Genomic DNA, 114,389 nt, shown 5'->3' with positions numbered 1-114,389 from the left:
GCCCGAGCCCATGATCTTCGGATCGACGCCGGCCTGCGCCCAGGACACGATGCGCGCGAGCGGCTGCTTGCCTTCCTTGGCGGCCTGCTTGGCGGTCATCAGCACCACGGCGGCAGCGCCGTCATTGATGCCGGAGGCCGAACCCGCGGTGACGGTGCCGTCCTTCTCGAAAGCGGGACGAAGCTTCGCCATCGCGTCGATCGTTGCGCCATGGCGCGGATATTCGTCGGCGCTGACGACCACATCACCCTTGCGGCCCTTGATGGTGACGGGGACGATCTCGTCGCTGAACTTGCCGGCCTTCTGCGCGGCCTCGGCCTTCTGCTGCGAGGCGACCGCGAATTCGTCCTGCTGGGCGCGGGTGATCTGCCACTGCCGCGCGACGTTCTCGGCCGTGTTGCCCATGTGGTAGCCGTTGAAGGCATCCCACAGGCCGTCCTTGATCATGGTGTCGATGAACTCGACCGCGCCCATCTTGACGCCGCCACGCAGATACTGCGCATGCGGAGCCATGCTCATGGATTCCTGGCCGCCGGCGACCACGATTTCTGAATCGCCATTGAGCAGCGCCTGGTAGCCGAGCGCGACGGTGCGCAGGCCCGAGCCGCAAAGCTGGTTCACGCCCCAGGCCGGGCTTTCCACCGGGATGCCGGCGGCGATCGAGGCCTGGCGGGCCGGGTTCTGGCCTTGGGCGGCGGTCAGGATCTGGCCCATGATGACTTCGGAGACCCGGCCGGGCTCAATGCCCCCTCGTTCCAGCGCGGCCTTGATGGCGATGGCGCCGAGATCGTGGGCGGGAAGGGTCGCAAACGCTCCGTTGAAGCTTCCGACCGGTGTGCGGGCGGCGCTGACGATGACGACATCGTCTGACATGGGCATCTCCTGGGTTTGAAAGGGGGCAGACGGGGCTGGGAAACGGCTCGCCAGTCTCGGACGGCATCCTGTTAACGTCGTGGAGGCATGTCAATCGATTGGTGGCCGAATTCATGCCGCAACGCATTCAAAATAGCGTTCCTGGCGCTTTCGCAAGCAAGTTTTTGCTGCGCGATTAACCGTGGCGCACAAAACGGTAGCGTGACCCCTTTGAAAATGCTTATTTTGTTGCGTTGCGTACTCGTCCCGCCTTGCGGCACTGCCGCAGGGTTCCCGTTCTCAGCGTCTATCATGTGAGAGCCCATGGCGAAATCAGACCAGCCCACCACCATCAAGAAATACGCGAACCGCCGGCTCTATAACACCGGAACGAGCACTTACGTGACGCTGGAAGACCTCGCCTCCATGGTCAAGGACGGCGAAGATTTCCTGGTCTACGACGCCAAGACCGGCGACGACATCACCCGCTCCGTCCTGGCCCAGATCATCTTCGAGCAGGAGAACAAGGCCGGCCAGAACCTGCTGCCCACGACCTTCCTCCGCCAGCTGATCCGCTTCTACGGCGACAGCATGCAGATGGTGGTGCCGAAATATCTGGAGCAGGCGATCGCATCGCTGACCCAGGAGCAGGAGAAGTTCCGCAAGCAGGTCGCCAACTCGCTGTCCGGAACCCCGTTTGCGCCGCTGGAGGAACAGGTCCGCCGCAACATGGAGCTGTTCCAGCAGACCTTCTCGATGTTCAAGCCATTCGCCCCCAATGCGGCCCGCCCAGTGGCCTCTGCGGAGCCGGGGCCCGATGCGACCGCTGAAGCGCCGAAGGACAGCAACATCGACGATCTGCGCCAGCAGATGAAGGACATGCAGGAACGCCTCGAGCGGATGTCGAAGAAGGACGAGTAAGTCCTTTCGTACGCGACGGCGCCCGCCTGCCGCGGGCGCCGTTTACCCGCGTTGACCGGCTACCGCCACGAACTCGTCATTGCGAGCGCAGCGAAGCGAAGCAATGACGGAGTTCGCGGAAACAGGGCGTTCAGGCCGCCAGCCTTACCACATGGGCAAAGTCCCAATAAAGCTTGCGCGCTCTGGTGTAGAGCGGGCCCGGCTTCAGCTCGCGATCGTCGATGCGGATCACAGGCGCGACTTTTGCGAAATTGCCGGTGGAGAATATCTCGTCGGCCGTGAGGAAATCGGCATAGCGCAGCGTCTTCTCGACCACGGTGACGCCGTCGCCGCGCAGCAGGCTGATGACGCGCTGGCGCGTGATGCCGTTGAGGAAGGTGCCGTTCGGCACCGGCGTATAGACCACGCCATCCTTGGCCATGAACACGTTGGAATTGCCGAACTCCGCGACGTTGCCGAGCATGTCGAGCATCAGCGCGTTCTGGAAACCGCGGGAAGCTGCTTCTGCAAGCGCGCGTGAATTGTTCGGGTAGAGACAGGCCGCCTTGGCCTCGACCGGGGCGCATTCGGCGGTGGGCCTGCGGAACGGCGACAGCGTGATGGCGTTCCCGACCGGCTTTGGCATCGGCGCCTCGTAGATGCAGAGGCACCAATCGGTGGTCTCGGGGTCGAACAGCACGCCGCCGCCCGCGCCGTTCTGCGCCCAGTACATCGGACGGACATAGAGCTCCGCATTCGCCGCGAAGCGCGCGATGCCTTCGTTTGCGAGTGTCAGCCACGTGCCGGTATCGACCACCGGCTTCAGGCCAAAATTGATCGCGGATTGATTGGCGCGGGCGACGTGACGGTCGAGATCGGGCGCGACGCCTTCGAACGCGCGCGCGCCGTCGAACACGACCGAGCCGAGCCAGGCCGCGTGCGTCCGCGGGCCCATGATCGGCACATTGCCGTCATGCCACTTGCCCTCGAAGAAGGTCCAACTCGGCGAATATTCGATGGACTTTTTGATCTCGGCCATGACCGGCCTCCCTTGGCGTGACGCCGCAATATAGCGCCACTATTGATCGCAATTTCTAAATGATTCCCTGCGGGAAAATCGTGAGTTACCCTCTCCCACCGGGGGAAAAGGAAGCAGCATGCCGCTCGATCCGCTCGCAAAGCGTCTGTTGACCATGATGGCTGCGGCCGCACCGCAAGCGCGGAGCCGGCCGAGCGTGGAGGCACGGCGCCAGTCATTGGCAAAGCTGATGCAGTTTGCGCGCACCGATGCGCCTGACGTGACGACGTCCGACGGCACGCTGCCCGGTCCCGGCGGCGCGCTGCCCTATCGCCTCTATTCACCCGCTTCTGCCGGCCAGGGCGCGCCGGGCTTCGTGTTCTTTCATGGCGGCGGGCTCGTTGCCGGCAGCATTGCCACGCATGACCGAATAGCGGCGGCGCTGGCGCACGCGACCGGCTGCCGTCTCGTCTCGGTCGACTACCGGCTGGCGCCCGAGCACAAATATCCCGCCGCCCTCGATGACGCGATCGCCGCCACCGAATGGGTGGCGCGCGAGGCGTCATCGCTCGGCATCGATGCCGAACGCCTCGTGGTCGGCGGCGATTCCGCCGGTGCCACGCTCGCCGCGATCGTATGCCAGGAAGCCACGCAGAGCGCCGGCCTCTCGATCGTCGCGCAATGCCTGATCTGCCCGGTGCTGGATTTCGAGGAAGCCTCCCCTTCGCGCGAGGCCTTCGCCGAGGGCCATTTGATCGATCGCATCACGATCGAAGCGGATCTCGCCGACTATCTGCCGGAAGGCCTGGATGCCGCCGATCCCCGCATCTCGCCCTTGCGCGCGACGCGGCTCGCCGGCCTGCCGACGGCGATCATCCACACCGCCGAATTCGACCCGATGCGCGACGAGGGCAATGCCTATGCGCGCAAGCTGCTCGCCGCGGGCGTCGCCGTCGAGCACGTCTGCCATGACGGCATGGTTCACAATTTCCACGCCTTGGGCGCGATCCTGCCGCAGGCGCAGCTCGTGCTGTCGCAGATTGGCGAGCAGGTGCGGCGCGCGGTGGAAAAGTAAAAGCGCGAATCACACGCGCGCGTCGAGCACGGCCCGAGCTGCAACAACATACTCCGGCCAATGCGCGTCCGCATATCGCTCGGCCTGCCGTGCGCAGGTGACGTCTGGCGCGTGCGCGGCGGCGATCGTGCGCGCGAAGCGCTCCTCGGCGACCGTCACGTCGCCGGGCTCGGGCGACGATACGGCGGCGGCCACAGCCGTCGGAGCAACAGCGAGCCCCGCCAGACCAGCGAGCAGGATGCGGCGTGACGTGTTCATGGCTGTCGTCCTTCCATTGTCCGGCCCGCACTCTGGCCAGCGAGAGTGTCAGTGCGATCACGGCAGGGTAGCCGCGCACATCCGTGCAGTCCATCGCTTGCGGATAGCGCTTGACCACATGAGCGATCACGTTCCATCTAACGACGGCTCCGTCATCAAATTGCCACGCGTCGGATTGTCAAATGTCCCATCGCAGCCCATCGCATCATCAGGCTTTGCGCGCCGTCGCGATGGGGCTGCTTTGCCTGACGATTTCAGCAAGCGCCGCCTTCGCCACGGAGGCCGGGGAGGACGAGCACACAAGACCGGCCGTGCCGAACATCTATCTCGATCTGCGCACGATCTATGCGACGATTCCCGCGGGCACGCTCGGGCTCGGCTTCGGCAATACATCATTGTCGGCCGCGTTCGAAGCGCTGGCGGCGCGACGAGGCGCAACGCTGCCGGGCGGCCTGCCCGCCGCAAAATCGATCGCTGTCGATCTGCCGCTGACGGTGGACGTCAGCGATCGCGTCTCGCTCTATGGCGGCGTGTCCGGCTCGACGACCGATATCGGTGGCGGCTGGTCGGCGTTCGACATCACCAGTTGGAACATCGGCGCGCAGGCCGACCTCTATCAGCAGAACGGCGGAAAAATCCCGACAATCACACTGCAATCGACCCTGACGCAATCGGTGCCGAACGAGCAGGGCATGACGACTTCTTTCAACAATATCCTGGAATTCGACTACGCGCTGGACGAGGACGAGACGCGGGGCTGGCTTGCCGGCGTGCAATACACCCACACCGACGTCGCCAGCCAGCTCGCCCGGATCAAGCCGAACACGATCCTCTATGCCGGCGGTTATTACCAATGGCCGAGCAATTGGAAATTCACCGGACGCCTCGGCGTCCAGTCGTTCGGTGGCGCGCAGATCGCAGGCCGGACGCTGGCGGAGTCCTTCACCCAGCCGATCCTGCGGCTCGACCTCGACCGCATGGACGACAACGACAACCGCCTGTTCGGCATCACTGCCCAGATCGCGTGGATGCCGAAGCCGTCCTATCAGGTGACTCTGCGGACGCCCCTCTATGCGGTGCGTAACTGACTGGGGTCGTGGTAGATTTTCGGTAAAGCGCTGCGGACGCAATTGACCGGATTGGGGGGGGTCGGAACGGGCGCCTTCCCCTGATGACGAGCAGCTTTTCGCATGAACCGCTGCGCATCGCGTCAACCGATCGTTAATCCTCATCCGAAAACGCCGATTGCGTTACATCGCTGCAAGGGACCTTGCGCGAAACTGGGCCGTGTTTTCGAGTTGGAGGCTGCGAATGTCCCGCTTGGTCCCGGAACGGACGTTCCTTGCTGGAAAGATCTTCTTCAATTTCGGCCAGTCGTCGATCGATTGCGTCGTGCGTCGGCTGTCCGAGGAGGCTGCGACGCTCGAGATGGAGAGCGGCCTCGGCGTGCCGGAGCGATTCCAGCTCAGGCTCGCAGGGCGCGAGATCCTGACCTGCCGCGTGATCTGGCGATCGGACCGTCAGGTCGGGGTTGCGCTCGAAGCGGATGATCATGTCGAATCCCGAACCGAGAACGAGCAGGGGCGAAGCACCGACTCGCTGGTGCGTGGGCAGATGCTCGCGCTTCGGGCCGCGCTTGATTTTGTCCCGCTTGGCATCGTGCTGCTGGATGCCAATCTCCGCGCGCAGTTGATCAATCGGGCGTTCCGGCAGATGTGGCTGTTGCCGGATGAAGTCGCCAACAGCAACCCGTCATTCGTGACCCTGATGCACCATGGCCGCGATACGCTCGCCTACGAGATTCCGCCGGCGGAACTCGAAGCCTATGTCGCCGAGCGTGTCCGGCAGGTCAAGGCGGGCGATGCATCGCCTCTCGATCTGCGCCGCACCAGCGGCGACGTCGTTCGCATGCAATGTACACCGCTGCCCGACGGCGGACGAATGCTGACCTATACGCCCGTCACCGACATCGTGCGCTACTCCGACGAGCTGAAATTGCTGCGCGACGCACTCGAGTCCGTCGAGGATGGCGTCCTGCTGCTCGACCGCTATCTCAACGCCAACTTCATGAACCGGCGGATGCGGCGGTTCTGGGACGTGAGCGATCAGGAAGCGGCCGGCCATCCGAGCTATGCATCCCTGGTGAGCCGGGCCCATCGCGCGAGCGCGCCGAATCTCCCGCCAACCGAATTGACCAAATTTCCCACCAAGCGGGTCGCCGAGGTCAAGGCCGGCGATCATGTGCGCGACCTGCAGACGCCGGACGGCCGGCGCATCAGGGCGCATTGCACCACGATGTCGAGTGGCGGCCGCATGCTGACCTATGTCGACATCACCGATCTGACGCAAAAGGCCGCGATGCTGGAGACGCTCGCCACCACCGATCCGTTGACCGGTCTCTACAACCGCCGCCACTTCCTCGACGGCCTCGATGCGGAGTGGAGCCGCTTCCAGCGCTACTATCGCTCGGTCTCGGTGCTGATGCTGGACATCGACCACTTCAAGTCGGTCAACGATCGCTACGGGCATGCGGTGGGCGACGCCGCGATCAAGGCGGTGGCGGCTGCCTGCCTCGACGGCAAGCGCAAGTCGGACATCGTCGGCCGCCTTGGCGGTGAGGAGTTCGCCGTTCTCCTGCCCGAGACCAGCCTGTCCCGCGCCAGAATCGTCGCCGACCGCATCCGCAAATGCGTGATGGGCGCCCAGATTGTCGCCGACGAGATCCAGTTCGGCGTCACCGTGAGCATCGGCATCGCGGAGGCCACCGTCAGCATGTCAGGTATCGACGCGCTGATGAGCGCAGCCGACCATGCGCTCTACCAGGCCAAGGCCGAAGGCCGCAATCGCTGCATCGCCTGGGCACCTCCGCCGCCTGCAAGCAAGGCCGCGGAGTGACCGTCGGAGCAGCTTTTACTCCGGCACCGGCACGTCGAACGTGTTCAGCGTGACCGAGACCATGCAATAGACGCCGACGAGATAGGACAGCTCGGCCGCGCCGTGCTCACCGAACTCCTTCACCGCCGCGCGCCAGGTCAATTCCGGCAATACGCCGCCGCTGACCAGTGCGGACGCCACGTCGTAGGCGATCGCTTCCTGCTTGGTGAGATCCACCGGCCGCTGCCCGGCGACGATGGTGGCGAGCTTCTCGTCGGAGAGGCCGCGCTGCTCGGCGACCAGCACATGCGCATAGAGCTCGTAGCCGGAGCGGAAATGCGAGCCGGTGACGAGGATCGCGACCTCGCGCACGGGCGCGGGCAGCAGCGGGTTCGAGGCGATCGCCTTGACCAGCTCCCACACCGGCTTGCCGAAGCGCGGCTCGCGGATCCAGGGATTCCAGGGCCCAAGCAGCGCGCCGTCGTCGCGCATGTTTATGAAGCCCTTGAAATGGTCCGTGATGCCGGCTCGCATGTCGTCATAGAGCGGCTTCTGCTCGGCACTCAGGTCTTTCGGGTCGAGAATGGGAAGGCGCACGGTGGGATCTCCTCGTTGAGCGCCGAGGCTCGCCCGCGTGACGATGCAAGGCAAGTGAAGTTGCCGTGACGACCGTTCAATTTTGCAAATCGCGCGGAGAGTCGGCTATGAAGCCCGAATGCCCTCTAAGTTCTCCGGATTGACGACGTCGTCGACCGCTAACACCAATGGCTGCCCGGTATCGAGGAACGACGACAACGCGGCCTCGAAGGGCGCCGGATCGAGGCCGCGCGCCTTCAGCCATTCGGGCTCATAATAGGTCTGCCGGTAACGCTCGCCGGAATCGCAGATCAGCGTCACCAGCGAACCCATCACGTTCGCCTTGCGCATCTCCGAGGCGAGGCGGCACAGCGCCAGGAAGTTGGTGCCGGTGGAGCCGCCGACCGCGCGGCGCAGCCGGCGCGACAGCACGTTCATTGCCGCAATCGTTGCCGCGTCCGGGATCTTCATCATGCGGTCGACCACACCAGGCACGAAGGACGGCTCGCAGCGCGGCCGGCCGACGCCCTCGATCAGCGACGGCCGATCGCAGACATGGGAGCGGTCCTGCGTGCGGAAACAGTCGAAGAAGGCGGAATGCTCGACATCCGCAACGCACAGCCGCGTCGGATACTGGCGATAGCGCAAGTACCGTCCGATGGTGGCCGACGTGCCGCCGGTGCCTGCACCCATCACGATCCAGTCCGGCAGCGGACGCGGTTCGCCCTGCAATTGGGTGAAGATCGACTCGGCGATGTTGTTGTTGCCGCGCCAGTCCGTTGCGCGCTCGGCAAAGGTGAACTGGTCCATGTAATGGCCGTTCAGCCGGGCAGCGAGCGCGGCGGCTTCCGCATACAGCGCGCGACCGTCGTCGATCAGATGGCAGTTGCCGCCATAATGCGCGATCGCGGCGACCTTCTCCGCCGAGGTCGTGCGCGGCATCACGGCGTAGAAGGGCACGCCGATCATCTGCGCGAAATAGGCCTCCGACACCGCGGTCGATCCCGAAGAGGCCTCGACGACGGGCGTGCCTTCGCGGATGTGGCCGTTGCAGAGCGCGTAGAGGAACAGCGAGCGCGCCAGGCGATGCTTCAGGCTGCCAGTCGGATGCGTGGACTCATCCTTGAGATAGATGTCGATGCCTGATAGCGCCGGCACGATCAGCCGGATCAGATGCGTGTCGGCCGTGCGGCACTGATCGGCCTCGATCGCGGCCACGGCCTCGTCGACCCAGCCGCGCCGATAGGCAGGCGCGCCCGGCTCTTGCTGACGGAAGGGAAGTGGCTGCATCGGCATCAGCTGAATCTCTCATGATGTTGATCATGCATCAATAGCTCCCGCTCAAAACTCCAGCGGCGCGTTGTCGACGACTTCCTTCATCACGAAGAAGGTGCGGGTCTGGCGCACGCCCGGCAGCGCGATGAGTTGCTCGCCGTGGATGCGGTTGAAATCCTCCATGTCGCCGACGCGGATCTTGAGGAAATAGTCGAAGTCGCCGGCGACGAGGTGGCAGTCGAGCACGAATTTCAGCCTGGTGATCGCCTGCTCGAAGATCGCAAAGCTCTCCGGCGTCGAACGGTCGAGCACGACGCCGACCATGACCAGCGTGCCCTTGGCCACCTTCTTCGGGGCGACCATGGCGCGGACCGCGGCGATGAAACCGTGCTCGAACAGGCGCTGGGTGCGGCGATGGCAGGTGGCGGGGCTGATCGCGACGGTTTCCGCCAGCTCGGCGTTGCTCAGCCGGCCGTTATTTTGCAGCAGTCTCAACATCTTAAGGTCGATGCGGTCGAGACGAGCAGGCATGGAAGAAGCTTCCGTTATCGGGCTTTGTATCGAGAGAAATCTTAGCGAACTGCGAAATTTACGCAAGACTATGCGCAATATGAGCGCAATATTCGAAAGCACCTTTTTGCAGCGCGATGCTAGCCTTTCTCCAGACACCAACGCCAATCGGGATGACCTCACGATGCTCGAAAAATTCGCGCGCTATCCGCTAACCTTCGGTCCGACGCCCATCGAGAAGCTGGAGCGGCTCTCCAAGCATCTCGGCGGCAATGTCGAGGTCTATGCCAAGCGCGAGGACTGCAATTCCGGTCTCGCCTATGGCGGCAACAAGCTGCGCAAGCTCGAATACATCATCCCCGACGCGATCGCCTCCAACGCCGACACGCTGGTGTCGATCGGCGGCGTGCAGTCCAACCACACCCGCATGATCGCGGCGGTCGCTGCCAAGATCGGCATGAAGTGCCGCCTGGTGCAGGAAGCTTGGGTGCCGCACGAGGACGCCGTCTATGACCGCGTCGGCAACATCATGCTGTCGCGCATCATGGGCGCCGACGTGCGCCTGGTCGACGACGGCTTCGACATCGGCATCCGCAAGAGCTGGGAAGAGGCGATCGACGAGGTCAAGGCGGCGGGCGGCAAGCCCTACGCGATTCCGGCCGGCGCTTCCGTGCACAAATTCGGCGGCCTCGGCTATGTCGGCTTCGCCGAAGAAGTGCGCCAGCAGGAAGCCGAGCTCGGCTTCAAGTTCGACTACATCGTGGTCTGCACCGTCACCGGCTCTACCCACGCCGGCATGCTGGTCGGCTTCGCCGCCGACGGGCGCGCGCGAAAAGTGATCGGCATCGACGCCTCCTTCACCCCGGCGCAGACCAAGGCGCAGGTGCTCTCGATCGCGCAGAACACGGCCAAGCTCGTCGAGCTCGGCAAGGATCTCGTCGCGGACGACGTCGTGCTGATCGAGGACTACGCCTATCCCGCCTATGGCGTGCCGTCGGAAGAGACCAAGGAGGCGATCCGCCTCGCCGCGCGGCTCGAAGCCATGATCACTGACCCCGTCTATGAAGGCAAGTCGATGCAGGGCCTGATCGACCTGACGCAGAAGGGCTATTTCGAGAAGGGCGCAAAGATCCTTTACGCCCATCTCGGCGGCGCGCCGGCGCTCAACGGCTACGGGTATGCGTTCCGGAATGGGTGAGCGAGACGCGCTACCGCGTCTTGATGATCAGGAGCAGCTCGTCGCCGTAATGCTCCAGCTTCTTGTCGCCGATGCCCGGCACGTTGCGCAGCTCGTCCAGCGTCGTCGGCCAGGCGCGGACGATGCCGTCGATCGTTGCATCATGCAGTACCACGTAGGCCGGTACGCCGCGTTCGCGCGCGACGTCTGAGCGCCAGGAGCGCAGCCGCGCGCGCAATTCCGGATCGACATCGCCCTGCGGCGCATTGGCCGCCGGCGCGATATCCCCGCGGCGGGATTTTGCTCGGCTGCTGCGAACACGCGTGCCTGGCGCCTCCTCTCGCAGCCACACCTCGGTCTCACCGCGCAACACGCCGCGCGCGGTCTCCGTCAGCTTCAGCGCGCCAAAGGACTCGCTGTCGCTCTGCAAATGCCCCATCGCCACCAGCTGCCGCAACACGGTGCGCCATTGCTTCTCGTTGAGTTCGCGCCCGATGCCGAATACCGACAGCTTGTCGTGGCCGAACTGGCTCACCTTCTCGGTCAGCCGCCCGATCAGCACGTCGATCAGATGCATCGCACCGAAACGCTGCCCGGTGCGATAGGCGCAGGAGAGCAGCTTCTGCGCCAGCACCTTGCCGTCGCGCATCTGCGGTGGCGTCAGGCAGTTGTCGCAATTGCCGCAATTCACCCCATGCAGCGTCTCGCCGAAATAGCCGAGCAGCCGCTTGCGCCGGCACTGCGCGGTCTCGGCGAGCCCGACCAGCGCATCGAGCTTGCCGATCGAGACCCGCTTGAAATCCTCGGAGCCGGTGGACTCGTCGATCATGCGGCGCTGCTGCACGATGTCCGAGAGCCCATAGGCCATCCAGGCCGCCGACGGCTTGCCATCGCGGCCGGCGCGGCCTGTCTCCTGGTAGTAGGACTCGATGCTCTTGGGCAGATCGAGATGGGCGACGAAGCGCACGTCGGGCTTGTCGATGCCCATGCCGAAGGCGACGGTCGCGACGATGACGATGCCGTCCTCATTGAGGAAGCGGTCCTGGTTGCGCGAACGCACGCTGCCGTCAAGCCCGGCATGATAGGGCAGCGCCGCAATGCCGGCGTCGGCGAGTGCGGCAGCGACCTCCTCGACCCGTTTGCGAGACAAGCAATAGACGACGCCCGCGTCTCCCGCGTGACGCTCCCTGATGAATTCCTTGAGCTGCGTCACCGCGTTCCGCTTGTCGACGATCTCGTAACGGATGTTGGGCCGGTCGAAGCTGGAGACGAATTGCGGAGAACCGCCAAGTTGAAGCCGCTCGACGATCTCGTTTCGTGTCAAATCGTCAGCGGTCGCGGTCAACGCAATACGCGGCACGTCGGGAAAGCGCTCGGCGATGATGGAGAGGCCGACATATTCGGGGCGGAAGTCGTGGCCCCATTGCGAGACGCAATGGGCTTCGTCGATCGCGAACAGCGCCACCTTGGCCTGCGCCAGCATCGACAGGCAGCGCGGCGTGACCAGGCGTTCCGGCGCGACGTAGAGCACATCGAGATCGCCCCCGATCAGGCGTCGCTCGATGTCGGAGGCTTCCTGCGGGGTCAGCGACGAGTTCAGCGCGGCGGCGTTGACGCCGGCTTCGAGCAGGCCTGCGACCTGGTCGCGCATCAGTGCAATCAAGGGGGAGACAACGATACCGCAGCCTTCACGCAGCAGCGCCGGCAATTGATAGCAGAGCGACTTGCCGCCGCCGGTCGGCATCAGCACCAGGCAATTGCCGCCGTCAGTGACGTGCCGGATGATCTCGCCCTGCGCGCCGCGGAAACCCGGCAGGCCGAACACCGAATGCAGCACCGACAGCGCATCGCGGCCGGTGGCCGGCGCAGGCAGCGGGGCGGTGGAGGGAGCGGACATGAGTGAGCAGGAACCACGGCCGTGAGATTCGTCACAAGGCCAGTCGCATGACCGCGCGGGCGTGGCAAGGCCGTTTGCGCGGCACGGCGGCCTCTTTCCCTCTCCCACAATAAGGCGAGAAGGGAAGAAGAGACTACGCCCCGATCCGTCGCAGCGCTTCCGCGACCGTCACGATTGGCATGTCGCGCTTTCCGGCTGCCTGCAACGCGTGGCGCATCAGGTGTGGCGTGCAACCGTAGGGGCTTGGCGCATCGACGACGTCATGGCTGTAGAAGATCAGCCAGCCACCGCTTGCGACCGCCTCGTCGAAATAGCGATCGACACCCGCCGTATCGATCTCGAAATTGACCAAAGGTGAGGCGCGCAGGAACTGGAGATCGATGACGTCGCGATTGACGCCGGGCAGGATGCCGCGCGCCGAGCGGAAGGCCCTGGCAAGCTGCGGCTTGCGCCAGACCGAGGCAATACCATAGGGATAGGCGAAATTTTCCAGCGCGATCGAGGAATCGATGCCGCGAAAATGGCTGCGGTTGCGCTCGATCTCGCGGGCCATGGCGGCCTCATCGAGATTGGCCGAGCTCTGGTGCGAGAAGGTATGGCAGGCAATCTCGTGCCCGGCCCGGTGAAGCCGCACGATGGCGTCGTTCGACAGGCCGTGCCAGTGGTCCGAGGGACGACCGATCAGGCTGCCGGCGAGATAGAACGTGCCGCGGCCGCCATGCTGCTCCAGCAACTCCGCGCCCTCGCCTGCGGCGCTATCGGGGGCATCATCGAAGGTGAAGCTCACCATGGGCGCATGCGCGGGCAGCCGGTGCGGCGCGGCACGAAAGTGCCGGGCCAGCCGATTGCTCACGCGTCCCTGGAGTGCCGACCACACGAATCGCATGCCCTGTTTGTCCCGCCGCCCTCACTGAAGCATTCGTGCGCTGCTTGAGGCAAGCTTCACACTTCATTAGTCCTAATATCGACCCGTCGCCCGACCTAGCGCGCAAGCATCGACGCGTCGGCTTCCGCGCCGAGATATTGCAGCCAGTTATTGAACAGTGCCGCCGCCGCGCTGCCGGCGGCGATATCGTGGCGAAAATTCAGCGCAGGCAATTCGTTGCTGAGCGCGGGGTGACGCTGGTGCCTCGCCTGCTTCTCGAAGCGGGCAAGCTTCTCCTCCGTCGCTGCGTCAAAATAGCTCACGGGCAAATGCGGATAATTGTCGCGCTCGCGGGCGAGATAACGGCCGATGTCGCGCAGATATTCGCGCTGAAGCGACAGCGCGTCATATTCCGGATGGCCCTGGAAGAACACGAAGCGGCTGGCATATTGCCGGACGAAGATATCGACGCCGGCCTTTGCCGAGCGCGTCAGCACCTGATAGCCGGCCTGCGCGAGGTCGCTCTCGGCGATCTCGTTGAGACGCGAATGCGAGACCTTGAGCGGCGCGGGAGCGGCGCGCGTCAGCGAATCGCTGGTCACGGCTTCGCAGTCGAAAATGCCGTGACATTTGGCCGGCAGCCGCCGCCGCTCGATTCGATCGAGATGCAGCACCGCGGCATGCGCAGCCAGGCACGACCAGATCGTCGAGCGCGTATTGACCTTGGCCCAGTCGATCAGATCGGTGAGATCGCGCCAGTACGGCTCCTGGTCCAGCTCAGGCGCGACCGGCTCGGCGCCTGTCACGATCAACCCGTCGAACTTGTGCCGCCCGAGCTCGGTGAGTTCCGAATATTCGCTCTCGACGTGCCACTGCGCTTCCGGCGAGCGCTTCACCGAGGGCAGCGAGAAGCAGTGGAAGCGAATGCGGCGCGGGCCCGCGGCGGCCTGGAGCAGCTTCATGAACTGCCGCTCGGTCGCCTTCAGTGCCGAATCCGGCATGTTGTTGATCAGGCCGATGGTGAGTTCGGCGCCGCGTCGCTCGCGCGCTAGATCGCCCTCGCCCGGCACCAGCGCCGGGCTCGATATGCCTTGATCCCTGTCGATCAAGATCGTCATCGGCGCCGCCGCCTACTCCGCGGCCTGGAGGCGCGCGGACGGGCAGGCCTTTTCCAGCGCCTGGTCGATGTCCTCGATGATATCGGCGGAATGTTCGATACCGATCGAGAGGCGAATCGTTTCCGGCAGCACGCCGGCGAGGCGCTGCTGCTCCACCGACATCTGCCGGTGCGTGGTCGAAGCCGGATGGCAGGCCAGCGACTTGGCGTCGCCGATATTGACGAGGCGCGTGATCAGCTTCAGCGCGTCGTAGAAGGTCTTGCCCGCTTCCATGCCGCCCTTGATACCGAAGGTGAACAGCGAGGACGCGTTGCCGTCCAGATATTTCTCGACCAGCGGATGATAGGGACTATCCGGGAAGCCGGTGTAGTTGACCCAGGCGACGCGCGGATCCTTGCGCAGGAATTCGGCGACCTTGCGGGCGTTCTCGCAGTGACGCTCCATGCGTAGCGCCACGGTCTCGATGCCCTGAAGCAGCAGGAAGGCGTTGAACGGCGACAGCACCGAGCCCATGGTGCGCTGATAGATGCTGCGTGCGCGCTCGATATAGGCGGTCCTGCCGAAACGTTCGGCATAGACGAGCCCGTGATAGGAGGCGTCCGGCTTGTTGTAGCCAGGGAAGCGATCGGCGTATTTCGCCCAGGGAAAGTTGCCGGAATCGACGATGGCGCCGCCGAGCGTGGTGCCGTGACCGCCCAGAAATTTGGTCAGCGAGTGCACGGCGATGTCGGCGCCATAGTCGAACGGCTTGAGCAGGATGGGCGTTGCAACGGTATTGTCGACGATCAGCGGCACGCCATGCGCATGTGCGATTTTGGCCAGCGCCTCGATGTCGCAGACATTGCCGGCGGGATTGCCGATGGTTTCGGCGAACACGGCGCGGGTGTTCTCGTCGATCAGCTTCTCGATCGCCACGGGCTTGTCGCTCTCGGCAAAGCGGCCAATGATGCCCTGCCGCGGCAGGATGTGCGAAAGCAGCGTGTGCGTGGTGCCGTAGAGCTGCGGCACCGAAACGATGTTGCCGCCGTGATCGGCGACGTTGACGAAGGCGAAATGCAGCGCCGCCTGCCCGGTCGCAACCGCAAGCGCGCCGACGCCGCCCTCGAGCTCGGCGATACGCTTCTCCAGCACCGCGCTGGTGGGGTTGGCAATGCGGCTGTAGCGGTAACCCTCGGTCTCGAGATTGAAGAGCGCCGCGCCGTGATCGGCGCTGTCGAAGGCGTAGGCAGCGGTCTGGTAGATCGGCACGGCAACCGCATGCGTGGTGGCTTCGGGCTCGTAGCCGGCGTGAATAGCGATCGTCTCGTTGCGCATCGTGCCACCTCCGCGTGGAGCGGGCCGCACTTATTGGCCTGTATGAGGCATGTGCGTTGTCCGCCGTCCCTCTGTTAGAGGCGGGCGGTAAAGCGGACAATAATTCGCATAGAGATCGAGGAAGTAACCCTAACGGTTATTGGTGAATTGGCTAAAATTCGAGGTGATTTGGATTAATGAAGTTTTGCACAGCGGCTGGTTGGCGACCTTCCCCCCTTCTGCAAGGGGAGAAGGGGAATCATCGCGCGCTATCAGCCCATCTGTTCCCACAGCCGATGGACGAGCACGCCGGCCCGCGTCTCGATTGCGGCCGCCGCATCAAGCGCGAGGTCCTCGCGATACCGCCCCGCGATGAGCTGCACGCCGATCGGCTTACCATCGTGGAGCATCACCGGCACCACCGCGCCGGGCAGGCCGAGCACGTTGATCGCGGAGATGAAGCGGATCTCACCCCAGAAGATCTCGCGCACCCGCTCGGGGCTGACGGTGTCCTCGCGCGGGCCCGGCGTCGGCTTCACCGTGGTCGGCGCCAGCACCACCGGATAGTCCTCGAAGAACAATTGCCAGGCCCGGATGTGGCCGTTGCGCGCGGCCACCGCCTGCATCCAGGTCTTGAGATCGAGCACATTGGCCTTGGCCCTCATGCCGCCCCAGGCCTTGTGGAAGTCCTCCGAGGTCACCTTCAGCATGGCTTCCTCCTGCATCACCATCGTCTCGTTGGTGATGATGTCGCACCAGGTCTGCCAGACGCCATCGATGTCGGGGACCTCGACCTCGCTGACACGATAGCCCGAACGCTCCAAGTGATCGGCGGCTTGGCGCAGCGCCGCGCTGACCGACGGATCGACGTCCATATCTCCAGGAATTTTTGCCAGCGCGACCTTGATCGGGCCCTTCGGCTTGAGCCCGGCCAGCGGCGCGGGCACCCACCAGGGATCGCGCGGATCGCGCTGGCTCATCACCTCCAGCGCAAGACGGACGTCAGCGACGTGGCGGGCGAGCGGCCCTTGCGCCGACATCAGATGCGCCAGCATCGGCCGCTCGGCGGTTGCGCTTGCGTTGAATGCCGGAATACGCCCCTGCGTCGGCTTGATGGTCGCAACGCCGTTGCAATGCGCTGGCCAGCGCAACGAGCCGCCGATGTCGTTGCCATGAGCGACGGTGCCGATGCCGGCGGCGACCGCCGAACCTGCGCCGCCCGAGGAGCCGCCGCAGGTGATGTTCGGATCCCAGGGGTTGAGCGTCAACCCGTGCAAGGGATTGTCGGTGAAGCCGCGGAAGGAGAATTCCGGCGTGTTGGTGAGGCCGATGACGATCGCGCCGGCCTTCTTCAGATTGCGCACCACCGGGGAATCCGACGGCGCGACGAGGGCCTTGTTGGCGGGAACGCCATTGAAATTCGGACGGCCTTCGTAGTCGACATTCTCTTTGATCGTGATCGGTACGCCATGCAGGAGGCCGAGCTCGCCGCCCTTCGCGCGCTGCTTGTCGGCGGCATGCGCCGCAGCCAACGCCTCCTCCGAGAGATCGACGACGACGGCGTTCAGCCTCGGATTGACGGCGCGCATCCGCTCGAGATGCGCCTCGACGGTTTCGACCGCGGAGATGGCGCCGGAGCGGATTGCGGCTGCGGTCTCGACCGCCGACCATTGCCAGGCCGGCCCTTTGGGGCGACGTGGTGCGGACGATTTGCGCCGAGCGGCCTTCTTGACAGTCCTGGCTGCGGCCTTCGCGACCACGCTCTTGCGAACGGTGCCTTTCTTGGCAGAGGTTTTCGCTGTCTTCCTTGAAGCGCTTTTGTTCTTGGTTGCCGTCTTCTTCGCCACGTCGCATCTCCTGAAATTGCGCCGCGGAGGTTATGGAGGTCACGCGACCGTGTACAGGCGCGATTCTGCATGGCGCGCTGTCGCAACGCTCTGTCACGGCCCGAATACGAAGCGAAAGATCCTCGTGAACCTTTCGGTCTTCTCCCTTGACCCATAGATTGGTTGAACCACACGAAAAACTACCGCTAAGATTGCCGCATTGCGATCAGGTTTTTTGACGCAGCTATTTTGACAGCAACAAATCGGAGCATTTGCCATGCTCGTGGAATTCGACAGCGGATACGACCAGCAGCCATTTCGCGATCTGTGCGCCAACTACCCCGGCGCCGAGGCCTACGACCCACACGACTTCCGGATCGAATGGGGCCCGATCTTTCACCGCGGCCGTCTCGACGGATCGGCACGTGTGCTCGTCGTCGGCCAGGATCCCGCCCAGCACGAGACGATCGTGCGCAGGATTCTCGTCGGCACCGCAGGCCGCCGGACGCAAGGTTTCCTGGCGAAGCTCGGCATCAACAGGAGCTACGTGATGGTGAACACGTTCCTGTACAGCGTCTACGGACAGAGCGGCGGCTCCAAGCACAAGAACGAGCCCGGCATCGTCGACTATCGCAACACATGGTTCAAGGCCGTGCTCGGGCCCGGCAGCATCGAGGCCGTCGTCTCGCTAGGCGGCCTCGCGGACGAGGCTTGGAAAGCATGGCTCAAGACCCCCGACGGCGCAGCGTCCAGGCCCCTCGCGTATCAGCACATTCCTCATCCGACCTGGCCGGAAAGCTCCGCCCCTGATTCCGCCACGCGGATTGCCAATACCAAGATCATGCTGACCAAGTGGAATGCCGCTCTCGCCGCTCTTGCGCCGCAGATCGCGCATCCCGACGTGCCGACGACACTCGTGCCATATGGCGACGCCTTCAAGCCTGCCGAGCTCGTCGACATCATTGCGAAGGATCTTCCGGCGGGGCTGCCGGCGTGGATGCGCGGCGATGCGGCATGGGCCGTACGTCAAGGCGCCGACGCGGCGGCCAAGCGACGCACGATCACGATCACGATCCCCGATGGGGTGATTCCATGAGTCCGGCTGCAGGCCCGAAGCGATGGGCGCTGACCGGGCGAATCGTGACGATGGCCGCCGAGGGCGACGTGATCGAGAACGGGACGATCTTCATCGAAGACAATCGCATCGCCGGCATAGCGCCCAAGGGACAGCCGGCTCCGGCGGGTTTCGAGGCCGTTCAGGCGATCAAGACCGGCGGCAGCATCTACCCGGGCCTGATCGAGCTGCATAACCATTTGAGCTACAACATCCTGCCGCTCTGGCGCGTGCCGCAGGCGTTCGGAAATCGCGATCAGTGGCAGAACGCGAAATCTTACAAGACGTCCGTGACCGGCCCCATGAGCGCAATAGCTCTCGCTGACGACGGCTCGCTGCTGCCGGCGCTGGTTCGTTATGTCGAAGCCAAATGCCTGGTTGCGGGAACGACGACGAGCCAGGGGATCACGCTATCAAACTGGAGCGGAACGATCCACAAATACTACAAGGGGGCGTTGCGCGCTGCCGAGATCGGCAGCCCTCCCGATCTTCCGCGGGCGCACTCGAAAATCCCCGACATAGACGCCAAAGATTGGGCGAAGTTCAACAAGGAGCTGAAATCGTCGGCATGCTTCCTGCTGCACCTCAGCGAAGGCATCGACACCAAGGCGCATAGCCACTTTCTCGCCTTGCGCAATGCCGCAGGCGATTGGGCGATCGAGCCGTCGCTCGCCGGCATCCATTGCACGGCGCTGGAGGCGACCGATTTCGGAACGATGGCCCAGCACCAGGCCAAGGTCGTCTGGTCTCCGCTGAGCAATCTGTTGCTCTATGGGAAAACCACGGACGTTGCCGCTGCGCGTACAGCCGGCCTCACCATCGCGCTTGGCTCGGACTGGTCGCCGTCCGGCAGCAAGAACCTGCTGGGAGAACTAAAAGCGGCAAAGGTCGTGTCCGCGCATTTCGGCCTCGGATTCAGCGACTACGAGATCGTCTCGATGGCGACCCGCAATCCAGCCGCGATCCTGAAGTGGGATGGCAAGCTGGGAACGATCGCCGCGGGCAAGTTCGCCGACCTTCTGGTCGTCAAAGGGAGCGCTGACGATCCCTATGGTCACCTGATCGGCTCCCGCGAGCAGGATATCGTCCTGGTCACGATCGGCGGACGGCCGCGCTACGGAACAAAGAAGGCGATGCAACAGGCTGGGGCAAGCGGCGAGGCTCTCGACATCGGCAGCAGCGCGCGGCTCATCGATTTCACGTCGCCCGACCAGGATCCGGGGATCGAGAAGATCAGTTTGGCGGAGGCGACGACCCGGTTGAGCGCCGCGCTCGGCAAGCTCGGCACGCTCCAGCAGCACAGCGTCACCATGACGGCTGCGATCGCCAGCGGAACGGTATCACGAACCGGATGGCGTCTCGCGCTGGATGAGCAGTTCGGCAACAATGTCGAACTGCGTCCGCGGCTTGACTATAACGGCAGCCCTACCGGACCCGATTTGCGCGCCGTGGCGGCCGCCGCCGAGCCGCTGCACCCGATCAAGCTCGATGCCCTCACTGTCGTGGACGATCGCGCCTTTCTGGAAACGCTGACGAGCGAGCCCAATCTTCCGCAAGGATTAGCCACAGCGATCGCCGCTTTCTACTAGACGCCGACATTCCATAGTCATGCCCTTTACCCGGCGGGGCACGCCGCGACAGCACCGGTTCCGACATCCAAGCCGGCCGCTCTTGCCGGTTCTGCAAACCTGCAATCCCGGCGACCGAGAGGACATCCGCGACGTCTATGTCGGCCACACCGCCCTCCTGCCCGCCCGAGCACGCGCGTTCATCAAGCTACGCGCGAAAGGCACGCGTCTGCGATGTTGACAGGGAAGTCATATGTCGGTCGCACGGCCACCGTTACGTCACAAATGAGGGTTCCAAATCGTCATCAGCAAGGGCGACGCGACCGACGCGAATGCACTCGCGTGCCGTCGCATAGGAGGGAATTTTTTCGGCTGCTTGACAGACACTTTCCGCTCACGCAGTTTCTAGTTGAAAAGCCGTCACACGATTTTGCTTAGTTTGATTTTCCAAACACGATCGTGGAGCATTCTCATGACGGCTATTCCTCCCGCCAGTGGCATCACCCTCCACGATGGCGACACAATGGATGTCAGTGGCGGCGCTTCCGTCGATAGCACGACGATCCAGGCGGGCGGCTCACAGAGGGTCGGCGGATCATCCGCAACCAGCACGGCAACCCATACTGTCATCGATGGCGGAGAACAGGACGTCGTCTTTGATGGCGTCGCCAGCTATACAACCATCAATGCAGGCGGCGTCCAGCGTGTAACTGGCCAATATGTTCATGAAGGCCCAACCCCCGGCGAGGTTGATCACACCACGATCAATAGCGGCAGCGAACAGGACATCGACACCGGCACCGCAACGGTGACGACCGTCAATTCCGGCGGCGTGCAGAACGTGACGAACGGTGGCAGCGCCAGCGGCACGATCGTCAATGCCGGCGGTGTTCTCAAGGTTTCCGGTGAAGCTGTAGAAACGGCGCCCGTGTATCCGGAACCGGTTATCCAAAGCGTCGCGACCGCTGCAACCGTCAACTATCAGGGCGAATTCGACGTCACCGGCGGCGGGACTGCAAGGAACGCTACGGTCAATGGCGGCGTCATGACGGTCTCAGGATCCATACCGGATCCATTCGCCAATGTTCCCGGCCAGCCGGCCGTCGATGTCAGCATGGCGACCGGCACGACCGTTGAAGGTTTTGGAACCCTGACGGTGTCCAACGGAGCATTGGTTTCCGGCACCATACTCCAAAACTTCGGCACGTTGGATGTGAAGGCAGGTGGCACAGCAACCGGAACCACGATCGATTACGGGACGATGGAGCTGGCTGCCGGCGCGACGGCGATCAATACAACCGTCAATCAATATGGCGTTTTCATTGTGCGGGGTAACGCCAACGTTTCTGGGACGGTATTCAACGCCGGCAGCACCTTCGAGATCGGCGACGGCACGATTGAAAGCGGATTTGCCGTCGCAAACGGTGTGACCTTGGCCGTTTTGGACGGCGGTGTCCTCAATAACAGCATTGTCTCCGCAGGCGGAACGCTCATCCTTGATGCTGGCGCAACGTTCTCCAATACGACCTTCCAGAGCGGCGCAACTTTCATTGTCGGCTATGGCTACACGGAAAACGGCTTCACGGTGTCGAGTGGCATCATGTTTGAGGTCCTCGGCACGGCCACGAACACGACAATATCGGCGGGTGGCAAGCAAATCGTCGGTCACTTCGACGAAGGAGGCGTCGCCAGCAACACGGTCATCAACGGCGGCGAGCAGGACGTCGGGCTCAGCTCCACCGCGAGCTTCACCACGATCAACATGGGCGGCGTTCAGCGTGTCACCGGCATTTATTTACACGATGAGCCGGGTCCAGGGCGAGCCGATCACACCACCGTCAACAATGGCGGCGAGCAGGACGTCGATACCGGCATCGTCACGTCAACCACCATCAATGCCGGCGGTGTCCAGAATCTTACCAACGGGGGCATTGCCAGCGGCACCATCGTTAAATCAGGCGGTGTCATCAATGCTTCGGGAGAGACTGTCTATCATTCCCCCGGGGGCCAATTCGCCACGATCATCAGAAGCGAATTCGATTCAGCTGTTGTCGGCAGCGGCGGCCAATTGCACCTGTCCGGCGCGGGGATCGCCAAGAACGCCATCATCAATGGCGGCGTGATGACGGTTTCTGGATCAATCGCGGATCCTCTGACCGATGATCCAAGCGCACCTGCGGTCGACGCCAGCGCGGCGAGCGGAACGATCCTCAATTCAGGAAGCCTTTCCGTCTCGGACGGCGGCATCATCACCTCCACGACTCTCAACGGCGGCACGCTCGACGTGCTCAATCAGGGCACCGCGAACGCTTCGACAATTCATCTGGGCGCCACGGAGCTCGTCGAGGCCGGAGGGATCGTCGGCGCGACCACGATCGCCGGCGGCACGCTCGACCTCAAGGCGGGCGCGGTTTCCGACGACGCGATCACCTTCTCCGGCCAAGGCATACTCGAGATCGAACAGAAACTGGTGTCGGGCCCATCGGCCTTCGCAAGCCAGATCAAAGGCATTGCGCTCGGTGACTCCATCGATCTTTCCGGGCTGTCTTATGCGAGCGGCGCAACGGCGACGGTATCTGGTTCGAAGCTCACGGTGAGCAACGGCTTGGCCAGCGAGACCTTCACACTGGCGGATACTTCGATCACGCGGTTCGGTATCGCGAAAGACAGCTCCGGCGGCATTCTGCTGACGGCCGCAGCCCTACCGACAATCACCGGGGCCCTATCGGGACAAACGACCAGAAACGAAGCTGCGATCAATCCATTCGCGACCGTAACGATCACGGATCCAAACCCGGCAGCAACGGATAGTCTCATCATCACGCTCGCGGGCGCGGCTGGCATCCTGTCCGGAACGGGATTGGTCTCGCTTGGAAACGGAACCTGCGAACTGTTCGCGACCAGCGCTGCCAACTTGACCGCCGAGCTGCACGCCCTCACCTTTGTAGCCTCGCCGCACGGAGACGGGAGCGCGACGACCACGTTCACTCTGAGCGACACGAGCAGTGTCGGCTTGACCGTCAGCGATGCCAGCACTTCCGTCATCGACACGCATCAAGCCGCGTCTACGACGATCGACGGCCCGGCATCCGGTTATGCGACCATTCAGGGCACCGCGGGCAATGACATCATCCACGCCTATGGCATGTTCAATATCATCCACGGCAATGGCGGGAACGACACGATCTACGCCGGATTATATGGCACGGTTGATGTGTCGAGCGGCGACGGCACCGTCCATCTTCAGGGGATCGTCAACCACGTAACGGGCGGCGACGGCAACAGCACGGTGACGGGATCGACGGGCGCCACCACGATTGAGCTCGGCAATGGCAACGACACCATCGACGCCAGCGGATATGGGAACATCATCACGCTGGGCAACGGCAATGATCTTGTCCACCCTGGTGAGGGCGCGAGCCGCGTCACGGCGGGCAACGGCAACGACCACGTGAATTTATCCGGATATGGCAACACAGTCACGCTTGGGACTGGCAATGATGTCGTCACGGGCGGAGATGGCACCAACAGCATCACGCTCGGCGACGGCAACAACATTGTTGACCTCGGCGGGATGGGCAACCAGATCACGGTCGGTTCCGGAACAAACACGATCATCGCCGGCAGCGGATTGGACAACATCGTCGCTGGCGCGGGCCACGATACGATCACACTTGGCGGAATTGCCAATCACGTGGTGCTCAACGGGTCCGAGGCAAGTGTGACAAACCAAATCGGCCAAGACGTCATTACGATCAATGGCGGGTCAGATCAGTTCAACTTTGTCGGATTTGGCAGTCACGCCACCATCAATGGCGCGGCCCATGTCAACATCAGCGATCACAGCACGGGCCTGACCGTTTTGATCAATTCGGGCAGCCAGATCGATACGATCTCCGGATTCGGAAGTGATGCGCTCGGCGTCGTTGCCCTAGCGAATGGCGTAGGCAATTACCACTCCGTCGCCGAGATCATGAGCGCGCTAAAGAGCGACGGACACGGCGGGACCGTGCTTGCGCTGGGGAGTGGTGATCACGCGGGCTCCATCGACTTCGTTGACGCCGCGATCAGCCAGTTGCACGCATCGAACTTTATGATCGCTTGAAGCTCAGCTCTGACGTGCCAGCTCCTAGCAGGCCGCCGGAGGCGCTTCCGACGCCCACCACATCCTCTGGACCAATTCGCGGGTAGTTAAGATTCGGAGAAAATTCTGGCTGGCGGAGAGAGTGTCAGTCAACCCCCATTGAAAGATCAAGCATTTTCGACGTTCCTGGGCCAAAACCCACCGCTTGGGCTACGGCCTGAAACGGCATTTCGTCGCCGGCCAACAATATCGTCGAGCGGGACTATCGAGGACCGAATCGTCAAGCCCAAGGATGACGTCAACACGTGTTCGCGAGCAACGGCCGCGCAGCTCTGGCCAGCACGCCGTGCGCCCGTCTGGTGTTGTCGAGGAACTGCCGCACGCTCTCGCGCCAGGTGAAGGTCAAGGCGTAGGCCCGGCATTCTTCACGCCGCACCCGTAGTGCAGCCAGCGCCGCACGGCGCAGATCGAGGTCGAGACAGCCGCAGCCCGACTTGCCGATGACGTCGAGCGGTCCCATCACCGGAAATGCCGCGACCGGCAAACCGCACGCCAACGCCTCGAGGATCACCATCCCGAACGTATCGGTCCGGCTTGGGAAGACGAAGACATCGGCCGAGGCGTAGACATCGGCAAGCGCTTTCCCGGTCCGCGTGCCGAGAAAGTGTGTCTGCGGAAATCGCGATTGCAGGCTGGCGCGCGACGGCCCGTCCCCGACCACGACCTTTGAACCCGGCAATTCGAGGTTGAGGAAGGCATCGAGGTTCTTCTCGACCGCGATGCGGCCGACATACAGGAACACCGGCGCCGGGAAGGCAAGCGGCCGCTCGGTGAGGGGACGGAACAGCTCGGCATCGACGCCGCGCGACCACAGCATCAGGTTACGGAAGCCACGCACCTTGAGCGACCGCTCCAGCGTCGGTGAGCCAACCATGGTGCCGTCACCGCTGTTGTGGAAGCGGCGCAAGGCCGCATAGCTCCACTTCAGCGGCACCGGCAGCCGCGCCGCCAGATATTCGGGAAAGCGGGTGTGATAGCTAGTCGTGAACGGATAGCCGCGCGTCTGGCAGACATAGCGCGTGACCCACCCGATCGGCCCTTCGGTCGCAATGTGCACCGAGTCCGGGCGTATCCTTTTGATCGCGCGATCGATCCGCCCGGCCGAGGCCAGCGCAAGGCGGATCTCCCGGTAGCCGGGCAGCGGCACGGTGCGAAAATCGCTCGGCATGAGGAAGTCGATTTCAGCGCCGAACGAGGGTGCTTCGCTGGCGAGATATTCCAGCGAGCGAACCACGCCGTTGACCTGCGGACGCCAGGCATCGGTTGCCACCAGCACGCGCATCAGGCGACCGCCTTCGCGAACGGCACCACGCTCGCCTCGCCGGACATCCGGTGTGGCCGCGCCTCGGTCCACCTGATAATCTCGAACCGGCCGTCATGGTGCTCGACGACGGCCGTGCAGGATTCAACCCAGTCTCCGGTGTTGATGTAGCGAATGCCGAAATCGTCATGCATCGCTGCATGGTGGATGTGGCCGCAAATCACGCCCTGCGCATCGTGGCGCCTTGCTTCCGACGACAGCACCTCCTCGAACCGGCCAATGTGGTTGACCGCATTCTTTACCCGCAACTTCGCCCAGGACGAGAACGACCAATAGGCAAGCCCAAACCGGCTCCGGATCCTGTTCAGCCAGACGTTGGAAGCGAGCGCTGTGCGGTAGCCAAAGTCGCCGAGGAGGGCGAGCCATCGGGCGTGACGCACGACGAGATCGAAATGATCACCATGGACGACCAGGTAGTCGCGGCCATCGATCCCGCGGTGGATCGCATGCTCGACCACTTCGACGCCGCCGAAGGTCGAGCCGACATAATCGCGCACGAACTCATCGTGATTGCCGGCCACGTAGACCATCCGCTTGCCTCTCCGCGCGAGTTCCACGAGCTCCTGCACGACCGCGTTGTGCGCGCTTGGCCAGTACCAGCTCGACCTCAGGTACCAGCCGTCAACGATGTCGCCGACCAGGAACAAGGTTTCAGCGTCATGATGGCGAAGAAAGTCGATCAACTGATCGGCCTGGCATCCCCTGGTGCCAAGATGGACATCGGAAATGAATAGGCTCCTGACCTTGATGACATCGCGCGGCGAAGGGCGAGCCTCGTCGATACGCTGCGCCGGCCGGTTGCCGTTGCTGCTCTCGCGGAGGAACGCCATCGCCGCGGCTTCCGCCAATCCTGCCACGGCTTTCGTCACATCACGATTGGCCCGTCGCCGGAAGATCGAGCGATGCCAATAGACGCCGACGGCAAAAACGAGCAGCGCGAGTTGGGCGCCACGATGCCGTCCGTCGGACGCCGCCACACCGAACTGAAGGCTGGAGAGCACGGTCAGTACCGCGGCCAAGAGATGCTCGAGGGCGTGGGAGCCGGGCCTGAAACGGGACAACAGCGCTCTCATGCAACCTCCTCGGCAGGCCTAGGGGCGGCGATGGCGCGTGCTCGTGTGAGGCAAGGCCGCGCGATCGACCGCTTGTAGAAGCGAAGCCCCAGGATGATCGCGACCTCCACGGCGATGAGGATGGCCACCACCCAGAAGCCGATGCCGACGGGATCGTGGCTGCTGCCGCGCAGCGCGTAGCCAAGGCTGAGGAACGGCATGTTCCAGATCACGGTGCCGATTGCCGTGGCGGCGACGAATGCCCGCGGCTCCAGCCGCAGAACGCCGGCCGGCAAGGCCAGATAGATCCGCACAGTCGGCAGGGTTTGGCCGATCAGCGTCACCCAGAAATGGTTGCCGCGATAGGCGTCGGTCAGCTGTCGATACAGCGAGGGCCGCAGCAGCACGTATTTTCCGTATGCCGTCACCAGCCCTTCGATGCGCTGGGAGCCGAGCGCCCGCCCGAGCCCGTACCAGCCGAGCGCCCCGATCACAGATCCGACGCTCGTTGCCATGATGGTCATGGCGAGCATCGAGCCGTCAGAAACCGTCAGGCCGAGGAGCATCAGCAGGACATAAGACGGAAACAGCGGGATGAACTTCTCGGCCACCGCCAGGCAACCAATGCCCAGCAGGCCGAAATGGAGAAACATTGTAATCGTGCTCGACGTGTCCATGGTGCCTCGATCAAACGTGGGATTGGCGGCGGCTGATCCGGAACACCGAGGCCGGCGGCAGATTGCGAAAGGTCTGCCCGATGCAGCTTGCCTGCAGACCAAGATGATCCAGGATCGCATCAGCGACAGGACAGCGCGGGCCATAGGTGATCTGGTAGAACGCACCGTCCGGGCGGAGATAGAAGAACGCACCGCCGAGGATCGAAAGCACCTTCTCCGGCGGCATCGTGAGCAGCCCGAGCCCGCTGACGACGGCACCGACCGGCGCACCCTCGAACAGCTTTTCCTTGTGCAGCCAGGCTGCATCCATCCACAGCACTCGTGCTCCGGGGAAGCGGCGCTGAAGCAGCGGGATGAAATCGGAGCCGTATTCGACCAGCGTCAGGTCCTGTTGCCTGACGCCGCGATCGAGCAACGCGCGGGTAAATGCGCCAGTGCCGGGACCGAGCTCGATGACAGGGCCGGTCTCGGCCGTGATCTCCTGCGCCATCAGCGCCGACGCGGCGGGCCCCGACGGCGCAACCGCGGCGACACGCAGCGGATCGCGAATCCACGCGCGGAAGAACGGCAGGATGTCAGCGGCCGACATGCTGGATCTCCCGGACGATGAAAGCGCGGCCGGATCCGCGACGATGGTTGGGTAACGAGGCCATTCACGTGTCCTTCTTGCAGGTGTCCGGCGCAGCAGGATGATCAAGCCAAGTCCGACCGGTGGCCTTCAGTCTCACGCGAACATTGCCCTAGTCTGTCGCGAATGCGTGTCTTGGAAAAATCACCCGCGGCGTTTTCGTCTGATGGCCGCAAGGTTGCCGCAATGAATTGGACGTAAAGTTGGCAGACGCGATGAAGAGCGGGTGCGAGGAAAAGATTGCGGATGCGGATTCTGTTGGTGGAGGACCAGCCGGAAATGGTCACGGCGCTGCGTGCAGCGCTCGCGCGCCATGACATGCTCGTCGATCATGCCCCGGATCTGTCCGAGGCCGAGGTGATCGCCGCTGAAGGCAATTACGACGCGATCGTGCTCGATCGCCGGCTGCCGGACGGCGACGGCCTGTCACTGATTGCGAAGTTGCGCGAGAGCGGCAATGCGGTGCCGGTGCTGGTGCTCACCGCCCGCGGCGAGCTTGCAGACCGGGTGTCCGGCCTCGACAGCGGCGCGGACGATTATCTTGCGAAGCCATTTGCGTTCGAGGAATTGCTGGCACGGTTGCGGGCGCTGTTGCGCCGTCCTGCCAATGTGCAGAACGATGTCGCGCGGATCGGCCGCATGTCGTTCGACTTTGGCCATCGCGAGGCGAGTGTCGACGGACGGCCACTCGACATGCCGCGTCGCGAATTGCTGTTGCTTGAGGCGCTCGCCCATCGCATGGGGCGCATGGTGCAGCGCGCCGCACTGATGGAGGCGGTTTACGGTCTCGACGACGAGGTTCAGCCCAACGCGCTGGACACGCATGCGTCGCGCTTGCGCCGCCGGCTCACGGAGTCCAACGCCGGCGTGACGATCAACGGCGTTCGTGGCCTCGGCTATGTGTTGCGGGAGATCCCATGAGCGCGCTCCGACCGCGGTCCCTCGCCTGGCGCCTGGTTGGTCGGCTGGCGGGCTTGCAGGCGATCATGCTGACGCTGCTGATCCTGCTGATCGGGCTCGCCGCGATCGTGCTGTTGCAGGCCGGACTTTTGCTCGACGACTATGAAGGCAGCACCCTCGATGCGCTGAGGGACGCCATTGCGCGCGACGTCGCGGGCGGATTGTCGCTGCGCCAAACGCCCGAATTGTCGGCCCTTCGATCCGAACACGCCGACCTCTGGTTCGTGATCCGCGACGCCGACGGCCACAAGCTCGCCGAAGGCGCGGTGCCGCCACAATTCGCGCCGATCGCATCCGCGCTCGATCATGTGAGCGACGCGCGGCTCAGATGGAATGCGGCGGAAGCCTCGCCGCCGTCGGCGCTGGTCAAATGGGTCGATAGCGCCGCCGGACGGGTCCAGATCCTGACCGGAACATACGGTCAGCTCTCGGTGTGGCGGGCGCTGGCAGGCACGCCGGTGTTGTTCCTGAACGTGATTCTCCCGATCATCGTCCTGATGACGCTGGCCACGCTGGTCGCGACACCCTTCGTGGTGCGCCGGACCATGAAGGGACTTGGGCAGGCTGCGGCGCAGGCCGAGCGGATCGACATCGACCGGCGCGGCGTGCAGTTGCCGCTCGACGAGGTACCGATCGAGATCATCCCGCTCGTCAAGGCCATCAATGACGCGCTCGTCCGCCTCGACAAGGGCTATGAGCGCCACCGCCGCTTCCTCGCCGATGCTGCGCACGAGCTCAGGACCCCGATCGCAATTCTTTCAACACGGGTGTCTTCGCTTGAGGCCGGACCGGAGAAGACGCTTCTGTTCGAGGACGCCACCCGCCTCAGCGTCATGGCCGGCCAGCTTCTGGATCTGCAACGCCTCGACCAGGGAACTGACGCGTTCGCTGCCGTCGACCTCGTTGGCGTCGCCCGGCGGGTGGTCCTCGATCTGGCACCGCTGGCCTTCGCAGCGAGCTATGAAATGTCCTTCGAACACGAGGATGAAACCGTTGTCGTGGCAGGCGACCAGACCTCGCTCGAACGTGCCCTTACAAATCTGGTGCAAAACGCCCTCGATCACGGGCGGCGGCGCGGCACGATCCTGGTTCGGGTGACGAATGATGGCCGCATCGAAATCTGCGACGACGGCGATGGCATCCCGATCGAGGAGCGCGAGCAAATCTTCGAGCCGTTCCATCGGCTGCATCAGGGCGGACGCGGCGCGGGCCTCGGCCTCGATCTGGTGCAGAACATCATGCGGCTGCACGGCGGTCACATTGAAGTCGATCAGGCACCGTCCGGCGGCGCTTGCATGCGAATGGTGTTTCCGGCGGCCGGGGTCCCTCTCACCTTTGCGACCTAGTAGTGATCGTCAGTCTGCAATCTGCTTCGCCATGCGACCCAGCTTTTTCATGGTTCGGGCCATCAGGCGTCTTCCCGCCCGAGAATGCGCGTCAGCGTGACATTCTCATCGGCGAATTGGGCCTTGTGCCTGTCGGAAATCAAACGCGCGCATGCAGGTGACGGAGTCTGCCAAGAAATGGCGTAGGCAAAATCCGACCAAGATGACATGTTGGCTGATGTGCGTAACAGGGCCCGATTGCGCACAAAATAGTTCAAAAGCGTAGTTTGGCGTACAAAATCGCGCTAATGGCGGAGAGAGTGGGATTCGAACCCACGGTACGGTTTCCCGCACACACGCTTTCCAAGCGTGCGCCTTAAGCCACTCGGCCATCTCTCCGGAGCGCCCTCTCTTGAAGGGGCGCCGATGATTTTGCAAGGGATCGCGGGGAAATCGGGTGAATTTTCCGTAAGCCGTTGTATTTCATAGACAATATCTGATGTGACATTGGCGGCTGGAACCGCTCACCGGCTGAACCGGCGGCGGGTTTGCGGCGACGATTCACTGGAGACCGTCAGCCATGACCGGGGACACCATGACCATCCGCAACACCATCGCCGCGCTGGGCCTGATTTCGGCCGCTGCCGCCGCCTGCGCCGGGCCGGCCGCCGCGCAGGTCTGCACCCGGCAAGGGGTCGATGTCAGCTGTGACGACGGACGGCGCGGACTGCTTTCGGGAGATGCCATCCTCTGGCCGGACGGGACGCGCTCGAGCGCCTCGCCGCATCCGAGCGTAATCATCGGCAACAAGAGCGCGGTGCATGTCGGACCGGGCGTGTTCGTCGGCCAGGGCAAGGGCATCGTGCCGATGGACGATCCCAATGCCCCGAACAAGCGGCGTTGCGCAATTTTGGAGGGCGTGTCGTATTGTTATTGATGTCGCCTCCCCCCGCAACAACGGGGCGAGGAGACTGGGCTAGATCAACCGCACACCCGAGATCGCCGACTTCAGCCAGCGCAATGCCTGCGGTGGTTGCGCTGCGAGCGGGGCGACCGCGGCCTTCTCGGTCCGGCACTTCTCCAGCTCCGCGACGAAATCGGCCGCCCATTGCTGGATGGTGTGGCCACGCAGCTTCTTCATCATCGCTTCCCACCGCATCTTGCGCTCGATCAGCGGCATCGCGGCCGCGACCGCGATCGCGCGCGCCATGCCGTCGATGTCGTGCGGATTGACCAGTAGCGCGGTGTCGAGCTCGTTGGCAGCGCCGGCGAATTTCGACAGCACCAGCACGCCCGGATCGGCCGGGTTCTGCGCGGCGACATATTCTTTGGCGACCAGGTTCATACCGTCGTGCAACGGCGTCACCACGCCGACCAGCGCGGTGCGGTAGAGGCCCGCGAGCACGGCCTGACTGAAGCCCTTGTTCAGGTAGCGGATCGGCGTCCAATCGACCTCGCCATGGCGGCCATTGACGTCGGTGACGAGGCGCGCGACCTCGTTCTGAAGATTGCCATAGGCCTCGATCGCGCCGCGCGAGGGGTTGGCGATCTGGAGCAGCGAGATGCTGCGTGTAAACTGCGGATGCTCGGTCCAGAGCCGGTCGAACGCGCTAATGCGGTTGACGAGCCCCTTGGAATAGTCGAGCCGGTCGACGCCGATCGCGAGCCGCTCGCCGTTGAGGCTGCGGCGCAGCCGCGAAACGTCCGGATGCGAGACCGATTTTGCGGCATATTGTGCGAATTTCTCCGCATCGATACCGATCGGAAACACCTCGCATCGGGTGCGGCCATGCTGCGAACTCACGACGCCGTCTTCGACGGTGAGGCTGAGTTCGCCGCCGGCATAGCCGAGGAAATTCTGTCGATCCTCCTCGGTCTGGAAGCCGAGCAGATCGTAGGCCAGCATCGCCGTGATCAGCTCGCGGTGATTGGGCACGCCCTGCATCACCGCGGCGACGGGCCAAGGCGTGTGCAGGAAGAAGCCGATAGGATCGTCGACGCCGAGATCGCGCAGCTCCGCGCCGAGCGCGAGGAAATGATAATCCTGCACCCAGAACGCCGTTTTGTCTTTGCGGAAGCGCATCAAGGCCCGCGCCATGAAGGCGTTGACCTCGCGATAGCTGACATAGTCATCACGCGAGACGCGGATCAGATCGCTGCGGGAATGCAGGGCCGGCCAGAGTGCCGAATTGGCAAAACCTTCGTAATAGCCGCCGTAATGCGCCGCCGGGAGATCCAGCGTTGCAATCGCACCCGAACCCAGCGCTTCGATCTCGGCGAACGGCTCTTTCTGATGGCCATCACGCACGCGACCCGAGGAACCCACCCAGATCGCACCCGAATGTTCCACCACCGGCAACAATGCCGCAGCGAGGCCGCCCGTCATGGGCTCGTTGGGTTTGCCGCGCGCAACACGATTCGAAACGACGACTAAATTCACAGGTCGTCCCCTCCTGTTTCATTCCACCCCATTTAACTGCCGTTCATCAATATGGTTCCTGATCATCATTTCAACGAATTGAAACCAAAATCGGGCATGCGCGTTGGAACCAGTTTCCCTTACGGAACCGGGCATTTCACTGAATCAAGTCGATTCGAGCTGTATTGCAGCGTGAATTGCGCGCAGCGGAACTACGCGCGCGGAACGCCGCTGCCAGATGGGGCTGCCTTAGTCCAGCCTTGTGTCGTCGAGCAGCCGCGCAAGGAACGCGCGCACATCGTTCGGCGCATCGAAATGGCCGTTGACACCGACGGCTCGGCGGCCGACCGAGAAGGAGAGTCCGTTCATGTCGGGCATGATCGCGAACACGGTTTCGTCGGTGACGTCATCGCCGATGAAGATCGGGCGACGGCCTTTGAACGGCTCGTGCTTCATCAGCTCACGCACGCCAGTCGCCTTGGTGAAACCGGAATGCTTGATCTCGCAAACGAACTTGCCGGGCAAGACCTCGATCGGCGCATTGGGGATATCGGCGCGGATCAAGGAGACGGCTTCGTAGATCGCCTTCTCTGCATGTGGTGCGAGACGGTAATGCAGCGCCAGCGAATAGCCCTTGTCCTCGAGCAGAATGCCGGGGCTGAGCTTGGCGATCGCGGCCAGCCGCCGCTTCAGCTCCTTGTCCATCGGCGGCGCGTGCACGTCGTCGGCCTCATTGCCGATGGACAGGCGCATCTCCGCGCCGTGGCCGGCGACGGCACGAAAGACATCGGGCGCGAAAATCAGGTCGATGTCGTTGAGCGAACGCCCACTGACCATCGCCAGCGCACCCGACGTGCGCTCCGTCAGCCGGTTGAGCGTGTCCGACAGACCTGGCGGCACCCACACCTCGCGCGGCGTCGGCATCAGATCGAGCAGCGTACCGTCGATGTCGAGCAGGATCGCGGTTTCATGAAGATGCGGGACCAGCGCATGCGGGACCGGCACCGCGTCCGGCGCCTCATTGTCGTTGCGCGTGGTTCGTTCGTCGACCATCGGCATTTCCGCCAGTTCTGATTTCATCAGCTTACTCCATAGAGGCAAGTGGCCGTGCAATTTCTTCGAGCGATTTGCGTTCCGCCGAGACGGCATAGCGCCACGCCACGACCGCGGCCGCGATCATGAGTGCCGCCCCGAGCAAATAGCCGGCGAACACGCTGGTGCGTGATCCCGTATCGATCAGCGCGCCAAACAGCGCCGGACCTGCGACGCCCCCGATGCCGGTGCCGACCGCGTAGAACACCGCGATCGCCAGCGCACGGACCTCCAGGGGAAACGTCTCGCTGACGGTGAGATAGGCCGCGCTCGCGGCGGGCGAGGCAAAGAAGAAGATCACCATCCAGGCGATGGTCTGCCCCTGTGCGCTCAGCGCGCCGATCGAGAACAGATAGCCGGACAGCGCCAGCAGCAGCCCCGACACGCCATAGGTGAACATGATCATGGTGCGGCGGCCGAGCGTATCGAACAGGCGGCCGAGCAATAGCGGACCGAGGAAATTGCCGGCGGCGAACGGCAGGAGGTACCAGCCGACATGATCGGCACTGATGCCGTAGAAATCGGTCAACACCAGCGCGAAGGTGAAGAAGATTGCATTGTAGAAAAAGGCCTGCGCAATCATCAGCACCAGCCCGACCATCGCGCGCGCGCGATAGGTAACGAACAGCGTATGGACGACCTCTCTGATCGGCGTGTGATCGCGCATCTTCAGGCGCATCTTGGGGAAGCGTCGGTCGCCCGCATCCTGGTCGTGCCCAATCACCGAGCGCTCGATCTCGTCGACGATGGCGTGGGCCTGGTCGGGACGGCCGTGGATCATCAGCCAACGCGGACTTTCCGGAATCCACATCCGCATCAAGAGCACGACGAGGCCGATGGCGGCGCCGATGAGATAGGCCAGGCGCCAGCCGAGGTCGGGGCCGATCACCGCGGGATCGAGCAGCACGATGGCTGCGACCGCGCCCATCGCCGCACCGATCCAGAAGCTGCCGTTGATGACGAGATCAGTCCAGCCGCGATAGCGCGCCGGCACCAATTCCTGGATGGTGGAGTTGATCGCGGTGTATTCGCCGCCGATGCCGGCGCCGGTAAGGAAGCGAAACAGCGCGTAGCTCGCGATGCCCCATGACAGGGCGGTCGCGGCCGTCGCGGAGAGATAGAGCGCGAGCGTGATGAAGAACAGCTTCTTGCGGCCGATCCGGTCGGTGAGCCAGCCGAAGCCGAGCGCGCCGAGAACGGCGCCGGCAAGATAGGCCGAGTTGGCGATGCCGAGATCGAGATTGGAGAAGTGCAGCGTCGGGCTCTGCTTCAGCGCGCCCGAGAGCGCGCCGGCCAGCGTCACCTCGAGCCCGTCGAGGATCCAGGTGATGCCGAGCGCCAGCACGACACGGGTGTGGAAACCGCTCCATGGCAGTGCATCGAGCCGCGCGGGAATGCTGGTCTCGACGATACGCTCGCTCGCGACCGCCGGGATCTCGGATCCATAGTTCAGCGCTGTGTTCTGCTGTAATTCCATCGCGATGTTGCATCTCGCCAATGAAAGCAGCCCCGGTTCACGTGACGTGTGGACGGGGGCGTTCCGATCATGGGGGTGCGGCAATAGGCCTGCCACCTGCGACAACGTCTCCGGCAAGGGCAGGTTCCCGCAGGAACGGCGCATGGGGTCGTCCGTTTCCGATTGAGCCGCAAGGAGTTAACGCATGGCTCATGTCAGAAAGACGACACATTCGCGCAAAGCCGGGACGCGGAAAACCGCGCGTCGGAAGACCAGCCCGAGACGCAGTACGGCGGCGCGCAAAGGCACCAAGCGCGCCAAGTCAAACCGCTGGTCGCAGCGCGTGACGAAGGGAAGCGACGCCCTCGACCTCAAGCAAGGCGTATTCAAGCTGACCAGCGCGAAGAAGATCGCGGCCTCGCTGAAGCGCTCGGCTGAACTCAGCTCGCGGCGCAAGACCGGCGCCTACCGCTCAGCGCTGTCGATGCTGACGTTCTACATCAATCGCGCCGGCAAGACGCTGCCGCAGACGCAACGCGCGCGGCTTGAGCGCGCGAAGGTGGAATTGAAGAGAGTGTTCGGGCGGAAGTGATCGTTACGCCGCCCGGATATTTCCCATGAAGCGGTCGAGCTCGGCGCGCAGGCGGGTGCTTTCGGATGACAGCGTCTTGGCCGAATGCAGCACCTCTTCGGAGGCCGAGCCGGTCTCGGCGGCGCCGCGGTTGACCTGACCGATATCGGTGGCGGCAGTCTGGGTGCCCTGCGCGACGGTCTGGACGCTGCGCGCGATTTCCTGGGTCGCCGCGCCCTGCTGCTCGACTGCGCTCGCGATCGACGTGGAGATCGACGAGATCTGGCCGATGGTCGCGCCGATCTCCTTGATCGCCGCAACCGATTCGGCGGTGGCGCCCTGCATGCCGGTGATGTGCGAGGAGATTTCGTCAGTGGCCTTCGCGGTCTGGCTCGCGAGCGACTTCACTTCGCTGGCCACCACGGCGAAGCCGCGGCCGGCTTCACCGGCGCGTGCCGCCTCGATGGTGGCATTGAGCGCCAGAAGATTGGTCTGCTCGGCAATCGCCGTGATGAGCTTGACGACTTCGCCGATCTGCTGGGCGGCATGCGAGAGCTTGCCGATGCGGCCGTCGGTCTCCTTGGCCTGCACGACTGCAGCCTCAGCGATTCGGCTGGAATCCCGGACCTGGCGGCCGATCTCCTCGACCGAGGCCGAGAGTTCTTCGGTCGCGGTCGCCACCGATTGCATGTTGCTGGAGGCCTGCTCGGAGACATCGGCGACCTGGCTGGACAGGCTCTGCGTGGTCTCGGCGGTGCGGGTCAGCGTGGAGGCTGCCGATTCCAGCTGCACGGCGGAGGCCGAAACGTTGGAGACGATGGCACCGACCGCGCTCTCGAAATCGTCGGCAAAGCGAATCAGCTCGGAGCGGCGGGCGGCGCTCGCTTCCTTGTTCTGGGCCTCGTTGGCGGCGGCGTCGCGCTCGGCCTTGGCCACGGCCTGCACCTTGAACTCCTCGACCGCGCCGGCCATCTCGCCGACCTCGTCCTTGCGCCCCAGGCCCGGCAGCACGACCTCAAAATTGCCCGAGGCAAGTTCGCGCATCGCCTTGCACATCGCGATCATCGGACGCGAGATGCCGGTACCGAGCAGGAAGGCGAGGACCGCCCCCAACAGCGTGCCACCGACGGCCAGCATCAACACCAGTTGCTCGGTCTTCCCGATGGTCGCTTCCGATTCAGACTCCAGCCGCTGCTGTTCGGCAACGAGGTCCGCCTTCATGGCGGTGGCGCCCTGGAGGATCGCTCCCGCCGAGCCGCCCATTTCGGTGACGAGCTCGTCGACCGTCTTGGCGTTGGCAATTAGCTTCTCCAGCGCTTCGCGATAGGCCCCTAACAGCCCCCTCGCGTCCTTCAGGCCCGCGACGATCTTGTCGTCCATGGAATAGACCGCATTGAGCGAGTTCTCGACGAATTTCAGCCGCGCCAGCGCGCTGGTCGCAATCGCCTGGTCGGACGTCAGAACGAAATTGGTCGCCGCCGCGCTCGCGGTCTGGAACTGGGCGTTGACCTGCTTGGTGCCGAACTCGATCGACTGGGCCTCGGCGTCAGAGGCGTTGTTGCCGATGTCGTCGAGCTTGTATTTCAGCAGGTTGGCGTTGCGCGTGAGCTGATTCTGCACCAGCAACGCGCTGTCACGCTTGGCCTGGAGGACTTTTGCGAAGGTCGCGGAGAAGTTGGAATACTCCTTGGCGAGCTTGTTGAGGCTCTCCTGGCGCGCCGGCTTCTTGGCGCTCTTGACAGCCTGGTCGATGGCGTTCTTCAGGCCGGTCTCGGTGTCCAGCGCCGCCTTGGCGTCGTCCTCCTTGCCGGTGACGACAAAATATTTGACGGCCGAACGATAGGCCAGCAGTTCGCGGTCGATGTTGCGGGCGAGATCGGCCTCGGTGACGCTGGTGCGGTAGGACCCGACCCCGGACGAGACCCGCTCGAAGCCAAAATAGGAGAAGGCCATGCTGCCGGCGGAGATCACCAGCACGGCGGCAAAACCCAGGATGATCTTGGCGCGGAACTTGAGGGTCGGCATTATTGTGCGCTTCGACGACGACGCGATACGCCCGGACATTCCCACCCCCATTTTTCATTCAGCCGCGATCCGGTGGCGCCCCGCCCCCAGACCTCGCTGCGCAAAACTAGGGCACAATGGATAAGGGGCGGTAAATTCGGCGTGCTCATGCCATTTCCCGCTCTGTCGGCCAAAAGCCGACCGGGGCGCCCAAAATCCTAGTTGCAAAGTCCGGGGGCGCTGTCTCTAATTAGAAATAATCAAAATCAATCCCCGGGAGGACTTCACCGTGTCTACAGTCAAACTGACAGTGAACGGCAAGGCCGTTGCTGTCGACGTCGAGGACCGCACGCTGCTGGTCCAGCTGCTGCGTGAAAACCTCAACCTCACCGGAACCCATGTCGGCTGCGACACCAGCCAATGCGGCGCCTGCGTCGTCCATATGGACGGCAAGGCGGTGAAATCCTGTACCATGCTGGCGGGCCAGGCCGACGGCGCCAACATCACCACGATCGAAGGTATCGCCAAGGGCGACGAGCTGCACCCAATGCAGGCCGCCTTCCGTGACAATCACGGCCTGCAGTGCGGCTATTGCACGCCGGGCATGATCATGTCGGCGATCGACATCGTGCATCGCTACGGTGGCCAGCTCGACGAAACCACCGTCCGTCACGAGCTCGAAGGCAATATCTGCCGCTGCACCGGCTACCACAACATCGTCAAGGCCGTGCTGGACGCAGCCGGTCGCATGAAGGTCTCGCAGGCGGCCGAGTAAAGCGGCGCGCCCGAAATAAGAACCACCACTGCTGCTTTCGAGGGAAAGCGCGGTCAAGATAATTCCGGTCGGGAGGACCAGACATGGGTGTTGAAGGCATTGGCGCGCGCGTCGTGCGCAAGGAAGACAAGCGTTTCATTACCGGCAAGGGCCGCTACGTCGACGACATCAAATTGCTGGGCATGACCCACGCCCATTTCATCCGCAGCCCGCACGCCCATGCCAAGGTGAAGGGGATCAATTCGGCCGAGGCGCTAAAGATGCCGGGCGTGGTCGCAGTGCTCACCGGGCAAGAGATCGTCGACGACAAGGTCGGCAACCTCATCTGCGGCTGGGCCATCACCTCCAAGGACGGCAGCCCGATGAAGATGGGCGCATGGCCGGCGATGGCGCCGGAGACGGTGCGCTTCGTCGGCCAGGCCGTCGCGGTCGTGATCGCCGAGAGCAAGAATCTCGCTCGTGACGCGGCGGAAGCTGTCGTGGTCGAATACGAGGAACTTCCGGCGGTTGCCGACGTCCACGCCGCGATCAAATCGGGCGCGCCGCAGCTTCACCCCGAAGCCTCCGGCAACCAGGTCTATGACTGGGTGATCGGCGACGAAGGCGCGACGGACGCAGCCTTCGCCAAGGCCGCCAACGTGGTGAAGCTCGATGTCACCAACAACCGCCTCGCGCCGAACGCGATGGAGCCGCGCGCTGCGATCGCGGACTACGACGCGGCGGAAGAGCACTTTACCTTATATACGACGTCGCAGAACCCGCACGTCGCCCGTCTCGTGCTGTCGGCGTTCTACAACATAGCACCTGAGCACAAGCTGCGCGTGATCGCACCCGACGTCGGCGGCGGTTTCGGTTCAAAGATCTTCATTTATCCCGAAGAGATGGTGGCGCTGTGGGCCTCCAAGAAGGTCGGCCGTCCCGTGAAATGGACCGGCGACCGCACCGAGGCCTTCCTCACCGACGCGCACGGCCGCGACCATGTCACCCACGCCGAGATGGCGTTCGACGCCAACAACAAGATCACCGGGCTGAAGGTGAAGACCTACGCCAATTTCGGCGCCTATATGTCGCTGTTCTCGTCGTCGGTGCCGACCTATCTCTACGCGACGCTGCTGTCGGGCCAGTACAACATCCCGGCGATCCACGCCGAGGTGATCGGGGTCTACACCAATACCACCCCGGTCGATGCCTATCGCGGCGCAGGCCGCCCCGAGGCGAGCTACCTCATCGAACGTCTCATGGAGACGGCGGCGCGGCAGTTGAAGGTCGATCCGACCGCGCTGCGCCGGACCAACTTCATCACCCAGTTCCCGCACCAGACACCTGTGATCATGGCCTATGACACCGGCGACTTTAACGCATCGCTCGACGCGGCGATGAAGGCGATCGACTATGACGGCTTCGCAGGCCGCAAGGCCAAGGCGAAGGCCGACGGCAAGCTGCGCGGCATCGGCGTGTCCTGCTACATCGAGGCCTGCGGCATCGCGCCGTCCAAGGCGGTCGGCAGTCTCGGCGCCGGCGTCGGCCTGTGGGAATCGGCCGAGGTGCGCGTCAACCCGGTCGGCACCATTGAGGTCCTCACGGGATCGCACAGCCACGGCCAGGGTCACGAAACCACGTTCTGCCAGCTCGTCGCCGAGCGCCTCGGCGTTCCCATCAGCCAGGTCTCGATCGTCCATGGGGACACCGACAAGGTGCAGTTCGGCATGGGCACCTATGGCTCGCGCTCCGCGGCCGTGGGTCTCACCGCGATCTTGAAGGCGATGGAGAAGATGGAGTCCAAGGCCAAGAAGATCGCCGCGCATGCGCTGGAAGCATCGGAAGGCGACATCGTCATCGAGAACGGCGAGTTCAAGGTGGCGGGGACCGACAAGGCGATCGCCTTCCCGATGGTCGCGCTCGCGGCCTACACCGCCCACAATCTGCCTGACGGGATGGAGCCGGGCCTGAAGGAAAGTGCCTTCTACGACCCGACCAACTTCACCTTCCCCGCTGGTGCGTATATCTGCGAGCTTGAGGTCGATCCCGGCACGGGCAAGACCTCCTTCGTCAACTTCGTCGCGGCCGACGATTTCGGCCGGCTGATCAACCCGATGATCGTCGAAGGGCAGGTCCATGGCGGCCTTGCCCAGGGCATCGGGCAGGCACTGCTCGAGCACGCGATCTACGATGCCAGCGGCCAGCCGATCACGGCCTCGTTCATGGATTACTCCATGCCGCGCGCCGACGATCTGCCCTCGTTCAACCTCTCCCACACCACGACGCTGTGTCCCGGCAATCCGCTCGGCATCAAGGGTTGCGGTGAGGCCGGCGCGATCGGCGCCTCTGCGGCCGTGATCAACGCGATCACGGATGCGATCGGCAAGAACAATCTGGAAATGCCCGCAACCCCGGACCGGGTGTGGCGCACGATCCACGCGGCCTAAAGGGGAGGAACGAAGATGTACCAGACCATTTACCATCGCGCGTCCTCGGTCGACGAAGCCGTCAGCCTGTTCGGCAAGAGCAGCGAGGCCAAATTCCTCGCCGGTGGCCAGACGCTGCTGCCGGTCATGAAGCAGCGCCTCGCAAGCCCCTCAGACGTAATCGACCTCGGCAAGATCAAGGAGCTGCAAGGCGTCGAGCTGTCAGGTGATGTGCTGACCATCAAGGCCGGCACGACCTATTTCGACATCATGCAGAATGCCGATGTGAAGAAGGTGATCCCTGCGATTGCCTATCTCACCTCGGTGCTCGGCGACCCCGCCGTGCGCTATCGCGGCACGATCGGCGGCTCGATCGCGAACAACGATCCCGCCGCGGACTATCCCGCCGCGCTGCTCGCACTCGGTGCCACCGTGAAGACCAACAAGCGGTCGATCTCGGCCGACGACTTCTTCCAGGGCTTGTTCACCACCGCGCTCGAAGACGGCGAGATCATCACCGCCGTGTCCTTCCCTGTCCCGGCGAAGGCAGGCTACGAAAAGATGCGGCACCCTGCGTCTCGATTTGCACTGACCGGTGTGTTCGTCGCGCAGACGAAGTCGGGCGAGATTCGGGTGGCCGCAACCGGCGCCTCGCAGAGCGGCGTGATGCGGGTGCCCGCAATCGAAGCCGCGCTGAAGGGGAACTGGTCGCCATCTGCGATCGATGGCGTGAGCATTTCGGCGAGCAATCTGCTGGCCGACATCCACGGCACGGCCGAGTACCGCGCCAATTTGATCAAGGTGATGGCGCAACGCGCGGTGGCTGCTGCCGGCTAATCATCGCGCTTAGCGCCTCGACACAAATTTTCCGCGGCGCGCACTTCGGTGCGCGCCGTTTATTTTGGCCAAGCGGCATGAAAACCGCTTGCCTCGCTGGCGTGAAGGCGAGAAAAGTTAATCAGTCAATTAACTCGCTCCACAGAGGAACGCCCTGGTGCTTGCCGATCGGCAATAAGCGCCTCGGATCCGAGGAAACAACAACGTGCTCGATCAACCAGCCCGCGGCTCTTCAGTCCGCACCTCCGGCCCGCTGTCGGGCTTCCGCATCGTCGAATTCGCCGGCATCGGACCGGGCCCGTTCGCCTGCATGATGCTGGCCGACATGGGCGCCGAAGTCGTCATGCTCGACCGCGTCGGCGCGAGGAAAAGCATGAAGTCGGTCGCAGGCCGCGGCCGCAAGGTGATCGAGCTCGACCTCAAGGACAAGGCGGCGATCGCGCAAGCGCTCGATCTACTCGCCAATGCCGACGCGCTGGTCGAGGGCTTTCGCCCCGGCGTGATGGAGCGGCTCGGGCTCGGCCCTGATGTGGTGCTCGCGCGCAATCCGAAACTGGTCTACGGCCGCATGACCGGCTGGGGCCAGGAAGGCCCGCTTGCAAACGCAGCCGGCCACGACATCAACTACATCTCCATCACCGGCGCGCTCGCCGCGATCGGCACGAAAGAGGCGCCGGTGCCGCCGCTCAATCTGGTCGGCGATTTCGGCGGCGGCGCGCTCTATCTCGTCGTCGGCGTGCTCGCAGCGCTGCTGGAAGCATCAAAGTCCGGCAAGGGGCAGGTCGTCGATGCCGCGATGTGCGACGGCGCGGCATCACTGATGTCGTTCTTCTTCGACATGACCACGCTCGGCCGCTGGACCGAAGGGCGCAACCAGAACTTCCTCGATGGCGGCGCACATTTCTACGGCGTCTACGAATGCGCCTGCGGCCATTTCGTCTCGATCGGCTCGATCGAGCCGCAGTTCTACGCGCTGCTGCGCGAGCATGCCGGCCTGACCGACGCCGATTTCGACGCGCAGATGGACCGCAAGGCCTGGCCCGCGCTGAAGGCGAAGCTGCAGGCGGTGTTCAAGAGCAAGACGCGCGAGGACTGGTGCAAGATCATGGAAGGCAGCGACATCTGTTTCGCGCCGGTGCTGACCATGTCGGAAGCGACCGAGCATCCGCACATGGTCGCGCGACAGGTGTTTGTCGAGCGCCACGGCGTGAAGCAGCCCGCGCCGGCGCCGCGATTCTCGCGAACGCCGTCGGCGGTGCGCGAGCCCGAGGGAGCGGAGATCGGAGCGGTGACGAAGGCGTGGAAAAGGTAAATTCAACTACCTGGCTACACTCCGCTGTCGCACCGTACTCCGCCGTCGTCCTGGCGAAAGCCAGGACCCATAACCACCGAACGTGGTTCGACGAAGACTCGTGGTTGCCGGTTCACCCCAAACCACTCCCTGGGGTACTGGGTCCTGGCTTTCGCCAGGACGACGGCCGTGATGCAGGATCGGCTCGCGTTCAACGCAGCCTACGCCGCATCCTCCACCTTCAACACCCCACGCCGGATCTGATCCTCCTCGATCGATTCGAACAGGGCCTTGAAATTGCCCTCGCCGAAACCGTCGTCGCCCTTGCGCTGGATGAATTCGAAGAAGATCGGGCCGATCGCGTTGGCCGAGAATATCTGCAGCAACACCTTGGTCTCACCGCCTTCCACGACACCTTCGCCGTCGATCAGGATGCCGTTGGTCTGGAGCCGCGCTATATCCTCGCCATGCTTCGGGAGTCGCGCATCGATCCGCTCGAAATAGGTCTCGGGCGGCGGCGGCATGAACGGCAGGCCGGCTTCGCGCAGGCCCTCGATGGTGCTGTAGATGTCACGGCAGCCGCAGGCGATGTGCTGGATGCCCTCGCCGCGATAGATATTCAGATATTCCTCGATCTGGCCGGAATCGCCGGCGTCCTCGTTGATCGGAATCCGGATCTTGCCGTCAGGGCTGGTCAGCGCGCGCGAGAACAGGCCGGAGGCGCGACCCTCGATGTCGAAGAAGCGGATTTGGCGGAAGTTGAACAGCTTCTCGTAGAAGCCGGTCCACACATCCATGCGACCGCGATGAACGTTGTGGGTGAGGTGATCGAGATAGAACAGGCCGGCGCCGAGCGGCCGCGGATCGCGCGCGTCGAGCCACTCGAACTCGGAATCATAGGCCGAGCCCTTTGCACCGTAGCGATCGACGAAGTAGAGGAGGCTGCCGCCGATGCCCTTGATCGCGGGGACATCGAGCGTCTTCTGCGCCGAGGACACATCGGCGGGTTCCGCACCGAGCGAGATTGCGCGCTCATAGGCCGCGTTCGCATCAACCACGCGAAAGGCCATCGACGGGGCACAGGGGCCGTGCGCGGCGACGAAATCGTGACCGTGGGTGCCGGGCTCGTCGTTGACGAGATAGTTGATGTCGCCCTGGCGATAGACCGTGATCTTCTTGGTTTTGTGGCGCGCCACGGGGGTGTAGCCCATCAGCTTGAACAGCGCGTGCAACTCGTCCGGATGGGGATGCGCGTATTCGACGAACTCGAACCCGTCAGTGCCCATCGGATTGTCGGCGCTGACAGTGGCCGCCGGTGCATCGTGCGGAAACGGACCCATGGTGCTCTCCCAAATTGCTGCTGACCCGAACTATCCTTCATTGCCCGCGCAAGGAGCGTGCAAACGGGACACGATTTGGCTATTGTGTGCACGATCCGTGCATAGGATGGACAACAGACGCATGATTTCGGTAGACGCGTTCGACCTCAAGATCCTGGGCGCGCTCCAGGATGACGGCCGCCTCACCAACCAGGAGCTGGCCGAGCTCGCCGGCCTCTCGGCCTCGCAATGTTCGCGGCGGCGGATGCGGCTGGAGGAGGACAAGGTGATCGCGGGTTATCATGCCGACCTCTCCAGCGAAGCGCTCGGCTTCGGCATGATCGCCTTCATCCAGGTGACGCTGGCAACCCACTCGCCGGACAATTCGAAACGCTTCCGAACGCTGGTCAATCGGATCGACGAGATCCAGGAGGCTTATTCGCTGACGGGCGACGCCGACTATGTGCTGAAAGCGGTGCTGCGCGATCTCAAGGGTCTCTCCAATCTCGTCAACGACGTGCTGATGCCGCACCAGAGCGTGGCGCATGTGCGCTCTTCGATCGTGCTTGATCGGCTCAAGGAAAGCTCACGGCTGCCGCTCAAGGAAATCAAGCCCGGCTGAATTCGAGGGAACTACGGCATTCGCGCGACGCGCACGATCTGCGATGATCCCTGCCAATCCGGGACAATAGGCTATGGCGCTCCAGCTTCGACCGAACTGCGAATATTGCGACCGCGACCTGCCGCCTGATGCAACGGATGCGCGGATCTGCTCCTATGAATGCACGTTCTGTGCGGAATGCGTGGAGACGAAGCTGTCCAACGTCTGCCCGAACTGCGGCGGCGGCTTTGCGCCGCGTCCGATCAGGCCGACCCAGGAATGGCGGCCGGGCCTGTGCACGACGAAGCAGGCGCCGTCGGACAAGAGGGTGCATCTGAAGTACAGCGTGGAGGATGTCGCGGCGCATTGCGCGAGGATCAAGAGAATTCAACCCGAAAAGCGCTAGGCGCGCGCTCTGGTCCGATCTGGGCGGGCAGTTGTTTGCTTCAGCCTTGCTGGGCCTTGCAAAGCTATCGCTACCTTATTTCGTCTTTCTAACGGCTGGATACCACTGCACCAGATAGCCTTGTCCAGGTAAATGGCCGCCTTCGCTCTCGATGGTCTCGAAACTTAGAAGCCCATCCGGACCGGGCTGCAAATCCGGGAAGCCGCCGATGGGCTGAAATTCGTACTCAAAGCCCTCAGCCTTCTCAATGAATATCTTGACTTGATCTATGAAGCGCCCGAGCGCGAAGTACCAGACGCCATTGTCCATTTCCAACATCCGATATTGATACTCGACGACCGCGGTCTGCGGCGAAATCTGAGACGCCCCTGCAATTCTGTTATTTAGAATCTTGTCCCGTTTCTGCGTTTTCGGCTTGGGGGACATTTTCACGACGGAAAATGCGCGATCGCGAATATCTTTGGAGGGATGATTTTCCACCCGCTTATTTGTGATAGTTCTAAATTCGAAGAGTTCCGCAGGCCCCGGATAGAGTTCGATTCGGTAACGTACGGTGGCGTCTATAAAGTCCCCCTCTGGTAGGCTCAAGGACCGGTGCTTAAGTGTTATTTCCGCCTTTTTTCCCGCGCGCTTCGAATGGAATGGTTTAAATCGACGCAAGGCGTGGAAGATATACTTCGAATTTTGCGACAGTAGCTTCTTTTGAATCAGAAAGCGGGCGACTCCATCAGGCCAGTATCTATCATCCGTGGCCCAACAATCGCGTTCCTCCATCCACCGTCTATGATGGATCGCACCTTCGCCGGTGGTGCAATTCAAAAGACCGAAATTGAATGCATTTGTGTATCTTGGATTGATCGGCGATCTGCCCGCGTATGCTGATCCAGCCGGGACAAACTTGATGTCACCGAAATTGCCTGAGACCGAACTAAATCTCGGCAAATGCTCGTGTCCGTACAGAACAAGATCGAAATTCGAGGAGATCAATTGCTCGAGGACAGCTTGCTCGTCTTCGTGCACCCAGCTCAAGGGATGGTGCATCACGAGCATCCTGAAGTCGGTGTGCCTCAGTCGCGAGATTGCATCGCGGAGTTGCCTTTCGGTAATGGCAAGCGTGCCATAGTCCCAGTAAGGATGATCGGCAACCTCTCCCTTAGCACGGATCGCGTGACGCCCACAGCAGACAGCTGTGTTGATGGTTGCTATACCTAGCTTGCTTGCGCCCCGCTCTAGAATAAACGAGTGAACCAAATCACCATCTGGATATGGCCAGCCATTCTCCTTGGAGAAACTGTAGAAACTCTGAAACGGAGACAGCATCATTGGAGACTTCTTCTTATCGTAGAGCAGATCCCCAAGCTGCTTCTGACGCTCCGGCGCCTTAGACGACAACAGCTTTTCCCAATCGGGCGGAATCTCGGAAGTCTTGTCGCGCTCTAAATCGTGGTTTCCCGGCGCAAAAACAAATTTGGCTCGCTCTCCAAGAAGCTTTCGAATTGGATCGATTAAGGTTTTTCTTGCGAGAGCATACTCTGTAGCTTTTCCGGAAAAGGCTACGTCGCCGCTAAAGATTACGAGATCGATGTCCGAGAGTTGGGGATCGAAGCTACTTCTTGCGCGAATATCTTCCAACATCCCCTGCAATAAGACGCTGCGATCGAAATCGGGGAGGCCTTGATGCCAATCCGAAATGTGCAACCAAGCGAGGCCGCTCTTTGATTCACGTGAGGCCCCTAAAACGCCATTTTTCGCCTTGTTAACTTTTTTCTGAGAGTGTGGCTTCGGCACAATTGTAATCCTGCCTGTGAGTATTATTCTGTTCTAATGTTTGCTTTGCACGGCAACGAGGTTGTGTGAGCAATCAAGGGTTGATTGGAAGGTTCCATGCTCGATATTAGCGGTCAAGTCCTCGGCGAAAAGTAATTAGATTTAAACGACTTATGCTGCATTGCAGGCTAGCTCGCGGTTCTGTTAATTGCGAGGCAAGTGGTACTATCGCACCTCATAGATTGAAGCTGTTGCATTTGTTTGCGATGCACCTGCCCTTCCCTTGGGCAACGGAGCAATTTCTACGGCGGTATCCTACTCCGCCGCCAAGATCGTCCCCTCGACCTCACCGAAACCAACGCGATACCCGTTGCCTTGGCACCAGCCGCGCATCACGAGGCTGTCGCCGTCTTCCAGGAACGACCGCTTGGCCCCGCCGGGCAATTCGAGCGGCTCGGTGCCATTCCAGCTGATTTCCAAAAGACTGCCGCGCTGGTTCTTCTCCGGGCCGGAGATGGTGCCGCTGCCCAGGAGATCGCCGACATTCATGGCGCAGCCGGAGGAGGCGTGGTGCATCAGCTGCTGCACCGAGGACCAGTACATGTATTTGAAGTTGGTGCGGCTGATGCCGGCAGGCGCATTGGCGCCGGCGACACGCAGGGAGACGTCGAGCTCCAGATCATAATTCTGCGGCTCCGCCTGCTTGAGATAGTCGAGCGGCACCGGCTCCTGCTCCGGCCCCTTCAGCCGGAACGGCTCGAGCGCCTCGCGCGTCACCACCCACGGACTGATTGACGTCGCAAACGCTTTCGCCAGGAACGGGCCGAGCGGCACATATTCCCATTGCTGGATGTCGCGCGCGCTCCAGTCGTTGAGCAGCACGAAGCCGAAGATCATCTCCTCGGCCTGCTGCTCGCTGAGCATGCCGCCCATGGCTGAGGGCTGGCCCACCACGACGCCCATCTCCAGCTCGAAATCGAGCCGCTTGCACGGGGCGAAGCTGGGCACCTCGACGTTCGGCGGCTTCAGCTGCCCGCGCGGGCGCTTCACCTTGGTGCCGGAGACCACGACGGTGGATGCCCGCCCATTGTAGCCGATCGGCATATGCAGCCAGTTCGGCTGCAGCGCATTGTCCTTGCCGCGGAACATCACCCCGACATTGGTGGCGTGCTCTTTGGAGGAATAAAAGTCCGTGTAGCCGGACACAGCGAACGGCAGATGCAGCTGCGCTTCGCGCATCGGTACCAGCGCCTGCTGACGCAGCTCCTCGTTGTCGCGCAGCTCCGCATGATCGTGACGCAACAGCTCGCTGATCCGCACCCGCGTCTTGGCCCAGACCTTTGGTCCCAGCGCCATGAAGGAATTGAGCGAGGATCCCGAGAACACGCCGAGCGGGCCGACATCGAGCCGCGAATCCTGCTCGAGCTCCCAGAGATCGAGCACGTAATTGCCGATCGCAACGCCGACCCGCGGCGTCGGATTGGCCGCGGTCGAGAACACGCCATAGGGCAGGTTCTGGATCGGGAAGTCGGAGGCGGGATCAACGTCGATGAAGGAGCGGAGGCTGGGGTCGTTGGGGTGGGGCAAATGACTCTCCGAGATTGAGACCGTCATAGCCGGGGTTGTCCCGGCCATCTACGAACTTTCTTCTGCGCTTCAACACGTGGATGCCCGGGACAAGCCCGGGCATGACGGAGGGTAGTGGGCGGGAATGCTACCGCCGGTTCGGATCGAACCGCTTCTCTAGTCCCTTCCAGCAATCCGCGTAATCGTCCTGGAGCGTCGAGGCGTTCGCGGCGTGCGCCGTCACGCGCTGCGGGTAGCGGGTCTCGAACATGAAGGCCATGGTGCCCGTGAGCTTCACCGGCTTCAGCTCCCCATTGCTGGCGTGCTCGAAGGCGTCGCGGTCAGGCCCGTGCGGCAACATGCAATTGTGCAGCGAGACGCCGCCCGGCACGAAACCTTGCGGCTTGGCGTCGTAGACGCCGTAGATCAGGCCCATGAACTCGCTCATGATGTTCATGTGATACCAAGGCGGCCGGAAGGTGTTGTCGGCGACCAACCAGCGCTCCGGGAAGATGACGAAATCGATATTCGCAGTGCCCGCGGTCTCCGAAGGCGAGGTCAGCACGGTGAAGATCGAGGGATCGGGATGATCGAAACCGATCGCGCCTACGGGAGAAAAGGTGCGCAGATCGTATTTGTAGGGCGCGTAATTGCCGTGCCAGGCGACGACGTCGATCGGCGAATGGGCGAGCTGCGTCTTGAACAGTGCGCCGCCCCATTTCACGAACAGCTCGGTCGGCGTGTCCTTGTCCTCGTAATGCGCGACCGGCGTGAGGAAGTCGCGCGCATTGGCGAGGCAGTTGGCACCGATCGGCCCGCGCTCCGGCAGCGTGAAGGCGCCGCCGTAATTCTCGCAGAGATAGCCGCGCGCCGGCCCGTTCGGAATCTCGACGCGGAACTTGACCCCGCGCGGGATCACGACGATCTCGCCGGGCTCGGCGTCGATGCGACCGAACTCGGTCACGATGCGAAGATTGCCCTGCTGGAGCACGAACATCAGCTCGCCGTCGGCATTGTAGAAGTGCTGGTCTACCATCGATTGGGTGATGAGGTAGACATGCGCGGCCATGCCGGCCTGCGTGTTGACGTCACCCGCGGTCGTCATCGTCTGCACGCCCTGAAGGAAGGTCGTATCCTCCTTCGGGATCGGCGCCGGGTCCCAGCGCAGTTGCGCGATCGGCAGATCGTATTCATGGCATGGCGCCGAGCGCCACAGGCCGGAATCGGCCTTCTCGAAACGGCCCGAATGCTTGACCGACGGACGAATGCGATAGAGCCATGAGCGCTCATTTCTGCCGCGCGGCGCGGTGAAGGGCGAGCCGGAGAGCTGCTCGGCATAGAGGCCGTAGGCGCAGCGCTGCGGCGAGTTGCGGCCGATCGGCAGCGCACCGGGCAGAGCCTCGGTCTCAAAGCTGTTGCCGAAGCCGGACATGTAGCCCGGGGTGACCTGCGCCGAGCTGCGGATGATCTGATCGGGCGAGGTATTGATGTTCATGGCTATCCTGCTCCTTGCAAATTCGCCCACATCTCCTGGTCGCGCTTGTCGGTCCAGATCACGGGATCGTCGATGCCCGAGGCCTCATCATAGGCGCGCGAGACGTTGAAGGGCAGGCAGTGCTCGTAGATGGCGAAGCTCGAAAATTTCGGATCCATCACTTCGCGCGTGGCCGCCATCGATTCCTTCAGAGTGCGGCCCTTGGCGACCGAGATTTCTGCGGCGCCATAGAGCGAGGTGACGAAGTCGCGCGTCATCGCGATGGCCTCGCGCACGGTGGCGACGCCGTTGAGCGCATCACCGCGGCCCGGCGCGATCGCCTTGGGATTGAAGTTGCGGATCTCGTTCAGCGTCAGCGGCCACTCACGCAGATGCGCATCGCCGCAATAGCAGGCCGAATGATATTCGATGAGATCGCCGGAGAACATCACCTCGGCATCCGGCACCCAGGCGACGATATCGCCGGAGGTGTGGCCGGCGCCGAGTTGCATCAGGCGCACCTCGCGCTTGCCGAGATAGATCGACATCTCGCCTTCGAACGTGAGCGTCGGCCAGGTCAGGCCGGGAATGCTCTCGGCATCCTGAAACAGACGCGGGAAGCGGCCGTATTCGGAATCCCAATCCTGCTGTCCACGCTCCTCGATCAGCCGATAGGTTTCCTGCGAAGCGACGATGCCTTGCGCTTTGTAGGCGGAGGCACCGAGCACGCGCACGGCGTGATAATGCGACAGCACCACATATTTGATCGGCTTGTCGGTGACGGTCTTGACGCGCTCGATCACCTTGTTGGCCATCGCCGGCGTCGACTGCGCGTCGAACACCAGACAGCCGTCGTCGCCGACGATGATAGCCGTGTTCGGATCGCCCTCCGCGGTGAAGGCGTAGAGATCGGTGCCGATCTCGGAGAAGGTGATTGTCTTCTCGGAGAGATCGCCAGTGGATGCGAAGTTCTTCGCCATCAGTTCATCCTTTGAGTCACAGGGCTATTGTTGTTGCTGTTGCTGTTGCTGGCCGTCGATCATGCGGCGTTTGGCGAGCCCGATCGCCTCGCGCAGCACGTCGATGTCGCCGATATGGTTGGCGAGGATCAGCACCAGGGCCGCATCGAAATCGGCGCTCTGCTCGTCGGTGAAGCCACGATGCGCTTCGACAATGGCGCGAAAGGCATCGTCGGGTCGCCCGAAATTGGAGCTGGTGGAAAGCGGCATGCGAGACCTCAATTCAAACCCTTCTCAATTCCTTGGGCCCGGGCCAATGCTGTCGCGATCGCCGCGCGCGTCGGATGGCGAAAGCGTGCCGCGACGTAACCATCAGGCCTGAGCAGATAGGCCGCGCCCGGCTCGGCGTCGTAGCGCTTTGCAACAAGGCCCGAGGGACCCGCGAGCCCGCCCTCGCCGCCGATGCGGATATCCCTGACACCATCCGGCGCATCGATCGCACCGCCATCGCTGAACGACAGCAAGGTGAAGTCCGTTCCACCCTTGCGGAACGCATCCGTCAGATAGGCCTGCTCCGCAATTGGCGCGTCGAGCATGGAACAGCCGGGAGACGGTCCGCCGCGCCACGCTTCCGTATCGGGCGATGACAGTGGCGACTCATAACTGCACGGCACCGAGAGCCGTCCGCCGTTGACCATGCGCTTGCCGAACTCGGTTTCCTTGGCCAGCGACAGCACCGCCTTGCGCAGGCGCGCCTCCTGATGCGAGTTCGGCGCCATGAAATCGGTCGAGCGGGTGGACTCGCGAATATTCTCGTCGGCAGCTCCGCTGCGCTCGACATGGTAGCTTTCGAGCAGGCTCGCAGGCGAAGTCCCACGCAGCACGCGGTCGAGCTTCCAGGAGAGGTTTTCGGCGTCTTCGAGTCCCGAGTTTGCGCCGCGCGCGCCGAAGGGCGAGACCTGATGCGCGGAATCGCCCGCAAAAACCACGCGACCATGGAGAAAGCGATCCATCCGCCGGCACTGGAATTTGTAGAGTGAGATCCACTCGAACTCGAACTTGTCGTGCCCGAGCATGCGCGCGATCCGCGGCCGCACGTTCTCGGGCTTCTTTTCGGTGAGAGGATCGGCGTCGCGGCTGAGCTGGAGATCGATGCGCCAGACGTCGTCGGGCTGCCGGTGCAGCAGCGCCGAACGTCCGGCATGAAACGGCGGATCGAACCAGAACCAGCGCTCGGTCGGGAACTCCGCGGTCATCTTGACGTCGGCGATCAAAAACTGATCCTCGAACACCTGGCCTGCGAAGTCGGCGCCGACCATCTGCCGCAGCGAGGAGCGCGCGCCATCGCAGGCGACGACATATTGCGCATGCAGTCGATAGGCCCCCTCCGGCGTCTCGATCGTCAGCGCAACGGAATCGTTGCGGCTCTCCAGCGCCGTCACCTTGTTGCGCCAGCGCAGGTTGATATCTGGCAGATCGCTGATGCGATCGACCAGATACGCCTCGGCGTAATATTGCTGGAGGTTGATGAAGGCGGGCCGCTTGTGGCCGTCCTCCGGCAGCAGGTTGAACTGGTAGAGCTGTGACTCGCCATGGAAAATGCGGCCAACGCTCCAAACCACGCCTTTCTCGACCATGCGGTCGCCGACGCCGAGCCGGTCCCAATATTCCAGTGAACGTTTCGAGAAGCAGATCGCACGGGAGCCCTCGCCGATGCGGTCGGCATCATCCAGGAGTACGACGCGCTGGCCGCGTTGGGCGAGATCAATTGCCAGCGACAGCCCGACCGGACCAGCACCAACGATCACGACCGGATGCTCGGCCGGGCCCTGGCCGGGACGATCCTGATCGGAATGGCGGCGATAGCCGAACTGGGTTTTGGCCTGCTGGGTCTTGGCTTGCGCCATGCGCTAACCTCGGCTCTGGTCAGGAGAGGACTGATCTGCTAGATAGTCTCACGTGCAACTATTTTGGACCGGGGACCGGCCGGCCGTCAACTGGAATTCGGAGCGCTCTCCTTGGCGAGGACATCCAGCGACATCGCGCTGAAGACACGCGAGGCCGACGAGGCTTCACCGCTGCCAAAAACACGGCTCGACCTGTTCAAGTTCGTGCCGTTCCGCCTCAACCGCCTCGCGGCGGAAGTCAGTGCCGCGCTTTCGCTCGAATATCAGGAGCGCCACGGTCTCGACATCCCGGCTTGGCGCGTGATTGCGACGCTAGGGTTCCGCAACGATGCCTGCAGCGCGCAGTATGTCTCACAATGCACCCGTACGCACAAATCCACCATCAGCCGCGCGGTGACCACGCTGCTTAATGCGGAGCTGATCGAGCGGGTCGAGAACGAAGCCGACCGCCGCGAATTTCGCCTGCAACTGACGAAGAAGGGCCGCGCGCTCTACGAGGAGCTGTTCCCGCAATTGCTGCGCCGGGAAGACGAGATCCTCGCCTGCCTCACCGCGCAGGAGCGCAAACAGCTCTCGGCCCTGCTCGGCAAGATCGAACAGAGCCTCGACCTAATCCAGACCAGCGAAGAGGCCGACGCCAAGCAGGCGTATTGATCACTTCGCAAACGACCGCGACGGCGGCAAATGCAGCGCCCAGGCATCGACCTTGTCGCTGGCGCGCGGATAGATCTCGGTCACAACAGGATCGTGGCCGGGAATGTAGCGGTCGGGATGGCCGGCGAGACGCTCGATCGTCTCCCAGCCCTGCGCCATGTCGCCGATGTTGTAGACGATCGGAAACGGGCTCCTGCGCTGGATATTGGCGTAGTAATGCGCGGCATCGGACGCCAGCACCACGGGCCCGCGCGCGGTCTCGACCTTGACCACTTGCAAGCCGTCCGAATGGCCGCCGACGCGGTGCACGGTGACGCCGGGCGCGACCTCGCCGTCGCCGGAATAGAAATTGACGCGCTCGCCATAGACATGACGCACCATCTGCGTGACGTGCTCGACCGAGAATGGATGTCGCAGCAGTCCGTTGCACATGCAGCGCCCCGTCGCGTAGGCCATCTCGCGCTCCTGGAGATGGAAGCGCGCGTTCGGGAAACGGTCGAGATTGCCGGCGTGGTCATAATGGAGATGTGTCACGATGATGTCGGCAATTGCCGACGCCGCGACGCCAAAGCGCTCGAGCGCATCGACCGGATTGAGCGTCAGCTTGCGCGCCCGCGCGCTCGCCTCCTCGGCATTGAAGCCGGTATCGACCAGGATGTCGCGGCCGCCGCCGCGGACCAGCCAGACGAAATAGTCGAGATCCTGCGCCGCGCTGTCATGGGGGTCGGGCGCCAGGAAGTTCATGTTGGGCGTGCGCGGCGACATCGTCGCATAGCGCAGTGCATAGATCTCGTAGGCGTTTCCCATGGCTTTGATCTTGCTCTTTTTCTGGGGGGACCTCCAGGGCGATCGATCGCACCAAGCCATTGTCCGCCGCAAAGGTCAAACACCGGGGGCTGCGAGGGACGCCGGCCCGCAATGTGAGTCCAATCACATTGTTGTCGCCATGACTGCCCTAATATGCATTCGTAATGGCAACCAGACTGTGTCGAGTATAATCGTGACCGCCGGTTTATTCCCTTCGCCACCTGCCCAAGCGTCGCGGTCAATTGTCGCGATAGCGCCGAATCTGCAAGCGGTTGACGCCCCCCTTCCCCGGTTTGATAATGCACATTGCGTAAGTTAAGGTCGCCGCGGCGCAAGCTGGGAACGGCGCCTTTTTGGCTGGACCGCGCTTATTATGAAAATTCGCTTGCTTTTCCTTCTGCCCTTGCTCGTCACGCTTATCCCGACCGCTCCGTCGCTTGCGGCCGGCGAGCGCTTTGCGCTGGTCATCGGCAACGCCAAATACCCGGATGCCGACGCTCCGCTGAAGGAACCGCTCAACGACGCGCGCGACGTCGCCGACGAGCTCAAGCGCGACGGCTTTTCCGTCGAGATCAATGAGAACCTGACCGGCGACGGCATGCGCCGCGCCTTCGACAAGCTGTACAGCAAGATCAAACCGGGCTCGGTGGCACTGGTGTTCTATAGCGGCTTCGGCATCCAGTCGGCGCGGCAGAGCTATTTGCTGCCGATCGATGCGCAGATCTGGACCGAATCCGACGTACGCCGCGACGGCATCAGCCTCGAGACCGTACTGGGAGAGCTCAACACCCGCGGCGCCGGCGTCAAGATCGCGCTCATCGATGCCTCCAGACGCAACCCGTTCGAGCGCCGGTTCCGCAGCTTCTCGGCCGGCCTCACCCCCGTCATCGCGCCGAATGGCACGCTGGTGATGTATTCGGCGGCGCTGGCCTCGGTGGTGTCGGATGCCGGCGGCGAGCACAGCCTGTTCGTCCAGGAACTCCTGAAGGAAATCCGCGTGCCCGACCTGATGGCCGAGGAGACGCTGAACCGCACCAAGATGGGCGTCACCCGCGCCTCGCGGGGCGAGCAGGTGCCGTGGATCTCCTCTTCACTGGCCGAAGATTTCTCGTTCATTCCGGGGGCCGGCGGCTCGCGTCCGACAACGGCACCGCCACCCGCGCCTCCCGCTCCGCCGCCGGTCGTCGCCAACAACCCACCGCTGGCGCCACCCGCACCGCCATCGCCGCCTCCGCCGCCGAAGCCGGCCGACAACGCTGCGGCTCCTGCTCCCGTGCCTGCACCCGTTCTGCCTCCTGTGCATGCACCCGTTCTGCCGCCGAAACCGCAGGTCGATGCTGCCTTGCCGCCGGCGCCACCGCCGGTGATACCGGCCGACCCCGCCCCCGGTCCGAGCATGGATAGCGGGCCAAGTGCGGCCGCCCTGGCGGAGGATCCCACCATCAAGGGCCTGACGGCCAAGATCGCGGCCAATCCGGACGACGTGAACGCGCTTTACCGGCGCGGCCAGGTCTATGCCAGCAAGGGCGCCTATAGCCTCGCCATCAAGGATTTTGACGAGACGCTCCGGATCAACCCGAAGGACGTCGAGGCTCTGAACAACCGTTGCTGGACCCGCGCCGTGGTCGGCGACCTCCAGGGCGCGCTGAAGGATTGCAACGAGGCGCTGCGGCTGAGGCCGAACTTCGTCGATGCGCTGGACAGCCGGGGGCTGGTCAATGTGAAGTCGGGAGCGGTCAAGAACGCCATCGCCGATTTCGACGCGGCCCTGAGGATCAATCCGCGCCTGACCTCCTCGTTGTTCGGACGCGGGATCGCCAAGCAGCGCAACGGCTCTGCCCAGGAAGGTGCGCTCGACATCGCCAATGCCAAGGCGATGGATCCGAACATTGTTCAGGAATTCGCAAGCTACGGAGTGCGTTGATATTTTTTTGAATCGGGGCCGATGTGTCTCGAACCCTGGATGGCCTCGCGAAGACTAATCGAACGGATGCCGCAGGCCGCCTTTCGGGGGCTTATTGCAAGAATTTGGAACCGCGCTAGCTGGCTGCGCAGGAGGGACTTGCTATGAGATTGGCTGCAAAGGGACTTACCGCAATCCTGTCCATCATCACCGTCGGCGCCGCGCTGTCGCTGACGACCCCGCTCGCATTCGCGGGCGACGACGGCAACAGCAAGAACGTCACCGAGGACGAGATCGTCCGCGCGCTGGCGCCGCCGCCGAAAAAGCCGCTCACCCGCGGCCTCTCGATCGCGCCGCAGGCCGATCCCGCGCCGAACGTAGCGGAAACCAAGCTGATCCAGTCCGTGCGCGGCCGCTCGACACGTTCGCTATCGTCGACCGAGCGTGAAGAAATCGCCTCGGTGGCGAAGGACAAGCCGAACATCGATCTGGAAATCACGTTCGACTACAATTCCGCCAATATCAGCACCAAGTCGCTTGCCTCGGTCCAGGCGCTCGGCCGGGCGCTGACCAGCCCCGACCTGAAAGGCTCGACATTCGTGGTCGCCGGCCACACCGACGCCGCCGGCGGCGAGGGCTACAACCAGGACCTGTCGGAGCGCCGCGCAGATTCGATCAAGCGCTACCTGGTCGAGAAGTACAGCATCTCCGCGACCGACCTCGTCACCGTCGGCTACGGCAAGAGCAAGCTGAAGGACCCGAGCCAGCCGATGGCGGAGGTCAATCGTCGCGTGCAGGTCGTCAACATGGAAAACAAGACCACCGCATCGAAGTGACCACGACGTAATCCTTTGAAGTGACAAGTCGTGATGTGGTGTAAAGTCCCGCTTCCAGAGCGCGTCCCGCAGCCTTGCGGGACGCAGCTTTATTGCAGGGAAACGCTCTCGATGGGCCGCGTGCGGATGGCCGTGAGCCAGGCCAGGACGATCCGGCGATGAACTTCTCCGAATATCTCAAGCCAGCCGGAACGGTGGTCTTCGTCGTTGTGCTCGGCGTCGGCTATTATCTGTTCGAGCACCGCCATCGCCCCGAGGCCAAGGAAACGCCGAGCGAGGCGCTGGTCATCGTGACGAAGTCGACCAATGCCTGCTTCTCCGACCTGGTCCGGGTGACCGGCTTCTTCGTGCCGCGCCGCGAAGCCGTGGTCGTCGCCGACCAGGAGGGGTCCAGGGTCACCGACCTCTTCGTCACCGAGGGCACCGTTGTCACCGACAATCAGGAACTGGCGCGCCTGACCGCGCCGCCCCAGATCCCGGGCCAGCCGCAGCGGCCCAGTCCGCAAGGCCCGGTCTCGCTGAAGGCGCCTGCGCCGGGCCTCGTCACAGAAGTTCGCACCATCGTCGGCGCGCCCGCTTCACCGCAGGCCGGACCGATGTTCCGCATCGCCGTCAACAATGAGATCGAGCTCGACGCGCAGGTCCCGGCGGTGCACATGCCCAAGCTCAGCTCCGGCGCGACCGTGCGCATCAGCCGCGATGACGCGCCCGATTTGATCGGACGGGTCCGCCTGGTCGCGCCCGAAATCGACCGTGCCACCCAGCTCGGCCGGGTCCGCATCAGCGTCACCAACAATCCCTCACTGAAAGTCGGCGTGTTCGCCCGCGCCTCGATCGACGCCAAGCGAAGCTGCGGCGTCGCGGTTCCCAAGACCGCGATCGACCATCTCACCGTGCAGGTCGTCAAGGGCAACATTGTCGAAACGCGCAAGGTGCGGGTCGGACTGTCGTCCGACAGCGCGACGGAAATCCTGCAGGGCCTCGACGTCGGCGAAATCGTCGTGGCCGACGCCGGCTCTTCGCTGCATGACGGCGACCAGATCAAGACCATGTTCGCCGATGAACTCGATCGCACGCGGGTACGCTGATGGCTCTCAATATCTCGGCATGGTCGATCCGCAATCCGCTGCCGTCGGTGGTTTTTTCCATCATCCTCCTGATCCTCGGCTGGGTGTCCTTCACGAAACTCGCGGTGACGCGGCTGCCATCGGCCGACATTCCCGTGATCTCGGTCGCGGTATCGCAGTTCGGCGCGGCACCCGCCGAGCTCGAATCCCAGGTCACCAAAACGGTTGAAGACGCCGTCTCCGGTGTCGAGGGCGTTCGGCACATCACCTCGCAGATCACCGACGGCCTGTCGGTGACCACCATCCAGTTCGCGCTGGAAACCAACACCGACCGCGCGCTCAACGACGTCAAGGACGCGGTGACGCGCGTGCGCTCCAACCTGCCGCAGAATGTCACCGAGCCGCTGATCCAGCGCGTCGACGTCATCGGGCTGCCGATCGTCACCTACGCCGCGATCTCGCCGGGCAAGACGCCGGAGCAGCTCTCCTATTTCGTCGATGACGTGGTCAAGCGCGCGCTGCAGGGCGTGCGCGGCGTCGCCCAGGTCGAGCGCATCGGCGGTGTCGAGCGCGAGATCCTGGTCTCACTCGACCCCGACCGCCTGCAGGCGATGGGCCTGACCGCCGTCAATGTCAGCCAGAGCCTGCGCGGCACCAATGTCGACGTCGCCGGCGGTCGCGCCGAGATCGGCAAGAACGACCAGGCGATCCGCACGCTGGCTGGCGCCAAGACGCTGAGTGACCTCGCCGGCACCATGATTCCGCTGTTCGGCGGCGGCGAGGTCCGGCTCGACGATCTCGGCACCGTGACCGACACCATCGCCGACCGCCGTACCTTCGCCCGCTTCAACGGCGAACCGATCGTCGCGCTCGGCATCAAGCGCTCCAAGGGCGCCAGCGACGTGAAGGTGGCCGAGGCCGTGCAGAAGCGCATCGACGCGCTCAAGGCCACCTATCCCGACGTCGACCTGAAGGTGATCGACACCTCGGTCGAATATACCAACGGCAATTATCACGCGGCGATCTCGACCCTGTTCGAAGGCGCCATCCTCGCCGTCGTCATCGTCCTGCTGTTCCTGCGCGACATGCGCGCCACGGTCATTGCCGCGATCTCGCTGCCGTTGTCGATCTTCCCGGCGTTCTGGGCGATGGACCTCCTCGGCTTCTCGCTGAACCTCGTCAGCTTCCTCGCCATCACGCTGTCGACAGGTATTCTGGTCGACGACGCCATCGTCGAGATCGAGAACATCGTCAGGCACATGAACATGGGGAAGTCGCCCTATCGTGCCGCACTCGAAGCCGCCGACGAGATCGGCCTCGCGGTGATCGCGATCTCATTGACGATCATCGCGATCTTCGCTCCCGCGAGCTTCATGTCGGGCATCGCCGGACAGTTCTTCAAGCAGTTCGGCATCACCGTCTCGGTACAGGTATTCTTCTCGCTGCTCGCGGCGCGCTTCGTCACGCCGGTGCTCGCCGCCTACTTCCTCAAACATGGCAATCACGAAGAGCCGCCGCCCGGCCGCGTGCTGCGGTCCTATCACGGGATCGTGGCTTGGTCGGTGAAGCACTATTTCATCACGGTGCTGATCGGCTTCGGCGTCTTCGCCGCCTCGATATGGAGCATCACGCTGTTGCCGCAGGGCTTCCTGCCGGCGCAGGATAGTTCGCGCTCGCTGGTTGCCCTCGAGTTGCCGCCGGGCACACAGCTCGCCTACACCGAAAAGGTCACTGAAGACATCGTCGCGCGCCTGCGCAAGCGGCCTGAAGTGAAAAGCATCTTCGTCGACGGCGGGCGCGTTCCACCGGGGACCCAGGAAGTCCGGCGTGCGGCCCTGATCATCAACTACACGCCCAAGGATAGCCGCGACATCACCCAGCGCGAGCTCGAATTCTCGATCAGCCAGGAGCTGGAGAACGTTCCCGACATCCGCTTCTGGTTTCTGGACGAAAACGGCCTGCGCGCGATCGCGCTGGTGGTCACCGGCGCCGACGCCAACATCGTCAACAACGTCGCCAGCGAGCTCGCGACGCAGATGAAGCGGATTCCGACCATCTCCAACGTCATCTCCGAAACCACGCTGGAGCGGCCCGAGCTGCGCGTCGAACCGCGCGCCGACCTCGCCGCGCGGCTCGGCGTCTCGACCGAAAGCCTGTCGCAGACCATTCGCGTCGCCACCATCGGCGACGTCGGGCCAGCGCTCGCCAAGTTCGACGTCGGCGACCGTCTGGTGCCGATCCGCGTCCAGCTCGAGGATGCCGCGCGCGGCAATCTGAAGACGCTCGAACAGCTCCGCGTGCCGCTCGGCGAGCATGGCGAGAAGGGCGGCGTGCCGCTCTCGGTCATCGCCGACGTCAAGCTCGACCAGGGTCCGACCAGCATCAACCGCTACGATCGCGAGCGACAGGCGACGGTCGCAGCCGATCTCGTCGGCTCCGCCGCGTTCGGCGATGCCATCAAGAAGATCGACGACCTGCCGGTGAAGAAGAGCCTGCCGAAGGGCGTGAAGGTCAACCCGTCCGGCGACGCCGAAAGCCTGGCCGAACTGTCCGACGGCTTCGCAACCGCGATCACGGCAGGCCTGATGATGGTCTACGCCGTGCTGGTGCTGCTGTTCGGCACCTTCCTGCAGCCGATCACCATCCTGTTCTCGCTGCCGCTGTCGATTGGCGGCGCCATTGCGGCCCTGCTCATCACCGGCAAGCAGCTCACGACACCGGTGTGGATTGGCATCCTGATGCTGATGGGCATCGTCACCAAGAATGCGATCATGCTGGTGGAGTTCGCCATCGAATCCATCCACGCCGGCAAACCCCGCGAGGAAGCCATGATCGACGCCGGCATGAAGCGCGCCCGCCCGATCATCATGACCACGATCGCGATGGCCGCCGGCATGATGCCGAGCGCGCTCGCGGTCGGCGCCGGCGGCGAGTTCCGCTCGCCGATGGCGCTCGCCGTGATCGGCGGCCTGATCTTCTCGACCATCCTGTCGCTGGTGTTCGTGCCCGCGATGTTCATGGTGATGGACGACCTCGGCGCCCTGATCTGGCGCTTCGGCAAGCGGCTGGTCGTGCACAGCGAAGATGCGGAGGATGCCGGTCATCACGGACCGGAGCCCGCGGGCGCGGCAGTGGCGACGAAGGCCATCGTGCACCCTGCTGCGGAGTAGATATCCCTCGGAAGCCGGGGCTCGACATGAGTGAGCCAAGTGCTATCTTTCGAGCATGAACCTCGTAAGCCGCACGCTTGAGATCGACGCTGACACCGATGCCCGTCTCAGAGAGATGGCTTCCGAGCGCGGGAAGGATATCGCAACGGTGCTGGCCGAGGCCGTCGCACTGCTGGACTCGGTCGTCGATCTTTCCGACCCGGATCTCGAAGAAGATCGCAACCGTTACGAAGAGTATAAACGCACCGGGCTTGCTGTCTCGCTCGATGACGTCAAGACGTGGGTGGCAAGCTGGGGCTCTGTCGGCGAGTTGCCGCGTCCCCAACCGCGCAAGATCAAATGATCCTGCTTTCGCCAGCCGCTGTCGAAGACATCGAGCGGCTGCGAACCTTTCTCGACGCAGTTGATCCGGACGCGGCAAAGCGCGCCTTGGCGTTGATTTGGAAAGCGATCGACCGGCTGCCGGAATTTCCAGCGCTGGGTAAGCCGACTGACGACGCGGATATCCGTCAGATTGTCGTCCGCTTTGGGTCGTCGGCATACATCGTGCGATACGTCGCAGGTCCCGACACAGGCGATATTCTCATTACGCGGCTCTGGCACGGCCGCGAGGCGCGTACCTGATGCGCTACTCGTTCCGCGCGATCGCCGTCAGCTTGGTCATGTTCCTGAGCAGGATGCGGCCGCGCTGGAGATCGAGGATCGCTTCCTTGCGCCAGGCCTGAAGCTGGCGATTGACGCTTTCGCGAGCGGCACCGACGAAGACGCCGAGTTGCTCCTGCGAGATGTGCACCTCGGAGCCGAAATCGGCGGCGAGCGCGCAAAGGCGCCGCGCGAGGCGAACCGGCAGCGGCTGGAGCATGGACTCTTCCATGCGTTCGCTCTGCCAGCGGATCCGCTGGCACAGCAGCGCGATGATCTTGATCCCGACCTTCGGCTCGCGTTCGAGGAAAGCGAGAAAGTCTTCACGCCGCAGCACGAACAGTTCGCTGGCTTCGCCCGCGGTCGCATCCGCAGTCCGGCTCTGGCCGTCCAGCACCGCAACCTCGCCGAACAGGTCGCCTGGCCCCATGAAGTTCAGCGTCAGCCGGCTACCGTCGGAGGCGCCGGTCTCGATACGGACCTGGCCTCGACGCACGCCGAACAGCGCATCGCCCGCATCGCCCTTCTGGAATAGCACCTCGCCGTTCCCCAGATGCTGGGTGTGGCAGAGATTCGCCAGCCGCTGGAGCTCGTCTACGCCGAGATCGGCGAACATCGCGTTCATCTTCAGAATGACCGCAAATTCGGCCTGCTTGCTCATTTCAATGTCCTTGTGAATGTCCTTGACCAGTTTCCCTGATCAGTTTCCTTGGCCCGCTTCCTTGGCAAATCGCTTGGAACCATCAAGATCAGGATCGCGTAAAACCGCGCCGAGGAAGTGTGTCATAAGTCACATAACTTTGCAGCACCCCCGACTATTTTTACGCGCTTGGAGCCGCTTCCCGTCCGGGGATAAACTCAGGCGCAAAGGATGGGTGCAAAGGACGGCAGTCTGCCGGATTCGGCGCCGCTTGTCCGTCGTTGGAAAGTCGACATGAGAGCAGTGAAATTCGCCGGCGCGGCTTTGGCCGCCGTCGTCATCGTGATCGCACTCCTGCTGGTGGTCGGGATCCCCTCGGGCTTCCTGACCTCGACGATTGCCTCGCGGGTCGAGAGCGCGACCGGGTATCGCCTCTCGATCGACGGCACCACCAGGCTCAGCCTGTGGCCGACGCTGAACGTGACTCTGAACGACCTCACGCTTGCCGACCCCAAGGACCGCAGCGGCATAACGCGCCTGACCATCGACAGCGTGCAGGCCGACATGTCGCTCTCGAGCGTCTGGTCGGGCCGCCCGAAGATCACCGAGCTCGTCGTTACCCATCCCGTGCTCTACCAGCCGCTGCTGCGCGAGCGCCTGCCGAATGCCGGAGGCGCGTCGAAGCCGATCGCGCTCGATACGGATGGCGCCACCATCGACCGCATCAAGGTCACGGATGGCGAGGTGGCATTTGCGCGCGGGCGCGATCGCGTCGAGAGTCGCATCGGCGCCATCAATGCCGATGCGATCGTCGGTCGCGACCGCAAGATCAACATCACCGGCACCGCGCGGGTCGGCGAGCACCCGACCAAGTTCGACATCAAGGCGACGACGCCGGCCTCGCCAGCCGACCGGCCGACGATCCCGGTGGATTTCACCATCGACATGCCTGATGTGCTGAAGTCTCAGCTCGCAGGTCGGGCCGAGATGCGGCTGAGCGGCGATGTCGTGATGATCAACGGCGTGAATGGCACGCTCGGCGATGGCGCGTTCAACGGCTGGGCCTCGGTCGATATCGCGAGCAAGCCTCTGGTCAAGCTCGATCTCGACTTCCAGCGGCTCGCGATTCCGCTGGCGAAGACTTCGGAAGGCGCGTCCGGGCAGCCCTGGAGCGATACGCCGATCGACGTCTCCGGGCTCAATTATGTCGATGCACAAATCAGGATCTCCGCGCACGAGGCCGTGATCGGCGATGCACGCTTCGCGCCGCTGGCGCTCGATGCAAAACTGGCCGGCGGAGTGCTGAAGGCCGGCACGGCCAATCTCGGCGCCTATGGCGGACAGGTCTCGGGCGAGGTGATCCTGGATGCGACCAGCGGCGCGCCGAGCTTTGCCATGCATTCCGACCTCACCGGCGTGCGCGCGCTGCCGCTGCTCCAGGGCCTGGCCGAATTCGACCGGATCGACGGCAAGCTGCAGGCCAAGCTCGCGCTGCGCAGCGCCGGCACCAGCCAGCGCGCGCTGATGGCCAACATGCAGGGCACCGCCTTCGTCACGTTCCAGGACGGCGCCATTCGCGGCATCAACATCGCGCAGATGGTCCGCTCGCTGACATCGGGCACGCTGTCCGGCTGGCAGGAAAACCCAGACAACAGCCGGGCGCAGAGCACGGATTTGTCGCAGCTCTCGGCGTCCTTCCGTATCGACAAGGGCCAGGCGGTGACGACCGATCTCAATCTGATCGGACCGCTGGTCCGCGTGACCGGCGCGGGCACGATCGCACTCGATACCAAGATGATGGGCTTTCGCGTCGAGCCGAAGCTGGTGATGACGACCGAAGGCCAGGGCCGTGCCTCCGACCCTGTCGGCTTCGGCATCCCCGTGATGATCCAGGGCACCTGGTCGCAGCCGAAGATCTATCCTGACATGGCCGGCATGCTGGACAATCCGGACGCCGCCTATGCCAAGCTGCGCGAGATGGGCAAGGGCCTGTTCGGCCCTGATGGTGCCGGGCTCGGCAATATTTTGGGCAGTCTTGGCGGTAACCTTGGCGGCAACCTTGGCAGTAACCCAGGCGGCAATCTTGGCCTCGGGGGGACCACCGCGCCAGGTGGCGGCAATGCCAATCCGCAAACCCAGCAGCCGGGGCAGAACAATTTGCTCGGCGGCCCCTTGGGCGAGGCGATCGGCAATCTGATCCAGCAGGGGCTTTCCAGTGGCGCGGGAAACGGCACCGGCACCGCCACTGGTGGCACCGGCCGCAGCCGCGGCCTGCCGGCCGCACCATCCACGTTGCTGCCGCCGCAGGCCTCGCCAGCGTCCCCCGCCCTGGAAGACCCGCCGGCGGCCCAGCAGGACAGTCAGCCGATGAACGACGTGCTGCGGCAGCTCTTTAATCGATGATTGCAGGACCAAAGCGCCGGACTCCAGCCAATCCCTTACATCGGCTTCCCCGTCCGCCGCTTCATCCGAAGGGATGAGACTGCGACAATTCACCATCCTTCCGCCTGCTCCGGCGTCCCCGGCGGGTAACCACACCGGCTGGTCAAACGGTCCCTTCCAGTCCGCTGGCCCAAATTGTGGTAGAAGGCTTGCAGGGTCCGTACGGCCCGTAGCGCCGGGGTCGATGGCGGCGCGAGAGGATCGGAATGGCAGGAGCGAACGACAAGACACGGTTTCTGCGCGAGGGCCTGTTCGCCAAATACGTCGTCTCCCTTGTCGGCCTCGTCGTGTTCGTGCTTGCCGTCAACGGCGCGATGGAGAGCTGGATCTCCTACCGCGCCACCACGACCTCGCTGACCGACAGGCTGGAGGACAAGGCGCAGGCCACCGCCAGGCAGATCGAGCAGTCGATCTCCGAGCTTGAGCGCCAGATCAGCCGGGTGACGACGGCCAGCCGGGACACGCTGGAGAAGCGTCGCACCGACTACGCCCAGCTCTTGCAGCAGGTCGCCGTCGTCTCGCAGCTATTCCAGCTTAACGGCGACGGCCGTGAGGTGCTGCGCGTCTCGCGCCAGTCGACCACCACGGGCAGCAATGCCGACCTTGCCCGCGACATGCGCTTCACCGACGCGGTCGCCCGCGGCGTCAGCTATGCGCCGCCCTATTTCGTCGACCACACCCCGTACATGTCGATCTCGGTGGCGCATTCCGGCTTCAATGCCGGCGTCACTGTGGCCGAGATCGATCTCAGCTTCCTCTCCGAATACCTGTCCGACGCCCAGGTAGGCAAGGTCGCCTTCGCCTATGTCGTCGATCCGCGCGGCCGCGTGCTGGCGACCTCCTCGAAGGGGCCCGATGTCGGCAAGGATTTGTCGAATCTGCCGCAGGTTGCAGCCGCGGTCGCACCCGGCCACCAGCCCGACACGTCCGGCACGGATTTCAACGGCCATGCGGTGCTCTCTGCCGCGAGCACCGTGCCGAAGCTCGGCTGGAGTGTGATGTTCGAGCAGTCGACCACGCAGGCGCTGATGCCGATCCGCGACCAGCTGGTGCGCATCGCGCTGCTGATCGGGATGGGCCTGATGGTCGCGATCCTCGCCGGCACGCTGCTCGCCCGCCGCATGATCATTCCGATCACGGCGCTGCGCGACGGCGCGCACAAGCTCGGCGAGGGCGATTTCAGCCACCGCATCGACGTGCACACGTCGGACGAGCTGGAAGACCTCGCCGGGCAATTCAACCGCATGGCCGGCCAGATCCAGGAGACCTATTCGAACCTGGAGACCAAGGTCGAGGAGCGCACCCGCGATCTCGCGCAGTCGATCAACGAGCTCAAGGTGCTGGAAGAGGTCGGCCGCGCGGTCGCCGCCTCGCTCGATCTCGACGCGGTGCTGCCGACGATCGCCGCGCGCGCAATCGAGATCACCCATGCCGATGCGGTCCTGATCTACGGCTATGACGCCGAGGCGCGCCGCTTCAACCTTGTCGAGGCCAACGGCATCGACAAATCGGCCGAGGGCGCGCATGTCACGATCGAGGAAGGCGAAAGTATCCTGAGCGATGCCGCGGCGAGCGGCGAGCCGATCGCGATCGCGGACCTCGACCAAGCCACCGAGCAGCCGCTGCGCGATGTCGCGATCGAGGCCGGCTTCCATTCGGTGCTGGTGGTGCCGCTGGTGGACCAGCAGGGCACGCTCGGCTCGCTGGTGGTGCTGCGCCGCGCCAGCGGCGAGTTCGCCGCGAGCATCATCGGCCTGATGCGCACCTTTGCCAACCAGGCCGTGCTGGCGATGCGCAATGCGCGGCTGTTCACCGAGGTCGATCACAAAGGCCGCGAGCTCGCGGCTGCGCACGAAACCGTGCAGGAGCAGGCGGCAAAACTGCAGGAGCAGACCGAGCAGCTCAAGGACTGGAACAAGTCGCTGGAGGAGCGTGTCGCGACCCAGCTCGGCGAGATCGAGCGCATCCGCAAGCTCGAGCGTTTCCTGGCGCCGCAAGTGGCGCAGTTGATCGCCTCCTCCGACAGCCCCGAGGGCCTGCTCACCAGCCAGCGACGCGAGGTGACCGTAGTGTTCTGCGACCTGCGCGGCTTCACCGCCTTCACGGAAGCGACCGAGCCGGAAGAGGCGATGAACGTGCTGCGCGAATACCACGCCGCGCTCGGCAAGCTGATCTTCAAATATGAGGGCACGCTCGACAAATATGCCGGCGACGGCGTGATGATCCTGTTCAACGCGCCGATACAGTTCGAGGACCACACCCAGCGCGCCGTGAAGATGGCGGTGGAGATGCGCGAGACCATCGGCCCGCTCACCGAGCGCTGGCGCAACCGGGGGCATAGCCTCGGCTTCGGCGTCGGCATTGCGGTCGGCTATGCAACGCTCGGTCAGGTCGGCTTCGAGCAGCGGCTGGAATATGCCGCGATCGGCAGCGTCACCAACCTCGCCTCCCGTCTCTGCGGCGAGGCCCAGCCCAACCAGATCGTGGTGAGCCGGCGCGTCTACGGCATCGTCGAGCCCTGGGTCGAAGCCCGCGCCCTCGACGATCTCCAGCTCAAGGGCTTCAATCACCCCGTGCTGGCGATGGAGATTTTGTCGTGGCGCGAGGAGGTGGAGAACGTCGTGGATGCCGCGGCAGCAAGGCGACGAGGGTAGCCAAAACAAAAAAGTGCGAAAACAACCCCATGCACAGTAGCCGGGGGCTGCAAGATCAATGACTTACGCGGGTGCCGAAGTGGGTACCAAAGCAGTTTGACTCGTCGGGCAAAACACCGGCAGGATGGCAACCTCCCCACGAACCACATCCCTCCTCCCCGCGACCAACCATCGCCTCAAATCCGGATGGAGACGATCGTGGCGTTTGCCTTGCCTTCGCGTGCGTATGATTTGCAGATGCTGGACCGTCTCGCGGATCGTGCGCGCGATCAGGGCTGGGTCCTTGGCCTGCCGCCGGGCATCGCATCCGAACAATGGCCGCTCGATCCCGTCACCGGGTTTTCGCTGATGCACGGCTTTACGCTTTTGCTGCCGGAGGATTATCGCGTGCATGGCGAGGACATCGTCGCGGTGTCGTTCTTCGCGACAGCGCCCGATCACAATGACGGCGGGGCGCCTGATGATCCTGAAATCCGCGAGGCGGTGATGGCGCGCGCCTCGCATCCGCGGCTTTCGCGCATGACCGACATCCTCGACTACGAATATGCCGCACTGCTGCTGAGCAAGGCCGAATATGACGGTGCGTTCGCGACGCCGCCGGCTCCGCTGCCACTTGCGACGGCCGATCGGCCGCGCTGGCTCGATGTCGGCGGCGCCAGCGCTTTCTTCGAGGCGTCCGCGCCTTACGCCAAGAAGATGTTCGCCAACCCTCCGCGCGCCGATCTGGCCGAGAATTGCGCGATCGCGTTGACGCCGCGCGCGAGTGATTCCAATGCCGGCAAGGGCCCGCAGGACGCGCACACTAGGCGCAACCCGCCGACCGGCTACCAGCCCTATTACTATTATCTCGGCGACGTGCCGGGCCGTGACAATTTCCGCCTGCACGATTGGGGCAAGGACCACGCCCACAATCATCTCGGCGGCACGATGCGGCCCTGCCAGGCGATGCCGGAGATGAGCCCGTTCTACATCGAGTTCGAGGAATATTTCGGCGGCTACAATTTCGGCGGCGGCAATGCGCAGCTCGACTTCAAGGATATGAAATTCGACTGGGCATGCGGGTGATCACACCCCGCGCTTCGGTCCCATCGCCTCAAACCCCGCCTTCTGCTCGTCGCTCAGATCGGCCTCGAAATCGTCGAGCGCCTCGCTGATGCCGCCCACCGCTTGCAGCATCGTCTCCAGCCGCGCCTTCACCGCTGTGAGACGGGCCTGCGGTGTCGCGGCGGGCTTTGACGGGCAGGCGCTCAGTGTCTGCATGGTGCGCAGCGTGGTGTCCTGAAGGACGTCGAGCCGGGCGCGGGCGGTGTCGTCGAGCTTAAGCGTGGAGGCGATGTCATTGGTGGGCCATTGCTGCTGCACGAGTTGCTCGTACTGACGCTGCAGCTTTTCGTCATAGCGGGGATCGCTGTCCGCGTCGCAAGCTGCCGCCGCCTGCGTGTCCTTGTGTTGAATGGCTGCAAGCGCGGCGCGACGCTCCCTGGCCAGGCCGTCGAGCTTTGTCTTCTGGCCGTCGTCGAGGAGGCCCTCGAATTTTGCGAGCGGCGGTGCGACGGCGTCCGTTGCCTTGATCATGGCTTCGAGGCGCTCACGCATCAGGCCGAGGCGCTCGGTGGCCGTCGCAGGGACCTGCGTTGGACAGGCGGCGCGGATGGTGTCGCGCGCGCCATTCCAGGCCGTTGCGAGCTCGTCGAGCGCTACGCGCTGCAATTCGTTCGGCTGCACGGCGGCGGCGATGCGATCGACCGGCAGGCCGCCGGTGTCGCTGGCATCGCAGACGGCCTCCGCGGTCGGCACTCGCCGTCCGCGCCTGCCTTGCGGCGCGGTGTAGGCGACGAGCTCCGTCGCCGCGTAGGGCGCGAAGATCGCGGCATAGATGTCGCCATAGCCGTAGAGCGAGAGGCTGGTCGCATCGCCAAGGATGATTGCATTGGTGAGGTCGTCATGCGCGAACGGCCAGAACACCGGGCCGACCCAGCCATAGCTGCCGTCGGGATGGCGCCACCAGCCCTGCGGGCGGCGGCCGCCATGCCAGCCCGACAGCGCAGCTTGCGCCGTGATCGCCGCTCGGAGCACATAAGGATTGGGGGGTTGCCCGCGCTCGACACCGCGCGCATCTTGGCGCGGATCTTGTCGAGGATCTTGCGATCGCAACGCGGCGGAGCGGTATCGGCCGCCCCGCACAGCCATGCGGGCGTGGCGCAGGCGCGACATGCCGATCACGTGACCGACGGCGAAGCGTGCAACGCCGAGCGGACCGCCGCGCAGGCCGAACTGCGCCTCGGCTTTATTCGGCAGCAGCACCACCAGGCTGACGAGGACCGCACCGGCCAGCGCCAGTCCCAGGCGTGATGTCGACATGACAACCGAGCTGACCACTTCTTGGCCCTCCTCCAGCGCCAAGCGCGCATCGTGTCGCAGGAAGAAGACGCGGAGCGGAACCAATGGTTCCGGGCGCGCGACGGTCAAAGCGTCGCAGAAACCTCACTCCGCCTTCTGTGGCAGCACAAAGGTCTGGCCGGGATAGATCAAATTGGGATTGTGGATCTTGCCGCGGTTGGCGTTGAAGATGACTGCGTAGCGGTTGCCGTCGCCGTAAGCGAGTCGGCTGAGGGTCCACAGGCTGTCGCCGCGGGAGATCACCCGGTTGCCGCCTGCTTCCGCCGGTGCAGCGTTGAAGACGTCCGCGGGCGAAGCCGACGCGACCGCCGTGCTCGAAGGCTGCGCCGGCGCGCGCGCCAACACCCTCGGCTTCGGTGCACCCATCAGCCTGGGCCGGACGACGGGCTTGTCCGCGGGCGCGGCCAGACGGGGCGACGGCAGCGACGCCACGACATCCGACTTGTCGTCGGACTTCTCGGCCTGCTTCGCGACCGGCGCGGGGCGCGCGGGCGGCGGCGCGGCTTCGGCGATGGTCACCGGCATGGTGCGGGCGGATTGCGTGACGGTGCCGTCGGGGGCTTTCGCGCGCAGGGTCAGTTCATAGGAACCGGCGGGAAGCTGCGACGGGGTCATCACGAACTGGCCCGACGCATCGGCCACGACCGTATCGAGCGGCTTGCCGTCGCGCAGCAATTCGACCCTGGCACCAGGCGCGGCCTGGCCCGCGATCACCGCCGCCTCACCGTGATCGTCGACGCGGGCGACGTCGAAACGGGGGCCGGTATCCGCAACCGCCGGCGGCGGCTTGACCGGCGCAAGATCAGCGAGTGCGGCGACCTGCCGCTCGGTCTCGGCCAGCGCAGCCGCCTTCGGCGCCGGCGACGGGGCTGCTGCGCTGGCGGCTGGCTTTGGCTCTTCCGGTCTGGATGCGGCTTTCGCCTCGGTCTTGGGTTCGACCTTGCCTTCAGGCTTCGCGACCGCCGCGATGTCGGTCTTCGCGCCGCCAGGCAGCAGGCGGCGCAGCTCGGTGGGGCCGACCACCAGCACGGTCCCGCCCACCGCGAGCAGACAGAATGCAATGAGGGCCTTGGATGCGGTCATCATCTGTGAATGAACCTTGGGTACCAAATCAGCCGAGGGCGGCAAATTGCGCCGATTTGGCACCGGCAGCAAGACGGTCGAAGCGATGATCTCCCCCTCAAAATGAACCGGCGCGGCCCTGCCGGAGTCAAACGAGCGAGACCGCAACGCGACATTTTTTCGAGGATTTTCCCAGTGAACCCATTTCGCCGCCCGGCGCCATGGCTGGCGCTTGCCTTGACGCTGGCCGCCGCCCCCGCTCTCGCCGCCTCCGGTCCACCGCCGGGCTTCGTCCTCACCGGCAATGCCGATCTCGCCTTCACCTCGCCCGACGGCGCTACCAGGCTCGAGCAGTACATGAAGGACAGTGAAGACCTTTTCGGCGTCAAATGGCAGGTCTGGGCGCGGCGCGGCGATCAGATGACGGAGCTGAAGCCGGAGCAGGGTTATGGCGCCGGCTTCCGCTTCACCAACGACTCGCAATGGTTGGTGCGGCTGCAGAAGACCGGCTCCGGCGAGCAGGATCTGTTCCTCTACCATGTCGAGAACGGCGCCTTCGTCAGCGCGACCAAGAAATCGCTCAGCGATCTCGCCTGGGCCTATTTCTACGCCCGGCCCGAGACGAAGCATTTCGCCAAGATCGACTACCACATCACGGCCAATCTGATGAAGGGCGCGGAAGAGGGCTATCGCTGGCTTGGCGTGGACTGGCCCGACAACCGCTACCTCGTGATCTCGCTCGGCGGCGCATTCGACAAGCACCCGAAGAACGTCGCCGTGAAGGGACTGGGCGGCTGGCAATGCCGCTATGATCTCAAGACCGGCAAGTTCGATGTGCCCAAGACCTTCGCCAAGACCAATGCGGAAGCGCTGGAGTGGGAGATCCGCAGGTAAGGGAACCAACCCCCTGATTCCGCTCCGATTCATGTTTTCCTAACCCTTGCTGGTAACGCGCTCTTGTCGGTTTTGCTGCATCTTCCATCCCACGGGAGGGCTGGATGGGCACATCGATGCGATGGAGCGCGCGACTACGCGCGCTGCTGCGCCGTTGGCGGGGAGCGCCGCTGACATGGCTGATCGTCGGCGGCTGCGTGCTGATGGCCGCGATGGCTATCGGCACCGCGCTCACCGTCGACCGCTTCCGGCAGAATGCGATCGAGAGCGGCCGCGACAGCCTGGAGAGCGCGGTCCGGCTGCTCGCCCGTCATTTCGACCGCGAGTTCGAGGACTTTGCGGTGCTCCAGAAGAGCGTCATCGCGGAGCTCGAAAGCCGCGGCATCGGTTCCGCCGATGTCTTCCGCAGCGAGGTGGCGACGCTCGCCATGCACGAGGTGCTGCGGGCAAAGGCGAGCGGCTGGTCCGATGTGGCCGGCGCGAACGTCTTCGATTCCAACGGCGTTCTGATCAACTCGTCGCGGCGCTGGCCGGTCGCCGACGTCTCGGTCGGTGACCGCGGCTATTTCAAGCGCCTCAAGAACGATCCGGCCGCGCAGGAAGAGGTCGAGGTCGTGGCCGGACGGTTCGGCGGCGGCCCCGCGATCGTGTTCGCCAGGCGCGTGTCCGGTCCGCACGGCGAGTTCTTCGGCATTGTCTCGCGTGCGATCACGCCCGACCAGCTCGAATCCTTCTTCGCCTCGAGCGGGCTCGGCGAGGAATCCTCGATCGCGATGCACCACCAGAACGGTGAGTTGCTCGCGCGCGTTCCGCATGTCGACGCGATGATCGGTCAGAATTTCCGCAACGGCACGCGCGAGCAGATGGCGGTGTTCGAGCGCACCTACGTCACCACCCAGCTCGCAAGCCCGATCGACGGCAAGGACCGCATCGTCGCTTCGCGCCTCCTCACCGGCGAGCCGCTGGTCGTGGTCGCGACCAGATCGCTCGATGCGGCGCTGGCGACCTGGCGCACGCAAACCAAATTCTTCGTCACCGTCGCCGTGCTGTCGATCGGCCTGCTCGTGCTCACGCTCACGTTGATCTTCCGCCAGATGACGCGCCGGCTCTCGCTGGAGAAACAGCGGCTCGACACCGCGCTGAACACCATGACGCAGGGCCTCCTGATGTTCGATCAGGATGAACGGCTGATCGTCTGCAATCGCCGCTACATCGAGATGTACGGCCTGTCGCCCGACGTCGTGAAGCCCGGCGCCCATTTCCGCGAGGTGATCCAGCATCGCCACGACACCGGCTCGTTCGAGGGCGACGTCGATTCCTATTGCGACGGCATCCTGAACAATGCCGGGCAGACGCAGAGCACGATCGTCGAGACCGCCGACGGCCGCCTGATCGAGATCAAGAACCAGCCCGGCGCCGCCGGCGGCTGGCTCGCTACCCATGAGGACGTCACCGAGCGCATCCGCGCCGACGAACGCATCGCGCACATGGCGCATTACGACGCACTGACAGACCTGCCCAACCGCGTGCTGATGCGCGGCCATCTGGAGCGCCGCGTCGCGGAGCTCAGCCAGGGCAAGCCGTTCGCGATCCTCTATATCGACGTCGACGAGTTCAAGGGCGTCAACGATTCGCTCGGTCACGAGGTCGGCGACGAGCTGCTGCGCCAGGTCGCAAACCGCCTGCGCGCCTGCGTCAGCGGCAACGATCTGGTCGCACGGTTGGGGGGCGACGAATTCGCCATCGTCAAGGCGGGCACCAACGACCATGCCGAACTGACGGAGCTCGCGGAAAACATCCTGAAGGCGCTGCGCACGCCCGTGGACTGCAACGGCCAGGAAATCCCGACCGATGCCAGCATCGGCATCGCGATCGCGCCCGACCACGGCGATACCCTCGACGCGCTGCTCAAGCGGGCCGATCTCGCGATGTATGCGGCGAAGTCGGAAGGCCGCCGCACCTTCCGTGTCTTCGTGCCAGAATACGACGCCAAGGCGCGGCTGCGCCGACAGCTCGAGCTCGATTTGCGCCAGGCGCTCACGCGCGGCGAGTTCGAGGTGCACTACCAGCCGCTGGTGGATCTCGCGGCCAATGTGGTCAACGGTTGCGAGGCGCTGCTGCGCTGGCGCCATCCCGAGCGCGGCATGATCTCGCCCGTCGACTTCATCCCGGTCGCGGAAGAGACCGGCCTGATCGGCGAGATCGGCGAATGGGTGTTGAAGCAGGCCTGTACGGAGGCCGCCTCATGGCCCGGCGATATCCATATCGCGGTGAACGTCTCCCCGGTGCAGTTCCGCTCCAGGACGCTGGCGCTCAAGGTCGCAACCGCGCTGGCGGAATCAGGCCTTGCGCCGGGGCGGCTCGAGCTCGAGATCACCGAGACCGTCCTGATCCGTGACGACGCGGAGGCACTGACGATCCTGCATCAGCTGCGCGAGCTCGGCGTGCGTATCGCGCTCGACGATTTCGGCACCGGCTATTCGTCGCTGAGCTATCTGCATCGCTTCCCGTTCGACAAGATCAAGATCGACCGCAGCTTCATCAGCGACATCGGCGAACCTGAGGATTCCTCGCCGATCGTGCAGGCCGTTGTGCACATGGCCGCCGCCCGCCACATGGTGACAACGGCGGAAGGCGTCGAGACCGAAGCCCAGCGCGAGGTGCTGCGCCGGCTCGGATGCAGCCAGATGCAGGGTTGGCTGTTCAGCCCCGCCGTGCCCGCGGCGAAATTGAAGCAGCTATTGTCGGCGCAGGCGGCGGCTTAGCGACCTCACCCCAGTCCCCGCGATCAGCTTCAAACCTGGCCCGGCTCACCGCACCGAGCTATCGCCTGATGCACCCGAATGAAAACGGCCGCACATCGGCGGGCCGATTAGGGGGTCATCTGTTACGGAGCGCTTGCTGTTCGGTTATCCAAATGTTCCGTTTTCTCCCGATCTGGCGCGAATTGGTCGCCAATCGATCGGCTAACCCTCGTGTGGTCGAAGCCCTCCGTTTGCGGATTATTGCCGAGTTTTCCCGAATTGGAACTGCCGGACCCTGACCGGTGTTGTTGGCAACCGCATTCAGGAGGTTCAGATGAACAAGCGTTTATTGTTGACTACGACAGCCGCCGTCGCGATCGCCACGTCCGCCTTTGCGCAATCGTCTCCGAGCCCGTCGAGCTCCAGCCCACCGGCCACGCAGCAGCAGAATTCCACGTCGGCCACGACGCCGCCGCCGTCGTCGGCGACGCCGTCGGGATCCGCACAGACCTCAACGCCCTCGTCGAATTCCGCTCAGACGCAGACGCCATCCTCGTCGGGGCAGCCCACCACGAATCAAGCGACGAATTCCGGCACCGGCGCCGCCACGCCCACCACACAGGCGCCGACCACCCAGCCCAGCCAGGCGCAAACCAATTCGCCCACGAACAACCAGACCCAGAGTGCAAACCCGCCAGCCTCAAACAGCAACCAGGCGCAGTCACCCTCGGGAAGCGGCGCGGCCAACACGGCCCAGCAGCAGAACGCCGCCGGTCAGTCGTCGAACACCAACGTGAACGCATCGGTCAACCTCAACGACCAGCAGCGCACCCGCGTCAGCGCCTCGATCTCGCATCTCAACGTTCAGCCGTTGAACAACGTCAATTTTTCGCTGTCGGTCGGCACGGCGGTGCCCCGCGACGTGCGTCTCCAGCCGCTGCCGGCCGAAGTCGTCGAGGTGGTGCCACAGTATCGCGGTTACAATTTCGTCCTGGTGAAGGACGAGATCGTGATCGTGGATCCGTCCAGCTACAACATCGTCGCCGTGATGCCCTATTCAGGCCGCTCGACGGCGGCTGCGCCAGTTCGCTCCGAACAGCACAAGACGACGTTCAGCGATCGCGACCGTGAGGTCATTCGTAAACACGCCAAGGCGCGGCCCGTCGAGCGAGAGGGGCGCACCACGGGCAGCACCGTCCGCACCGAAATCCGCACTGGCGAGCGCGTGCCGGACGGCGTGGAGATCGAGGCCTTCTCCGACGACGTCTATCGGGATGCGCCGAGCTTGCGGGAATACCGGTACATCAACCGGGACAGCCGCACCTACATCGTGGAGCCCCGCGAGCGTCGCGTCATCGAAGAGATCGACTGAATTCGTCACGGAGGAGATACGACCATGAAAACCATTGTACTGGGACTTTTGGCGGCCACCGTCGTGAGCTCCGCGGCGCTCGCCGCCCCGCTCAATCCTGCTACACCCGGCTCAACCGAGGCAGCCGGCATCGATCAGGTACGGCTTGTCTGTGACGAGTACGGCCGCTGCTACAGGACCCGCGGGCCCCGCCACGTCCAGCGCTATTACGGCGGTGACGACGGCTACGCGGCGCGCCGAAGCTACGGGTATTATGGCGGTCCTGAGTACCGCGATCGTGGCTACGGCTACTATGGCGGCGGCCCGAGCATCGGCTTCAGCTTCGGCACCCGGAGCTGGTGAGCGAGGAAAGGGCCGCTCTCCGAGCGACCCTTTCCTCGCCGGGGACTGCTCGGTCGCACATCGAGCGGCTATTCCGTCTCCGCCAAATGCAGCGGGACATGGAACGCGCGCGAAAGAACTTTTGCTTAAAGGCATGGACAGAGTTCGGAGCAATTCCCTCGACGAAAAGCTGGTGAAGCTGCTCGACGACGAGTGGCAGACGGCTGCTCAGATCCAGCGCATCTGCGGCGGAGAAACGCTGGAGGTGGCCAAATCGCTCGATCGGCTGTGGGAAGCCGGGCGCATCGAGCGCGAGGCCCAGGAAATCGGGATCGGCGCGAGACGCAAGGGAGGCGGAGTTCAATTCCGTCGCATCCGCTATCGACAGGGATCACCAGAGCCTCGATGAGACCCGTTATATCATCAAACCTCAGGGACTTTGCGTCTGCGGTCTTCAGCCATCGCCGTCTCGGCTTCAGCGGCCAGCCTGTCGAGATGGCCGCGGCGAGCTCGAGCGGCCATTGTCGGCGCGTGAGGCAGGAAAGGCTTTGGCACCCGCCCGCTGCGTGCGGGCTTCCCGCTATTTCTTCTTTGTAGGTCCGAAATCCGGCTGCCAGGCGGGCTCCTTGCGGCTCGGGGCCGCGGCGACCAGCTTGGCTTTATCCTTCTTCGGCTTCTTGGTTTCGCGATTGCTGCGTTGCTGACCCTTCGCCATCTCGCTCTCCTTTTGGTGGTTCGAGTTCTTGGTGGTTCGAGTTCGTCTGGGTGATTTGAGTTCGTCGAATTCATCCGACTGCAGCACCCGTCCACGCAAGGTGCAGACCTCTCGTCCACGTCACCATCGCGCAGCACTTTGTGCGAGGCGTAACGCGATCGTCGCAGGCACGCGGCCCGTCGAGCCATGCGGTAATGGCAGCAATCCTAGGTCCGCGCCCAGCCAATAGCGAGCGTTAAATGCCTTGCGCGATGGTCGCGCCGTGACATTGCCGTTCGCCGGCGCGCGCCGATAGTGCTGGCTATTGCCAGACCAAGGGAGCATGGTTGCAGTGGCCGGCATCGGTTGGCGCTTCACATCCGAAAGGCAGGCGTTCATGACCATCCGCTCGCGGCGAGAAACCGTCACCTTCAGGCACCCGTTCCGCATCCGCTGCGTCGAGCGCATCTCCTTCGCAGCCTATCGCCGAATTGCCACGATCGGCTCGGTTGATCTTGCGAACGCGCAGGCCGCAGACGCGAGCATCCGCCAATGACTGAGCAGACGGTCGATCTCGACAAGCACCGCGGCATGGCCGCGCAGAAAGCCACCGACCTGCGCCGCGCCCTGAGCGAGGTCGAGGCCCAGGTCAGGGAACTGCGCGAGCGCGAGGCCGACCTCGAAAACCGCATGATGACGGTGCCTGCGACGTCCTGGCCTGAGGCTGCGGTGAAGGCGCGCCATCTGCTCAACCTCTATGCTGCGAGCCTGCCCGCCGAGGATACGCGACACCGCGCGCTGGTCGCGGCGCTGCTCGACGATTTCGTCCGGCTATCGGGCGAAGACTGAAGCGAGCGACTGGCCGCCTGGATTTCGGCACGCGCCGCACTCGACGCGACCGGGAAGCGGCGTGCGTCAACAAGCAATCATGTAACGGGGTAGGCCATGACGTTGACCAGCGGCCGGTTCATCAGCCACGAATACGACCGGATGGTCGTCCGGTTCTCGATGCATGACGGCACCAGGGAGATTTCTTGCGCGATCTCGACCTCCGCGATGGATGACCTCGAGCGCGGCCCGCAAGTCAAGCCCGAGCAGCGGGAAGCCCAGTTCACGCGCTTGCAGGACCGCATCGAAGCACGCGCGGCCAGCAAATATCGCGCAACGGAGTTCGAAGGCACGCCGCCGGGCATCGTGCTGCGAGGCATCGATTTCAGGCCATAGCGCGACATGCGGCGTTCTGCCGAACGCGCGACTTGGCCCGCGCCTTGATCTCCGGCAAGGGCGCCCTGCGCTGCAAAGGCTTCTTTCGGTGGCGCGGGTAGCAATCCCTTTTTGATCGACTGCTTGCTTGCGAGCCCGGCGAATGGCCTCGGATTTCTCGCGGGCCTTTTTCTCCGACGGCTTTTCGTAGGAGCGCCGCTGTTTCATTTCCCGGATGACGCCCTCGCGCTGCATCTTCTTGCCGAGAACACGAAGCGCCCGCTCGACCGCGGGAAACGACCCGGTCATCCCCGCCTCACCAAACGAGCTATCGCAACAGCCCCTGCAACGGGCTCTCGCCTCTGTCGTCACCAAAGACAATTCACCGATCGCCCGCCCATCGTGCGTTCGCGAAAGCGCGCGCGGGCCGGGAGCAGGATCGGGAAAAGCATGCCCGTTTCAGGAAATACACCGGGCATTCGCGGCGCATAAAACGCGCGCCGTTCCGTTCAAATACGGACGACTGATCCAAAGCTCGAGGTGATCAGGAGGAGCCACACCATGACCGGGAACACCGCACCCATGCGCAACCCCTCGCACAAGCGCTTGCCACCCCCACCTGGCGTACAGCCGGACGACGGCCCGAATTCCGAGCGGCGCACCGCCGATGCGGAGATGGCGCGCGTGCTCAGGACCGAACCGACGCGCATGGCATTGGATTCCTCCGGCGCCGGGATCGCGCACTGGAGACATGATCCATTGCACGACGTCGTCGAGCCCATGAGCCACCACGTGATCATGGCGTACAACGGCATGATGCAGCGCATGGAGCGCCGGTCGGGAAAATCGGTTGCGATCGGCACGTTTCGTCCCGGAGTGCTGATCATCATTCCGGAAGGATCGAGCTCGCGATGGGATATTCCGAAGCCTGTCGATGTTGTTCAACTCTATCTTCCGAATGCAACACTGAAGCGCATTGCTGACGAAGCCGGGACGGCTGGAACGCCCAGCCTGCTGGAGCGGACGGCGCATCCAGACCCCATTACGTCCAGACTGATCTTGAGCGCAGCGGATGCGCTGGAGGGCAATGGGGCCCTGGACGCGCTGTTCCGGCATCAGCTGACGGATCTTCTGGCGACGCGCGTGCTGGCTGCGCACACCGGTGCACCGACCACGTTCCAGCCGACCATGGGCGGGCTGTCGCCGAAGGTCCTGCTCCGTACGATCGAGCGGTTGCGCTCCGACAGCGACGCGGACGTCTCCCTCGATGCGCTGGCGTCCGACGCAGGCCTGTCGCGCTTCCATTTCTGCCGGTCCTTCAAGGAGAGCACCGGGCTCTCGCCGCATGCCTGGCTGCGCCAGCATCGACTCGAGCAGGCCATGAACATGCTGCGAGAGAGCGACGAATCGGTCGTCTCGATCGCCGCGGCGCTTGGTTATTCCTCGCAGACTGCCTTCGCCGCGGCTTTCAAGAAGCTGACGGGCGAGACCCCGAGCGATTGGCGCAGGCGCGTGCGTTAGCCGCAATCTCTCGACAGGGACGGCAATCGCGCTGGGGCAGCGGCAAATCGGGTCGGCTACATCATCACCATGTCCAGACCAATCGAAGGAGACCAGAGATGACCTGGAAAAACTTCGTCAGCCGACGACTGATTGCATCACGCCGCAGAAGCCTCGCCAGCGCAACCTTGTACGGACTCTCGCTGGCCGTTCGCTTCACGTCGGCGACCGGCGAGGAGGTGGAAATTCCGACCTACTCCATGCACCCGACGCATCAGCTGGTTTCCATCATGACCCGAAATGGCCCCGGCCTTCCCTATCAGGACTGGGGTCCAATGGAGCCTCAAGCGTTCGTCCTTGGCTACGGCTTGCCGCCGCGTTCGCCGCTGCAACGCTGCATGACGCCGTAAGACCGGCGACCACTTCACCGCTACGTGCCGCCGCCAAACGCGACCCTCAAGGAGAGCAGCGAGCGGACGCGCGCGGCCTTTCGAAACGTTCACACCAAGGAGCAATCGCATGCGAATAGTCATCATCGGTGCCGGCTTCGCCGGGATGTACGCTGCCCTTTCCGCAGCCCGTCAACGCGAGATCCAGGGCGTCTCGCCAGACCAGCTCGAGATAGCGCTGATCGCCCCCGCGCCTGTGCTCGTGGTTCGCCCGCGGCTCTATGAAGCGAAGCCCGAGACTCTGACGGCGCCCCTGTTCGACGTGTTCGAGGCCATCGACGTCACCTACGTGCAAGGCAGCGCCGAGACCGTCGACACCGAGGCGCGCATGGTGCAGATCGCCACGGCCAAGGGCACCAGGAAGACGCTCTCCTACGATCGCCTCGTCGTGGCCACCGGCAGCCGGCTGTTCCGTCCGGACATTCCGGGCCTGGCCGAGCACGGCTTCAGCGTCGATACGCTCGACGACGCGGTTGCGCTCGACAGGCATCTGCACGGCCTTGCCAAGCGTCCCGCCGCGAACGGACGCGACACGGTGGTCGTCGCCGGCGGCGGCTTCACCGGCATCGAGGCGGCAACGGAGATGCCGGCGCGGCTGCGCGATATCTTCGGCAAGGAAGCCAGACCCCGCATCGTCATCGTCGAGCGCAACAATGTGATCGCGCCCGACATGGGCGAAGGCGCCCGCCCGATCATCGTGGAAGCCCTGCGCAAGCTCGGCGTGGAGACCAGGCTCGGCGCCGGGGTCGCCTCACTCGATGAATCCGGCGTCACGTTATCGAACGGCGAGCACATCGAAACCGGGACCGTGATCTGGGCGGCGGGCATTCGCGCCGCGCCGCTGACCACGCAGATTCCCGCCGGGCGCGACAATTTCGGCCGGCTGCTGGTGGACCGCGATCTGCGCGTGCCCGGTGTCGCGGGCGTCTTCGCAACCGGCGATGCCGCGCGCGCCGCCTGCGATGATGACGGCAATCACGCATTGATGTCGTGCCAGCACGCCACGCGGATGGGCGCCTTTGCCGGCAACAACGCCGCGGCCGATCTGCTCGGCGTGCCGACCAGGCCGTATCACCAGAAAGCCTATGTCACCTGCCTCGACCTCGGCGAAGCCGGCGCGCTGTTCACGCGCGGATGGGAGCGTGAGGTCGAGATGGTCGGCGCCACCGCCAAGAAGACCAAGCAGGAAATCAACACCGTCTGGATCTACCCGCCGAAGGCCGAGCGCGCCGTCGCGCTCGCGGCCGCCGATCCGGAGCGCGTGACTGATCTCTAGACGTTCCAGGCGATGACGCCCGCGCTCCTCCCGGCTGCGCGGGCAGCTCAACCAAGACCAGCCGGGAGCCTTGACCTTGAAACAGGAGACCAACATGAATCTGCACAACACCTCATATCCCGAGACATCGGGGCCCGAAGAGCTCGTTCCGTCGCGCTATGCGCTGAAGATCGGCGAGATCGACGTGCTGGTGGTCAGCGACGGCGTGCTGCCGCTGCCAACCACGATGCTGGCCCACAACGCCGACCCGGCCGTCCGGGCGACCTGGCTGCACGACATGTTCCTGCCGCAGGACGCTTTCGACTGGGCGCTGAACGCGGTGATGGTCCGCAGCGGCGGCAAGACCATCCTCATCGACGCCGGCCTCGGGTCGGACCCCAACTTGCACTTGCCGCGCGCGGGGCAGTTGATCAGGCGACTGGCGGCCGCCGGGATCGATCTTGCGTCGGTGACCGATCTGGTGCTGACCCATTTGCACATGGACCACATCGGCGGACTCCTGGTCGACGGGGTGAAGGAGCAGCTGCGCAAGGATCTGCGGATCCACGTCGCGGCCGCCGAGGTCAAGTTCTGGGAAGAGCCTGATTTCTCCCGCACTGCCATGCCGGAAGGATTCCCGGACGCGCTGCGATCGACCGCGAAGCGGTTCGTGAAGGAGTACGGCCCTCAGCTGCGGCTGTTCGACGACGAGCACGAGATTGCGCCTGGCGTCATCGCCCGTCGCACCGGCGGCCACACCCCCGGACACAGCGTGGTTCGTATGGCGTCCGGCGGCGACGCGCTGACATTTGCCGGCGACGCCGTGTTTACCGTCGGGTTCGAGCAACCCGACTGGCACAACGGTTTCGAACACGACCCCGAGGAGGCGGCGCGCGTTCGCGTCAATCTCTTGCGAGAGCTCGCCAGCACCAGCGAGATGCTGGTGGCCACTCACTTGCCATTCCCGTCCGTGGGCCGGGTCGCAGTCGATGGCGACGCCTTCCGGTGGGTCCCGGTGTTCTGGGACTACTGACCGCTTGCCGGGTCAGATTCAACGCAGGCGCGGACTCATGGCATCGATGAGTTCGCGCCCCTTAAAATAGGATCAAACCTCGGACCTCGCGGTTATCGCCCCGCTGAGACGGCTGGAACCCGGTCGGTGGGCGTCAGCCGACATTGCGTTACGCGCGGCGCAGGCGGCTCCTCGTCTGCACACTTGCGCGCGCGAGATCGAGCGAGGCGATATGGCAATTGCGGCTTTCAGGACGATCACGCTCGTAGCGGTTGCCGCCATGATCGGCGCATCGGTGGAGGCCCGCGATGACGGTCGCTACGCAAACTCCGCGCTCAAGGGCTGGTTCGAAAGCCTGCACAGCAAGGGCGGCGGTCCCTGCTGTGCCGACGCCGACGGCACCGCCCTCGACGAGGTCGACTGGGACACGCGCAACGGACATTATCGCGTCAGGCTTCTGGGCGACTGGATCGAGGTGCCGGATGACACCGTGATCACCGAGCCGAACCGCGCCGGCCGCACCATGGTCTGGCCGTATTTTATCAACGGCCGCGCCATGATCCGCTGCTTCATGCCCGGCAGCATGATTTGAGCGTTCAGGAAATTCGCTGGGTTGGTTGGCCGCGAGAGCCTACGCCGCGCGGAGATCGCCGACGAAGCGGTCGACGTCGCGCTTGAGGTCATCGGAGAGGCGCGCCAGCATCTTGGCGGAGTCCAGCACCTCGCCGGCAGCCGCGCCGGTTTCGCCGGCGGCCTGCGACACGCCCGAGATGTGACGCGAGACTTCGTTGGTGCCTTGCGAGGCCTGCTGCACGTTGCGCGCGATCTCGCGCGTCGCGGCGCCCTGCTGCTCGACGGCGGCGGCGATCGCGGCCGCGATCTCGTTGACGCGCTGGATGGTGGTGGCGATCGACTGGATCGCGGTCACCGACGACTGGGTCGCGCCCTGGATCGCGGCAACCTGGCCGGTGATCTCCTCGGTCGCCTTCGCGGTCTGCGTCGCGAGGCTCTTCACTTCCGATGCGACCACGGCAAAGCCGCGGCCTGCCTCGCCGGCGCGGGCGGCCTCGATGGTGGCATTGAGCGCGAGCAGGTTGGTCTGCTCGGCAATGCCCGTGATCAGCGCGACGACGTCGCCGATGCGCTGCGCGGCGTCGGCCAGCGCCTGCACCTCGGCATTGGTGCGCGCGGTTTCGCTGGCGGCGGCACCCGCGATGCTGGAGGATTCGGCGACCTGACGGCTGATCTCGCTGATCGAGGCCGAGAGCTGCTCGGTGGCGGCGGCCACCGTCTGCACGTTGGAGGAGGCATCGCCCGACAGGCTCGCAACCGAAGCGGCCTTGGAGGAGCCCTGCTCGGCCGTCGACGACATCGAATGTGCGGTGGCGTTCAGTTCGCCGGAAGCCGAGGCGAGGGTGTGCAGCGATCCCGTGACGGACTTCTCGAACTCTCCGATCAGCCGCTCGACGGCGAGCTGGCGCCGCTCCTTCTTCGCCTGTTCCGCCGCCGTTTCCTCGGCAAGGCGGTCGCCGGTCATCATGTTCTCCCGGAAGACGGACACCGCGCGCGACATCTCCCCGATCTCGTCGCCGCGCTCGATGCCTGCGAGCTCGATCGCATAATCGCGCTCGGCAAGTCGGCGCATCGCCTGCGTCATCTTGCGGATCGGTGTGCTGACGCGGCGCTGCACCAGGATGAAGCCGAACACCGTGATGGCGAGCGCGACCAGCATCATCGTGCCGTTGAAGGCCAGGCTCCATTTCGCCGATGTCATCTGCTGCCCGGCGCGGGCGACCATTTCGGCCAGCGCGGCCTGGCCGGCCTCGACGCTGTAGTTGAGCGTGGCGGTGTTGAGCTTGGAGAGATCCTCGACCTTGATGTCGATGGTCTGGTTGTTGCTGAGCGCCTTGATGAAGCCCTGCTGGCGCTCGGCCATGGCGGCGGCCTCGCCCTGTTTCGAGCGCGCGATCACGTCGGTGAGGCTCGCGGGCGCGTCGCTGCGTCCGGCAGCGTCCACCACCTGGCTCCAGGCCTGCTTCGCGCGACCGGTATCCTCGGCGGCGCCGACCATGTCGGCGGCGCTCCAGGGTTTTCCACTGGCTGCCGCAGCTTCCAGGCGAATGGCGACAAGGCCGCCGAAACTGCGGGCGGCCCAGGCCGACTGTTTTATGCCGAGAAGATGATCGACCACGGGATCGGTGAGCTTGAGCGCGTTCTCGAGCTCGGCGGTCAGCGCCAGAAGAGCGTCGAGATAGTCCTGCGCGGTTTTACGGAACTCGTCGCCGACCTTTGCGTCACGCTCCACCTTCGATTGGTGGATGGCCGTTTCCGCCCTGGACCGCAGCGGCACCAGCGCGTCATGGACAGCGACGAGCCTGCTCGCGGCACCGGCAAGGCGCGAATCCGACACGCCCTCGAGACGCTCGAGCACGCTCTTGTAGGCCGCTTCGGACAATTGCCGGTTGCTGGCGATCCGGTTGTCGGCATTGGCGTTGGCAGGTCCCTCAGCGACCAGCGCCGACAGGAAGGTGCCGCGCTCGAGCCGGAAGCCGAGCAGGGTCGCAAACAGCTGCTGGTCGGTACTGGCGAAGCGCTCGACCTTCTGCGCGGCGCCGTCGCGCGCAATGGCCCCGAACAGACCGGTCGCGAGCTGCCCGACCAGGAACAGGCCTAAGACGCCGATGATGGCCCCGAGGACGGAGCGAATCGAGGGATTGCCAAACAATGCCATGGGGGAGCGCCGGGTTCTGCGGAAAAGATGCAGAAAAATACCGATCGGCTCCTAAGATTTCGTTCACCAATGTAGCGCCGCCGCAGTGCGCGGGCCGGCCGAAGTGAACCAAGGAGAGAGACGCCGGCGTAGCCGGCTTATTTCATCTGCTTGGCCGCCCGGATCTCGGCGAACTCGGCGTCGGGATGGGTGACGATGGTGGTGAACATGATGCCGCTGATGATGAGCGACCAGGCGGTGTCCCAATAAATCCAAAACACGTGACCAGCCTCCGTTTCGGTCTCCTCCACCCGCAGGATCAAGCTAACGGCAGGACGAGGCTGCTGTTCCCAATAGGCGCGCGGCGCGGGCGAGGCGCTATTTTGGTTTGGTCGGCGGGGAGCCGCGATCGGTTTGACCGGTGTGGCGCTTTGCCACGACATCCTCGTCGCGCTCGCCTGCGTGCGGGCGCGGCGGCGGCTCGGGCTGGCCGGCCTGGCCGCCATGCTTGCCGCCCATGTCGGGCTTACCTTCGAGATCGTTTTCACGGGGCATGCCGGTTCAATGCGCCGGCGCGGCATTGGTTCGTTTTCGCCTGTGAACGAGTTCATAGGATCGCCGCGGTTTGCAGTGCACGATCGCGTGGCGCCCCCCGGCGTATTGACCTTTATATGACGGACGGATTCGGCCTGATGCGGAAGCCACTCGTCGCCTGGACCATCCTGACCTGCGCGCTGCTCGCTATCACGGTGTGGACCGTGCTCGGGCCGCCCGACCGCCCGCCCGGCGCGCATCTGCCCTCCCGCACCGCGGCAATGCGGTAGGGTTCTCGTTTTGACGCGTTTCCTTACGCGAACCGGCATCCACTTCGCTCGAAACGCTTTGCCACCGATACCATTTCGGCATCGATCGATCTCAATTGGAATTTGGTGCGGCGGGGCGGCTCCCGCTATCCTCGCTGGAAAACAACAAGGCCGCACCGGCTTTCAGGAGGATCCCATGTTGAGACCGACCCGACGCATCGCATCCGGGGCACCCCGCGCTGCGATCGCCACCACCCTCGCTTTCCTCACTCTCATTTCTGGAGTCCGCGCCGGCATGGCCGAGACCTTCGCCTATGTCGGCAACGCCGACAGCAACGACATCAGCGTGTTCAAGATGGCCGAGAGCGGCGAGATGACGCCCGTGCAGACGGCCGCGTTTCCGGGCGTCGAAAAGCCCGGCTCCTCGACGCCGCTCGCGATCACGCCCGACCACCGCGTGCTGATCGCCGGCGTTCGCTCGCAGCCGTTCCAGGCGGTGAGCTTTGCGATCGATCCCAAGACGGGCCAGCTCAGCCATGTCGGCAACGGCCCGCTCGCCGACAGCATGGCCAATATCGCCTTTGACCGCGGCGGCAAGTTCCTGTTCAGCGCCTCCTATGGCGGCAACAAGGTGGCGCTGAATCCACTGCTCGCCAACGGCGTCGCGGGCGAGCCGAAGCAGGTGATTCCGACCGGGCTGAACGCGCACGCCTTCCTGCCCTCGCCCGACAACCGCTTCGTGTTCGCGACCAATCTCGGCTCCGACCAGGTGCTGGCCTTCGCATTCGATGCCACGACCGGCACGCTCACGCCGAGCGATCCCCCGGCCCACAAGGTGCCGGAGAAATCAGGGCCGCGGCATTTCGTGTTCCACCCCAACGGCAAGTTCATCTATCTCGTGCACGAGCTGAACGGCGACGTCGCGGCGTTCGCCTACGAGGCCAAGAGTGGCGCGTGGGACGAGATCCAGCGCACCACCGCGCTGCCGGAAGGGTTTAATGGCAAACCCTGGGCCGCCGACATCCACATCACCCCCGACGGCCGCTTCCTGTACGCCTCCGAGCGCACCACCAACACGCTCACTGCCTACAAGGTCGATGCAACCAGCGGCAAGCTGACCACGATCGGCAGCGTGCCGACCGAGAAGCAGCCGCGCGGCTTCCACATCGATCCCAGTGGGCGCTACCTCGCCGCGGTCGGCGAGCTCTCCGACAGCATGACGATCTATGCCATCGACCAGAGCAGCGGCGCGCTCGGCAAGCTGAAATCCTACGCCACCGGCAAGAAGCCGAACTGGGTGGAGTTCTTGAACCTGCCATGAGGGGAGCATCCATCTCCCTTGCAGACGTAAAGCACGGCGGATAGCGCGCCCGTAGCCCACCCGTAGCCCACCCGTAGCCCACCCTTGGAGACGCCCGCATGTGGCGGGCCCTCAGGGTGAGGTCGGTTTTGCGGCAAGATATCAGACCCTCATGGTGAGGAGCCGGCCGAAGCGAACCATGCAGGCCAGCGAACCTCTTGGCTTGTGCGGCGACTAATTAACGGGCGGCATCGCGCCGCCCGTGCTGCTGCGGCATTCTCATCCGGCCGGCTCTTGACCTGCTCTTGACCTGCCCTTGGCCCATCGCGGTCGCTTCTGCTATCGATGAGGCCGTCAAGGCCCCAACCGGAATAACCGATGCGTCCTTTGCCTGCGCGTTCCCTGTCCCGACATTTCGTTGCGCTCACCGGATTGCTGTTGCTGTCCGCCCAGTCCGCGCCTGCCGCCGATGACGACGCGCCCAAGGGGCCGGCAGTCACGGTGCTGAAGGTCGCAAAATCCTGTTTCTCCGACATCGTCGAGGCCACCGGCACGATCATCGCGCGGGAAGAAACCTCCGTGCGGCCCGAGCGGCCCGGGCTGAAGGTGACCGAACTGCTGGCGGAAGCCGGCGAGACCACCACCGCCGGACAGGTGCTTGCGCGGCTGGCGCTGCCCGAAGGCGGCACGCTTCAGGTCACCGCCCCCGTGGCCGGCGTGATCGCGACCTCGACCGCGCAGATCGGCAGCCTCGCTTCGGCCAAAGGCGAGGCGCTGTTCACCATCGTGGCGCGCAGCGAATACGATCTCGTCGGCCTCGTCGCGACCTCCGATATGCGCAAGCTCGCGGTCAACCAGCAGGCGACCGTGCGCATCGCCGGCGCCGGCGATCTCGACGGCAAGGTGCGCCGCATCGGCCCGACCGTCGAGCCGAACATCCAGCAGGGCATGGTCTATATCGGCATCTCGTCGCAGAAGCGGCTATTGCTGAACGCGAGCGGCCGCGCGCTGATCAAGTCCGGCCAGAGCTGCAACGTCGCGGTGCCGCTGACCTCGGTGCAGTATTCCTCCGCCGGCACCGTCGTGCAGGTGATCCGCCGCAACCGCGTCGAGACCAAGCGCGTCGAGGTCGGACTGATGTCGGGCGGCAATATCGAGGTGCGCGACGGCCTCATCGAAGGCGACATCGTCGTCGCCCGCGCCGGTGCGCTGTTGCGCGAAGGCGATCCGGTGCGCCCGGTGATGGCCGCGGAAGCGGCGAAGTAGCAGCCGATATAGGGGCGGACGTGCGTTAACACGCATATCGTACAGTGGGTTAGCCCGCGGTCGCGCGAAGCGCGGTCCGCTGGCGTAACCCACCTCTTTGCTTTCAGCGCTGACGAGAGAGACGTGGTGGATTAAGCCTTCGGCTAATCCACCCTACGAACCGAGCGAAACTAGCCGCCGGCTTCGCCGAAATGGACGTCTTCGAGCAGCGAGGAAGAGACGGACGGGACCTGATCGCCTTCGCTGGCACGGGAGATGGCGACGCGCGTCTTGTTGAAGACGCTCTCGGCGCTGCCCTGCGCATCGAGGTTGGTGAGGAACTCGCTGACCAGCACGCTGTGCTCGCCCTTGCCATCGTCGACGACCTTGCCGGGCGAAGCCGAGGAGAGGATCAGGGCGTTGTCGGGCGTGCCGATCGGCGCGAGGCCGTGGCTGTAGGAACGGAAGCGCCGCTCATAGGGATTGCGGCGGGAGGCGTCGACCACGAGGAGCTTGGCCTTGGCGCCCTGCTCCTTCATCATGTCGAGCACGCCGTCGATGGAGACGCCCTGGCGGCGGACGTCGCTCTCCTTCCAGATCACGGCATCGACCGGCAGCATGTAGCTCTCGCGGCCGGCCTGCACGCCGTAGCCGCCGAAGAACAGCATGACGACGGTGTCGCGCTTGATCCGGGACTTCAGGCGATTGACGGCGCGGACCATGTCATCCCTGGTCGCGTCTTCCACCATGTCGACGTCGAAGCCGCTCTTGCGCAGCGACGAGGACAGCGCGCGGGCGTCGTTGATCGACTGCGTCAGCGGCGCGCTGGCGTCGGGGTAATGTCCATTGCCGATGACGAGGGCGAGGCGCGAGGTCTGACCGATCGAGCCGGTGACCTGGTCGGTCGAGACGGCCTTGGCAGCATCGAGCGCGCGCATGTTGAGGGCAGCATGGGCGCCGATCACGAGCGACGCCGTGCCGATGAGGGCTGCGGCGACGGCGATCGTACGTCTGGAAAGGTCGAGCTGCCTTACATTCATCTCGGTTCGTTCCTGTGCCAAAGACCAGCCAAGCGCACGCACAGTGTTTGAGTAGCGCGATAGCGTCTTTAGGTTTGAGGGGTTGGCCGGGGATGTGCCCCCGAACTGCGCGCAATTTGCGGCGCCGCACCAAACAAACCTTTAACCGGATATCGCCTCCCCGGCAATAGATTGCCTGAAAATTGAGCTAAATCACTGAATATATTGGCTAATTCTCCGAGCCCGATGTGTCATTTTTGTGCGTCCCCGTAGCCTTCCGGGGTCTGATCATGCAGCCCTCATGCCGGCTTTTTCCGTGACCGCCATCACATTTGTATTTCCTGCGAATCCGGGTAGCCTTTTCAACGACTTGCAGGGGGTGGCGCGCAGATGGGAGCGTGCCGGCTGGCCCCCCAACAAGGCCCGGCGATCAGGTATTTCATGAACATTCAATATTTTGCCGGCGCCGCCTGCCGGGCGCTGACGGCGCGGAAGGACGGCCCCTCGCTTTACGACGTCTGCGATCCCGTATTGTCCGTGACAGCCAGCGGCGATCCGCATCTGGCCAAATTCTACAAGACCGCGCTCGGCAATCCCGCATTGCGGCTGTTGCTGCGACGCGCGGGCCTGCCCGAGTTGCGCGACGAAGGGAAACTGGCCCGACTGCGCGAGGCGCTGGTTCGCGCCCGCGACGAGGCCGAGCCCGATTGGGCGGCGGTCGGCCAGCCCGTCGCCGATCTCGTCGACAGCATCGCGCTGGATCATCCCAAGCCGCCGCCGGCCACGTTCAACGGCTCCATGCCGCAACAATCGCAAATCGACAGCGTGATCCGCGACTGCGCGCAGCATCTGCTCGGCTCGTACCGCAAGAACGGCTTCCTGCCGACCTATGCCGCGTTCAACCTGATCGGCGATCCCGATTTCCGCGGGCGCGAGCTGACCATGGCGCTCACGGGCCTCAACGCGCGCGGCTACAAGAACTCCTCGCTGCTGTTCAACCTCGCCCGCGTCTTCATCGCGCGCTCGCCGGCGCGCGCGGTCGTCAACCCGCCATGGACGGGCATTGCCGAACCGATGTGGGAGCCGGTGCAGATCCGCCACCGCTCGGCCTATTACGACGCGTTCTTCATCGAAGCGCTGTTGAGTTACGTCGAGACCGGGCTCGCCTCACCCGCCGACAAGAATGCGGCGGAGCGCGCGGTCGCCGACATGGTCGATTTCTGCGTCAACATCAGCCGCGAGGAAGTGGAAGGCATTGACGGCGCGCGGTTCAACGTCATCACCGCGCTTGCGCCGGCGCCGCATCCGCGCTTTTCGCGCTTCTTCGCGCAGATCAAGCAGGACCTCGGCTTCGGCGTCTACGTGCCGGATTGCGACACCACGGCCTGCTCGATCTCGGCAGCGACGCAGGCCGGCTGCACCGATCCGATTCTCGATCAGCCGCTGCTGGATTTCTACGCCGGCTATCAGGTGCGCGCGGGCGTCAACGAGCCGCGCGTGACCGTGCCGATCAACGACAATATCGACTACGAGGGCGGGGTTGCGACCTGGATCGACAACCTCAAAGGCGAACGGCCTTACGGCAATGATCTCGATCCCACGCTCAATCTCGACGTTCTCGAGGTCAGCTTTCGCAACCTCGCGCGCTGGAAAATCCTGGAGACGCCGGCGCGGCTGGCGACCGTGCACCGTATCATCGGCTTCCAGAAGCGGCTTGCCGCGAGCGGCGCCTTCGCCAATCCGCGCTCGCACATCTATTATCTGCCGGAGCTCTACAGCGCCTATTTCGGTCGCTGTTACGCGGCCCTCCTGGCGCTGCCGCTGGCGGCGCAGGCCGCGATCGATCCCGACGGCGATTTCGCCTTCATCCGCCACCGCGTGCTCTCCTACGTCCAGGGCGAGCTGATGGCCGCCGAGATGAACGTGTTCGACGCAGCATTGGCGCTGATCGCGCTCGGCCATCTCGGCGCCGACCCGCGCGCCTTTGCGCCGGCGCTGAACGTCATCGTTGCGAGCCTCGGCGAAGGCGGCCGCCGCGGGCCGTTCCGCGCCTATGAGTGGAACAAGATGAAAACGCCGACGCGGATTCTGGTGGGCGGGCCGGAGGTGACGTCGGCGTTCGTGTTGATGGGGCTGGCGGTGGCGAAACGTGCGATGGCGGGGCGGGGGTAGGTTCGCTCAGGTCCCGTGCCCCGGACGCAGCGCAACGCGTCCGGGACACGACAACCAGCGCAATGACAGGAAGTTGAAAGCCCATCTGTCAGGCAAACGCTGGCCGGGCGGACAAAAGCCGACCACAATTGCGGCGTCTATCGCAATTTTCATCACACGCGGGCCGGCATGTTGCGAAAATTCCTGATTGCGCTGTCACTCCTCGTTATATGCCCGCCGTCGCTGGCTGAGGCCGCGGACATCACCGGCACCGCAAAGGTCCGCGCCGGCGACGCCGTCATGATCGGCAACACACGGATCCGGCTCGGCGGCATCGACGCGCCCGCGGTCGACCAGCTCTGCCTCAACACCAAGGGCGAGCGCTGGACCTGCGGCATCGCCGCCCGCGACGAACTCGCCAAATACACCGAGGGCAAGAGCTGGGTCTGCCATGCAAGGTCGGTCGACCGGCGCGGCCGCACCGTGGCGCGCTGCGAGGTCGGCGGCGAGGACATCCAGAAATGGCTGGTGCGCAGCGGCTGGGCGCTGGCCTACACCCGCGTCTCCCGTGACTACGAAGCGGACGATGCTGCCGCCCGCGAGGCAAAAGCCGGGATGTGGCAGGGCGCCTTCATCGCGCCCTGGGACTGGCGCGAGCGCAACAAGAAGACGACGATCCTGGGCGCCACCAAGCCGCCGGAGGGCGCGCATGCGATCCTGCAGGCCTCGGCCTCGGGGCCCGTCGCGCCCTCGCCGGACTGCACCATCAAGGGCAACGTCAACACCGCCGGCGAGTGCATCTATCACCAGCCGACCAGCCGCTGGTATGCACAGATCAAGATGAAGATCAGCAAGGGCACCCGCTGGTTCTGCTCGGTCGACGAGGCGGAGGCCGCCGGCTGCCGCGAAACGAAGAGATAGGGCCCCAGCCCTGCGTTTTACGTGCTTTTCTCGGGCGCCAGCGGCGCGTAAAAGTCTGAATCAGCGACCCACCAGCCTGTTCTCAAGCAACAAGGACCAACAGCAATGACCGTTCGCGCGGGCCGGGAATTTCTGGCCATCCCCGGGCCCACCAACATGCCCGACGAGGTGCTGCGGGCGATGCATCGTCCGGCGATCGACATCTACTCCAAGCAGATGCACGATCTGACCGAGAGCCTGCTCAGCGACATCTCGAAATTGTTCGCGACCGAGGGCAAGTCCTACATCTACATCGCCAACGGTCACGGCGCCTGGGAAGCCGCTTTGAGCAACGTGCTGTCGCGCGGCGACAAGGTGCTGGTGCTGGAGAGCGGACGGTTTGCGATCGGCTGGGGCAATGCGGCCGCCCTGATGGGCGCCGAGGTCGAGGTGCTCAAGGGCGACTGGCGCCGCGCGGTGCGGCCGAACGAGGTCGAGGAGCGCCTGCGCCGCGACAAGGAGCACACCATCAAGGCCGTCGTCGTCGTCCAGGTCGACACGGCCTCGGGCGTGCAGAACGACGTCGAGGCGATCGGCAAGGCGATCAAGGCGGCCGGCCATCCCGCGCTGTACATGGTCGACACCGTGGCCTCGCTCGGCTGCATGCCGTTCGAGATGGACAAATGGGGCATCGATGTCGCCATGTCCGGCTCGCAGAAGGGCCTGATGACGCCGCCCGGCCTCGGCTTCGTCGCCGCCAATGCACGCGCGCGCGAGGTGCAGAAGACAGCAAATATGAGCACGCCCTATTGGAGCTGGAGCGAGCGCGAGGGCGCCGAGAACTATCGCAAATACGCCGGCACCGCGCCGGTGCATCTCTTGTTCGCGCTGCGCCAGGCCATCGACCTCCTGCACGAGGAGGGGCTGGAGAATGCCTTCCGCCGCCACAGCCTGCTCGGAGAAGCCACACGCCGCGCGGTCTCCGCATGGTCGGAAGGCCAGGTGCTCGGCTTCAACGTGGCAGAGGCGAGCGAGCGCTCCAACACCGTGACGACGGTGACCATGAGCAACGGCCATGATCCGGCGGTGCTGCAGCGCTATTGCAAGGAGAAGTGCGGCGTGGTGCTCGGCACCGGCATCGGCGATCTCTCGGGACAAGCCTTCCGCATCGCCCATATGGGCCATGTCAACGCGCCGATGCTGCTCGGCACGCTCGGAGTGATCGAGGTCGGCCTCAACGCGCTGAAGATCCCGCATGGCAAGGGCGGGCTCGAGGCCGCGGTGGCGTATCTCGGCGAAGAGGTGGCGGTGTAGTGTCGCGGTCGTCCCGGCGAAAGCCGGGACCCATACCGCGTGATCTATCGATAAGGCGCGGTCGCAGTACCGAAGGCCTTTTCACGGCGAATCTTCGCCAAACCCCGCCCTGGGGTTATGGGTCCCGGCCTTCGCCGGGACGACGAGGCAATTTGTACGCCTCGACCTGCGCCTTCAGCTCATCCAGCAAGGCAGTGGGCTTGTTCGGATCGACCCGGTACTCCCCACTCGCCAGCCACTTCAGCACCTTCGCATCCACGACCGGCGAATGGTGGATGACGTCGCTGTAATTGCCGAGGTCGTGGGTGATATCCTTGATCGCACGGAAATCGTGAAGGCGCACATTGGGAAGCTGCGTCAGGCGGGTCGCAACGACCGTCGTGAGATCGGTGACGATCTTCAGCGTCGCAGGCGAGGCATCGCGCATCGCGACGAATTGCAGGATCGAATAGGGCGGGAAGTAGATGTCAAAGGACACGTCCGGATGACGCGTGATCAGGCCGACGGCATCGCGCTCGAAGTGCCGCACCATGGCGTCGTAACCGTAGCCTTCACCCAGAAATCGGCTGCGCACGGGACTTGTGATGTAGGTGAAGGCGGCGAGCGTCTTCTCCGCGTTGTAGCCACGCGCGACGTCGAAATCCCGTGGCAGCGCGTAGATGTCGTCGACGTCGGACAGCGCGAACTTGACGGGCAGATAAGGCGCGGCCCGGGTCAACGGCGCTCGCAACGGCGGGATCGATCGCAGCAGCGCGAACAGGGACTCCTTCGCCATCGCCGCACTGAACAGATAGGACGCGATACCCTTTGTCGTCTTGCGGTAGAGATCGACGGAGAGATAAGGGTCGGTCTCGATGCCGGCCGCATCGACGAAGATAAAATCGTCCATCTGCCAGATCACGCGCCTCGCGCCGCGATCGATCGCCTGCTCCAGCACAAAACTTTGCTGGCGCGAATTGGACCCGGTCATCGCCAGCTTGAGCGAGTGCACGCCGAGCGCATGGTCGATGTCGCTCTGACGGAAATGGATCGCGAGCGAGGTGCCCATGAAGGCGGTGTCGAACGACTGGCTGCGGATCAGCCCGGCATTCTGCACGCGCGTGTCTTCGGAATAGAAGGGCGCGACGAGACGCGAGGGCCGAAACAATTGCAGCGGATCGACGGCGAAAGTGAGCGCCGCCGCCCCCAGCACGCACGCGATGCTCGCGAGGAGAAGACGGCCTGGATGTGTGAACGTGCCCCGCATCAGAACCGGAAATAGATGAATTCGCTGTGGCTCTGGATGCCCAAGATCCCGAACGCGAGCACCAGCGACGCGCCGTAGAGGACCAGAGGCCGCATCCGTCCCGCCATCAGGCCCTCTCCGACTCTGCGATTGGCGTGATCGTATCCCATGATTCCCTGCGTGTTCGGCGCCAGCCACACCAGCGCGGCATAGATCGTGACCTGCACCAGCGCCGCGATCTCCTCGCGGCCGAGGACGATGTTCGAAGGCTCGGCCATGGCGCGGAGAACCCGCAGCGCCCAATCGACCCGCTCGGCACGGAAGAACACCCAGGCAACGACGACGGCCAGGAAAGTCAGCGCGGCGCCTGCGATACGGACCGGGCGCGCAAGGATCGCCGGACTGTTCGGCACCAGCGCGTTGAAGGCGTGGTTGACGCAGAGATAGGCGCCATGCAGCGCGCCCCAGACGACAAACGTCCAGGCGGCGCCGTGCCATAGCCCGCCGAGCAGCATCGTGATCAGCAGATTGATGTAGCGCAGCAGGCGGCCGCGGCGATTGCCCCCAAGCGGGATGTAGAGATAGTCGCGCAGGAAGTGCGACAGCGTCATGTGCCAGCGCCGCCAGAACTCGACGATGCTGGCAGCCTTGTAGGGCGAATTGAAATTGACTGGCAGGAAGATGCCGAACATCAGCGATATCCCGATCGCCATGTCGGAATAGCCCGAGAAGTCGAAATAGAGCTGGAACGTGTAAGCCAGCGCACCGAGCCAGGCCTGGTCGAAGCTCGGCGCTCGCGCATCGAAGGCGAGCGCCACCAGCGGCTGGATGCCGTCGGCGAGGCACGTCTTCTTGAACAGGCCGATGGCGAAGATGATGAGTCCGCAGAGAATAAGATGCGCGTCCGGGTGCTTGGTTTCCTCCCGCTCGAATTGCGGGATCATGTCCTTGTGGTGAAGGATCGGTCCCGCGATCAGATGCGGAAAGTATGTCACGAACAGCGCGTAGTGCGGCAGCGCGTAAGCCGCGACGCGGCCGCGCCAGGCATCGACCAGGAAGGCGATCTGGGTGAAGGTGTAGAAGGAGATGCCGACCGGCAGCAGGATGTGGACCGCAAAGTGCGTGCCCGCCAGCGCATTGACGTTCTCGGTGACGAAACCGGCATATTTGAAGATGCCGAGCACCAGGAGATCACCGGCGACGCCAAGCGCGAGCGCCGCGCGACGCTGCGACGGAGTAAGCTTCGCCACGATGAGCAGGTGTCCGACGCCGTAGTTGAAGGCGATCGAGAGCAGCAGCAAGGGCACGAACTGCCAATTGCCGATGGCGTAAAAGGCGAGCGAGGCCGCCGCCAGCCAGATCACCGGGGCCAGATTGCTGCGCCGCCCGAGCCAGAAATAGCCGGCCAGCACGGCCGGCAGGAACAGCAGAATGAACGGGTAGGAATTGAACAGCATCGGGCTGGCCGGCGGCGGGGACATGCTCACTAAGGACTGGGCCCCTAAAGCACACACGGGGCCGATCAACAACCCGCGCGACATGGCACAGTTCTTGGCACCGTTCTTGGCGCAGTCCCTGGCGCAGCAGCGCTGGCAATTCGCGGAATCGGGACGATATAAGGGGGAACACGCATCTCAATGAGGATCGAGTGACCCAAGCCAAGACGCCTTCCCAGCCGCCCGTCGCCCCGCGCCGGCCGCATTCCTTCACGCGGCACGGCATCAATGTGACCGACGACTATGCCTGGCTGAAGGACGAGAAATGGCAGGAGGTGCTGCGGGATCCCGCGGTGCTCGATCCCGACATCCGCAAATATCTCGACGAAGAAAATGGCTACACCGAGAGCCTGCTCGGCCATACCGCAGTCCTGCAGAAGACGCTGGTGCGCGAGATGCGCGGGCGGATCAAGGAGGACGATTCCAGCGTGCCGTCGCCGGATGGCCCCTTTGCCTATTTCCGCAAGTTCCGCGAAGGCGGCCAGCACGAGTTGTTCGGCCGCATGCCGCGCGACGGTGGCGACGGGCATATCGTGCTCGACGGCGATGCGCTCGCAAAGGATCACACATATTTCAAGTTCGGCGGCAGCCGGCACTCCAACGACCACAAGCTGCAGGCTTGGAGCGCCGACACCAAGGGCTCGGAATATTTCTCCATCCGCGTGCGCGAGTGGGCGACCGGCAAGGACCTTGACGACGTCGTCGAGGAGACCGACGGCGGCGTGGTGTGGAGCAAGGATGCGAAATCGTTCTTCTATGTGAAGCTCGACGACAATCACCGGCCGATGCAGGTCTGGCGGCACCGGCTCGGCACCAAGCAGGCCGAGGACTCGCTCGTTTATGAGGAGCAGGATTCCGGCTGGTTCACCCATCTGCACGAAAGCACCAGCGGCCGCTTCTGCGTGATCGCGGGCGGCGACCATGAGACCTCCGAGCAGCGGTTGATCGATCTCGCCAACCCCGAGGCGCCGCCGCGCCTGGTCGCAGCACGCGAGGAAGGCGTGCAATATTCGCTCGCCGACCGCGGCGATGAGCTGCTCATCCTCACCAACGCCGACGACGCCATCGACTTCAAGATCGTCACCGCGCCGCTTGGCCAGCCCGAGCGCGCAAACTGGCGCGATCTGATCCCCTATCGTCCCGGCATCTATGTCATCGACCTCGATCTCTATGCCGGCCATCTGGTGCGGCTGGAGCGCGCCAACGCACTGCCTTCCATCGTGATCCGCGACCTCGCCTCGAACGAGGAGCACGCCATCGCCTTCGACGAGGCGGCCTACTCGCTGGATACGATGGGCTCCTACGAGTTCGAGACGACCACGCTGCGGTTTGCCTACTCGTCGATGACGACGCCGTCGGAAGTCTACGACTACGACATGGCCAGCCGCACGCGCACCCTGCGCAAGCGCCAGGAGATCCCGTCCGGCCACGACGCGGCCGACTACGTCACCACGCGCATCATGGCAAAGGCGCAGGATGGCGCCGAGGTACCGGTGTCGATCCTGTATCGCCGCGGGCTCAAGCTCGACGGCGCGGCGCCGCTGCTGCTCTACGGCTACGGCTCCTACGGCATGGCAATGCCGGCCTCGTTCAACGCCAACCGCCTGTCGCTGGTCGATCGCGGTTTTGTCTACGCCATCGCCCATATCCGCGGCGGCGCCGACAAGGGCTGGGGCTGGTATCTTGACGGCAAGCGCGAGAAGAAGACCAACTCGTTCGACGACTTCTCAGCCAGCGCCCGTGCACTGATCGACGCGAAATACACCAGCGCAAAGCGCATCGTCGGCCATGGCGGCTCGGCCGGCGGCATGCTGATGGGCGCGGTCGCCAACCGCGCCGGCGAATTGTTCGCAGGCATCGTCGCCGAGGTGCCGTTCGTCGATGTGCTCAACACAATGCTCGACGACACGCTGCCGTTGACGCCGCCGGAATGGCCTGAATGGGGCAATCCGATCGAGAGCGAGAAGGATTTCCGCACCATCCTGTCCTACTCGCCTTACGACAATGTCGCGGCGAAAGACTATCCGGCGATCCTGGCGATGGGCGGGTTGACCGATCCGCGAGTCACCTACTGGGAGCCCGCCAAATGGATCGCGCGCCTGCGCGCGACCATGAGCGGCGGCGGTCCCGTCCTGCTCCGCACCAACATGGGCGCCGGCCATGGCGGCGCCTCAGGGCGCTTCAACCGGCTCGATGAAGTCGCGATCGTGTATGCGTTCGCGCTGTGGGCGGCAGGGATGGCGGAGGCTGGGGTGTAGCTCCGCCCACCGCCGTCGTCCCGGCGAAAGCCGGGACCCATACCGCGTGATTTATCAGCAATTCGCCGGGAGCAGTACCGCAGGAGGCCTCTCAACTAAGCCTTCGCCAAACTATTCCCTGGGGTTATGGGTCCCGGCCTTCGCCGGGACGACATAGAGTGTGAGACACAAGCCGCCTTACACCGCGCCGTGCGTTTCCACATACAGCGCATACACCGAGTGGCTGCTCGCCATATAAAGACGGTTGTTCTTCGGGCCGCCGAAGCAGAGATTGGCGCAACGCTCCGGCAGCTTGATGAAGGCGAGCGGCTTGCCGTCCGCGTTGAAGACCATGACGCCGTCGAGATCCTCGGACTTACCCTTGAGCTGATAGACCTTGCGGCCACCGATGTCGGCCGGCTCGGATTGCAGCGCGCCGTTGGAGCCCCAGCCGCACCAGAGATTGCCGTCGCGGTCGACGCGAAAACCGTCGAGCGAGGCCTGGTCTGCCGCGTCGATCAGCTTGGTCTTGCCGCTGAGGCTGCCGTCGTCGCCGACATTGTAGCTCCAGATGCTGCGGTTGGGCGTACCCTTCCACTCGACGATGTAGAGCTTCTTCTCGTCCGGCGAGAAGGCAAGGCCGTTCGGATTGACCAAGTCGGTGAGGATGGCGGTGAGCTTGCCGTCCTTGGCAATGCGGTAGACATTGGTGGTGGCCTGCTCGGCCTTTTCCTTCTTGCCTTCCCACTCGCCGTTGATGCCGAACAGCGGATCGGTGAACCAGATGCTGTCGTCCGACTTCACCACGATGTCGTTCGGCGAATTCAGCCGCTTGCCCTCGAACTTGTCGGCCAGCACGGTGATCTTGCCGTTCTTCTCGGTGCGGGTGATGCGGCGGGTCACCGAGTGCTCGCAGCTGACGAGGCGGCCCTGGCGGTCGCGTGCATTGCCGTTGGCGTAATTGGCATTGGCCCGGAACACGCTGGTCTGCCCGGTCTTCTCGTCGAACTTCATGATCCGGTTGTTGGGAATGTCGGAGAACAGCAGATAGCCGCCTTCGGGGAAATAGGCAGGGCCTTCGGCCCAGCGCATGCCGGTCGCGACCTGCTCGACCGTCGAAGAGTACAGCCGATACTTCCCGAAGCTCGGATCGAGGATCTGGACCGCCGGATCGGGATAGCGCTGGTTGGGCGTGAACGAGAACGACTGGGCGCCGGCGGCGCGGGCGAGAAGCGTGGAAGCCGCGGCTGCGCCTGCGCTGGCCACGATATTACGTCGCGTGAAATTCATAAAAATCCTCCCTGGGTGATGCAAGGCCGGCGCTTGCTGCGCTGGCTCGTTCCTTGTCGTGACGTGAGCGCGAGCTGCCTTACCGCCCGTTCGCCTTCCGCCATGCCGCGAAGTCGGTGAGCGTCTGCGGATCCGTCGCCGGATAGAGACCGAAAATGCCGCGGCCCTTGTTGACTTCCTCGGTGACGAAGTCCTCGAACGCGGTCATCTCGAAGGTTTCGTTGGCGATCTCGTCGGCGAGATGCGCGGGGATCACAATGACGCCGTCGCTGTCCCCGAGGATGACGTCGCCGGGGAACACCGGCGCATCGCCGCAGCCGATGGGAACGTTGATCTCGATCGCGTGATGCAGGGTCAAATTGGTCGGCGCGCTCGGGCGGTGGTGGTAGGCGGGAATATCGAGCTTGGCGATCTCGGCCGAGTCGCGAAAGCCGCCGTCGGTGACGACGCCGGCGACGCCGCGCTTCATCAAGCGCGTGACCAGGATCGCACCGGCGGAAGCGGCGCGTGCGTCCTTGCGGCTGTCCATCACCAGCACGCTGCCTGCCGGACAATCCTCGACCGCCTTGCGCTGCGGATGCGAGCGGTCCTTGAAGACCTCGATGGTGTTGAGATCCTCGCGCGCCGGCATGTAGCGCAGCGTGAAGGCCTCACCGACCATGGTCGGCTGGTCTGCGCCCAGCGGGTGCACATCCTGGATCATCTGGATGCGCAGGCCGCGCTTGAACAGCGCGGTGGCGACCGTGGCGGTGGAGACGGATTTGAGCTTGCTGCGGGTGGCTTCGCTGAGTTTTGTCATGTCATGCTCTCTAGTAAATCGACGGCTCGCCGATCGGCGCGCCAAAGTCCGTCTCGAGGAAGTCGAAGTCGCAGCCGTCATTGGCCTGCTTGATGTGCTTGGTGAACATCCAGCCATAGCCGCGCTCGAAGCGGCGCTCGGGCTGCTTCCATTCGGCCCGACGCTTTTCGAGTTCGGCTTCGGAGACGTCGAGATTGATGGTGCGGGCGGCGACGTCGAGCGTGATGCGGTCGCCGTTGCGCACCAGCGCCAGCGGGCCGCCGACATAGGATTCGGGAGCGACGTGCAGAATGCAGGCGCCGTAGCTGGTGCCGCTCATGCGGGCGTCCGAGATGCGCACCATATCGCGCACGCCCTGCTTCACGAGTTTTGTCGGGATCGGCAGCATGCCCCATTCCGGCATGCCCGGCCCGCCCTGCGGCCCGGCGTTGCGCAGGATCAGGATGTGATCCTCGGTGACGTCCAGGTTGGGATCATCGACCGCCTTTTTCATCGCGGGATAGTCGTCGAACACCAGCGCCGGCCCGGTGTGCTTGAGGAAGCGCGGCGCGCAGGCGCTCGGCTTGATGACGCAGCCGTCGGGCGCGAGATTGCCCTTGAGCACGGCGAGCGCGCCCTCCTTGTAGATGGGATTGTCGACTGAGCGGATCACGTCGTCATTGTGGACCTCGGCGCCCGCGATGTTCTCACCGAGAGTCTTGCCGGTGACGGTGATGCAGTCGAGATGCAGATGCGGCTTGATCTGGCCCATCAGGGCCGGCAGGCCGCCGGCGTAGAAGAAATCCTCCATCAGATAGGCATCGCCGCTCGGCCGCACGTTGGCGATGACGGGCACCTTGCGGCTCGCAATCTCGAAATCGTCGAGGCCAATGTCCTGGCCGGCGCGGCGGGCCTGCGCGATCAGATGGATGATCGCATTGGTCGAGCAGCCCATCGCCATCGCGACCGCAATCGCGTTCTCGAAGGCTTTTCGGGTCTGGATCGTCTTCGGCGTCAGATCCTCCCAGACCATCTCGACGATGCGGCGGCCGCATTCCGAGGCCATGCGGATGTGGTTGGCGTCGGCCGCAGGAATCGACGACGCCCCCGGCAGCGTCATGCCGATCGCTTCCGCAATCGCGGTCATGGTCGAGGCGGTGCCCATGGTCATGCAGGTGCCGTAGCTGCGCGCAATGCCGGCTTCGATGTCGAGCCAGTCCTTGTCGGAGATCTTTCCGGCGCGCCGCTCGTCCCAGTATTTCCAGCCGTCGGAGCCCGAGCCGAGCGTCTTGCCCTTCCAATTGCCGCGCAGCATGGGACCCGCCGGCAGATAGATCGCCGGGATGTTCATCGAGGTCGCGCCGAGCAAAAGCGCCGGCGTGGTCTTGTCGCAGCCGCCCATCAGCACCACGCCGTCGACGGGATGGCTGCGCAGCAGCTCCTCGGCGTCCATCGCCAGCAGATTGCGGTAGAGCATTGTGGTGGGCTTGAGCAGCGATTCCGACAGCGACAGCGCTGGCAGCTCGATGGGCAGGCCGCCGGCCATCAGGATGCCGCGCTTGACGTCATCGACGCGCGACTTGAAGTGCATGTGGCAGGGCTGCGCATCAGACCAGGTGTTGAGGATCGCGATCATCGGCCGATCCTTCCACTCCTCCGGCGCGTAGCCCATCTGCATGGTGCGGGAGCGGTGGCCGAACGAGCGCAGATCGTCAGGCGCGAACCAGCGCGCGCTGCGGAGCTGGTCGGGCGTTATTTTCTTCTTGGTCATGATTGGGTGCCCCATTTCTGGACGGTGTTCCGCTCGATGGCGCGGAAAATCAGGTTCTCGACAAAGAGCCCAATGATTATCACAGTCAGCAATCCTGCGAAGACCGCAGGAATGTCGAGCAGGTTGCGATTCTCGAAGATGAACCAACCGAGCCCGCCCTGGCCGGAGGATACGCCGAACACCAGCTCGGCCGCGATCAGCGTGCGCCAGGCAAAGGCCCAGCCGATCTTCAGACCCGTGAGGATCGAGCCGAAGGCCGCCGGTATCAGGATTTTCGCCACATAGGGCAGCCCGCGCAGGCCGTAATTGCGCCCGACCATGCGCAGCGTGTTGGACACGCTCTTGAAGCCGGAATGGGTGTTGAGCGCGACCGGCCACAGCACCGAATGGATCAGCACGAAGACGAGGCTGCCATTGCCGAGCCCGAACCAGATCAGCGCGAGCGGCAACAGCGCAATCGCCGGCAGCGGGTTGAACATCGCCGTCACGGTCTCGAGGAAGTCGGTGCCGATGCGGGTGGAGATCGCGAGCACGGTGAAGATCGCCGCCAGCACGATGCCGGCCGAATAGCCCATGAACAACACCTTCAGCGAGGTCCAGGCCCGCATCGGAATGGTGCCGTCCTTGACGCGATCGACCAGCGTCACGATGGTGTCGTGCAGTGTCGGAAACAGCAGGGGATTGTCGAGCGAGAGGCCATAGGCCTCCCAGACGGCGCCCAGAAACAGGATGATGGCGGTCTTGCGGACAAAACCGTCGTTCCACAGCAGCTCGGCAACGCTCAGCTTGCGCTCGACCTCGCCTGCGCCGGTGCCGGCGACCGTCGCGTCACGCAGCAATATTCTCGCTTCGCCCATGGCAGGCTCCCTCAATGCGCCGTTGCTTCGGAGGCGAACAGGAGATCGTGGATCTCCTTCTCGAGCCGGCCGGCACTGCCGTCGTCGTTGGAGACCTTGTCGACGTCGACCACCTCGGCCTTGACGCGGCCGGGATGCGGCGACAGCAACAGGATGCGGTTGCCGATGCGGATCGCTTCCGCGATCGAATGGGTCACGAACAGCACCGTGAATTTGGTCTCGCTCCAGAGCTGGAGCAGCTCGTCCTGGCAGGTTCGCCGCGTCAGCGCGTCGAGCGCCGCGAAAGGCTCGTCCATCAGCAGGATGTCCGGCTCCATCGCCATGCCGCGCGCGATCGCGACGCGCTGCTTCATGCCGCCGGACAGCGTGTGCGGATAGGCATCGACCACGCGCGTCAGCCCGACCTTCTCGATATAGGCCCGCGCCCGCGCCTCGGCGTCCTTGCGCGACAGCTTTCGCGCGGTGAGCAGCGGAAACATCACGTTGGCGAGTACGCTCTTCCAGGGCAGGAGCTGGTCGAACTCCTGGAAGATCATCATGCGATCGGCGCCGGGATCACGGATCTCGCGATCGTTGATGGTCATGCGGCCTTCGCTCGGGCTCATGTAGCCGCCGACGGCCTTGAGCAGCGTCGACTTGCCGCAGCCGGACGGTCCGAGCAGCACAAACCGATCGGACTTGTCGACGGTGAACGAGACCCTTTCGGTGGCGGTGACGACGGCGCTGGAGGTCTTGTAGCGCAGCGTCACGGAGCTGACGTCGAGCAGGGCCATCAGTTACCCTTCAGATCATGCGCGACGGGCAGGTAATAGTCCGTCCAGGCCTTGGGCTGGATCTTCAGCGTACCGGTCTTGAACAGATGGGCGGCGAATTTCATCGTGCCCTGCGGCTCGAGATTCCACTCCATCATGCCGGGCTCCTTCAAGAACCCGAGCAGATCCTCCACCGAGGTCTTGTCGCCGGTAATCTCCTTGTAGATCTCGACCGCCTGTTTGGTGTCGCTGCGGATCAAATCCTGCGCTTCCTTGGTGGCGTCGCGCACGGACTGGATGATCTTGGGATTGGCATCGGCGAATTTGGTCGTGGTGAAGAACTGCGCCTGGCTCAGCGGGCCGCCCATCACGTCGGGCGACGACAGCACGACATGCGCGCCCGGCACGTTCTTCAGCTCCAGGAACGTGAACGGCGGAATCGAGAAGTGGGTGTGCACCTCGTGCTTGGAATTGGACAGCGCCGCATAGGCGTCGGGATGGCCGAGCTGCACGGTGTTGGAGTCCAGCTTCGACCATTGGTCGGCGCCGAAAGCCTCAGCGGCCGCGATCTGAAGCACGATGGCCTGGGTCGAGACTTTTACCGTCGGCACTGCGATCTTGTCGGTCGGGCCGAAATCCTTGATCGAGTTGATATTGGCGTCGCGGCTGATCAGCGTCATCGGCTGCGCCGAGGTCGCAACGATGCCCTTGACGCCGCCGCGGGTGCGGTCCCACAGCAACAAGAGATTGCCGGTGCCGGTGTTGAGGATGTCGACGCCGCCGGCGAGCAGCGCATCGGTCTGCGCGCCGCCGCCGGAGAAGGTGACCCATTTGGTGGTGACGCCTGCTACCCCGAGCGACGCTGCGTGCTTCTCGATCAGCTTCTGCTTTTCCATGATGTGGCTCGGCATGTAGAAAATGCCGGGCTGGCGCGACAGCGAGATCTCCGACTTCTGCTGCGCCTTCGCAGGTGCCGCGAGCGCCGTCGCGGCGATCAGGGCGATGGCGGCTAGGCCGCACTGCAATTGCTTCATCATTGTTGTTGGTTTCCTCCGGCCGCCATTGACGAGCGATCTGACTAATGCACTAATGCATTAGTGCATCAAAGGCAAGGCCGCCGGAATTCTCGCATGCAACCAGCCCAACCTGCCTCCCGCGCGGCCGCCCGCCCCGGCGCACGTCTCGACCGGGCCCGGCAGGCTGCACCGCAGGTGTTCGAGCGGCTGCGCAACGCCATTCTCGCGCTCGAATTGCCGCCTGGCTCGCCGCTGTCGCGCACCGACCTCGCCGCGCAATTCGGCGTCAGCTCGACGCCGATCCGCGACGCGCTGATGCGGCTGGAGGAAGACGGGCTGGTCGACGTGTTTCCACAACACGCGACCGTCGTCAGCCGGGTCGATGTCGGCCGCGCCGAGCAGGCCCATTTCCTGCGCCAGGCGCTGGAACTCGAAATCGTCCGGCTGCTCGCGGAAAAGTCCGACGGGTCCCTGATCATCCGCCTCGACCACACGATCGCGCTGCAACAGCAATTCGCCAAGGCCGGAGACTTCGAAAGCTTCATCGCCGGCGACAATGATTTTCACGCGCAGCTTTATGACGCGGCCGACAAGCAGGATCTCTGGACGCTGGTGCGCAGCCGCAGCGGACATATCGACCGGCTGCGCCGGCTGCACCTGCCCTCACCCGGCAAGGCCCAGAACATCGTCCGCCACCACAGACTGATCACGCGCGCGATCGAGGCCGGAGATTCCGATGCCGCGCAGCAGCATCTGCGCAAGCATTTGTCGGGCACGCTGAGCGAGCTCGACACGATCCGAAGCCACTATCCCGAATACCTGACCGATTAGGCGTACGGCCATCCCTCTTCACGCGTGCATATGCACCTAAGCGTGCATATCATGACGCGCCGACTTCGCCTTTTGCGAGCAATCGTCCGTTCGCCCGCGAAGTCCTTGCAGGCCGGATGGAATCCGCGCAACAATTTCGCATTTGACGGTTTGATTTGCGGTCGCTGGGAGATCCCCATCCGGCCCGGAGGATATCAGACGTGGCCAACGTCCTGATCGTGGATGACGACCCGGCCGTGCAGATGACGATCCGGCTGCTGATGGAGCGGGCCGGTCATCACGTCACCGTCGCCGGCGACGGCCGCAAGGGACTTGCGCTGTTTGAGGCCAGCGAGTTCGACCTGCTGTTTCTTGACATCTTCATGCCCGGCATGGACGGGCTGGAGACGATGCGTCACATCCGGGCGCGAGCGCCGGCCATTCCGATCATCGTCATTTCCGGCCGTTCGATCACGCCGGACGCCTACGCGGAGCCGGATTTCCTGAAGATGGCGACCAAGCTCGGCGCGGTGGCAAGCTTGCAGAAGCCGTTCCGGGCCGACACATTGCTCGCCGCGGTCAATGGCTGCCTGGACGCGGCGCGGACGGTATCGGTGGGGAATCCGGATGTCAGCACCGGCCGCCGATGACAAAAATCTTCGGTCTGTTCCAAGCCAGCACAGGCGCGGCAATTTGGGAAGCGGTGCAAATATCCCCATGACGCTCGCTACGCGGCTCGCCATCGCGATGATCCTGCTGGTGGCGGTGACCGTGGGCGCAGTCGGCTGGCTGGGCTATCGCAACATCACCCAGGCCGTCATTCCGCGGGTCCTGGAACGCGTCGAAGCCCAGTCACGCCTGCTGGCGACCAATCTCGAATCCTACGTTGCCGGCGCCCGCGGCGATCTGCTCGGCTATCGCTCCGCCGCGGCCATCAATGGCCTGATCCGCGCCCACATCAGCGGAGGCGTCGACGCTCTCGACGGCGTTGCGGAGCAGACCTGGCGCGAGCGTATCGCAGCGCGCCTCGCAGCCGAGATCGACGCCAAACCCAGCTACGGGCAGTTTCGAATCATCGGCCTTGACGACGACCAGCGCGAACTGGTCCGCGTCGACCGCTCCGGCCCGAATGGCGCAGCACGGACCGTCCCCAACAGCGAACTGGAGCACAAGAGCGAGCGACCCTACTTTCAGGACACGATACGACTGGCGCCGGGCGAGATTTATGTTTCGTCGATCGATCTCGCCACCCGCCAGGGGGGGACCACGGAGCTCCACGTCCCGACGTTGCGCGTTGCGACGCCGCTGTTCACGCCGGACGGCAAGCCGTTCGGTATCATCATCGCCAATATCGACATGCGCCCGGCACTCGACCGCGTCCGCTCGACGGCGGGCGCAGGGGGAGAGATTTACGTCGTGAATTCGCGCGGCGACTATCTCGTCCATCCCGATCGCGCGCGGGAATTCGGCTCATTGCATGGCCATCCCACCAATTGGCGCGATGATTTTCCTTTTTTTTCCGGCCTGGCCGGCACGCCGGAAGTATCCACGCAACTCATGACCGATGGGTCGGGCCGGCCGAGCGGAGCGGCGATCGCACCGGCGCTGCTGGCGGGCAAGGAATGGGTCGCAATCATCGTGACCGTTCCCCCGTCCGTGTTCGGCCGCGTGCCGGCCGCCATTCAAAAAACGTCCTTGCTGGTCGGCGTGCTTGCCGTGCTCGCCGCGGCTTCACTCGCGGTGCTGCTGGCGCGCTCATTGACGCGCCCGATCGGACGTCTGACCGCGGCGGTGGAGGCAATCGGCAGCGGGCGGCCCGGGGACATTCCCGTCGATGCCAGCGGCGAGACGGGCGTGCTGGCGCGGGCCTTTGCCCGGATGGTCGAAGAAACCCAAGCGAAAACGGCGGCTCTCGAACGCGAGGTCGAGGAGCATCGTCGCACCGAGGCCGCGCGAAGCCATCATGAAGCGCGCGAGCGCCTGTTCAGCGCCGCGGTCGAATCATCCGACGATGCCATCGTGATGCAGTCTCTCGACGCCATCATCACGGGCTGGAATCCTGCCGCCGAACGCCTCTATGGTTATTCGGCGGATGAGGCGATCGGGAAGTGCACCTCGATCATCGTCCCGCCCGACCGACGCGAGCAGGGCAAGGACTATTTGGCGCGGATCGCCCGAGGCGAGCCAATCGAGCGCTTCGAGACGGTGCGCCTGCGCAAGGACGGCACCCCGGTCGAGATCTCACTCGGCCTTTCGTCGATCAGGGGGCCATCGGGCGAGATTGTCGGCGCCTCCGGCACCGCGCGCAGCCTCACCGAGGCGCGGCGGGCCGAGCGGGCGTTGCAGCAGCAGCTCGAGGAACGGCGGCAGATCTTCGAGACCTCGCAGGACCTGATCATGGTGATGGACGCGCGCGGCCATATCGCGCAGATCAGTCCGAGCAGCGAGACCATTCTCGGCTTCCGGGCGGAGGAGATGATCGGCCGCAGCGGCACGGATTTCATTCATCCCGATCATCTGGAGCAATCCCGCACGGAAATGCGCGCGTTGCGGCGCGGCGATCGCCGCGCGCTCGCCGACACCCGCTGCTTCCACAAGAACGGGTATGAGGTCTGGCTGTCGTGGCTTGGAAGCTGGTCCGAACAGGCGAAGCGCTTCTTCTTCGTCGGGCGCGACATGACGGAGGCCCGGCTCGCGCAGGAATCGCTGCGCGAGAGCGAACGGCTGGCCCACGACATTGTCGAGACTGCGCTCGACGCATTCACCCAGACCGACCACACCGGTACTATCCTGAGTTGGAACTCGCAGGCCGAGAAGCTCTTCGGCTGGCCGCGTGAGGAGGCAATCGGCCGGAATGCGATTGATCTCTTCGTCGCTCCAAGCGAGCGGGAAGGCGTCAGGGCCAAGCTCCAGAGCTTTCTTGAATCCGAGGATCAAAAACTGGCCAGTCCAAGGCGGGAGCTTTTGGTGCGTCGGCGCGACGGCAAGGAATTCAGGGCCGAGCTCAGTGTCACGGCGCTCCGGCGACGCGAAGGCGTTCTCTTCAACTCGTTCTACCGCGACCTTACCGACAAGATCGCGGCCGAGGAGCGCATCCGTCAGGCCGAGAAGATGGAGGCCGTCGGCCAGCTCACCGGCGGCGTGGCGCACGACTTCAACAACATCCTCACCGTCATCACCGGCACGATCGAGATCCTGGCCGACGCGGTGGCCAAGGAACCGGAGCTTGCAGCGATCACCAAGATGATCGACGAGGCCGCGGGACGTGGCGCCGAGCTGACGCAGCATCTGCTGGCGTTTGCGCGCAAGCAGCCGCTCCAGCCGCGCGAGATCGACATCAACTCGCTGATCATCGACACTGCGAAGCTGTTGCGGCCGACGCTGGGCGAGCAGATCCAGATCGAGTCCGTGTTCGAGACCGAGAGCTGCGTCGCAATCGTCGATCCCAACCAGCTCACCACCGCGATCCTCAATCTCGCGCTCAATGCCCGCGACGCCATGCCCGGCGGCGGCAAGCTGATCGTGGAGACGGGCTCCGCCTATCTCGACGAGGTCTATGCCAGCCTCAACGACATCAGGCCGGGCCACTACGTGCTGATCGCCGTGAGCGACACCGGCACCGGAATTCCCGCCAACATGCTGGCCAGGGTCTTCGACCCCTTCTTCACCTCGAAGGGACCGGGCAAGGGCACCGGGCTCGGGCTGTCGATGGTCTACGGCTTCGTCAAGCAGTCCGCGGGCCATATCAAGATCTACAGCGAGGAAGGCCACGGCACCACGATCAAGATGTACCTGCCGCCCGGCAAGACGCCGACGGTGGTCGGCGAGGGCGTGACACCGGCGACGATCGAGGGCGGACACGAGACGATCCTGGTGGTCGAGGACGACCGGCTCGTGCGCGACTACGTGCTGGCGCAGTTGCATTCGCTGGGTTACGTCACCTTGCAGGCCGCGAACGCCGCGGAGGCGCTCGCAATCGTCGCCGCCGGCAAGCCGTTCGACCTCCTGTTCACCGACGTCATCATGCCCGGCAAGATGAACGGACGACAGCTCGCCGACGAACTCCAGAGGACGCGTCCCGATCTCAGGGTGGTCTACACGTCCGGCTACACCGAGAACGCGATCATCCATCACGGTCGGCTGGATTCAGGCGTTCTGCTGCTGGCGAAACCCTATCGCAAATCGGACCTGGCGCGGATCATCCGCAAGGCACTGCAAGCGTGAGGGGCGGCTCGTGCCTCGGACAAGCCGCAGCGCGTGCGCTGGGGCCCGGGCACGAAAGAGAAATGCCGTTCTAGGACGCGCGCTGGGCCGCGGTCATCACGATGCGGATGAGATCGGCGGCATTGCGCGCACCGAGCTTCTTCATGATGTTGGCGCGGTGGTCCTCGATGGTGCGCGGGCTGATGCCGAGCGTGCGGCCGGCTTCCTTGTTGGACGCACCGGAAGCGAACTGTTCGAGCACCTCGCGCTCCCTGCGCGTCAACGGCTCGCGTCCGGGGAAATGCAGCGAAGAGAATTTCGGCGACGCGCTCTCTGCCTGCCTGCGTGCATAAGCTCCGATCGCCTCGTCGAGCCGGCCGACGATCTCGCTGCCGCGAAACGGCTTCTCGATGAAGTCGAGCGCGCCGCTCTTGATGGCCCCCACCGCCATCGCGATGTCGCCCTGCCCGGAGATCATGAAGATCGGCGCTGGATAGTCCTCGCCGTGCAACTCCTTCAGAATGTCGAGCCCGCCCTTGCCGGGAATATGCACGTCGAGCAGGATCGCCGCAGGTGTCCGGTTTCGCGCGACGGAGAGCAACGCTGCCCCGTCCGCAAAACAGATCACCTCATAGCCCGCCGCCTTCAACACCATCGACAAGGTGTCGCGAACGGCAGCGTCGTCATCGACCACGAAGATTTCACCGCGAGAGCTTTGTTCGGCCATGTGCCACACATCCGGTTGGCATGAAGGACTCGCGTCCGCGCCAACCGTTATGGCGTTAGGCGCGGATTCGGCCCACCCGTATTTGTACGGGACATGGACTCAACGCACAAGTAGCGGCAACGCGCCTAATTGCAGGGGACGGAGAATATCCATGCTAAATTTGGCCGGTACGCCGCCTCTGGTCCCAATGCCCGAAGTCGTGAGCCGTCGGCTGATTGCGGCTGACCTTTGCTTGCTGATCTCGCAGATCGAGACCAGCATGCGCCGGATCGCCACAGCCATGGATCAAGAACACGGCAGCGATCAGGAAGGTTCCGCTGACGTCTTCGTACTCGACGACGTCACGCCTCGCTATGTCACGGCGAGCGCCGCCCTGGACGCCTGCCGGGCGGGCCTTGGCCACGCCCTGCAATGCCTGTCGGAGCCCGGCAGCGCCGTGTAGATCGCGATCGGCGCGGCTCGGCGGCCGCATGTCATCGCATGCCAGCCCCGCAGCTCAGGCGCGGTGCCGTTCCACGATTGCGTCGGTGGCGACACCACCCCAGGTGTGGATCGCCGGCAGGCCCATTGCGGTCTTGCCGAGATTGGCGAGGCTGATGCGCAACGCCGCCAGATCCAGCGGCTTGGGCAGGCTCTGGAGCTCGATCCCGACGGAACGGGCGAAGCTGCGAGCGGCGCTGCGGCGCTTGCCGTCCATGCCGCTGATGACGATCACGGCGCCGGCAAATTTCGCCTTTGCCATCTCGCCCAGCACGTCGATGCCGTCGCCATCCTCCAGCACGAGATCGAGAGTCACGCAGTCGAAGCGCGCAGCGCGCAGCTTTTCGATCGCTTCCGCCACGGACGGCGCCCCCGTGACTTCGTGGCCGGCCTGCCTGGCGGCGACCGTGATCAGGCTCCGCTGCGTGGCGTCGTCATCGACCACCAGGAGTTGAAGTGCGCGCCGCTCGGTGCCGTCGGGCAGGTTTGACGGGAGGGGGGAGAGAGAGCTTCTGGGCATTACCGTATCCTGCGATTGAGACCGGCAATGGATACACGGCTCGCGCTTAGGTGACGTAAAGCCGCTACGGCAAATTCAGTCCGAAGTTTCAGCAAATATGAACCAACGTCCCGACAAGGACGACGAGACGCAGGTGAAGCTCACGCCGCCTCGTCACGGCCACCGGCCGCACCGCGCTTCTTCCGGTTCTTGCCACGCAGGAACTGGATGTCCATTTCGGCGCCGTTGACGCGCACCAGCTCGCAGCGGCGGTAGGCGAGGCCGGTAGACGACAGCAGCAGGAAGAACTCTTTCAGGTTCAGGCCCTGAATCGAGCCTTCGACCGTGAGGATGGCGTCGGTGTCGGAGATCGCGTTGAGCTTGCAGTCGCGGCGCCAGGTGCCGTCGATGGCCATGATGCAGACGTCATAGCCGCGACTGAACGTCACGCGCTCCAAACCCTTGCCATCCTCGGACATGTCTATCGTCCTGCCATCACCGCCACGCGCGGCGCCGCGCCGGCGAGAGCCGGCTTAGCGGCTGCGGTACGCGGATCGTTCGGCTTGTAAAGGCCACGCCGCTCCGGAAGCGGCTTGAAAGTATCGGTCAGTCCGACCACGGTTTCGGCCGCGCCCAGCACCAGAAAGCCGTCTCCCTCGACTTGGCGCGCCAGACGGTTGAAGATGTTGATCTTGGTGTCCTGGTCGAAATAGATCAGCACGTTGCGGCAGAAGATGACGTCGAAGGTGCCGAGCTGGGCGAAATCGTGCAGCAAATTGAGCTGCCGGTGCTGGATCATCGCCCGCAGTTCGGGATTGATCTGCCAGGTCTCGCCGGTCTGCTTGAAATATTTCATCAGCATCTGGATCGGCAGGCCGCGCTGCACTTCGAACTGGCTGTAGATGCCGGCTTTGGCCTTTTCGAGCACCTCCTGCGACAGGTCGGTCGCGATAATCTCGACGCGCCAGCCGGTCAGGGCCGCACCCATCTCCTTCAGGCTCATCGCCAGCGAATAGGGCTCCTGCCCGGTCGAGCCGGCGGCACACCAGATACGCACGCTGCGGCGACCGGCGCGGGCCTTGATGATTTCGGGCATGATGGTGTCGCGGAAATGATCGAACGGGACCTTGTCGCGGAAGAAGAAGGTCTCGTTGGTGGTCATCGCCTCGACCACGCTGGTGACGAGCGCGCTGGCGCCGGCACCTTGCAGCTTCTGCACGAGTTCGCCGATACCGGAGAGCCCGGCCTTGCGGGCGAGCGGCAGCAGCCGGCTCTCAATCAGATATTGCTTGTCGGCGGACAGATCGAGCCCGGAATGATCCCTCAGGAACTTGCGCAGATACTCATACTCGGTCGGGGTCACGGATTGGCCTCTCGGAAGGTGTACTGGGAACACTCTGGCTGGAACACTCTGCCAGACACTCAGACCATGGCTTGTCCGACCGGGATCAAGCCGACTTCGGCGAACTTGTCGGCGATAATGTCTTTGTCGAAGGGCTTCATGATGTACTCGTTGGCGCCTCCGCTGAGCGCCTGAGCGATATGAGCCACGTTGTTTTCGGTGGTGCAGAACACGACCTTGGGCTGATCGCCGCCCGGCAGGCGCCGCATGTGGCCCATGAACTCGAAGCCGTCCATCACCGGCATGTTCCAGTCGAGCAGCACCGCGTCGGGCAACTGCCGCTGGCAGACCTCGAGCGCTTTGGAGCCGTCTTCGGCTTCGGTGACTTCGAATTCCAGGCCTTCCAGGATCCGGCGTGCGATCTTGCGCACGACGCTGGAATCATCGACCACCAAACACGTCTTCATTTTGGTTCTCCGGCTTCGATGTTTTTGGGGCTCACGCAGCCATTTGCACTTCGGTCTTGAGCTCGAGGACGCGATCGACATCGAGGACGACCATGAGCTGTCCGTCGAGGCGGTGGACGCCGCC

General features: G+C 64.1%; 100 protein-coding genes, 1 tRNA gene and 2 pseudogenes (1 of these 103 running past the window's edge). 52 read left to right on the top strand and 51 right to left on the bottom strand.

Annotation, left to right across the window (positions count from 1 at the left end; translation table 11 throughout):
• A protein-coding gene (locus IVB31_RS16640; RefSeq protein ID WP_247324084.1) for an acetyl-CoA C-acetyltransferase crosses the window boundary here: on the bottom strand, nt 1-873 show its 5' portion. Its footprint begins 306 nt before the window's first position; the window shows 873 of its 1,179 coding nt (coding positions 1-873); its start codon is at nt 871-873; its stop codon lies off the left edge, out of view.
• Nucleotides 874-1,176: 303 nt separating this feature from the next.
• Between IVB31_RS16640 and phaR the strand changes: the two genes are divergently transcribed.
• Nucleotides 1,177-1,773 carry a polyhydroxyalkanoate synthesis repressor PhaR gene (gene phaR / locus IVB31_RS16635; RefSeq protein ID WP_247324082.1) on the top strand — a complete coding sequence of 199 codons (597 nt, stop codon included), beginning with the start codon at nt 1,177-1,179 and terminating at the stop codon, nt 1,771-1,773.
• Between the two features lie 130 nt (nt 1,774-1,903).
• On the opposite strand, the gene IVB31_RS16630 is transcribed toward phaR, so the two are convergent.
• Entirely contained in the window at nt 1,904-2,791 is an 888-nt protein-coding gene (locus IVB31_RS16630; RefSeq protein ID WP_247324080.1) for a branched-chain amino acid aminotransferase, read from the bottom strand.
• A 118-nt stretch (nt 2,792-2,909) separates the two neighbouring features.
• Between IVB31_RS16630 and IVB31_RS16625 the strand changes: the two genes are divergently transcribed.
• The gene (locus tag IVB31_RS16625; RefSeq protein WP_247324079.1) at nt 2,910-3,845 is read left to right on the top strand and encodes an alpha/beta hydrolase; all 936 of its coding nucleotides are present in this window, start codon (nt 2,910-2,912) and stop codon (nt 3,843-3,845) included.
• Nucleotides 3,846-3,854: 9 nt separating this feature from the next.
• On the opposite strand, the gene IVB31_RS16620 is transcribed toward IVB31_RS16625, so the two are convergent.
• Nucleotides 3,855-4,103, bottom strand: coding sequence for a hypothetical protein (locus IVB31_RS16620; RefSeq protein WP_247324077.1), 249 nt, complete (start codon nt 4,101-4,103; stop codon nt 3,855-3,857).
• Between the two features lie 182 nt (nt 4,104-4,285).
• On the opposite strand from IVB31_RS16620, the gene IVB31_RS16615 reads away from it, so the two are divergent.
• Nucleotides 4,286-5,191 carry a hypothetical protein gene (locus tag IVB31_RS16615; RefSeq protein ID WP_247324075.1) on the top strand — a complete coding sequence of 302 codons (906 nt, stop codon included), beginning with the start codon at nt 4,286-4,288 and terminating at the stop codon, nt 5,189-5,191.
• A 223-nt stretch (nt 5,192-5,414) separates the two neighbouring features.
• The gene (locus IVB31_RS16610) at nt 5,415-6,998 is read left to right on the top strand and encodes a sensor domain-containing diguanylate cyclase (protein ID WP_247324073.1); all 1,584 of its coding nucleotides are present in this window, start codon (nt 5,415-5,417) and stop codon (nt 6,996-6,998) included.
• A gap of 15 nt (nt 6,999-7,013) precedes the next feature.
• On the opposite strand, the gene IVB31_RS16605 is transcribed toward IVB31_RS16610, so the two are convergent.
• From IVB31_RS16605 to IVB31_RS16595, 3 genes are all read right to left on the bottom strand, one after another.
• On the bottom strand, nt 7,014-7,574 hold the full coding sequence (locus IVB31_RS16605; protein ID WP_247324070.1) for a carboxymuconolactone decarboxylase family protein: 561 nt from the start codon (nt 7,572-7,574) through the stop codon (nt 7,014-7,016).
• A gap of 105 nt (nt 7,575-7,679) precedes the next feature.
• Nucleotides 7,680-8,843 carry a PLP-dependent cysteine synthase family protein gene (locus tag IVB31_RS16600; protein WP_247324782.1) on the bottom strand — a complete coding sequence of 388 codons (1,164 nt, stop codon included), beginning with the start codon at nt 8,841-8,843 and terminating at the stop codon, nt 7,680-7,682.
• Nucleotides 8,844-8,894: 51 nt separating this feature from the next.
• Nucleotides 8,895-9,359 carry an Lrp/AsnC ligand binding domain-containing protein gene (locus tag IVB31_RS16595; protein WP_247324068.1) on the bottom strand — a complete coding sequence of 155 codons (465 nt, stop codon included), beginning with the start codon at nt 9,357-9,359 and terminating at the stop codon, nt 8,895-8,897.
• Nucleotides 9,360-9,522: 163 nt separating this feature from the next.
• On the opposite strand from IVB31_RS16595, the gene IVB31_RS16590 reads away from it, so the two are divergent.
• Complete coding sequence (locus IVB31_RS16590; protein ID WP_247324066.1) at nt 9,523-10,536, top strand: 1-aminocyclopropane-1-carboxylate deaminase; 1,014 nt, start codon at nt 9,523-9,525, stop codon at nt 10,534-10,536.
• 10 nt (nt 10,537-10,546) lie between these two features.
• Here the strand turns inward: IVB31_RS16590 and recQ are convergent, their stop codons facing one another.
• From recQ to IVB31_RS16565, 5 genes are all read right to left on the bottom strand, one after another.
• Complete coding sequence (gene recQ, locus IVB31_RS16585; RefSeq protein ID WP_247324064.1) at nt 10,547-12,412, bottom strand: DNA helicase RecQ; 1,866 nt, start codon at nt 12,410-12,412, stop codon at nt 10,547-10,549.
• Nucleotides 12,413-12,545: 133 nt separating this feature from the next.
• A complete protein-coding gene (locus IVB31_RS16580; protein ID WP_346730876.1) occupies nt 12,546-13,289 on the bottom strand; it encodes a polysaccharide deacetylase family protein in 744 nt (247 codons plus the stop codon).
• 104 nt (nt 13,290-13,393) lie between these two features.
• Entirely contained in the window at nt 13,394-14,395 is a 1,002-nt protein-coding gene (locus IVB31_RS16575; protein ID WP_247324060.1) for a homoserine O-succinyltransferase, read from the bottom strand.
• A gap of 12 nt (nt 14,396-14,407) precedes the next feature.
• Nucleotides 14,408-15,709, bottom strand: a complete 1,302-nt coding sequence (locus tag IVB31_RS16570; protein WP_247324057.1) for an O-acetylhomoserine aminocarboxypropyltransferase/cysteine synthase family protein — start codon at nt 15,707-15,709, stop codon at nt 14,408-14,410.
• Between the two features lie 251 nt (nt 15,710-15,960).
• Complete coding sequence (locus IVB31_RS16565; RefSeq protein ID WP_247324055.1) at nt 15,961-17,535, bottom strand: amidase family protein; 1,575 nt, start codon at nt 17,533-17,535, stop codon at nt 15,961-15,963.
• Nucleotides 17,536-17,791: 256 nt separating this feature from the next.
• Between IVB31_RS16565 and IVB31_RS16560 the strand changes: the two genes are divergently transcribed.
• The 3 genes from IVB31_RS16560 (at nt 17,792) to IVB31_RS16550 (ending at nt 24,301) form a co-directional block, all read left to right on the top strand.
• Nucleotides 17,792-18,610 (top strand): uracil-DNA glycosylase, encoded by an 819-nt coding sequence (locus IVB31_RS16560; protein ID WP_247324054.1) that lies wholly within the window; start codon nt 17,792-17,794, stop codon nt 18,608-18,610.
• Complete coding sequence (locus IVB31_RS16555; protein ID WP_247324053.1) at nt 18,607-20,217, top strand: amidohydrolase family protein; 1,611 nt, start codon at nt 18,607-18,609, stop codon at nt 20,215-20,217. The genes IVB31_RS16560 and IVB31_RS16555 overlap by 4 nt, the downstream gene beginning before the upstream one ends.
• 451 nt (nt 20,218-20,668) lie before the next feature.
• The gene (locus IVB31_RS16550; RefSeq protein WP_247324052.1) at nt 20,669-24,301 is read left to right on the top strand and encodes a hypothetical protein; all 3,633 of its coding nucleotides are present in this window, start codon (nt 20,669-20,671) and stop codon (nt 24,299-24,301) included.
• Between the two features lie 277 nt (nt 24,302-24,578).
• Here the strand turns inward: IVB31_RS16550 and IVB31_RS16545 are convergent, their stop codons facing one another.
• The 4 genes from IVB31_RS16545 to IVB31_RS16530 form a co-directional block, all read right to left on the bottom strand.
• A complete protein-coding gene (locus IVB31_RS16545) occupies nt 24,579-25,622 on the bottom strand; it encodes a glycosyltransferase family 1 protein (protein ID WP_276576611.1) in 1,044 nt (347 codons plus the stop codon).
• Complete coding sequence (locus tag IVB31_RS16540; RefSeq protein WP_247324778.1) at nt 25,622-26,491, bottom strand: UDP-2,3-diacylglucosamine diphosphatase; 870 nt, start codon at nt 26,489-26,491, stop codon at nt 25,622-25,624. Before IVB31_RS16540 ends, IVB31_RS16545 begins: the two co-directional genes overlap by 1 nt.
• A gap of 239 nt (nt 26,492-26,730) precedes the next feature.
• Nucleotides 26,731-27,390, bottom strand: a complete 660-nt coding sequence (locus IVB31_RS16535; protein WP_247324051.1) for a DedA family protein — start codon at nt 27,388-27,390, stop codon at nt 26,731-26,733.
• 10 nt (nt 27,391-27,400) lie between these two features.
• Nucleotides 27,401-27,979 carry an rRNA adenine N-6-methyltransferase family protein gene (locus tag IVB31_RS16530; protein WP_247324776.1) on the bottom strand — a complete coding sequence of 193 codons (579 nt, stop codon included), beginning with the start codon at nt 27,977-27,979 and terminating at the stop codon, nt 27,401-27,403.
• Nucleotides 27,980-28,264: 285 nt separating this feature from the next.
• Between IVB31_RS16530 and IVB31_RS16525 the strand changes: the two genes are divergently transcribed.
• Both IVB31_RS16525 and IVB31_RS16520 read left to right on the top strand, forming a co-directional pair.
• Nucleotides 28,265-28,939 carry a response regulator transcription factor gene (locus IVB31_RS16525; protein WP_247324050.1) on the top strand — a complete coding sequence of 225 codons (675 nt, stop codon included), beginning with the start codon at nt 28,265-28,267 and terminating at the stop codon, nt 28,937-28,939.
• The gene (locus tag IVB31_RS16520) at nt 28,936-30,324 is read left to right on the top strand and encodes a HAMP domain-containing sensor histidine kinase (RefSeq protein WP_247324049.1); all 1,389 of its coding nucleotides are present in this window, start codon (nt 28,936-28,938) and stop codon (nt 30,322-30,324) included. The genes IVB31_RS16525 and IVB31_RS16520 overlap by 4 nt, the downstream gene beginning before the upstream one ends.
• Before the next feature lie 288 nt (nt 30,325-30,612).
• On the opposite strand, the gene IVB31_RS16515 is transcribed toward IVB31_RS16520, so the two are convergent.
• Nucleotides 30,613-30,702: transfer RNA gene (locus IVB31_RS16515), tRNA-Ser, on the bottom strand.
• Between the two features lie 196 nt (nt 30,703-30,898).
• Here IVB31_RS16515 and IVB31_RS16510 point away from each other — a divergent pair.
• The gene (locus tag IVB31_RS16510) at nt 30,899-31,240 is read left to right on the top strand and encodes a hypothetical protein (protein WP_247324774.1); all 342 of its coding nucleotides are present in this window, start codon (nt 30,899-30,901) and stop codon (nt 31,238-31,240) included.
• 39 nt (nt 31,241-31,279) lie between these two features.
• On the opposite strand, the gene IVB31_RS16505 is transcribed toward IVB31_RS16510, so the two are convergent.
• The 3 genes from IVB31_RS16505 to IVB31_RS16495 form a co-directional block, all read right to left on the bottom strand.
• The gene (locus IVB31_RS16505) at nt 31,280-32,743 is read right to left on the bottom strand and encodes a trehalose-6-phosphate synthase (RefSeq protein WP_247324048.1); all 1,464 of its coding nucleotides are present in this window, start codon (nt 32,741-32,743) and stop codon (nt 31,280-31,282) included.
• 228 nt (nt 32,744-32,971) lie between these two features.
• A complete protein-coding gene (gene otsB, locus IVB31_RS16500) occupies nt 32,972-33,802 on the bottom strand; it encodes a trehalose-phosphatase (protein WP_247324045.1) in 831 nt (276 codons plus the stop codon).
• 4 nt (nt 33,803-33,806) lie between these two features.
• Entirely contained in the window at nt 33,807-35,291 is a 1,485-nt protein-coding gene (locus IVB31_RS16495) for an MFS transporter (RefSeq protein ID WP_247324040.1), read from the bottom strand.
• A 184-nt stretch (nt 35,292-35,475) separates the two neighbouring features.
• Between IVB31_RS16495 and IVB31_RS16490 the strand changes: the two genes are divergently transcribed.
• On the top strand, nt 35,476-35,862 hold the full coding sequence (locus IVB31_RS16490) for a DUF3175 domain-containing protein (protein ID WP_247324038.1): 387 nt from the start codon (nt 35,476-35,478) through the stop codon (nt 35,860-35,862).
• Nucleotides 35,863-35,865: 3 nt separating this feature from the next.
• Here the strand turns inward: IVB31_RS16490 and IVB31_RS16485 are convergent, their stop codons facing one another.
• A complete protein-coding gene (locus IVB31_RS16485; RefSeq protein ID WP_247324036.1) occupies nt 35,866-37,905 on the bottom strand; it encodes a HAMP domain-containing methyl-accepting chemotaxis protein in 2,040 nt (679 codons plus the stop codon).
• Nucleotides 37,906-38,134: 229 nt separating this feature from the next.
• Here IVB31_RS16485 and IVB31_RS16480 point away from each other — a divergent pair, with 229 nt between their 5' ends.
• The 4 genes from IVB31_RS16480 (at nt 38,135) to IVB31_RS16465 (ending at nt 43,174) form a co-directional block, all read left to right on the top strand.
• Complete coding sequence (locus IVB31_RS16480; RefSeq protein ID WP_247324035.1) at nt 38,135-38,620, top strand: (2Fe-2S)-binding protein; 486 nt, start codon at nt 38,135-38,137, stop codon at nt 38,618-38,620.
• A gap of 83 nt (nt 38,621-38,703) precedes the next feature.
• On the top strand, nt 38,704-41,046 hold the full coding sequence (locus IVB31_RS16475; protein ID WP_247324034.1) for a xanthine dehydrogenase family protein molybdopterin-binding subunit: 2,343 nt from the start codon (nt 38,704-38,706) through the stop codon (nt 41,044-41,046).
• A gap of 15 nt (nt 41,047-41,061) precedes the next feature.
• Nucleotides 41,062-41,862, top strand: coding sequence for a xanthine dehydrogenase family protein subunit M (locus tag IVB31_RS16470; protein ID WP_247324033.1), 801 nt, complete (start codon nt 41,062-41,064; stop codon nt 41,860-41,862).
• A 205-nt stretch (nt 41,863-42,067) separates the two neighbouring features.
• Nucleotides 42,068-43,174 (top strand): CaiB/BaiF CoA-transferase family protein, encoded by a 1,107-nt coding sequence (locus IVB31_RS16465; RefSeq protein WP_247324032.1) that lies wholly within the window; start codon nt 42,068-42,070, stop codon nt 43,172-43,174.
• 200 nt (nt 43,175-43,374) lie between these two features.
• On the opposite strand, the gene hppD is transcribed toward IVB31_RS16465, so the two are convergent.
• Nucleotides 43,375-44,493: a 4-hydroxyphenylpyruvate dioxygenase gene (gene hppD, locus IVB31_RS16460; protein WP_247324031.1), complete on the bottom strand. Its 1,119-nt coding sequence runs from the start codon at nt 44,491-44,493 to the stop codon at nt 43,375-43,377.
• A 121-nt stretch (nt 44,494-44,614) separates the two neighbouring features.
• Between hppD and IVB31_RS16455 the strand changes: the two genes are divergently transcribed.
• Nucleotides 44,615-45,094, top strand: a complete 480-nt coding sequence (locus IVB31_RS16455; RefSeq protein ID WP_247324030.1) for an Lrp/AsnC family transcriptional regulator — start codon at nt 44,615-44,617, stop codon at nt 45,092-45,094.
• Between the two features lie 73 nt (nt 45,095-45,167).
• Nucleotides 45,168-45,479, top strand: coding sequence for a DUF1272 domain-containing protein (locus tag IVB31_RS16450; RefSeq protein ID WP_247324029.1), 312 nt, complete (start codon nt 45,168-45,170; stop codon nt 45,477-45,479).
• A 75-nt stretch (nt 45,480-45,554) separates the two neighbouring features.
• On the opposite strand, the gene IVB31_RS16445 is transcribed toward IVB31_RS16450, so the two are convergent.
• From IVB31_RS16445 to IVB31_RS16420, 6 genes are all read right to left on the bottom strand, one after another.
• Nucleotides 45,555-47,267, bottom strand: a complete 1,713-nt coding sequence (locus IVB31_RS16445) for a metallophosphoesterase (protein ID WP_247324028.1) — start codon at nt 47,265-47,267, stop codon at nt 45,555-45,557.
• A 294-nt stretch (nt 47,268-47,561) separates the two neighbouring features.
• Nucleotides 47,562-48,833, bottom strand: a complete 1,272-nt coding sequence (gene fahA / locus IVB31_RS16440; protein WP_247324026.1) for a fumarylacetoacetase — start codon at nt 48,831-48,833, stop codon at nt 47,562-47,564.
• A gap of 127 nt (nt 48,834-48,960) precedes the next feature.
• Entirely contained in the window at nt 48,961-50,307 is a 1,347-nt protein-coding gene (gene hmgA / locus IVB31_RS16435) for a homogentisate 1,2-dioxygenase (RefSeq protein ID WP_247324024.1), read from the bottom strand.
• Nucleotides 50,308-50,309: 2 nt separating this feature from the next.
• Entirely contained in the window at nt 50,310-51,266 is a 957-nt protein-coding gene (locus IVB31_RS16430; protein WP_247324022.1) for an MBL fold metallo-hydrolase, read from the bottom strand.
• A gap of 24 nt (nt 51,267-51,290) precedes the next feature.
• Nucleotides 51,291-51,515, bottom strand: coding sequence for a DUF2783 domain-containing protein (locus tag IVB31_RS16425; protein WP_247324020.1), 225 nt, complete (start codon nt 51,513-51,515; stop codon nt 51,291-51,293).
• 8 nt (nt 51,516-51,523) lie between these two features.
• Nucleotides 51,524-53,152, bottom strand: a complete 1,629-nt coding sequence (locus IVB31_RS16420) for an FAD-dependent oxidoreductase (RefSeq protein WP_247324018.1) — start codon at nt 53,150-53,152, stop codon at nt 51,524-51,526.
• A gap of 111 nt (nt 53,153-53,263) precedes the next feature.
• Between IVB31_RS16420 and IVB31_RS16415 the strand changes: the two genes are divergently transcribed.
• The gene (locus IVB31_RS16415; protein WP_247324017.1) at nt 53,264-53,806 is read left to right on the top strand and encodes a MarR family transcriptional regulator; all 543 of its coding nucleotides are present in this window, start codon (nt 53,264-53,266) and stop codon (nt 53,804-53,806) included.
• Here IVB31_RS16415 and IVB31_RS16410 read toward each other — a convergent pair whose 3' ends face one another.
• Entirely contained in the window at nt 53,807-54,613 is an 807-nt protein-coding gene (locus IVB31_RS16410) for an N-acyl homoserine lactonase family protein (protein ID WP_247324015.1), read from the bottom strand.
• A gap of 373 nt (nt 54,614-54,986) precedes the next feature.
• Here IVB31_RS16410 and IVB31_RS16405 point away from each other — a divergent pair, with 373 nt between their 5' ends.
• From IVB31_RS16405 to IVB31_RS16380, 6 genes are all read left to right on the top strand, one after another.
• Nucleotides 54,987-56,537, top strand: coding sequence for a caspase family protein (locus IVB31_RS16405; RefSeq protein ID WP_247324014.1), 1,551 nt, complete (start codon nt 54,987-54,989; stop codon nt 56,535-56,537).
• 143 nt (nt 56,538-56,680) lie between these two features.
• A complete protein-coding gene (locus IVB31_RS16400) occupies nt 56,681-57,352 on the top strand; it encodes an OmpA family protein (protein WP_247324012.1) in 672 nt (223 codons plus the stop codon).
• 158 nt (nt 57,353-57,510) lie between these two features.
• Nucleotides 57,511-58,440 carry an efflux RND transporter periplasmic adaptor subunit gene (locus IVB31_RS16395; protein WP_247324010.1) on the top strand — a complete coding sequence of 310 codons (930 nt, stop codon included), beginning with the start codon at nt 57,511-57,513 and terminating at the stop codon, nt 58,438-58,440.
• Entirely contained in the window at nt 58,440-61,589 is a 3,150-nt protein-coding gene (locus IVB31_RS16390) for an efflux RND transporter permease subunit (RefSeq protein ID WP_247324008.1), read from the top strand. The genes IVB31_RS16395 and IVB31_RS16390 overlap by 1 nt, the downstream gene beginning before the upstream one ends.
• 55 nt (nt 61,590-61,644) lie before the next feature.
• Nucleotides 61,645-61,932: a hypothetical protein gene (locus tag IVB31_RS16385; protein ID WP_247324006.1), complete on the top strand. Its 288-nt coding sequence runs from the start codon at nt 61,645-61,647 to the stop codon at nt 61,930-61,932.
• Nucleotides 61,929-62,213: a type II toxin-antitoxin system RelE/ParE family toxin gene (locus IVB31_RS16380; RefSeq protein ID WP_247324004.1), complete on the top strand. Its 285-nt coding sequence runs from the start codon at nt 61,929-61,931 to the stop codon at nt 62,211-62,213. Before IVB31_RS16385 ends, IVB31_RS16380 begins: the two co-directional genes overlap by 4 nt.
• Nucleotides 62,214-62,217: 4 nt before the next feature.
• On the opposite strand, the gene IVB31_RS16375 is transcribed toward IVB31_RS16380, so the two are convergent.
• Nucleotides 62,218-62,892, bottom strand: a complete 675-nt coding sequence (locus IVB31_RS16375) for a Crp/Fnr family transcriptional regulator (RefSeq protein ID WP_027568341.1) — start codon at nt 62,890-62,892, stop codon at nt 62,218-62,220.
• A gap of 273 nt (nt 62,893-63,165) precedes the next feature.
• Here IVB31_RS16375 and IVB31_RS16370 point away from each other — a divergent pair, with 273 nt between their 5' ends.
• The 3 genes from IVB31_RS16370 (at nt 63,166) to IVB31_RS16360 (ending at nt 69,032) form a co-directional block, all read left to right on the top strand.
• Nucleotides 63,166-65,274, top strand: a complete 2,109-nt coding sequence (locus tag IVB31_RS16370; RefSeq protein WP_247324002.1) for an AsmA family protein — start codon at nt 63,166-63,168, stop codon at nt 65,272-65,274.
• Between the two features lie 245 nt (nt 65,275-65,519).
• Nucleotides 65,520-67,967 carry an adenylate/guanylate cyclase domain-containing protein gene (locus IVB31_RS16365; protein WP_247324000.1) on the top strand — a complete coding sequence of 816 codons (2,448 nt, stop codon included), beginning with the start codon at nt 65,520-65,522 and terminating at the stop codon, nt 67,965-67,967.
• A 198-nt stretch (nt 67,968-68,165) separates the two neighbouring features.
• Nucleotides 68,166-69,032, top strand: coding sequence for a hypothetical protein (locus IVB31_RS16360; RefSeq protein ID WP_247323998.1), 867 nt, complete (start codon nt 68,166-68,168; stop codon nt 69,030-69,032).
• Here the strand turns inward: IVB31_RS16360 and IVB31_RS16355 are convergent, their stop codons facing one another.
• Nucleotides 69,033-70,328 carry a Spy/CpxP family protein refolding chaperone gene (locus IVB31_RS16355; protein WP_247324772.1) on the bottom strand — a complete coding sequence of 432 codons (1,296 nt, stop codon included), beginning with the start codon at nt 70,326-70,328 and terminating at the stop codon, nt 69,033-69,035.
• Nucleotides 70,329-70,451: 123 nt separating this feature from the next.
• Nucleotides 70,452-71,453, bottom strand: a complete 1,002-nt coding sequence (locus tag IVB31_RS16350) for a LysM peptidoglycan-binding domain-containing protein (RefSeq protein WP_247323996.1) — start codon at nt 71,451-71,453, stop codon at nt 70,452-70,454.
• A 171-nt stretch (nt 71,454-71,624) separates the two neighbouring features.
• Between IVB31_RS16350 and IVB31_RS16345 the strand changes: the two genes are divergently transcribed.
• The 5 genes from IVB31_RS16345 (at nt 71,625) to IVB31_RS16325 (ending at nt 77,169) form a co-directional block, all read left to right on the top strand.
• Entirely contained in the window at nt 71,625-72,323 is a 699-nt protein-coding gene (locus IVB31_RS16345) for a hypothetical protein (protein WP_247323994.1), read from the top strand.
• Between the two features lie 104 nt (nt 72,324-72,427).
• Nucleotides 72,428-75,088: an EAL domain-containing protein gene (locus tag IVB31_RS16340; protein WP_247323992.1), complete on the top strand. Its 2,661-nt coding sequence runs from the start codon at nt 72,428-72,430 to the stop codon at nt 75,086-75,088.
• A 313-nt stretch (nt 75,089-75,401) separates the two neighbouring features.
• A complete protein-coding gene (locus tag IVB31_RS16335) occupies nt 75,402-76,439 on the top strand; it encodes a DUF1236 domain-containing protein (RefSeq protein WP_247323989.1) in 1,038 nt (345 codons plus the stop codon).
• Between the two features lie 24 nt (nt 76,440-76,463).
• Nucleotides 76,464-76,781: a hypothetical protein gene (locus IVB31_RS16330; protein ID WP_247323986.1), complete on the top strand. Its 318-nt coding sequence runs from the start codon at nt 76,464-76,466 to the stop codon at nt 76,779-76,781.
• Between the two features lie 172 nt (nt 76,782-76,953).
• Nucleotides 76,954-77,169, top strand: a complete 216-nt coding sequence (locus tag IVB31_RS16325) for a hypothetical protein (RefSeq protein ID WP_247323984.1) — start codon at nt 76,954-76,956, stop codon at nt 77,167-77,169.
• 171 nt (nt 77,170-77,340) lie between these two features.
• Here IVB31_RS16325 and IVB31_RS33550 read toward each other — a convergent pair whose 3' ends face one another.
• Nucleotides 77,341-77,475: a hypothetical protein gene (locus tag IVB31_RS33550; protein ID WP_256464321.1), complete on the bottom strand. Its 135-nt coding sequence runs from the start codon at nt 77,473-77,475 to the stop codon at nt 77,341-77,343.
• A 376-nt stretch (nt 77,476-77,851) separates the two neighbouring features.
• On the opposite strand from IVB31_RS33550, the gene IVB31_RS16320 reads away from it, so the two are divergent.
• From IVB31_RS16320 to IVB31_RS16310, 3 genes are all read left to right on the top strand, one after another.
• Entirely contained in the window at nt 77,852-78,010 is a 159-nt protein-coding gene (locus IVB31_RS16320; protein WP_247323982.1) for a hypothetical protein, read from the top strand.
• Nucleotides 78,007-78,303 (top strand): hypothetical protein, encoded by a 297-nt coding sequence (locus IVB31_RS16315; RefSeq protein ID WP_247323980.1) that lies wholly within the window; start codon nt 78,007-78,009, stop codon nt 78,301-78,303. Before IVB31_RS16320 ends, IVB31_RS16315 begins: the two co-directional genes overlap by 4 nt.
• A 96-nt stretch (nt 78,304-78,399) precedes the next feature.
• The gene (locus IVB31_RS16310; protein ID WP_247323978.1) at nt 78,400-78,678 is read left to right on the top strand and encodes a DUF1488 domain-containing protein; all 279 of its coding nucleotides are present in this window, start codon (nt 78,400-78,402) and stop codon (nt 78,676-78,678) included.
• Here the strand turns inward: IVB31_RS16310 and rpsU are convergent.
• A pseudogene (gene rpsU / locus IVB31_RS16305) lies at nt 78,668-78,966 on the bottom strand (30S ribosomal protein S21). The gene IVB31_RS16310 and the pseudogene rpsU overlap by 11 nt on opposite strands.
• 252 nt (nt 78,967-79,218) lie before the next feature.
• On the opposite strand from rpsU, the gene IVB31_RS16300 reads away from it, so the two are divergent.
• The 5 genes from IVB31_RS16300 to IVB31_RS16280 all read left to right on the top strand — a co-directional run bounded on the left by IVB31_RS16300 (nt 79,219) and on the right by IVB31_RS16280 (nt 83,465).
• Nucleotides 79,219-80,178 (top strand): AraC family transcriptional regulator, encoded by a 960-nt coding sequence (locus tag IVB31_RS16300; protein WP_247323976.1) that lies wholly within the window; start codon nt 79,219-79,221, stop codon nt 80,176-80,178.
• Between the two features lie 98 nt (nt 80,179-80,276).
• Nucleotides 80,277-80,567 (top strand): hypothetical protein, encoded by a 291-nt coding sequence (locus tag IVB31_RS16295; protein WP_247323973.1) that lies wholly within the window; start codon nt 80,277-80,279, stop codon nt 80,565-80,567.
• A 109-nt stretch (nt 80,568-80,676) separates the two neighbouring features.
• On the top strand, nt 80,677-81,882 hold the full coding sequence (locus tag IVB31_RS16290) for an NAD(P)/FAD-dependent oxidoreductase (protein ID WP_247323970.1): 1,206 nt from the start codon (nt 80,677-80,679) through the stop codon (nt 81,880-81,882).
• 94 nt (nt 81,883-81,976) lie between these two features.
• A complete protein-coding gene (locus IVB31_RS16285) occupies nt 81,977-82,894 on the top strand; it encodes an MBL fold metallo-hydrolase (RefSeq protein WP_247323968.1) in 918 nt (305 codons plus the stop codon).
• A gap of 211 nt (nt 82,895-83,105) precedes the next feature.
• Nucleotides 83,106-83,465, top strand: a complete 360-nt coding sequence (locus tag IVB31_RS16280; RefSeq protein WP_247323965.1) for a hypothetical protein — start codon at nt 83,106-83,108, stop codon at nt 83,463-83,465.
• A 39-nt stretch (nt 83,466-83,504) separates the two neighbouring features.
• Here IVB31_RS16280 and IVB31_RS16275 read toward each other — a convergent pair whose 3' ends face one another.
• The 3 genes from IVB31_RS16275 to IVB31_RS16270 all read right to left on the bottom strand — a co-directional run bounded on the left by IVB31_RS16275 (nt 83,505) and on the right by IVB31_RS16270 (nt 86,138).
• Nucleotides 83,505-85,604, bottom strand: a complete 2,100-nt coding sequence (locus tag IVB31_RS16275) for a methyl-accepting chemotaxis protein (protein WP_247323963.1) — start codon at nt 85,602-85,604, stop codon at nt 83,505-83,507.
• A 137-nt stretch (nt 85,605-85,741) separates the two neighbouring features.
• Entirely contained in the window at nt 85,742-85,864 is a 123-nt protein-coding gene (locus IVB31_RS33545; protein ID WP_346730872.1) for a hypothetical protein, read from the bottom strand.
• A gap of 97 nt (nt 85,865-85,961) precedes the next feature.
• Nucleotides 85,962-86,138 (bottom strand): hypothetical protein, encoded by a 177-nt coding sequence (locus IVB31_RS16270; protein ID WP_247323961.1) that lies wholly within the window; start codon nt 86,136-86,138, stop codon nt 85,962-85,964.
• Nucleotides 86,139-86,275: 137 nt separating this feature from the next.
• Here IVB31_RS16270 and IVB31_RS33540 point away from each other — a divergent pair, with 137 nt between their 5' ends.
• The 3 genes from IVB31_RS33540 (at nt 86,276) to IVB31_RS16260 (ending at nt 88,952) form a co-directional block, all read left to right on the top strand.
• The gene (locus IVB31_RS33540) at nt 86,276-86,407 is read left to right on the top strand and encodes a hypothetical protein (protein WP_256464320.1); all 132 of its coding nucleotides are present in this window, start codon (nt 86,276-86,278) and stop codon (nt 86,405-86,407) included.
• 175 nt (nt 86,408-86,582) lie between these two features.
• Entirely contained in the window at nt 86,583-87,707 is a 1,125-nt protein-coding gene (locus tag IVB31_RS16265; RefSeq protein WP_247323959.1) for a beta-propeller fold lactonase family protein, read from the top strand.
• Between the two features lie 357 nt (nt 87,708-88,064).
• A complete protein-coding gene (locus tag IVB31_RS16260) occupies nt 88,065-88,952 on the top strand; it encodes an HlyD family efflux transporter periplasmic adaptor subunit (RefSeq protein ID WP_247323957.1) in 888 nt (295 codons plus the stop codon).
• A gap of 170 nt (nt 88,953-89,122) precedes the next feature.
• Here IVB31_RS16260 and IVB31_RS16255 read toward each other — a convergent pair whose 3' ends face one another.
• Complete coding sequence (locus IVB31_RS16255) at nt 89,123-89,971, bottom strand: caspase family protein (RefSeq protein ID WP_247323956.1); 849 nt, start codon at nt 89,969-89,971, stop codon at nt 89,123-89,125.
• Between the two features lie 420 nt (nt 89,972-90,391).
• Between IVB31_RS16255 and IVB31_RS16250 the strand changes: the two genes are divergently transcribed.
• The 3 genes from IVB31_RS16250 to IVB31_RS16240 all read left to right on the top strand — a co-directional run bounded on the left by IVB31_RS16250 (nt 90,392) and on the right by IVB31_RS16240 (nt 94,315).
• On the top strand, nt 90,392-92,122 hold the full coding sequence (locus tag IVB31_RS16250; protein WP_247323954.1) for a hypothetical protein: 1,731 nt from the start codon (nt 90,392-90,394) through the stop codon (nt 92,120-92,122).
• Between the two features lie 168 nt (nt 92,123-92,290).
• Nucleotides 92,291-93,022, top strand: a complete 732-nt coding sequence (locus IVB31_RS16245) for a thermonuclease family protein (protein ID WP_247323952.1) — start codon at nt 92,291-92,293, stop codon at nt 93,020-93,022.
• Between the two features lie 105 nt (nt 93,023-93,127).
• Nucleotides 93,128-94,315, top strand: a complete 1,188-nt coding sequence (locus IVB31_RS16240) for an aminotransferase class V-fold PLP-dependent enzyme (RefSeq protein WP_247323950.1) — start codon at nt 93,128-93,130, stop codon at nt 94,313-94,315.
• Between the two features lie 115 nt (nt 94,316-94,430).
• Here the strand turns inward: IVB31_RS16240 and IVB31_RS16235 are convergent, their stop codons facing one another.
• Together IVB31_RS16235 and IVB31_RS16230 are read right to left on the bottom strand one after the other, a co-directional pair.
• Entirely contained in the window at nt 94,431-95,561 is a 1,131-nt protein-coding gene (locus IVB31_RS16235) for a hypothetical protein (RefSeq protein ID WP_247323948.1), read from the bottom strand.
• Nucleotides 95,561-96,997, bottom strand: coding sequence for an MBOAT family protein (locus IVB31_RS16230; protein WP_346730875.1), 1,437 nt, complete (start codon nt 96,995-96,997; stop codon nt 95,561-95,563). Before IVB31_RS16230 ends, IVB31_RS16235 begins: the two co-directional genes overlap by 1 nt.
• 191 nt (nt 96,998-97,188) lie before the next feature.
• On the opposite strand from IVB31_RS16230, the gene IVB31_RS16225 reads away from it, so the two are divergent.
• Complete coding sequence (locus tag IVB31_RS16225; protein ID WP_247323946.1) at nt 97,189-99,294, top strand: S9 family peptidase; 2,106 nt, start codon at nt 97,189-97,191, stop codon at nt 99,292-99,294.
• 177 nt (nt 99,295-99,471) lie between these two features.
• Here IVB31_RS16225 and IVB31_RS16220 read toward each other — a convergent pair whose 3' ends face one another.
• From IVB31_RS16220 to IVB31_RS16195, 6 genes are all read right to left on the bottom strand, one after another.
• Entirely contained in the window at nt 99,472-100,563 is a 1,092-nt protein-coding gene (locus tag IVB31_RS16220) for an SMP-30/gluconolactonase/LRE family protein (RefSeq protein WP_247323945.1), read from the bottom strand.
• A gap of 79 nt (nt 100,564-100,642) precedes the next feature.
• Nucleotides 100,643-101,362 (bottom strand): ribonuclease activity regulator RraA, encoded by a 720-nt coding sequence (locus IVB31_RS16215; RefSeq protein WP_247323944.1) that lies wholly within the window; start codon nt 101,360-101,362, stop codon nt 100,643-100,645.
• Nucleotides 101,363-101,372: 10 nt separating this feature from the next.
• A complete protein-coding gene (araD, locus tag IVB31_RS16210; protein WP_247323943.1) occupies nt 101,373-103,112 on the bottom strand; it encodes an L-arabinonate dehydratase in 1,740 nt (579 codons plus the stop codon).
• Nucleotides 103,109-103,969, bottom strand: coding sequence for an ABC transporter permease (locus IVB31_RS16205; RefSeq protein ID WP_247323942.1), 861 nt, complete (start codon nt 103,967-103,969; stop codon nt 103,109-103,111). Before IVB31_RS16205 ends, araD begins: the two co-directional genes overlap by 4 nt.
• A gap of 11 nt (nt 103,970-103,980) precedes the next feature.
• Nucleotides 103,981-104,742, bottom strand: a complete 762-nt coding sequence (locus IVB31_RS16200; protein WP_247323941.1) for an ABC transporter ATP-binding protein — start codon at nt 104,740-104,742, stop codon at nt 103,981-103,983.
• Complete coding sequence (locus IVB31_RS16195; protein ID WP_247323934.1) at nt 104,742-105,758, bottom strand: ABC transporter substrate-binding protein; 1,017 nt, start codon at nt 105,756-105,758, stop codon at nt 104,742-104,744. Before IVB31_RS16195 ends, IVB31_RS16200 begins: the two co-directional genes overlap by 1 nt.
• A 93-nt stretch (nt 105,759-105,851) precedes the next feature.
• On the opposite strand from IVB31_RS16195, the gene IVB31_RS16190 reads away from it, so the two are divergent.
• From IVB31_RS16190 to IVB31_RS16180, 3 genes are all read left to right on the top strand, one after another.
• Nucleotides 105,852-106,568, top strand: coding sequence for a GntR family transcriptional regulator (locus IVB31_RS16190; RefSeq protein WP_247323931.1), 717 nt, complete (start codon nt 105,852-105,854; stop codon nt 106,566-106,568).
• Between the two features lie 200 nt (nt 106,569-106,768).
• Complete coding sequence (locus tag IVB31_RS16185; RefSeq protein WP_247323929.1) at nt 106,769-107,197, top strand: response regulator; 429 nt, start codon at nt 106,769-106,771, stop codon at nt 107,195-107,197.
• Nucleotides 107,175-110,771 carry a PAS domain S-box protein gene (locus IVB31_RS16180; RefSeq protein WP_247323927.1) on the top strand — a complete coding sequence of 1,199 codons (3,597 nt, stop codon included), beginning with the start codon at nt 107,175-107,177 and terminating at the stop codon, nt 110,769-110,771. The genes IVB31_RS16185 and IVB31_RS16180 overlap by 23 nt, the downstream gene beginning before the upstream one ends.
• 70 nt (nt 110,772-110,841) lie before the next feature.
• Here IVB31_RS16180 and IVB31_RS16175 read toward each other — a convergent pair whose 3' ends face one another.
• Complete coding sequence (locus IVB31_RS16175; protein ID WP_247323925.1) at nt 110,842-111,477, bottom strand: response regulator; 636 nt, start codon at nt 111,475-111,477, stop codon at nt 110,842-110,844.
• 151 nt (nt 111,478-111,628) lie between these two features.
• Here IVB31_RS16175 and IVB31_RS16170 point away from each other — a divergent pair, with 151 nt between their 5' ends.
• Nucleotides 111,629-111,919: a hypothetical protein gene (locus tag IVB31_RS16170; RefSeq protein ID WP_247323923.1), complete on the top strand. Its 291-nt coding sequence runs from the start codon at nt 111,629-111,631 to the stop codon at nt 111,917-111,919.
• A gap of 54 nt (nt 111,920-111,973) precedes the next feature.
• On the opposite strand, the gene IVB31_RS16165 is transcribed toward IVB31_RS16170, so the two are convergent.
• The 5 genes and pseudogenes from IVB31_RS16165 to IVB31_RS16145 form a co-directional block, all read right to left on the bottom strand.
• Nucleotides 111,974-112,477, bottom strand: a complete 504-nt coding sequence (locus tag IVB31_RS16165) for a response regulator (protein WP_247323921.1) — start codon at nt 112,475-112,477, stop codon at nt 111,974-111,976.
• 140 nt (nt 112,478-112,617) lie between these two features.
• Nucleotides 112,618-112,935 (bottom strand): PilZ domain-containing protein, encoded by a 318-nt coding sequence (locus IVB31_RS16160; protein WP_247323919.1) that lies wholly within the window; start codon nt 112,933-112,935, stop codon nt 112,618-112,620.
• Nucleotides 112,936-112,937: 2 nt separating this feature from the next.
• Nucleotides 112,938-113,819 (bottom strand): protein-glutamate O-methyltransferase CheR, encoded by an 882-nt coding sequence (locus tag IVB31_RS16155; protein WP_247323917.1) that lies wholly within the window; start codon nt 113,817-113,819, stop codon nt 112,938-112,940.
• 59 nt (nt 113,820-113,878) lie between these two features.
• Nucleotides 113,879-114,265: a response regulator gene (locus IVB31_RS16150; protein WP_247323915.1), complete on the bottom strand. Its 387-nt coding sequence runs from the start codon at nt 114,263-114,265 to the stop codon at nt 113,879-113,881.
• A 31-nt stretch (nt 114,266-114,296) separates the two neighbouring features.
• Nucleotides 114,297-114,389: pseudogene (locus IVB31_RS16145) on the bottom strand (chemotaxis protein CheW); the annotation flags it as partial.

The organism is Bradyrhizobium sp. 21 (assembly GCF_023073335.1).
Classification (GTDB): domain Bacteria; phylum Pseudomonadota; class Alphaproteobacteria; order Rhizobiales; family Xanthobacteraceae; genus Bradyrhizobium.
This window is presented reverse-complemented; position numbering and strand designations above follow the sequence as displayed.

Excerpts from the sequence above, each read along its gene's own strand:
- phaR (WP_247324082.1), top strand. The coding sequence starts at position 1,177 with ATGGCGAAATCAGACCAGCCCACCACCATCAAGAAATACGCGAACCGC.
- IVB31_RS16630 (WP_247324080.1), bottom strand. The coding sequence starts at position 2,791 with ATGGCCGAGATCAAAAAGTCCATCGAATATTCGCCGAGTTGGACCTTC.
- IVB31_RS16625 (WP_247324079.1), top strand. The coding sequence starts at position 2,910 with ATGCCGCTCGATCCGCTCGCAAAGCGTCTGTTGACCATGATGGCTGCG.
- IVB31_RS16620 (WP_247324077.1), bottom strand. The coding sequence starts at position 4,103 with ATGAACACGTCACGCCGCATCCTGCTCGCTGGTCTGGCGGGGCTCGCT.
- IVB31_RS16615 (WP_247324075.1), top strand. The coding sequence starts at position 4,286 with ATGTCCCATCGCAGCCCATCGCATCATCAGGCTTTGCGCGCCGTCGCG.
- IVB31_RS16610 (WP_247324073.1), top strand. The coding sequence starts at position 5,415 with ATGTCCCGCTTGGTCCCGGAACGGACGTTCCTTGCTGGAAAGATCTTC.
- IVB31_RS16600 (WP_247324782.1), bottom strand. The coding sequence starts at position 8,843 with ATGCAGCCACTTCCCTTCCGTCAGCAAGAGCCGGGCGCGCCTGCCTAT.
- IVB31_RS16595 (WP_247324068.1), bottom strand. The coding sequence starts at position 9,359 with ATGCCTGCTCGTCTCGACCGCATCGACCTTAAGATGTTGAGACTGCTG.
- IVB31_RS16590 (WP_247324066.1), top strand. The coding sequence starts at position 9,523 with ATGCTCGAAAAATTCGCGCGCTATCCGCTAACCTTCGGTCCGACGCCC.
- recQ (WP_247324064.1), bottom strand. The coding sequence starts at position 12,412 with ATGTCCGCTCCCTCCACCGCCCCGCTGCCTGCGCCGGCCACCGGCCGC.
- IVB31_RS16575 (WP_247324060.1), bottom strand. The coding sequence starts at position 14,395 with ATGACGATCTTGATCGACAGGGATCAAGGCATATCGAGCCCGGCGCTG.
- IVB31_RS16570 (WP_247324057.1), bottom strand. The coding sequence starts at position 15,709 with ATGCGCAACGAGACGATCGCTATTCACGCCGGCTACGAGCCCGAAGCC.
- IVB31_RS16560 (WP_247324054.1), top strand. The coding sequence starts at position 17,792 with ATGCTCGTGGAATTCGACAGCGGATACGACCAGCAGCCATTTCGCGAT.
- IVB31_RS16555 (WP_247324053.1), top strand. The coding sequence starts at position 18,607 with ATGAGTCCGGCTGCAGGCCCGAAGCGATGGGCGCTGACCGGGCGAATC.
- IVB31_RS16550 (WP_247324052.1), top strand. The coding sequence starts at position 20,669 with ATGACGGCTATTCCTCCCGCCAGTGGCATCACCCTCCACGATGGCGAC.
- IVB31_RS16545 (WP_276576611.1), bottom strand. The coding sequence starts at position 25,622 with ATGCGCGTGCTGGTGGCAACCGATGCCTGGCGTCCGCAGGTCAACGGC.
- IVB31_RS16540 (WP_247324778.1), bottom strand. The coding sequence starts at position 26,491 with ATGGCGTTCCTCCGCGAGAGCAGCAACGGCAACCGGCCGGCGCAGCGT.
- IVB31_RS16535 (WP_247324051.1), bottom strand. The coding sequence starts at position 27,390 with ATGGACACGTCGAGCACGATTACAATGTTTCTCCATTTCGGCCTGCTG.
- IVB31_RS16530 (WP_247324776.1), bottom strand. The coding sequence starts at position 27,979 with ATGTCGGCCGCTGACATCCTGCCGTTCTTCCGCGCGTGGATTCGCGAT.
- IVB31_RS16525 (WP_247324050.1), top strand. The coding sequence starts at position 28,265 with ATGCGGATTCTGTTGGTGGAGGACCAGCCGGAAATGGTCACGGCGCTG.
- IVB31_RS16520 (WP_247324049.1), top strand. The coding sequence starts at position 28,936 with ATGAGCGCGCTCCGACCGCGGTCCCTCGCCTGGCGCCTGGTTGGTCGG.
- IVB31_RS16510 (WP_247324774.1), top strand. The coding sequence starts at position 30,899 with ATGACCATCCGCAACACCATCGCCGCGCTGGGCCTGATTTCGGCCGCT.
- otsB (WP_247324045.1), bottom strand. The coding sequence starts at position 33,802 with ATGAAATCAGAACTGGCGGAAATGCCGATGGTCGACGAACGAACCACG.
- IVB31_RS16495 (WP_247324040.1), bottom strand. The coding sequence starts at position 35,291 with ATGGAATTACAGCAGAACACAGCGCTGAACTATGGATCCGAGATCCCG.
- IVB31_RS16490 (WP_247324038.1), top strand. The coding sequence starts at position 35,476 with ATGGCTCATGTCAGAAAGACGACACATTCGCGCAAAGCCGGGACGCGG.
- IVB31_RS16485 (WP_247324036.1), bottom strand. The coding sequence starts at position 37,905 with ATGTCCGGGCGTATCGCGTCGTCGTCGAAGCGCACAATAATGCCGACC.
- IVB31_RS16475 (WP_247324034.1), top strand. The coding sequence starts at position 38,704 with ATGGGTGTTGAAGGCATTGGCGCGCGCGTCGTGCGCAAGGAAGACAAG.
- IVB31_RS16470 (WP_247324033.1), top strand. The coding sequence starts at position 41,062 with ATGTACCAGACCATTTACCATCGCGCGTCCTCGGTCGACGAAGCCGTC.
- hppD (WP_247324031.1), bottom strand. The coding sequence starts at position 44,493 with ATGGGTCCGTTTCCGCACGATGCACCGGCGGCCACTGTCAGCGCCGAC.
- IVB31_RS16455 (WP_247324030.1), top strand. The coding sequence starts at position 44,615 with ATGATTTCGGTAGACGCGTTCGACCTCAAGATCCTGGGCGCGCTCCAG.
- IVB31_RS16450 (WP_247324029.1), top strand. The coding sequence starts at position 45,168 with ATGGCGCTCCAGCTTCGACCGAACTGCGAATATTGCGACCGCGACCTG.
- hmgA (WP_247324024.1), bottom strand. The coding sequence starts at position 50,307 with ATGAACATCAATACCTCGCCCGATCAGATCATCCGCAGCTCGGCGCAG.
- IVB31_RS16430 (WP_247324022.1), bottom strand. The coding sequence starts at position 51,266 with ATGGCGAAGAACTTCGCATCCACTGGCGATCTCTCCGAGAAGACAATC.
- IVB31_RS16425 (WP_247324020.1), bottom strand. The coding sequence starts at position 51,515 with ATGCCGCTTTCCACCAGCTCCAATTTCGGGCGACCCGACGATGCCTTT.
- IVB31_RS16420 (WP_247324018.1), bottom strand. The coding sequence starts at position 53,152 with ATGGCGCAAGCCAAGACCCAGCAGGCCAAAACCCAGTTCGGCTATCGC.
- IVB31_RS16410 (WP_247324015.1), bottom strand. The coding sequence starts at position 54,613 with ATGGGAAACGCCTACGAGATCTATGCACTGCGCTATGCGACGATGTCG.
- IVB31_RS16405 (WP_247324014.1), top strand. The coding sequence starts at position 54,987 with ATGAAAATTCGCTTGCTTTTCCTTCTGCCCTTGCTCGTCACGCTTATC.
- IVB31_RS16400 (WP_247324012.1), top strand. The coding sequence starts at position 56,681 with ATGAGATTGGCTGCAAAGGGACTTACCGCAATCCTGTCCATCATCACC.
- IVB31_RS16395 (WP_247324010.1), top strand. The coding sequence starts at position 57,511 with ATGAACTTCTCCGAATATCTCAAGCCAGCCGGAACGGTGGTCTTCGTC.
- IVB31_RS16390 (WP_247324008.1), top strand. The coding sequence starts at position 58,440 with ATGGCTCTCAATATCTCGGCATGGTCGATCCGCAATCCGCTGCCGTCG.
- IVB31_RS16385 (WP_247324006.1), top strand. The coding sequence starts at position 61,645 with ATGAACCTCGTAAGCCGCACGCTTGAGATCGACGCTGACACCGATGCC.
- IVB31_RS16380 (WP_247324004.1), top strand. The coding sequence starts at position 61,929 with ATGATCCTGCTTTCGCCAGCCGCTGTCGAAGACATCGAGCGGCTGCGA.
- IVB31_RS16375 (WP_027568341.1), bottom strand. The coding sequence starts at position 62,892 with ATGAGCAAGCAGGCCGAATTTGCGGTCATTCTGAAGATGAACGCGATG.
- IVB31_RS16370 (WP_247324002.1), top strand. The coding sequence starts at position 63,166 with ATGAGAGCAGTGAAATTCGCCGGCGCGGCTTTGGCCGCCGTCGTCATC.
- IVB31_RS16365 (WP_247324000.1), top strand. The coding sequence starts at position 65,520 with ATGGCAGGAGCGAACGACAAGACACGGTTTCTGCGCGAGGGCCTGTTC.
- IVB31_RS16355 (WP_247324772.1), bottom strand. The coding sequence starts at position 70,328 with ATGTCGACATCACGCCTGGGACTGGCGCTGGCCGGTGCGGTCCTCGTC.
- IVB31_RS16350 (WP_247323996.1), bottom strand. The coding sequence starts at position 71,453 with ATGATGACCGCATCCAAGGCCCTCATTGCATTCTGTCTGCTCGCGGTG.
- IVB31_RS16340 (WP_247323992.1), top strand. The coding sequence starts at position 72,428 with ATGGGCACATCGATGCGATGGAGCGCGCGACTACGCGCGCTGCTGCGC.
- IVB31_RS16335 (WP_247323989.1), top strand. The coding sequence starts at position 75,402 with ATGAACAAGCGTTTATTGTTGACTACGACAGCCGCCGTCGCGATCGCC.
- IVB31_RS16330 (WP_247323986.1), top strand. The coding sequence starts at position 76,464 with ATGAAAACCATTGTACTGGGACTTTTGGCGGCCACCGTCGTGAGCTCC.
- IVB31_RS33550 (WP_256464321.1), bottom strand. The coding sequence starts at position 77,475 with ATGGCGAAGGGTCAGCAACGCAGCAATCGCGAAACCAAGAAGCCGAAG.
- IVB31_RS16320 (WP_247323982.1), top strand. The coding sequence starts at position 77,852 with ATGACCATCCGCTCGCGGCGAGAAACCGTCACCTTCAGGCACCCGTTC.
- IVB31_RS16315 (WP_247323980.1), top strand. The coding sequence starts at position 78,007 with ATGACTGAGCAGACGGTCGATCTCGACAAGCACCGCGGCATGGCCGCG.
- IVB31_RS16310 (WP_247323978.1), top strand. The coding sequence starts at position 78,400 with ATGACGTTGACCAGCGGCCGGTTCATCAGCCACGAATACGACCGGATG.
- IVB31_RS16300 (WP_247323976.1), top strand. The coding sequence starts at position 79,219 with ATGACCGGGAACACCGCACCCATGCGCAACCCCTCGCACAAGCGCTTG.
- IVB31_RS16295 (WP_247323973.1), top strand. The coding sequence starts at position 80,277 with ATGACCTGGAAAAACTTCGTCAGCCGACGACTGATTGCATCACGCCGC.
- IVB31_RS16290 (WP_247323970.1), top strand. The coding sequence starts at position 80,677 with ATGCGAATAGTCATCATCGGTGCCGGCTTCGCCGGGATGTACGCTGCC.
- IVB31_RS16285 (WP_247323968.1), top strand. The coding sequence starts at position 81,977 with ATGAATCTGCACAACACCTCATATCCCGAGACATCGGGGCCCGAAGAG.
- IVB31_RS16280 (WP_247323965.1), top strand. The coding sequence starts at position 83,106 with ATGGCAATTGCGGCTTTCAGGACGATCACGCTCGTAGCGGTTGCCGCC.
- IVB31_RS16275 (WP_247323963.1), bottom strand. The coding sequence starts at position 85,604 with ATGGCATTGTTTGGCAATCCCTCGATTCGCTCCGTCCTCGGGGCCATC.
- IVB31_RS16270 (WP_247323961.1), bottom strand. The coding sequence starts at position 86,138 with ATGCCCCGTGAAAACGATCTCGAAGGTAAGCCCGACATGGGCGGCAAG.
- IVB31_RS33540 (WP_256464320.1), top strand. The coding sequence starts at position 86,276 with ATGCGGAAGCCACTCGTCGCCTGGACCATCCTGACCTGCGCGCTGCTC.
- IVB31_RS16265 (WP_247323959.1), top strand. The coding sequence starts at position 86,583 with ATGTTGAGACCGACCCGACGCATCGCATCCGGGGCACCCCGCGCTGCG.
- IVB31_RS16260 (WP_247323957.1), top strand. The coding sequence starts at position 88,065 with ATGCGTCCTTTGCCTGCGCGTTCCCTGTCCCGACATTTCGTTGCGCTC.
- IVB31_RS16255 (WP_247323956.1), bottom strand. The coding sequence starts at position 89,971 with ATGAATGTAAGGCAGCTCGACCTTTCCAGACGTACGATCGCCGTCGCC.
- IVB31_RS16250 (WP_247323954.1), top strand. The coding sequence starts at position 90,392 with ATGAACATTCAATATTTTGCCGGCGCCGCCTGCCGGGCGCTGACGGCG.
- IVB31_RS16245 (WP_247323952.1), top strand. The coding sequence starts at position 92,291 with ATGTTGCGAAAATTCCTGATTGCGCTGTCACTCCTCGTTATATGCCCG.
- IVB31_RS16240 (WP_247323950.1), top strand. The coding sequence starts at position 93,128 with ATGACCGTTCGCGCGGGCCGGGAATTTCTGGCCATCCCCGGGCCCACC.
- IVB31_RS16235 (WP_247323948.1), bottom strand. The coding sequence starts at position 95,561 with ATGCGGGGCACGTTCACACATCCAGGCCGTCTTCTCCTCGCGAGCATC.
- IVB31_RS16230 (WP_346730875.1), bottom strand. The coding sequence starts at position 96,997 with ATGCTGTTCAATTCCTACCCGTTCATTCTGCTGTTCCTGCCGGCCGTG.
- IVB31_RS16220 (WP_247323945.1), bottom strand. The coding sequence starts at position 100,563 with ATGAATTTCACGCGACGTAATATCGTGGCCAGCGCAGGCGCAGCCGCG.
- IVB31_RS16215 (WP_247323944.1), bottom strand. The coding sequence starts at position 101,362 with ATGACAAAACTCAGCGAAGCCACCCGCAGCAAGCTCAAATCCGTCTCC.
- araD (WP_247323943.1), bottom strand. The coding sequence starts at position 103,112 with ATGACCAAGAAGAAAATAACGCCCGACCAGCTCCGCAGCGCGCGCTGG.
- IVB31_RS16205 (WP_247323942.1), bottom strand. The coding sequence starts at position 103,969 with ATGGGCGAAGCGAGAATATTGCTGCGTGACGCGACGGTCGCCGGCACC.
- IVB31_RS16200 (WP_247323941.1), bottom strand. The coding sequence starts at position 104,742 with ATGGCCCTGCTCGACGTCAGCTCCGTGACGCTGCGCTACAAGACCTCC.
- IVB31_RS16195 (WP_247323934.1), bottom strand. The coding sequence starts at position 105,758 with ATGATGAAGCAATTGCAGTGCGGCCTAGCCGCCATCGCCCTGATCGCC.
- IVB31_RS16190 (WP_247323931.1), top strand. The coding sequence starts at position 105,852 with ATGCAACCAGCCCAACCTGCCTCCCGCGCGGCCGCCCGCCCCGGCGCA.
- IVB31_RS16180 (WP_247323927.1), top strand. The coding sequence starts at position 107,175 with ATGTCAGCACCGGCCGCCGATGACAAAAATCTTCGGTCTGTTCCAAGC.
- IVB31_RS16175 (WP_247323925.1), bottom strand. The coding sequence starts at position 111,477 with ATGGCCGAACAAAGCTCTCGCGGTGAAATCTTCGTGGTCGATGACGAC.
- IVB31_RS16170 (WP_247323923.1), top strand. The coding sequence starts at position 111,629 with ATGCTAAATTTGGCCGGTACGCCGCCTCTGGTCCCAATGCCCGAAGTC.
- IVB31_RS16165 (WP_247323921.1), bottom strand. The coding sequence starts at position 112,477 with ATGCCCAGAAGCTCTCTCTCCCCCCTCCCGTCAAACCTGCCCGACGGC.
- IVB31_RS16160 (WP_247323919.1), bottom strand. The coding sequence starts at position 112,935 with ATGTCCGAGGATGGCAAGGGTTTGGAGCGCGTGACGTTCAGTCGCGGC.
- IVB31_RS16150 (WP_247323915.1), bottom strand. The coding sequence starts at position 114,265 with ATGAAGACGTGTTTGGTGGTCGATGATTCCAGCGTCGTGCGCAAGATC.